Annotated in this window: 104 protein-coding genes and 3 tRNA genes (2 of these 107 cut by a window edge); 78 read left to right on the plus strand and 29 right to left on the minus strand. The window is 65.2% G+C overall.

The window, feature by feature from the left end; genetic code table 11:
* The 4 genes from ACNSTU_RS00235 to ACNSTU_RS00250 all read left to right on the plus strand — a co-directional run.
* A protein-coding gene (locus ACNSTU_RS00235; protein ID WP_418211971.1) for a hypothetical protein crosses the window boundary here: on the plus strand, window positions 1-1247 show its 3' portion. The gene continues 685 nt to the left of window position 1, outside the view; only the last 1247 of its 1932 coding nucleotides appear in the window; the start codon falls outside the window, past its left edge; its stop codon occupies window positions 1245-1247.
* Window positions 1248-1286: 39 nt separating this feature from the next.
* A complete protein-coding gene (locus tag ACNSTU_RS00240; protein WP_418211972.1) occupies window positions 1287-4274 on the plus strand; it encodes a hypothetical protein in 2988 nt (995 codons plus the stop codon).
* A 408-nt stretch (window positions 4275-4682) separates the two neighbouring features.
* Entirely contained in the window at window positions 4683-7277 is a 2595-nt protein-coding gene (locus tag ACNSTU_RS00245) for a hypothetical protein (protein ID WP_418211973.1), read from the plus strand.
* Between the two features lie 412 nt (window positions 7278-7689).
* A complete protein-coding gene (locus ACNSTU_RS00250) occupies window positions 7690-9861 on the plus strand; it encodes a hypothetical protein (protein ID WP_418211974.1) in 2172 nt (723 codons plus the stop codon).
* Window positions 9862-10015: 154 nt separating this feature from the next.
* Here ACNSTU_RS00250 and ACNSTU_RS00255 read toward each other — a convergent pair whose 3' ends face one another.
* From ACNSTU_RS00255 to ACNSTU_RS00265, 3 genes are read right to left on the minus strand one after another with little or no spacing between them, the layout of a single operon-like run.
* Window positions 10016-10930, minus strand: a complete 915-nt coding sequence (locus ACNSTU_RS00255; RefSeq protein WP_418211975.1) for a homocysteine S-methyltransferase family protein — start codon at window positions 10928-10930, stop codon at window positions 10016-10018.
* Window positions 10927-12153 carry an MFS transporter gene (locus ACNSTU_RS00260; RefSeq protein WP_418211976.1) on the minus strand — a complete coding sequence of 409 codons (1227 nt, stop codon included), beginning with the start codon at window positions 12151-12153 and terminating at the stop codon, window positions 10927-10929. Before ACNSTU_RS00260 ends, ACNSTU_RS00255 begins: the two co-directional genes overlap by 4 nt.
* Window positions 12150-12716 (minus strand): TetR/AcrR family transcriptional regulator, encoded by a 567-nt coding sequence (locus ACNSTU_RS00265; protein WP_418211977.1) that lies wholly within the window; start codon window positions 12714-12716, stop codon window positions 12150-12152. Before ACNSTU_RS00265 ends, ACNSTU_RS00260 begins: the two co-directional genes overlap by 4 nt.
* Before the next feature lie 191 nt (window positions 12717-12907).
* Here ACNSTU_RS00265 and ACNSTU_RS00270 point away from each other — a divergent pair, with 191 nt between their 5' ends.
* Entirely contained in the window at window positions 12908-14152 is a 1245-nt protein-coding gene (locus ACNSTU_RS00270; protein WP_418211978.1) for an EAL and HDOD domain-containing protein, read from the plus strand.
* Window positions 14153-14384: 232 nt separating this feature from the next.
* On the opposite strand, the gene ACNSTU_RS00275 is transcribed toward ACNSTU_RS00270, so the two are convergent.
* The gene (locus ACNSTU_RS00275) at window positions 14385-15419 is read right to left on the minus strand and encodes a GGDEF domain-containing protein (RefSeq protein WP_290633085.1); all 1035 of its coding nucleotides are present in this window, start codon (window positions 15417-15419) and stop codon (window positions 14385-14387) included.
* 264 nt (window positions 15420-15683) lie between these two features.
* Here ACNSTU_RS00275 and ACNSTU_RS00280 point away from each other — a divergent pair, with 264 nt between their 5' ends.
* Window positions 15684-16349 carry an energy-coupling factor ABC transporter permease gene (locus ACNSTU_RS00280; RefSeq protein ID WP_418211979.1) on the plus strand — a complete coding sequence of 222 codons (666 nt, stop codon included), beginning with the start codon at window positions 15684-15686 and terminating at the stop codon, window positions 16347-16349.
* A 49-nt stretch (window positions 16350-16398) separates the two neighbouring features.
* On the opposite strand, the gene ACNSTU_RS00285 is transcribed toward ACNSTU_RS00280, so the two are convergent.
* The gene (locus ACNSTU_RS00285; RefSeq protein WP_290637801.1) at window positions 16399-16980 is read right to left on the minus strand and encodes a MarR family winged helix-turn-helix transcriptional regulator; all 582 of its coding nucleotides are present in this window, start codon (window positions 16978-16980) and stop codon (window positions 16399-16401) included.
* 135 nt (window positions 16981-17115) lie between these two features.
* Here ACNSTU_RS00285 and ACNSTU_RS00290 point away from each other — a divergent pair, with 135 nt between their 5' ends.
* The 5 genes from ACNSTU_RS00290 to ACNSTU_RS00310 all read left to right on the plus strand — a co-directional run bounded on the left by ACNSTU_RS00290 (window position 17116) and on the right by ACNSTU_RS00310 (window position 21431).
* A complete protein-coding gene (locus ACNSTU_RS00290; RefSeq protein WP_290637803.1) occupies window positions 17116-18582 on the plus strand; it encodes a protein adenylyltransferase SelO in 1467 nt (488 codons plus the stop codon).
* A 103-nt stretch (window positions 18583-18685) separates the two neighbouring features.
* Entirely contained in the window at window positions 18686-19108 is a 423-nt protein-coding gene (locus ACNSTU_RS00295) for a hypothetical protein (protein ID WP_418211980.1), read from the plus strand.
* A 182-nt stretch (window positions 19109-19290) separates the two neighbouring features.
* Window positions 19291-19367: transfer RNA gene (locus tag ACNSTU_RS00300), tRNA-Val, on the plus strand.
* Between the two features lie 126 nt (window positions 19368-19493).
* Window positions 19494-19841, plus strand: a complete 348-nt coding sequence (locus tag ACNSTU_RS00305; protein WP_290633747.1) for a hypothetical protein — start codon at window positions 19494-19496, stop codon at window positions 19839-19841.
* A 39-nt stretch (window positions 19842-19880) separates the two neighbouring features.
* The gene (locus ACNSTU_RS00310) at window positions 19881-21431 is read left to right on the plus strand and encodes an FAD-binding domain-containing protein (protein WP_290633749.1); all 1551 of its coding nucleotides are present in this window, start codon (window positions 19881-19883) and stop codon (window positions 21429-21431) included.
* Here ACNSTU_RS00310 and ACNSTU_RS00315 read toward each other — a convergent pair.
* Window positions 21428-23260, minus strand: coding sequence for a methyl-accepting chemotaxis protein (locus ACNSTU_RS00315; protein ID WP_418211981.1), 1833 nt, complete (start codon window positions 23258-23260; stop codon window positions 21428-21430). The genes ACNSTU_RS00310 and ACNSTU_RS00315 overlap by 4 nt on opposite strands.
* A gap of 311 nt (window positions 23261-23571) precedes the next feature.
* Here ACNSTU_RS00315 and ACNSTU_RS00320 point away from each other — a divergent pair, with 311 nt between their 5' ends.
* The 21 genes from ACNSTU_RS00320 to ACNSTU_RS00420 all read left to right on the plus strand — a co-directional run bounded on the left by ACNSTU_RS00320 (window position 23572) and on the right by ACNSTU_RS00420 (window position 45453).
* A complete protein-coding gene (locus ACNSTU_RS00320; RefSeq protein WP_418211982.1) occupies window positions 23572-25521 on the plus strand; it encodes a diguanylate cyclase in 1950 nt (649 codons plus the stop codon).
* Window positions 25522-25644: 123 nt separating this feature from the next.
* On the plus strand, window positions 25645-27570 hold the full coding sequence (gene thrS / locus ACNSTU_RS00325; protein WP_290637809.1) for a threonine--tRNA ligase: 1926 nt from the start codon (window positions 25645-25647) through the stop codon (window positions 27568-27570).
* 9 nt (window positions 27571-27579) lie between these two features.
* Window positions 27580-28122: a translation initiation factor IF-3 gene (infC, locus tag ACNSTU_RS00330; protein WP_290636137.1), complete on the plus strand. Its 543-nt coding sequence runs from the start codon at window positions 27580-27582 to the stop codon at window positions 28120-28122.
* 73 nt (window positions 28123-28195) lie between these two features.
* On the plus strand, window positions 28196-28393 hold the full coding sequence (gene rpmI, locus ACNSTU_RS00335; RefSeq protein ID WP_091642098.1) for a 50S ribosomal protein L35: 198 nt from the start codon (window positions 28196-28198) through the stop codon (window positions 28391-28393).
* Between the two features lie 23 nt (window positions 28394-28416).
* Complete coding sequence (rplT, locus tag ACNSTU_RS00340; protein ID WP_290636134.1) at window positions 28417-28776, plus strand: 50S ribosomal protein L20; 360 nt, start codon at window positions 28417-28419, stop codon at window positions 28774-28776.
* A 136-nt stretch (window positions 28777-28912) separates the two neighbouring features.
* The gene (gene pheS, locus ACNSTU_RS00345) at window positions 28913-29944 is read left to right on the plus strand and encodes a phenylalanine--tRNA ligase subunit alpha (RefSeq protein ID WP_290637811.1); all 1032 of its coding nucleotides are present in this window, start codon (window positions 28913-28915) and stop codon (window positions 29942-29944) included.
* Window positions 29945-30008: 64 nt separating this feature from the next.
* The gene (pheT, locus tag ACNSTU_RS00350) at window positions 30009-32387 is read left to right on the plus strand and encodes a phenylalanine--tRNA ligase subunit beta (protein WP_290637813.1); all 2379 of its coding nucleotides are present in this window, start codon (window positions 30009-30011) and stop codon (window positions 32385-32387) included.
* A 4-nt stretch (window positions 32388-32391) separates the two neighbouring features.
* Entirely contained in the window at window positions 32392-32691 is a 300-nt protein-coding gene (gene ihfA, locus ACNSTU_RS00355; RefSeq protein WP_290630571.1) for an integration host factor subunit alpha, read from the plus strand.
* Window positions 32672-33028, plus strand: a complete 357-nt coding sequence (locus ACNSTU_RS00360; RefSeq protein WP_290630569.1) for a MerR family transcriptional regulator — start codon at window positions 32672-32674, stop codon at window positions 33026-33028. Before ihfA ends, ACNSTU_RS00360 begins: the two co-directional genes overlap by 20 nt.
* Before the next feature lie 55 nt (window positions 33029-33083).
* Window positions 33084-33160: transfer RNA gene (locus ACNSTU_RS00365), tRNA-Pro, on the plus strand.
* A gap of 145 nt (window positions 33161-33305) precedes the next feature.
* Window positions 33306-34763: an SLC13 family permease gene (locus ACNSTU_RS00370; protein WP_418211983.1), complete on the plus strand. Its 1458-nt coding sequence runs from the start codon at window positions 33306-33308 to the stop codon at window positions 34761-34763.
* Window positions 34764-34926: 163 nt separating this feature from the next.
* Window positions 34927-35937: a methionine ABC transporter ATP-binding protein gene (locus ACNSTU_RS00375; RefSeq protein ID WP_290637574.1), complete on the plus strand. Its 1011-nt coding sequence runs from the start codon at window positions 34927-34929 to the stop codon at window positions 35935-35937.
* Window positions 35934-36599 (plus strand): methionine ABC transporter permease, encoded by a 666-nt coding sequence (locus ACNSTU_RS00380; RefSeq protein WP_290637572.1) that lies wholly within the window; start codon window positions 35934-35936, stop codon window positions 36597-36599. Before ACNSTU_RS00375 ends, ACNSTU_RS00380 begins: the two co-directional genes overlap by 4 nt.
* Before the next feature lie 46 nt (window positions 36600-36645).
* Window positions 36646-37434 (plus strand): MetQ/NlpA family ABC transporter substrate-binding protein, encoded by a 789-nt coding sequence (locus ACNSTU_RS00385; protein WP_290637570.1) that lies wholly within the window; start codon window positions 36646-36648, stop codon window positions 37432-37434.
* A gap of 138 nt (window positions 37435-37572) precedes the next feature.
* Window positions 37573-40281: a cation-transporting P-type ATPase gene (locus ACNSTU_RS00390; RefSeq protein ID WP_418211984.1), complete on the plus strand. Its 2709-nt coding sequence runs from the start codon at window positions 37573-37575 to the stop codon at window positions 40279-40281.
* 4 nt (window positions 40282-40285) lie between these two features.
* The gene (locus ACNSTU_RS00395; RefSeq protein ID WP_290633387.1) at window positions 40286-40654 is read left to right on the plus strand and encodes a hypothetical protein; all 369 of its coding nucleotides are present in this window, start codon (window positions 40286-40288) and stop codon (window positions 40652-40654) included.
* A 36-nt stretch (window positions 40655-40690) separates the two neighbouring features.
* A complete protein-coding gene (locus tag ACNSTU_RS00400; RefSeq protein WP_418211985.1) occupies window positions 40691-42202 on the plus strand; it encodes a DUF1538 domain-containing protein in 1512 nt (503 codons plus the stop codon).
* Window positions 42199-42546, plus strand: coding sequence for a P-II family nitrogen regulator (locus ACNSTU_RS00405; protein WP_290633383.1), 348 nt, complete (start codon window positions 42199-42201; stop codon window positions 42544-42546). The genes ACNSTU_RS00400 and ACNSTU_RS00405 overlap by 4 nt, the downstream gene beginning before the upstream one ends.
* A 44-nt stretch (window positions 42547-42590) precedes the next feature.
* Window positions 42591-42980 carry a CBS domain-containing protein gene (locus ACNSTU_RS00410; RefSeq protein WP_290637566.1) on the plus strand — a complete coding sequence of 130 codons (390 nt, stop codon included), beginning with the start codon at window positions 42591-42593 and terminating at the stop codon, window positions 42978-42980.
* A gap of 125 nt (window positions 42981-43105) precedes the next feature.
* Window positions 43106-44500: a sodium:solute symporter family transporter gene (locus ACNSTU_RS00415; RefSeq protein WP_418211986.1), complete on the plus strand. Its 1395-nt coding sequence runs from the start codon at window positions 43106-43108 to the stop codon at window positions 44498-44500.
* Window positions 44500-45453 (plus strand): metallophosphoesterase family protein, encoded by a 954-nt coding sequence (locus ACNSTU_RS00420; protein WP_418211987.1) that lies wholly within the window; start codon window positions 44500-44502, stop codon window positions 45451-45453. Before ACNSTU_RS00415 ends, ACNSTU_RS00420 begins: the two co-directional genes overlap by 1 nt.
* On the opposite strand, the gene ACNSTU_RS00425 is transcribed toward ACNSTU_RS00420, so the two are convergent.
* Window positions 45423-45965, minus strand: a complete 543-nt coding sequence (locus ACNSTU_RS00425; protein ID WP_290636718.1) for a hypothetical protein — start codon at window positions 45963-45965, stop codon at window positions 45423-45425. The genes ACNSTU_RS00420 and ACNSTU_RS00425 overlap by 31 nt on opposite strands.
* Complete coding sequence (locus ACNSTU_RS00430; RefSeq protein WP_290636719.1) at window positions 45962-46987, minus strand: DUF3179 domain-containing protein; 1026 nt, start codon at window positions 46985-46987, stop codon at window positions 45962-45964. Before ACNSTU_RS00430 ends, ACNSTU_RS00425 begins: the two co-directional genes overlap by 4 nt.
* 233 nt (window positions 46988-47220) lie before the next feature.
* On the opposite strand from ACNSTU_RS00430, the gene ACNSTU_RS00435 reads away from it, so the two are divergent.
* The 7 genes from ACNSTU_RS00435 to ACNSTU_RS00465 all read left to right on the plus strand — a co-directional run bounded on the left by ACNSTU_RS00435 (window position 47221) and on the right by ACNSTU_RS00465 (window position 53418).
* On the plus strand, window positions 47221-47781 hold the full coding sequence (locus ACNSTU_RS00435) for a carboxymuconolactone decarboxylase family protein (RefSeq protein WP_290631408.1): 561 nt from the start codon (window positions 47221-47223) through the stop codon (window positions 47779-47781).
* Window positions 47782-47921: 140 nt separating this feature from the next.
* Window positions 47922-48572, plus strand: a complete 651-nt coding sequence (locus ACNSTU_RS00440) for a DUF3047 domain-containing protein (RefSeq protein ID WP_290631406.1) — start codon at window positions 47922-47924, stop codon at window positions 48570-48572.
* A 108-nt stretch (window positions 48573-48680) separates the two neighbouring features.
* Window positions 48681-49388, plus strand: coding sequence for a TVP38/TMEM64 family protein (locus ACNSTU_RS00445; RefSeq protein ID WP_290631404.1), 708 nt, complete (start codon window positions 48681-48683; stop codon window positions 49386-49388).
* Window positions 49372-50796 carry a dihydrolipoyl dehydrogenase family protein gene (locus tag ACNSTU_RS00450; protein WP_418211988.1) on the plus strand — a complete coding sequence of 475 codons (1425 nt, stop codon included), beginning with the start codon at window positions 49372-49374 and terminating at the stop codon, window positions 50794-50796. Before ACNSTU_RS00445 ends, ACNSTU_RS00450 begins: the two co-directional genes overlap by 17 nt.
* A gap of 44 nt (window positions 50797-50840) precedes the next feature.
* On the plus strand, window positions 50841-52466 hold the full coding sequence (locus ACNSTU_RS00455; RefSeq protein WP_418211989.1) for an ATP-binding protein: 1626 nt from the start codon (window positions 50841-50843) through the stop codon (window positions 52464-52466).
* On the plus strand, window positions 52463-53101 hold the full coding sequence (locus ACNSTU_RS00460) for a response regulator transcription factor (protein ID WP_290631398.1): 639 nt from the start codon (window positions 52463-52465) through the stop codon (window positions 53099-53101). The genes ACNSTU_RS00455 and ACNSTU_RS00460 overlap by 4 nt, the downstream gene beginning before the upstream one ends.
* Window positions 53098-53418, plus strand: coding sequence for a hypothetical protein (locus ACNSTU_RS00465; protein ID WP_290636722.1), 321 nt, complete (start codon window positions 53098-53100; stop codon window positions 53416-53418). The genes ACNSTU_RS00460 and ACNSTU_RS00465 overlap by 4 nt, the downstream gene beginning before the upstream one ends.
* Before the next feature lie 10 nt (window positions 53419-53428).
* On the opposite strand, the gene ACNSTU_RS00470 is transcribed toward ACNSTU_RS00465, so the two are convergent.
* On the minus strand, window positions 53429-53794 hold the full coding sequence (locus ACNSTU_RS00470) for a hypothetical protein (protein ID WP_290633897.1): 366 nt from the start codon (window positions 53792-53794) through the stop codon (window positions 53429-53431).
* Window positions 53795-53958: 164 nt separating this feature from the next.
* On the opposite strand from ACNSTU_RS00470, the gene ACNSTU_RS00475 reads away from it, so the two are divergent.
* Entirely contained in the window at window positions 53959-55305 is a 1347-nt protein-coding gene (locus ACNSTU_RS00475; RefSeq protein ID WP_290633899.1) for a nucleoside recognition domain-containing protein, read from the plus strand.
* Window positions 55306-55311: 6 nt separating this feature from the next.
* Here ACNSTU_RS00475 and ACNSTU_RS00480 read toward each other — a convergent pair whose 3' ends face one another.
* The gene (locus ACNSTU_RS00480) at window positions 55312-55920 is read right to left on the minus strand and encodes an SH3 domain-containing protein (protein ID WP_290633901.1); all 609 of its coding nucleotides are present in this window, start codon (window positions 55918-55920) and stop codon (window positions 55312-55314) included.
* Between the two features lie 101 nt (window positions 55921-56021).
* On the opposite strand from ACNSTU_RS00480, the gene ACNSTU_RS00485 reads away from it, so the two are divergent.
* From ACNSTU_RS00485 to sufU, 6 genes are all read left to right on the plus strand, one after another.
* Window positions 56022-56486: an SUF system Fe-S cluster assembly regulator gene (locus tag ACNSTU_RS00485; RefSeq protein ID WP_290636724.1), complete on the plus strand. Its 465-nt coding sequence runs from the start codon at window positions 56022-56024 to the stop codon at window positions 56484-56486.
* Between the two features lie 13 nt (window positions 56487-56499).
* Window positions 56500-57969: a Fe-S cluster assembly protein SufB gene (gene sufB, locus ACNSTU_RS00490; protein ID WP_290633906.1), complete on the plus strand. Its 1470-nt coding sequence runs from the start codon at window positions 56500-56502 to the stop codon at window positions 57967-57969.
* An 80-nt stretch (window positions 57970-58049) separates the two neighbouring features.
* Complete coding sequence (gene sufC / locus ACNSTU_RS00495; protein ID WP_290633908.1) at window positions 58050-58808, plus strand: Fe-S cluster assembly ATPase SufC; 759 nt, start codon at window positions 58050-58052, stop codon at window positions 58806-58808.
* Between the two features lie 27 nt (window positions 58809-58835).
* Window positions 58836-60164: a Fe-S cluster assembly protein SufD gene (gene sufD, locus ACNSTU_RS00500; protein ID WP_290633910.1), complete on the plus strand. Its 1329-nt coding sequence runs from the start codon at window positions 58836-58838 to the stop codon at window positions 60162-60164.
* A complete protein-coding gene (locus ACNSTU_RS00505; RefSeq protein WP_290633912.1) occupies window positions 60161-61414 on the plus strand; it encodes a cysteine desulfurase in 1254 nt (417 codons plus the stop codon). The genes sufD and ACNSTU_RS00505 overlap by 4 nt, the downstream gene beginning before the upstream one ends.
* A 17-nt stretch (window positions 61415-61431) precedes the next feature.
* The gene (gene sufU, locus ACNSTU_RS00510; RefSeq protein ID WP_290633914.1) at window positions 61432-61890 is read left to right on the plus strand and encodes a Fe-S cluster assembly sulfur transfer protein SufU; all 459 of its coding nucleotides are present in this window, start codon (window positions 61432-61434) and stop codon (window positions 61888-61890) included.
* On the opposite strand, the gene ACNSTU_RS00515 is transcribed toward sufU, so the two are convergent.
* The gene (locus tag ACNSTU_RS00515; protein ID WP_418211990.1) at window positions 61878-64181 is read right to left on the minus strand and encodes a methyl-accepting chemotaxis protein; all 2304 of its coding nucleotides are present in this window, start codon (window positions 64179-64181) and stop codon (window positions 61878-61880) included. The two genes, sufU and ACNSTU_RS00515, sit on opposite strands and share 13 nt — an antisense overlap.
* Before the next feature lie 237 nt (window positions 64182-64418).
* Between ACNSTU_RS00515 and ACNSTU_RS00520 the strand changes: the two genes are divergently transcribed.
* The 3 genes from ACNSTU_RS00520 (at window position 64419) to ACNSTU_RS00530 (ending at window position 68129) form a co-directional block, all read left to right on the plus strand.
* Complete coding sequence (locus tag ACNSTU_RS00520) at window positions 64419-64937, plus strand: disulfide bond formation protein B (protein ID WP_290633918.1); 519 nt, start codon at window positions 64419-64421, stop codon at window positions 64935-64937.
* A gap of 79 nt (window positions 64938-65016) precedes the next feature.
* Window positions 65017-66933 (plus strand): ATP-dependent DNA helicase, encoded by a 1917-nt coding sequence (locus ACNSTU_RS00525; RefSeq protein WP_290636725.1) that lies wholly within the window; start codon window positions 65017-65019, stop codon window positions 66931-66933.
* A gap of 185 nt (window positions 66934-67118) precedes the next feature.
* Complete coding sequence (locus ACNSTU_RS00530; protein WP_418211991.1) at window positions 67119-68129, plus strand: porin; 1011 nt, start codon at window positions 67119-67121, stop codon at window positions 68127-68129.
* 115 nt (window positions 68130-68244) lie between these two features.
* Here ACNSTU_RS00530 and ACNSTU_RS00535 read toward each other — a convergent pair whose 3' ends face one another.
* Both ACNSTU_RS00535 and ACNSTU_RS00540 read right to left on the minus strand, forming a co-directional pair.
* Window positions 68245-69891, minus strand: a complete 1647-nt coding sequence (locus ACNSTU_RS00535; protein WP_290633999.1) for an acyl-CoA synthetase — start codon at window positions 69889-69891, stop codon at window positions 68245-68247.
* The gene (locus tag ACNSTU_RS00540) at window positions 69888-71279 is read right to left on the minus strand and encodes a dipeptidase (RefSeq protein ID WP_290634001.1); all 1392 of its coding nucleotides are present in this window, start codon (window positions 71277-71279) and stop codon (window positions 69888-69890) included. Before ACNSTU_RS00540 ends, ACNSTU_RS00535 begins: the two co-directional genes overlap by 4 nt.
* Window positions 71280-71321: 42 nt before the next feature.
* Here ACNSTU_RS00540 and ACNSTU_RS00545 point away from each other — a divergent pair, with 42 nt between their 5' ends.
* The 4 genes from ACNSTU_RS00545 (at window position 71322) to fdhF (ending at window position 77100) form a co-directional block, all read left to right on the plus strand.
* Complete coding sequence (locus ACNSTU_RS00545) at window positions 71322-72545, plus strand: DUF418 domain-containing protein (RefSeq protein ID WP_290634002.1); 1224 nt, start codon at window positions 71322-71324, stop codon at window positions 72543-72545.
* A 115-nt stretch (window positions 72546-72660) separates the two neighbouring features.
* Window positions 72661-74280, plus strand: a complete 1620-nt coding sequence (locus ACNSTU_RS00550; RefSeq protein ID WP_418211992.1) for an NADH-ubiquinone oxidoreductase-F iron-sulfur binding region domain-containing protein — start codon at window positions 72661-72663, stop codon at window positions 74278-74280.
* Window positions 74273-74947 carry a 2Fe-2S iron-sulfur cluster-binding protein gene (locus ACNSTU_RS00555; protein ID WP_290634006.1) on the plus strand — a complete coding sequence of 225 codons (675 nt, stop codon included), beginning with the start codon at window positions 74273-74275 and terminating at the stop codon, window positions 74945-74947. The genes ACNSTU_RS00550 and ACNSTU_RS00555 overlap by 8 nt, the downstream gene beginning before the upstream one ends.
* A complete protein-coding gene (gene fdhF / locus ACNSTU_RS00560) occupies window positions 74944-77100 on the plus strand; it encodes a formate dehydrogenase subunit alpha (protein WP_418211993.1) in 2157 nt (718 codons plus the stop codon). The genes ACNSTU_RS00555 and fdhF overlap by 4 nt, the downstream gene beginning before the upstream one ends.
* 90 nt (window positions 77101-77190) lie before the next feature.
* Here fdhF and ACNSTU_RS00565 read toward each other — a convergent pair whose 3' ends face one another.
* The 4 genes from ACNSTU_RS00565 to ectA form a co-directional block, all read right to left on the minus strand.
* Window positions 77191-78747: a BCCT family transporter gene (locus tag ACNSTU_RS00565; RefSeq protein WP_418211994.1), complete on the minus strand. Its 1557-nt coding sequence runs from the start codon at window positions 78745-78747 to the stop codon at window positions 77191-77193.
* 260 nt (window positions 78748-79007) lie between these two features.
* Window positions 79008-79397 carry an ectoine synthase gene (locus ACNSTU_RS00570; RefSeq protein WP_290633572.1) on the minus strand — a complete coding sequence of 130 codons (390 nt, stop codon included), beginning with the start codon at window positions 79395-79397 and terminating at the stop codon, window positions 79008-79010.
* 285 nt (window positions 79398-79682) lie between these two features.
* On the minus strand, window positions 79683-80978 hold the full coding sequence (ectB, locus tag ACNSTU_RS00575) for a diaminobutyrate--2-oxoglutarate transaminase (protein ID WP_290633574.1): 1296 nt from the start codon (window positions 80976-80978) through the stop codon (window positions 79683-79685).
* 10 nt (window positions 80979-80988) lie between these two features.
* Window positions 80989-81519: a diaminobutyrate acetyltransferase gene (gene ectA / locus ACNSTU_RS00580; RefSeq protein WP_290633576.1), complete on the minus strand. Its 531-nt coding sequence runs from the start codon at window positions 81517-81519 to the stop codon at window positions 80989-80991.
* A gap of 520 nt (window positions 81520-82039) precedes the next feature.
* On the opposite strand from ectA, the gene ACNSTU_RS00585 reads away from it, so the two are divergent.
* From ACNSTU_RS00585 to ACNSTU_RS00625, 9 genes are all read left to right on the plus strand, one after another.
* On the plus strand, window positions 82040-83317 hold the full coding sequence (locus ACNSTU_RS00585) for an MFS transporter (RefSeq protein WP_290633578.1): 1278 nt from the start codon (window positions 82040-82042) through the stop codon (window positions 83315-83317).
* A 42-nt stretch (window positions 83318-83359) separates the two neighbouring features.
* Complete coding sequence (gene tsaB / locus ACNSTU_RS00590) at window positions 83360-84061, plus strand: tRNA (adenosine(37)-N6)-threonylcarbamoyltransferase complex dimerization subunit type 1 TsaB (RefSeq protein WP_290633580.1); 702 nt, start codon at window positions 83360-83362, stop codon at window positions 84059-84061.
* An 83-nt stretch (window positions 84062-84144) separates the two neighbouring features.
* Window positions 84145-84846, plus strand: a complete 702-nt coding sequence (locus ACNSTU_RS00595) for a histidine phosphatase family protein (RefSeq protein ID WP_290633582.1) — start codon at window positions 84145-84147, stop codon at window positions 84844-84846.
* A 5-nt stretch (window positions 84847-84851) separates the two neighbouring features.
* A complete protein-coding gene (locus ACNSTU_RS00600; protein WP_418211995.1) occupies window positions 84852-85592 on the plus strand; it encodes a TetR/AcrR family transcriptional regulator in 741 nt (246 codons plus the stop codon).
* Window positions 85589-86356 carry an SDR family oxidoreductase gene (locus ACNSTU_RS00605; protein ID WP_418211996.1) on the plus strand — a complete coding sequence of 256 codons (768 nt, stop codon included), beginning with the start codon at window positions 85589-85591 and terminating at the stop codon, window positions 86354-86356. The genes ACNSTU_RS00600 and ACNSTU_RS00605 overlap by 4 nt, the downstream gene beginning before the upstream one ends.
* A 9-nt stretch (window positions 86357-86365) precedes the next feature.
* Window positions 86366-87127 (plus strand): glucose 1-dehydrogenase, encoded by a 762-nt coding sequence (locus ACNSTU_RS00610; RefSeq protein WP_418211997.1) that lies wholly within the window; start codon window positions 86366-86368, stop codon window positions 87125-87127.
* A 22-nt stretch (window positions 87128-87149) separates the two neighbouring features.
* Window positions 87150-88949, plus strand: coding sequence for an acyl-CoA dehydrogenase (locus ACNSTU_RS00615; RefSeq protein ID WP_418211998.1), 1800 nt, complete (start codon window positions 87150-87152; stop codon window positions 88947-88949).
* 16 nt (window positions 88950-88965) lie between these two features.
* Complete coding sequence (locus tag ACNSTU_RS00620) at window positions 88966-89973, plus strand: NADP-dependent oxidoreductase (protein WP_290633189.1); 1008 nt, start codon at window positions 88966-88968, stop codon at window positions 89971-89973.
* Window positions 89974-90088: 115 nt separating this feature from the next.
* Window positions 90089-91072, plus strand: a complete 984-nt coding sequence (locus ACNSTU_RS00625; protein WP_290633187.1) for an NADPH:quinone oxidoreductase family protein — start codon at window positions 90089-90091, stop codon at window positions 91070-91072.
* A 52-nt stretch (window positions 91073-91124) separates the two neighbouring features.
* On the opposite strand, the gene ACNSTU_RS00630 is transcribed toward ACNSTU_RS00625, so the two are convergent.
* Complete coding sequence (locus tag ACNSTU_RS00630) at window positions 91125-91553, minus strand: SufE family protein (RefSeq protein ID WP_290633185.1); 429 nt, start codon at window positions 91551-91553, stop codon at window positions 91125-91127.
* A 139-nt stretch (window positions 91554-91692) separates the two neighbouring features.
* On the opposite strand from ACNSTU_RS00630, the gene ACNSTU_RS00635 reads away from it, so the two are divergent.
* The 5 genes from ACNSTU_RS00635 (at window position 91693) to ACNSTU_RS00655 (ending at window position 94404) form a co-directional block, all read left to right on the plus strand.
* Window positions 91693-91965, plus strand: a complete 273-nt coding sequence (locus tag ACNSTU_RS00635; protein ID WP_290637010.1) for a MoaD/ThiS family protein — start codon at window positions 91693-91695, stop codon at window positions 91963-91965.
* A complete protein-coding gene (locus ACNSTU_RS00640) occupies window positions 91965-92429 on the plus strand; it encodes a molybdenum cofactor biosynthesis protein MoaE (RefSeq protein ID WP_290633181.1) in 465 nt (154 codons plus the stop codon). The genes ACNSTU_RS00635 and ACNSTU_RS00640 overlap by 1 nt, the downstream gene beginning before the upstream one ends.
* Complete coding sequence (gene moaB, locus ACNSTU_RS00645; protein WP_290633179.1) at window positions 92422-92967, plus strand: molybdenum cofactor biosynthesis protein B; 546 nt, start codon at window positions 92422-92424, stop codon at window positions 92965-92967. Before ACNSTU_RS00640 ends, moaB begins: the two co-directional genes overlap by 8 nt.
* Window positions 92968-93069: 102 nt before the next feature.
* Window positions 93070-93612 carry a superoxide dismutase family protein gene (locus tag ACNSTU_RS00650; protein ID WP_290633177.1) on the plus strand — a complete coding sequence of 181 codons (543 nt, stop codon included), beginning with the start codon at window positions 93070-93072 and terminating at the stop codon, window positions 93610-93612.
* Between the two features lie 87 nt (window positions 93613-93699).
* Entirely contained in the window at window positions 93700-94404 is a 705-nt protein-coding gene (locus tag ACNSTU_RS00655; protein WP_290633175.1) for a twin-arginine translocation signal domain-containing protein, read from the plus strand.
* An 11-nt stretch (window positions 94405-94415) separates the two neighbouring features.
* On the opposite strand, the gene ACNSTU_RS00660 is transcribed toward ACNSTU_RS00655, so the two are convergent.
* Complete coding sequence (locus ACNSTU_RS00660; RefSeq protein ID WP_290633173.1) at window positions 94416-95096, minus strand: ankyrin repeat domain-containing protein; 681 nt, start codon at window positions 95094-95096, stop codon at window positions 94416-94418.
* A 101-nt stretch (window positions 95097-95197) separates the two neighbouring features.
* Here ACNSTU_RS00660 and apbC point away from each other — a divergent pair, with 101 nt between their 5' ends.
* Window positions 95198-96292, plus strand: coding sequence for an iron-sulfur cluster carrier protein ApbC (gene apbC, locus ACNSTU_RS00665; RefSeq protein WP_290633171.1), 1095 nt, complete (start codon window positions 95198-95200; stop codon window positions 96290-96292).
* A gap of 15 nt (window positions 96293-96307) precedes the next feature.
* On the opposite strand, the gene ACNSTU_RS00670 is transcribed toward apbC, so the two are convergent.
* Window positions 96308-97165 carry an NAD-dependent epimerase/dehydratase family protein gene (locus tag ACNSTU_RS00670; protein WP_290633169.1) on the minus strand — a complete coding sequence of 286 codons (858 nt, stop codon included), beginning with the start codon at window positions 97163-97165 and terminating at the stop codon, window positions 96308-96310.
* Window positions 97166-97266: 101 nt separating this feature from the next.
* On the opposite strand from ACNSTU_RS00670, the gene trmH reads away from it, so the two are divergent.
* Window positions 97267-97947 (plus strand): tRNA (guanosine(18)-2'-O)-methyltransferase TrmH, encoded by a 681-nt coding sequence (gene trmH / locus ACNSTU_RS00675; protein WP_290633167.1) that lies wholly within the window; start codon window positions 97267-97269, stop codon window positions 97945-97947.
* Here the strand turns inward: trmH and ACNSTU_RS00680 are convergent.
* From ACNSTU_RS00680 to ACNSTU_RS00690, 3 genes are all read right to left on the minus strand, one after another.
* Complete coding sequence (locus ACNSTU_RS00680; protein ID WP_290633165.1) at window positions 97944-98579, minus strand: lytic transglycosylase domain-containing protein; 636 nt, start codon at window positions 98577-98579, stop codon at window positions 97944-97946. The two genes, trmH and ACNSTU_RS00680, sit on opposite strands and share 4 nt — an antisense overlap.
* Window positions 98539-100248, minus strand: a complete 1710-nt coding sequence (locus ACNSTU_RS00685) for a proline--tRNA ligase (RefSeq protein ID WP_290637008.1) — start codon at window positions 100246-100248, stop codon at window positions 98539-98541. Before ACNSTU_RS00685 ends, ACNSTU_RS00680 begins: the two co-directional genes overlap by 41 nt.
* Before the next feature lie 120 nt (window positions 100249-100368).
* Window positions 100369-100800 carry a DUF4124 domain-containing protein gene (locus ACNSTU_RS00690; RefSeq protein WP_418211999.1) on the minus strand — a complete coding sequence of 144 codons (432 nt, stop codon included), beginning with the start codon at window positions 100798-100800 and terminating at the stop codon, window positions 100369-100371.
* Between the two features lie 241 nt (window positions 100801-101041).
* Here ACNSTU_RS00690 and ilvN point away from each other — a divergent pair, with 241 nt between their 5' ends.
* The 6 genes from ilvN (at window position 101042) to ACNSTU_RS00720 (ending at window position 105068) form a co-directional block, all read left to right on the plus strand.
* A complete protein-coding gene (gene ilvN / locus ACNSTU_RS00695; RefSeq protein WP_091640262.1) occupies window positions 101042-101536 on the plus strand; it encodes an acetolactate synthase small subunit in 495 nt (164 codons plus the stop codon).
* 66 nt (window positions 101537-101602) lie between these two features.
* The gene (gene ilvC, locus ACNSTU_RS00700) at window positions 101603-102619 is read left to right on the plus strand and encodes a ketol-acid reductoisomerase (RefSeq protein WP_290634163.1); all 1017 of its coding nucleotides are present in this window, start codon (window positions 101603-101605) and stop codon (window positions 102617-102619) included.
* Between the two features lie 128 nt (window positions 102620-102747).
* Window positions 102748-103515: a CDP-diacylglycerol--serine O-phosphatidyltransferase gene (pssA, locus tag ACNSTU_RS00705; protein ID WP_290634165.1), complete on the plus strand. Its 768-nt coding sequence runs from the start codon at window positions 102748-102750 to the stop codon at window positions 103513-103515.
* The gene (locus tag ACNSTU_RS00710) at window positions 103515-104321 is read left to right on the plus strand and encodes a uracil-DNA glycosylase (RefSeq protein WP_290634168.1); all 807 of its coding nucleotides are present in this window, start codon (window positions 103515-103517) and stop codon (window positions 104319-104321) included. Before pssA ends, ACNSTU_RS00710 begins: the two co-directional genes overlap by 1 nt.
* Window positions 104318-104836 (plus strand): ribosomal protein S18-alanine N-acetyltransferase, encoded by a 519-nt coding sequence (rimI, locus tag ACNSTU_RS00715; protein WP_290634170.1) that lies wholly within the window; start codon window positions 104318-104320, stop codon window positions 104834-104836. Before ACNSTU_RS00710 ends, rimI begins: the two co-directional genes overlap by 4 nt.
* 10 nt (window positions 104837-104846) lie before the next feature.
* Window positions 104847-105068: a DUF2970 domain-containing protein gene (locus ACNSTU_RS00720; protein ID WP_290634172.1), complete on the plus strand. Its 222-nt coding sequence runs from the start codon at window positions 104847-104849 to the stop codon at window positions 105066-105068.
* A gap of 66 nt (window positions 105069-105134) precedes the next feature.
* Here ACNSTU_RS00720 and ACNSTU_RS00725 read toward each other — a convergent pair whose 3' ends face one another.
* The 4 genes from ACNSTU_RS00725 to ACNSTU_RS00740 are packed head-to-tail and all read right to left on the minus strand — an operon-like array spanning window position 105135 to window position 110168.
* Window positions 105135-107906: a valine--tRNA ligase gene (locus ACNSTU_RS00725; RefSeq protein ID WP_290634174.1), complete on the minus strand. Its 2772-nt coding sequence runs from the start codon at window positions 107904-107906 to the stop codon at window positions 105135-105137.
* Window positions 107907-107949: 43 nt separating this feature from the next.
* A complete protein-coding gene (locus ACNSTU_RS00730) occupies window positions 107950-108237 on the minus strand; it encodes a hypothetical protein (protein WP_290634176.1) in 288 nt (95 codons plus the stop codon).
* Window positions 108234-108668, minus strand: a complete 435-nt coding sequence (locus tag ACNSTU_RS00735) for a DNA polymerase III subunit chi (RefSeq protein ID WP_418212000.1) — start codon at window positions 108666-108668, stop codon at window positions 108234-108236. The genes ACNSTU_RS00730 and ACNSTU_RS00735 overlap by 4 nt, the downstream gene beginning before the upstream one ends.
* Window positions 108669-108671: 3 nt before the next feature.
* On the minus strand, window positions 108672-110168 hold the full coding sequence (locus ACNSTU_RS00740; protein WP_290634180.1) for a leucyl aminopeptidase: 1497 nt from the start codon (window positions 110166-110168) through the stop codon (window positions 108672-108674).
* A 179-nt stretch (window positions 110169-110347) separates the two neighbouring features.
* Between ACNSTU_RS00740 and lptF the strand changes: the two genes are divergently transcribed.
* Window positions 110348-111460, plus strand: a complete 1113-nt coding sequence (lptF, locus tag ACNSTU_RS00745; RefSeq protein WP_290634182.1) for an LPS export ABC transporter permease LptF — start codon at window positions 110348-110350, stop codon at window positions 111458-111460.
* Entirely contained in the window at window positions 111457-112518 is a 1062-nt protein-coding gene (lptG, locus tag ACNSTU_RS00750; protein WP_290634184.1) for an LPS export ABC transporter permease LptG, read from the plus strand. Before lptF ends, lptG begins: the two co-directional genes overlap by 4 nt.
* 20 nt (window positions 112519-112538) lie before the next feature.
* Here lptG and ACNSTU_RS00755 read toward each other — a convergent pair whose 3' ends face one another.
* Both ACNSTU_RS00755 and ACNSTU_RS00760 read right to left on the minus strand, forming a co-directional pair.
* Window positions 112539-113039 carry an RDD family protein gene (locus ACNSTU_RS00755; RefSeq protein WP_290634186.1) on the minus strand — a complete coding sequence of 167 codons (501 nt, stop codon included), beginning with the start codon at window positions 113037-113039 and terminating at the stop codon, window positions 112539-112541.
* Window positions 113040-113078: 39 nt separating this feature from the next.
* A tRNA-Glu gene (locus tag ACNSTU_RS00760) sits at window positions 113079-113154 on the minus strand.
* A gap of 98 nt (window positions 113155-113252) precedes the next feature.
* Here ACNSTU_RS00760 and pcnB point away from each other — a divergent pair.
* On the plus strand, window positions 113253-113327 hold the beginning of the coding sequence (gene pcnB, locus ACNSTU_RS00765; RefSeq protein ID WP_418212001.1) for a polynucleotide adenylyltransferase PcnB. 1257 nt of this gene lie beyond the right edge of the window; 75 of the gene's 1332 nt are visible here — the first part of the coding sequence; the start codon lies at window positions 113253-113255; its stop codon lies off the right edge, out of view.

Here is a 113327-nt window from a genome sequence, read left to right on the forward strand (position 1 = left end):
CCTCCGTTTCCTCTGAGCAGGCGCTAGGCAGAAGTCTGGTGTCGATTCGTGACATCGCGAATCTTGAGCCGATTGGCTGGGTGGCCGTCCAGCCTGACCCTTTGGATGGCAACACGCTCCAGTTTCTGGATATGCAGGGTGACCTCGTTGACAACATAATTGTCGAGGATTCGGGTACTGCCGCTTTCGCCGTTGATGGTGTCTCCAAATTCGGAGAGATCCTGCCCGACGGATCCTATTACCTAGTGATCGAAGACGAGGGCAATTCAGTCGCCGAGTTGCAGCTCAGGCTCTATACACCGGATGCCGACGATGGCGCTGGCACGGTCGAGGTGGTGACCGATGACGCCGACAACGTCGTGGATATGGAAGAGTTCATCGGGAGCGGTTTTCTAGGGTCGGTCGGCGCGCAATCGAATCGCGTGGCCTATGGCGATGACGGGGCGCTCTTTTTCTCCGGCGAGCCGGGGTTCTTCTCTGGGGTGACGGGCAATTCGCTTTACCGGGTTGAAGGAACGACGCTGGAGACCGTTTTCACATCAGGTGATTCGGTCCTGACCAGCCCCGACTCTGACGTCCTGTTCCGCGCACCGGATTCCATCATCTGGATGACCGACGAAGGGGAAGAGATCTGGAAGGTTTCCCTCGATGGGGCCGATGCGGAGTTGATCGCGGACGGGGAGACCTTCCGCGACGACTTCGACACCGGACTTGTGAGCCTGCGCGAGTACCGAACGCCGGTGCGTGCGGTACACGAGGACGGCTGGCTCTTCTACACGGCGGAGAACCGGTTCGACGAGGTTGCCGCCGTCATCCACAACATCGAGACCGGTGAGCTCCGGGCCATTGCCGGCGCGGAGTGGGTGGGCTCCTCCAGCGATGGCTCGCTCGGCCCTGCCGGCTTCCTCGGAGAAGGTCGTCTCAGCGAAGTCTTCCTGATGAAGACCGATGACTCCGGCGATCCCATTCTTGGCGCCGTGGACGCGGCTGACCCCCTGGCAGGCATGGTGGAGCTGGGAGCGTTGCCCGCCGGTACGGAATTCGTGGAGCAGGGGCACATCGGGTCCCAGGGGGCCGATTTCCTGGGTCAGGAGGCGTTCGCTACCGGCCCGCACCGCCTCTTCCGTGCCGAACTGGAAGGGGATCAAAACGGGCAAATCATCTACGTCGACGTCAACGAAAAGGGTTCCCTTGAGCCCATCGTCAACTCGGCCTCGCCGCACAGCTATCCCGTGAGCGGCTATTGAAGCAGGGAACGCAGGATACCCGTGCGTAAGGAGCAAGGCATGTGCATCAACAACAAGAAGACAATCATCGTTTCGCTGCTGGCTGTGCTGGCGCTGAGTCTTGGGGGCTGTATCAGCTCCGGCGGCTCCGGCTCCAGTGACGGCGGAGGCGATCCCGGCGGCGATGATGGCCTGGAACTCTCCGATGTAAGCCTGGCCGCAACAGACGGACTGGCCCCCTTCCGGCTGGTCAGTGTCGACGGCCTGCCCGATGACGCACAGGCCTCCGATCTCCATGCTCGCTACCGCGCCGAGGGCGATTCCACGCCGCTGACCGGGGACAACCCGGATGCCTCCCTGGCCCCGCTGGCCAGCTTCCGAGGTGGGCCGATCCAGTTCCTGGTGCCGCTGGTCGAGGCAGATGGCGCCACCATCGAAATGCGCATCACCGACGGTGTCAACGACAGCCAGCGCTTCACCGTCGCTATCGATCCCTTACCGCCGCGCGACGACGGGGCCTGGGAGCGCTATCTGGATGCCCTGGAGACGCTGATCGAGCAAACCGCTGATGCGTACGAACTCGCCCCTTCGCAAATCAGTGCTGCCAACGCCGACATGGTCGAGTTTCCGTTCGTGCCGCTGGTGCTGGCCCAGTACGCACTGGATGGCGAGGGCAATACGTTTGCGCTGAGAAACGCGGATTTTGACCAGGACGATCTCGAACTCATTGAGCGCATCATCCCGCACATGGGACTGACCCACCTTCTGGAGAGCGATATCGACTTCGTTGGCTCCGACCAGAGCTTGATCGACGAATCCCTTGATCAACGGGACGCACCGGGAAGTTCCGACATCCCCACCGTCGGTGAGCTATCTGATGGTCTAGCCCAGGCCCAGATGGCCGCACAGATCCAACAGCAAGGATATGTCACCCAATCCTTTGACGATGTCGTGACGTTCGAGGACGGCACAGCCTTCATTGATGGCTTCTTCGAAGTCGATGGCCCCGAAGCTGTCGACTCCTGGATGAGCACTTATGACAGCGCCTGGCGGGCCCAGGGCAGAGTCGACACCGCTCTGGGCGTCGCCGACGACGCCCTGACGGCCGCCACCATCCTCGCCATCGCCAGCTCATCCGGAGCCGCAACGCCTCAGGCAGTTGCTGCCCGCGCAGCCACGAGGAAAAGTCTGGAGGCACTGCTTTACGGCTTGGAGGCCGGGGCAGGCGTCTCGCGGCTGGCGCTGGGTTTCCTCCCCTGCTGCCTGCACGAGATCGACACCAGCTTCGACCCGAGCACCCAGGTTGGCGAGACGGAGGATGGCGGAACCAGCGTGCTCCGCGTGGACGGTGTTACGGCACGCATGAAGAGCGATGGCACGGACTTCGGCAAGGAAATCCTTGAGCGATTCATCATCTCGGAGCTCGGTGACAATATGTCGGATGCCCTCGCCACGGGGCTGTCCCAGACCAATCTCCAGGAGCAGGTCCTGGATGCCGGCTTCGGTGCTGTCTTCGGTTTCGATGCCGACCTGTTCGATGTTCACTTCGTCTGGGAGGGCGTTGACATCGCCGGCCCCAACGTTGACGAACGTATCGACTGGGACGTTGAAGGCCTCAGCGGCGCGCCGGCCACCTTCAGGGAGGCGCCGTTGTCGGAGGACGGAGTGCTCCCCCTTTGGTATGACGAAGATCATTTCTTCGGGCGAGAGACGGAGGACAATGCGTTCTACGCCCACCCTGTAGAAGATGAAGACCCCTTCACATTCGGCCCCTGGCATCCGCCCATTCCAGAGGACCGCAACTTCATCCGCGGCACCATCATCCGGATCGTCTTTGATCCGAACACCATCGACGTCGATGCGCCCGGTGAGCAACATGAATTCACCGTGGAGGTGCGTAACGCCGAAGACGCCACCCTGGAATACGAGGATCTTGCGGAACACACCGTGCCAAGGATCGCCGACGACGAGGAACGTCTGGGCACGCTGGAGCAGGTCAATCGCGATCCCGACGCCGGAACATACACCTACCGGTACACGGCACCCGATGATCTGGAGGATTTCCAGACCGTCACCGTACGCGCCGAGGCTGCCTCGACCGAAGGCGTTCGCGGTCGCGAAAGTAATCCACCCGGGCGCATCGGAAGCATGCTCCTGCGGGGCGAGGACGTGGATCTCGCCGTTGACCCCCAACGCATCTGCCTTGATGAAGGCGGGACACAGACCTTCGAAGCCGTGGACCCGAGAGATCCCAACGGCGAAACGCTGGACGTAACCTGGGAGGCAGACGTCGGCTCCATGAGCGGTGCGACTTACACTGCACCCAACTTCGCCGCCGGCTCAGGAACGGACACCGTTACCGCAACCCTAGTCGCCGACGACCAGATCACCGCCGAGGCGAATATCGCCCTGAGCTGCGATTGCTGGTACGACGTCAATGTCGGAAACAACATCGATCAATCCTACGCGGCGGGGCCAATGGGAATCCGTTTCGATGAGGACGGGAACCTCGAGCGCATCGATCTACAGGAAGGATTGGACGACAGTGGCATCCAGGTGGGCATGACGCTGTCATTCGAGCCGCCGGTGCCTGCCGGAGATACTGGGACGTTCGACGCCCGCATCCCGCAAGTGGCGACATTCCTTGGCGATGACTTGGTGATTATCGACGATCTATTGGATCGAACTCCCGTTGGCTCATGGTGGAATCTCCCTCTCGAAGACGAGGAGTTCTGGGGCAGACTCTCGCTGATAGAAGCGGACATCTTGCCGCCGGAGCCAGCAGAAGTGCCACCGGTCCAGGTCACCATTGATCGACACGAGATGTGGAGCGAACTGCCGGACGGCTCAGAGGCTGCAGGCGGAGAGCGCTCGCTGTCATTGGCGGTGGAAGGACAGGTGCGGCGGCTTGGCGCAGAGGATGCACCGGATGACCAGATTCAGGTGGTTGTTCGGGAATCCGGGCCCTTCAACCTGGAGTTGGACGGCGAATTCTGGGGGAGGGACAGTGACAGGCGTCAATTCTGTCAGCCTCTTCTTGGCCTTTAGGGCCAGAAACGCGCTCGAGTCCACCTCACTTCAAGCGCCGGATCAAGCATGGGAGAACAAAAAATCTCCAACCCGATCGTTTGTAAGGTCGTTGTAAGGCGCCTTCCGGCACGCTCTCCGGAGGCAACCATGCCACTCTACCGGCAGCGCGCCGCTGCCCTCTGATCCGCCTCTACCGCGGCGGTGACGAAACCCTCGGCCAGGGATGTATGTATGGCCCATGTAAGGTGCGCGTCCGTAGGGTTTTGTGCAGAACAAACGAACAAGAAGGATGTTGTGATGTACCATCCGAAGGTATCCGCCTGCCTCTTCCCCCGGCGCGCATCGCTCCTGTCGGCAGCTTCAAGGGGTACCCGGACTGAGGAGTCTGTTACATCGCCCACCAGGAACAGGAAAGCAACGGCGATCATGCTCATGACCGCGTTGGGGCTTGGCCTCGGTGGTTGCCTCAGTTCCGGCAGCTCAGGCTCCGATAGTGGCGCGAATGGCGATACCAATGGCGGTAACGGTAACGATGACGGCAGTGACAACGGCAACTCTGGGGTCGCCGTCGACTGCGGGGCAGTTTCGCTCGCCAGGGCCAGCGCGCTGCCGCTGGATCGCATCGAGGTCTCCGGGCTCGACGATACCGGGTTAGAGCTCGCCGCTGTGCAGGTCGAGGACACCTCCAGCGCCGACAGCGCCGTGACCTGGATCGAGGCGGTGGACGACGAAAAAGTACTCTATGCCCCCATCCACCCCAATGGCACCGTCCTCGGCGGGCCGGTCACGCTGACCTTCGAGTTTGAGGACACCACCTGTGGCCCGATCGACTTTCACGTTGAGGAGTTGCCCCCCGCGCAGCAGGGTGTGGACGACCTGGCAGCGGTCGTCGGTGCCCTGGAAGACCTCGGTGAAGCCGGTGCCACTTACCTCGGCACCACGATGGCCGAGGTGCGCGACACCGATCCGGAGGATATGCCCGAGGACTGGTGGCCGCTGGCCGCCGGTGTGCATCTGACCGACCCCGACGCTGACGACTCGCTGCTGGCGCTGTATGACGGCGACGACCCGCGCTGGGAGGTGGACAATGCCGAACGCGACCTGCTCGACCGCCTTTTCGCCCACCTGGGCCTGGCCGAGTATCTCCACGAGCGGGTCGAAGATTTCCAGGGCTTGGACAGCAGTGGAGCGACAACACAGAGCGCCTCGTCGATGCTGATGAGCACGGCCGACTCCTGCGAGCAGGTCACTGCCGAGCAGCTGGGTAGCAAGCTCGACGACAGCCAGGTCGCCCGTCGCGATGTGGACGGTATTCCCGGCGGGATCCTCGACGACTTGCAGAACCTGTTCGCCCTCGGCGCCTTTCTCCCCGGCAACGGCAAGGTCGTGGGCACCGTCGGCGGCGGCAGCTTGTTCGCGTACCAAAAGCGGGCCGAAGCGACGTATCGCACGCTCCCCTCGAGTATCGAGGAAGGCGAGGCCGAATTCGGCGCGACGGCCGTGTTCGAGGACAACCCCGACACCTTCCAGTGGAGCGACTTCATCGTGCGCGCCTACAGCGAGGAATGGACGATCGATCAGGAGCTACTCGAGACGGTGGTTCAGGTCCACAGCGGGCGCGACACCTACAAGAAGTGGTTGAACAACAACCTCGACGCCAACTTCGCGCAGAATGTCCGAAGCTACGCCAAGGGCCAGCTGATCAACCAGGTGATCAGCCGCGTCGACTCCGAACAGCTGACGATCCCAGCCCGTTGCTGGGAGGCGGACGTGAGCGACCCGGCATATAGCGAAGCGACGGTTTCGTTCATGCTCGGCTCCAGCGAGCATCAGAACTACTTCCTCGACGACGACGAATTCGCCCAGGGGCAAATCACCCTGACCCCGCTCGGTACCGGCTTCCATCTAGTCCAGGAGATCGAGCTCGCGCCGGTCACCATTGATATCGAGCCAGGGAGCGTAATTGCCGAGACCGGCGACGAACTTGAGTTCACCGTCTACGTTGACGCGCACGACCCGGAGATCGAGCTCTACTCCGACGATCTGTCGCTCAATATGTCGAATGTCGATGTCCCGAGCGGGGGCTATACCTTCAGCTACACGGTGCCAGACGACCCCGACGAGGAGGTGATCACGATCACCGCCGAGAGCAACACCAACAGCGGCTTCGCCGCCAACCGCGAGCCGGCCATCGCCCGTGCCTTCATCAGCACTGGCGACCCGGAGCTGGCGGTCGAGCCAGGGCGGATCTGTCTCGACGAAGGCGAGAGCACCAACTTCGAGGCGGTCGATGCGCAGTCCGGCGAGGCATTAGACGTGAGTTGGGACGCTGAGTATGGAGAGATCAGCCCCGACGGGACGTTCACCTCCCCAGGGGCGATGAACGCGGGCTGGGAGATGACCTCGGTCGTCACGGCGACGCTCGATGACAATCCCGATGTCACCGCCGGAGCGGTGGTGACCATGGAATGCAGCTGCTGGTATGACGCCACGGTGTCCGGCGACTGGAGCCAAAGCTTTGCCGATCGCATCTCGGAAATTCAGTTTGACGAGGACACGCAGGCTCTCGAGGCGATTGTGTTCCGAAACTCGATAGAGGACACGGCATTCCCCGAGGCCACGCTGGAGTTTGTCACCCCGGTGCCTGCGGGAAAAACGGGCACCTTCGAGGCCCGGATCGAAGGGACCTTTGCGCCGAACGAGCCTTTCGATTGGCGCGAAAATTGGAAAAACGCTGGCCCCAACGATTGGACATACTCGGGAATTCCAGAGCTCGATCCTGTTCCCGAGATCGCGCCGGTTTCGGTAACTATCGAGGCCCACGAGATGATCCTCAGCGCCCCTGCCGGTGATCGCTTCCTTTCTTTGGAGGTGGACGGGCCGGTAGTGACGATGGATGCCGACGTCGATACGGGCGAAGTCTTCGTAAATCGGTCCGGGTCCGTCTCTATTGAACTCGATACCAACTATACCGGGCTCTCGAGCGACGGCGAGCGTCAGTACTGCGGCACCGCTCCATGACTGACATGGAACCGCGGTCCGATTGTTGGGGGTTGAGACTTTGGAGGATGCCGTAACCTCACTAAGGGCGGGCTTCCCGGTCTCGCGCTCACCGCATGATCTCGCTCCCCTCGCGTGCTGTGAGACCGGGGGGCGCGGTAGCGCGGCGTAGCCTACACCCTCGCGGTCGATCTGCGCCTGCGGTGGGTCATTCGCTCCTGGTCGTTGGTGGGGCGATACCGTTCGAGTGCGCAAAGGGACTAAACGCACCTCATGCGCTACGCCGTGGCCAGCACACACCGCTCTTGCAGGCCGTCGCCGGTGGAATGGTGACCACTATAACCACCCCTGTAAGGCCGGCCTAACAATCTGGCCGCTAACCTGCAGGCATAACAATCCGGAACCGAATCTTCACTTGATGGAGGGCACACCCATGTTCCACCGACGCTTATCGACATTACTCCTGGCTTTGACCACCCCGTTCGCGCTAATCGGATGCTTCGGCAGCTCTTCCGACAGTGACAACGGCAACGGCTCCGGCACCGGACTCACCGCAGTTGCCGGTGAGGACATCACAGCCGAGGTGGGCGAGACCATCGAGCTAGACGGCAGCGGCAGCATTTCGGCGAGCAACGATGAAATCGTCGAGTGGCGTTGGTTCTCTTTTCCATCAGGTTCATCGGCCACCATCGCGGACAGGGACGCGCCGGAAACCACCTTGACCATTGGATCCGCCGCGGAAGGCCGAACCATTGAAGTCTTCCTGAGTGTAACCAACGCTGAGGGCGTGAATGCTCAGGATGATTTTGCGATCGAGGTCGGTGGCGATGCCCCCGGAGATGCGGATCTCAGTGACGCGGAGAAGCCGCTGCTGTTCTTCTCTGAAGATGCAGGTCAGGAGGGAGACTACGTCCGCAAGTCGATCCATGCGGTCGACCCGGCAGATCCTCGCTCCGACAGAACAGCGCAGGTGGATGTCCTCGCCACCGACAATGCGCGGTCCCGGAGTGATGGCGGCTCCGTTGCCGAGCGGCGTGGCGGCAACGAATTTGCAGCGGACCGAAACACGTTGCCGCTCGGGGTGCTGGCGGTCGAGCTGACGAGCGATGACGACCTTGAGGTCGGGGAGCGTCACGCAGTGGTTTTCAACACCCCCGAAGGAGAGCTGCGCCGAGTGGACGGGTTCGATGGCCTGGACGAAAGCGTACGCCTGTCCTCCGAATCGGATGCGAACCTCGTTTGCGCCGCCAAGGTGATGACCGACTACATGGATGTCACCCAGTCGGTCCTGGCGTACCAGATTCCCACCTCGGGCGACCGCCGCTGCACTAACGCGACGCAGTGGTTCGCCGTTCGTTTCGACGCCGATGAGCACACCGCGCCGGTCAAACTCACCAAGCCGGGAACCGTTCAGGGTTATGCGAACGATTTTGAGCTCGGTTTGTCCCCCGAATGGGTGTTTCCACTGCGCGACGACCAGGGAGCCATCGACGACTTGGTCGTGTATCAGGGGAACAATAACTTCTCCTGTTCCCAAGGTGACAACGGCACGGGCAGACTCTGGCGGATTTCAGTCAGCAGCGGCGACCGCGAAATGCTGGAACCCACTGGCGGATCTCCCGGTCTCTCGATCAACGATGACTCCATTTGCGCCTTCCGAAAACTGATCTCCCTGGAGGACCAGCGCCACCTCGTACAGGCTACGTTTCACGATGCTGGGGCGCCCACGTCGCCGCGGTATGTGTTCCTCTACGATGCCACGAACAACCAGTTTTCCCTGATCGAACCCAAAGATGGCTTGCCCGGCGGCGCACTGAATGTCGCCGCGCGGCCCACGGGCCGGGATGAGACGCTGTTCGTGAATGACCGCGTGTACATTCTGGATATCGAGGACGAGGACGCTGATACTGGCCGCCTGATCGAGATCGACCTGGACCCCGCGGACGTCGACGTGCCCGAGTACCAGATAGTCGACGGGGACTGGGGTACCGGATTGGAGCCCGAGAGTTTCGTCACCGACGGCCAGAAACTGGGCTGGACGTATGCGGCAATCAACCAAGCCGGAGACGCTGAGGGGACGTGGGCGGTGCGCGGATTCGACACGGACACCGGCGACGCCACCATGTACCAGCAGAATCTCGACCTCGTTCGCCCGGGCGGCCTTGATAGAACGGTTTACTCGCCTTCCGCGCCGGCTGGCCGGATCTACTACAACCAGAACTCGCCGGGTGCGGCCAGAGCGCAATCGATCACTGACAGCACCGACAGCGAGCAGATGGCAGGCAGTATCTTCCTGAGTCAGAGCTGGAACCGGACCATCTCCGGGATCGGAGAGCAGGCGGAGCACATCTTCTATCTGACGAGCGGAGAGCTGCTCGCGGTGGTGGATGCCAAGGACTTTGCGGGCTCCGAAGAGCTGGCCTCAACGCAGGTCATCACTCGCAATGCGGGCTCTGCTTCCGCCGAAGGATACGGCACAGACCTGTTGATGGGGTTGCAGCAAGGGACGTCTACCCAAGTCTACTATGTCAACCCGGAAACCGCGGAATTCAGAGGACTTTCCACGATTGGTCGGATTACGGCACCGATCTCCTTTCACCATTGAGTAGGTCGGTGTGTAGCTAGCACTAGCACAGAGTTGCTTGCGACGTGTGTGCGGAGTGATCGGGATCCACGCAGCCCGCCCTGCTGACGAATTGGGAGCAGGGCGGGCTGGCGGCCCTATGTAGTGGATAGAGCTTGGGTTCACAGCCCGGAAGTCAAACGGACCCCGGCCGATACCCCTCTGCGTTCAGGCGCTCGGCGATGGCTGCGATATGAGCGGGGCCCACTTCGCAGCAGCCACCCACCATGGTTGCGCCCTGCCGGACCCAGCCCAGGACGTGCTCTGCGTATGCGGCGGGGTCAAGGTCCTTGCGCGCCTCCAGCACATCGACCGTGCCGCCCGGCTTCAGGGCATCCACGGACGTGAACGCGTTGGCGTAACCGCCGAACGGCACGCCGGTTTCCGCCAGCACGTCCATGGCGGACGTGACCGCTTCAGGCACGGAGCAGTTGATCAGCAGGTGCGTCGCACCGGCGGCCACGACCTGCGCGGCCGCTTCGGCGAGGGATTCGCCGGAACGCAGGCGCGTCCCGTCCCCATCATCCACCGTGAACGACACCCACACCGGCAGGCCGCTCTCGGCGGCGGCAATGGTCGCCGCGCGCGCCTCGCGGGCCAGGGACATGGTCTCGCAGAGGAAGAGGTCGACGCCCCCGGCCTGCGCCGCGACCATCTGCCGGTAGGCCTGCAGACAGGTGGCGTCGTCCGGTGCGATGTCAGGGCTGTAGCTCGCCATGAGCGGTGGCAGGCAGCCGGCGATGCGCACGTCCCGGCCGCTTTCCTCGCGGGCCTGGCGGGCGGCATCCAGTGCGGCGGCGTGCAGGGGCTCGAACAGGCCTGGCTCGCCGTCACGTTCCAGGCGCTGCGGGGTGGCGCTGTAGGAGTTGACGGTGATGACTCGGGAGCCGGCATCGATGAAGTCGCGATGGGCCTCGATCACCAGATGCGGCTCGTCGAGCATCACCTGGGCGGACCACAGCGGCGATACCGGGCGGCTGCTGCGCCGACGCAGCTCCTGGCCCATGCCTCCGTCCAGCAGGAGGACGTCGTTCTGGTCTGGATTCATCATTCGGGTCTCCTCTCTATTGTTGTGGCCGCCGCCGGGCTCCGCGGCACGGCCGCTTCCTCGGCGACGGCGTCGCTGCATGTGCGTGGGAAAAGGACGGATACGGCTGCGACCAGGGCCGCGAGCGCGGCGAACACCACGAATGCCTCCGCGTAGCCGGCGCGGGCGATGGTCCACCCGACCAGCGGGGAGCCGACCGCCTGGCCGATCGTGATCGCCAGGAACGGAATGACCGGCCCCATGGAGGGGCGATCCCGCAGCAGCCGGATGCCGGTCACCAGATAGAGTCCGGTCAGGGTCATGAAGGCCCAGCCGAACACGGCCGCCGACATCAGCGCGATCGGCAGGTTGCCGGGCGCAGCCGCGACCAGCGCTGTTGCACCACCCAGGGCGACCAGCGCCACTGCCTGGGTGGCGGGCGGACCAAAGCGGTCGCCGAGGTCACTCGCCCAGGCGCCGGCAAGGCCCGTGATACCCACCACCAGCCAGAGATAGCCCGTGAGTCTCTCCGGAAGGCCGCCCACCTCGACGACCAGGTCGGGCGCGAAGATCCAGTAGGCGGAACCGGCCACCCCCATGGCAAAGCAGAACGCGGTCAGGCGCATGACTTCAAGCCACCGCTCGCGGGAGACGGGTGCCGCGGGTTGCGCCTGCCCCCGGCTGCCCGGGGCGGATGACGGGATCAGCGTGAGGGCTGCCAGCACGCCCAGCGCCGCCAGCACCGCGAAGGAGCCGTAGGCGAGGCGCCAGGCCCCGCTCAGCAGCAGCACGGCCGGGACGCAGACGATCAGGCCAGCGCTTGTGCCGGCGTTCATGACGGCATTGACGCGCCCGCGAAGGTCCGCGCGAACCGCGACCTGCGCGCCGGAGGAGAGGGCGGGCATCATCAGGCCGGTGCAGATGCCACAGGCGAAGACTCCTGTGCCGAGAACCACGGCGTTACCCGCCTGGCTGATCAGCGTGAGGCCAGCAAGGGCGAACACGCCCGAGAGTGCTGCCGTGAGGCGCGGGCCGAGACGGTCGGCCACGAGGGGGGCAACCACGCTGGCAAAACAGAAACTGACAAACGCCAGCGAGCCGACGATACCGATCGCGTCGGCGGACAGTCCGAGCTCTGCGCGGATCGACGGCACGAACAACCCGAATGCATACCGGGCGAGCCCGTAGGCGATCGCGATCAGCCCGGCACCGAGTAGCGCATAGCCGGTGGCACTAACGGGCCTCATGCGTGGCCCCGGGTCGCAGAGGCAAGCACCGCGGGCAGCATTGCGCGCAGGTGACTGGTGACAGTGGTGGCGCCGAGAACGGGTGTCAGCGCGTCCGCGCCCTCCAGAATCACCAGCACGCGCTCCGCCACGACGGAATCGTCCACCACCCCGTCCCGGGACAGTGCGCCGGCGATGACGGCAATCAGCTCGCGCTTGAGCCGCCGCCCCTGATCAGCGATGGCTGGGTGGTGCTGCTCGAACTCGCCGATGGCCTTGATGACGATGCAGCCGCGGTTCGCGGTGGTCTCCAGCCATTGGCAGTGTACGTCAGCCAGCGCCATCACGGCCTCGCCCGCCGCGGCCTCGTCCACCGCATGGCGCAGCTGGTCGAGATAGCGCGCGTAGCGCCGGTCGAGCACCGTCTCGATCAATGCTTCCTTGGAGGGGAAGTGGTTGTACAGCGTCATCCGGGCCACGCCCGCCTCGGCGACCACGCGGTCGATCCCTGTGGCGTGGAAACCCTCCGCATAGAAAAGCCGCTCGGCGGTGTCGAGCAATATATCGCGCTTTCTGGCTGGCATCTTGAGACCTGAATTAAGATAGAACGATCTATACAATTCTGAAGGCTGCACCGGCTCCGCGTCAAACCGTCGCGGCGCCCTGTGCAGGGGGCGGGATCATACGGGCGTTTAGCCCCCTTTACTTAACCACTGCCGGAAAGGCACTCTTTCCAGATCATCCCGTTGACGTTTCCCCTGCATGGAGCCCGCCTATGACCAACTCAGCGAATGCTGATGACATCATGGTCGGGCGACAGCCAATCTACGACAGGCAGCTGAACACCTGGGCCTACGAACTACTGTTTCGGGATACCGACCAGAATCGGGCCAACGTCATCGACGGCGACTGGGCGACCAGCCAGGTTCTGTACAACGCCTTTGTTGAAATCGGCATCGAAACGATTACCGGTCAGAAAAGAGCGTTCGTGAACCTGACAACGCCGTTCATTCACGGCCACTACCCGTTGCCGTCCACACCCGATCTTCTGGTTCTTGAGGTGCTGGAAGATGTTGAGCCGTCTGAGCAGCTCCACGCGTCCATCGCCAGGCTCAAGAACCTCGGTTACACGATAGCCCTGGATGACTTCGTCTACGCTCCGAATCTGGCGGCTCTCGTGGACCTTGCCGATATCATCAAGATCGACATTACCCGCCTGACGCGAACCGAGCTGGAGGAGCATGTCCAGACGCTGGGCCGCCCCGGACTGATGCTGTTGGCCGAGAAAGTGGAGACCCAGGCTGAGTACCGGCTGTGCGATGCACTCGGGTTCGACCTGTTCCAGGGGTTCTTTTTCTGCAAGCCCAATACCGTCAAGGGAAAACGCATAGCCAATAACCGCCTTTCCCTGTTGCAGCTCCTCGCAATGCTGCAAAGCGATGATGTCACTGTGGATCAGCTCGAATCCTTGATCACGCAGGACGTTACACTCTCGTATCGGTTGCTCAGGCTGATCAATTCACCACGCTTCGCCGTGGCCCGGGACATCGACTCGGTTCGCAACGCACTCATGCTCCTGGGGCCGCGCAACCTGCGCAGCTGGATCAGCCTGCTCGCCCTGTCCAGTGTGAAAGACAAGCCCGGTGAGCTGGTCCGGACCGCGACGATCCGGGCCAGAATGGCCGAGACACTGGGCCGCCATCATGGTGGGGCTCTTGGTCCGGAAACATACTTCACGGCCGGCCTGTTCTCGACGCTCGATGCACTGACGGACAGGCCCATGGCCGAACTGGTGGCTGAGCTCCCTCTGAGCAGGCCACTGGTGGCCGCGCTGCTCAACCGGAGCGGGACGATCGGCGAAACGCTTCAGCTCGTCATCAACTATGAGCAGGGCGACTGGGAGAGTGCGCTGGTCAACGAAAGCGGCGTCGCACCCCGAACACTCCGGGACAGCTACCTTGAGGCAGTGTCGTGGGCTGAAGGGATGGCCGATGCGCTGATTGATGAGTCCGGGAGCTGAGCGTCGCCTGTTCCCTGCGGCCTGAGATGACTTGCGGGCACGACCCGTCGGCAAACCGGGCCGGCGCGCACTGCGCGGGCAGGAGTCGTCAGAACGCCGGGCGGTCGACACCCGATCAAGAACCACTTGCAGGGGCTGGTGGGGCTGGTGTCGCTTACGATTGTGGGGCGCTGGCCTTGGCAGGGCACTGAACAGGAGAGGTGATCAACACGACCTTTCGGCGCGTCAGGCGTCACCGATCTGCGGTGATCACCCGGTTTCGTCCGGCTGCCTTCGCCTGGTACAGGGCGCGGTCGGCCCGCTCGAGCAGCGCATGGCCAGGCTCCTGTGGCGCGTGTGCTGCAACACCCAGGCTGAGAGTGATGCTGCGCCCGTGCGGGAAAGGGTGCGCTGCAACCCGGTCGCACAGGTGCTGAGCCAGCACGGTGGCCTCGCTGAGCGACGTGTCGGGGCAAATGATGAGAAACTCCTCGCCGCCCCAGCGCCCGAGGACATCGGTCTCGCGGATGCGGGATTGCAGTAGCGGGGCCAGATCGGCGAGTACCTTGTCGCCGACGTGGTGTCCGAACGCGTCGTTGATGGGTTTGAAGTTGTCCACGTCCAGAAGGATCACGGTAAGGCCGGTGCCCACGCGGCCCTGGCGTTTCAGTTCATCGTGCAGGACCTGCTCCGTGTGGTAGCGGTTATGCAGGCCAGTCATCGTATCCGTGGTCGCGATGCGACGCATCTCCCGGTGGGCCGCTTCCAGTTCCTCTGTGCGCTGATCGACCATGCGCTTTAGAACGGCGGCCCGGTCTTCAAGCTCCTTCAACGGATAGCCCTCGCCGGGGCCGTGCGCGCTGCTCGGTTGCGACAGGTGCTTGTGGCAGAGCTTCCAGTGTGCCCCGTCATGCTGGAAGGTGAGCGAGAACCGTACCCGGTGCATGGTGACGGCCTGGTCGGCGGCGTGGAGATGCCAGTCCATCTCTCCCATGACGAGCCCGACGCCGGGACCCAGCCGCGTCGCTTCGCGCCTGTGGACGGTGTAATGAATGGGGGCGGGCACCTGCTCCACGTCGCGCCGGTAAAGCGTGAGTGCGTCATCGAGTTCGTAGACGGATTCATCAATACCCGTGCCAAAGCCCGAGATGTCGGGCGTTGCCAGGGCGGCGGACGCCTTGGCGTCTCTCCCGACGAAGAACGTCTGGAAGTAATGTTCACACGCGGAATAAAGATCCGAGAGGTCGGCGTCTGTCATTGTGTCGGTGCTCTCCACACTTGCTGTCATGCTGCAGGTCCTGCTTGACGTAATCCGCGCGTTGACTGGCAATCGGCTCCGTCCCGCAAGCGGAGGCTATCCCGGAATTCCTGTTCGCGCCAGTCGCTATGGTGATCTCCGCCGCAAAAAACTGACCCTCACTCAGGGAGAGAAATCCGGTTCGAGCGACCATCCTTACGAGTCACTTGCGCAGGCACAGTTGATGTAATATCACCTCGTCGCTGTGTTTGCCCCGCGCCGGCGGGGCTCTCTTGATAACAGAGCCGCGATCTGATGAATGTTCACGCGTCACTGCTGCCGCCATTGCTGTTGTGGGGGCTCTGGCCGGTATTCATGCTGGTGATCATTCCTGTTGTGCTTCGTGCACCGTGGTCACTGCTTTTCGAGAACAGGTTGCAACCCCAGTTCGTCGGTTGCTGCGGGCTGGTGGCCCTGGCGTGGTCCATGAGTGCCGGCGTCCAGCCGGGCCTGGAGTTTCACCTGCTGGGCACGACCGTGCTGACGCTGCTGTTCGGGCGCATGCTCGCCATTGCCGGTGCGACCGGGGCGCTCGTCGCGCTTTCGGTGCTGGGGTTCTACGAGTGGCAGGCGTTGCCAGTCAACGCCTTGCTGCTGGCCGTCTTGCCTGTGTTGACCGCGCATGTGATCGGGTATTACGCCTATCGTTGGCTGCCGCACCACTTGTTCATTTACATCTTCGTGGTGGCCTTTTTCGGCGCGATGTTCGCGGTAGCAGTGGTTCTGGTGACGTCCTCCGCGCTCCATGCTGCAATCGGTGCATACCCGCCTGATCTCATCTGGCGTGATTATCTGATGGTCATGCCGCTCGTGATGTTCCCGGAAGGCTTCATCACCGGCATGATCATGACCATGTGTGTGGTTTTCCGGCCGGAGTGGGTACGGACATTCGATGACCGAGACTACCTGATGGACAAGTAGGGTAGGGGAGCGGTTCGGAGTATCGGCGCCACGGTGCAGGCCTCCCGCGTTAGGACTGAGTTTCTGGCACGGTTCCGGTGGGCTTGAAGGCATAGCACAACTGCTTGGCACCGCGTTGACCCACCTGCTCTCCGGTCACCCGGCATGTGACGCCGTGGCTTCCGCCGTCATCGCGGTAGCCACAGTCGGCGCAGACACCGAACGTGGGCTCGCCGCACTGCGTGTCGACGTGCGCCGTAATATGTCGCATGACGTCTTCAAGCACCCGTCGCTTCGCGGGGGGAAGCATGTCGATGGCGCGAACCAACGCCTCGGCAGGGTCTTCCGCCAGCGCTCGCTCTCCCTCGGCGGTCAAGTTCAGTTCCTTCCTGCGCCCGTCCGCGGTGCTGCGCTCGCGTCGCAGATAGCCTTTCCGCACCAGAGATTTCACTGTCTGGGACGCAGTGCCACGGGTGGTCCCGTGGAAGCTCGCGAACGCAGACGGCGTACGCGAGAAGTCATTGGCGCGGGCGAAAAAGCGTAGGGCTGCCCACTGGGCAGCGGACAGCGCCGGGGCGCGGTGGCTGCCCGAGGCCTGATTGGCCGCGTGGATGATCAGGTCGGCCGAGAGCTCAGAGGTATTCTCGTTCATACCCATATGATAGCGAAACACTATCGGTTTGAAACCAGTCTGCGCCTTTGGTAGTGTCGAAACGAAACCAAATACCAAGGTCTATGCATCATGAACGCATACGGACCCTCAGTCGCTGCCTCTGAGCATGAGCCCGTGCTGCTGCGGTTTGACAACACCTATGTGCAGTTGCCGGAGCGCTTCTACGCCCGCTGTAAGCCGGCGACGCCGGCGGCGCCAGCGACGGTACAGTTCAATCGCGGGCTCGCGACGGAACTCGGCCTGCCTCACCTGGAGCGTGCCCGGATCGCGGGGGTCTTCAGCGGTTGGCAGGTTCCGCAGGATGCAGAGCCCATCGCGCTGGCCTACGCCGGCCATCAGTTCGGTCACCTCGTTCCTCAGTTGGGGGACGGGCGCGCTGTGTTGCTCGGCGAGGTGGTCGACCGCAACGGTGTTCGTCGGGACGTTCAACTCAAAGGGTCCGGCATGACGCCCTTCTCCCGCGGTGGTGACGGTCGCTGCCCGATCGGACCTGCAATGCGGGAGTACCTGGTCAGCGAGGCCATGCACGCAATGGGTGTGCCCACTAGCCGTGCCCTGGCGCTGGTCACCACGGGAGAGCGCGTGCGGCGCGAAACGCACCTCCCGGGTGCGGTCATCACCCGAGTGGCACAAAGCCACGTACGCGTTGGCACATTCGAGTACTTCGCCGTGCGTGGGGACGTCGAGGCCCTGCGCATTCTGGCGGATTACGTGATTGATCGGCATGGGCTGGCCGGAGATGACGGCGAGAACCGGTATCTGGCGCTTCTGCGTGAAGTGGTGCGCCGGCAGGCTGCGTTAATCGCCCTGTGGATGAACCTCGGGTTCATCCATGGCGTGATGAATACCGATAACACCACGCTGATCGGCGAGACGCTGGACTATGGCCCCTGCGCGTTCCTTGACGACTATGATGCCGGCGCCTGCTTCAGCTTCATCGACCAGGGCGGTCGCTACCGCTACGAGAATCAGCCGGCCGTCGCGCAATGGAATCTGATGCGTCTCGCTGAGACCTTGCTGCCGCTGCTGGATGACGATCAGGACGCAGCCATCGAACAGGCGCAGGAGGCCGTCAGCTCGTTCCCTGCGCTCTACGAACGTGATCGCCTGCAGGGTATGCGGCGCAAACTGGGCCTGTTCAGCGAGCACCCGGACGACAGTACGCTGATGCATGACTTGCTCGCGCTTCTGGAGCGCCAGCGGGTGGATTACACGCGTTTCTTCCGGCGCCTGGGTGCCATCGCTGTCGAGCCGAACCTCGATTCGTCGGTTCGCAAGCTGTTCAGTGCCCCGGATGACTGGGAGCAGTGGTATACACGCTGGCTTGAACGTCTTCGGCGGGATAGCGGGCGCAGCACCGAGCGCATGCGTGCCATGCATCGGGTCAATCCCGCTGTTGTTCCGCGAAACCATGCGGTGAATGCCGCTATCAAGGCGGCAGAGCAGCACGGCGACCTGGCCCCGTTTCAGGAACTCCTGTCGAGGGTGACACAGCCGTTCGCAGATCATCCGGAGGATGCTGACGGCGCTCGCCCACCGGAGGCGAGAGAGCGAGTGCTCAGAACCTTCTGCGGTACATGACAGGCCGTGAGGGCGTCATTCGACGTTGCGGGAAGGCTTCGTGGTGAAACCCTCAGGAGACGCAGGACGAATGTTGGCATTCTACGCAGGTGGGAGGTTGTGGATGGAAAGGGTGAACGCGAATCCGGGGCAGATGTATGCAGGGCTCGAGCAGAAGGTTCTCGACGCAAGTCTGCGCAAGGAGTTACGAGGCATCCGGGCTCGGGTCATTCATTTGCTGGACCAGCAACTCGCATATCGACCAGGGACAGGGGCCTGGCGAAAGGCGTTGGAGCACCTCGAGCGCGTCGTTGGCCGTGGGCTCAGACTGGAAGATGATCTTCTTCGTGGAAAGCATTTCGATGGGTATCGAGAGGGTGATGGGGACGCTTGGGACCTTTGCGCTGATGTTGGCAAGTTGCGCGGGCGCCTGCCTCAGTTATTCCATGAGGCGCGGGAAGCGAATCCGGATACGGCCTTCATGGCTTATCTAAGGCTCTCTGCCAGCCTGCGTCGCTGGGCCGGTTGCATAGAGGCCAAAGCGTAATGCTCGAGAATCGGGCGGGCCGCTGCTCGAATTATTGCGTCGGAGTGGCCACGCCTCCGGGGAAGTCCATCATGACGTGTTTTTTCTGTTGTTTGATGCATGTTTTTTCTTCGTGAAAACAGAGGGATATGATCGCGATTTGACAGTGTGGTGAGGCGCTGTAGAATACGCGGACAACCGACAGGCGCGTAGCTCAGCTGGTTAGAGCACCACCTTGACATGGTGGGGGTCGGTGGTTCGAGTCCACTCGCGCCTACCAGATTCGTGAAAGGCTTACGGGATCCGTAAGCCTTTTTTTGTTTCACGGCCAGCTTGTATTGCCCGCTCGGGTGTCCTGTGTCGTCTGACTTCCCCCGAGGGCAATCGTGGTCAGCCGGGGGATCCAATGAACTCCACTCTCAGCAAGCGTTTCAGCTACGTCCTCGTCGGTGGCGGCATTGTGCTGTCGGCGCTGGCCGTGCTTCTGCTCATTGCCACGTATCAGCATAATGCGGCGGTTGCCGCCGAGGTTGAGGCAGCGCAGGAGGCCATCACGCACTCCGCGGAAATGACCAACGGCAGTGATGAGAATGCGGCCGAGCGTGCCCAGGAGCTGGCCGAAATCGAGGCGCTTGCAGAAGAGTCTCGCGGTTCCTACATGCCTTCAGCCATACTGTTGCTCTTGGGTGTAGGCGGGCTTATGGCCGGTGTGCGTATCTACCGGAGCAACGGATCTGCCGGTGAAGGCGGTTAACTGACACGGCCTCACACCGGACGGACGTTCGGAGGTGCCGTGGCCGATGCGGTTCAACTGGTCTGGTTCAAGCGCGATCTCAGGGTGCATGATCATGCCGCCCTGGATGCGGCAGCGGCGCGGGGCCCCGTACTCCCTCTTTATGTGGTAGAGCCCGAGCTGTGGCGTCAGCCTGACGCCTCTGGTCGTCAATGGCAGTTTGTTCACGCGAGCCTGCAGGACCTCAACAGGGCGCTTGCCGCCCTTGGCCAGCCTCTGCTTGTGCGACAGGGTGACGCATGTGATGTGCTTGCGGCGTTGCGCGATACTTGCGTGATTGCGGCTGTGCATGCCCATCAGGAGACCGGTAACGGGTGGACTTACGCCCGCGATGAGCGTGTTCGCGCCTACCTTCGTGATGCGGGCGTTCCGTTGTTCGAGTACCGGCAGAACGGCGTTGTTCGCGGGCTTCGGTCCAGGGATGGGTGGGCTCGGCAGTGGGAAACGCTGGTGGGTGCCACCCGCTGTGGGGCGCCCAGGGCGATCAAGGGCGTGGCGGGGCTCGACGCCGGTATTATTCCCGATTGGCCCGCGCCCGAGCTCGCCAGAGAACCCGGTGATGTGCTGATCCAGCCGGGTGGCCGGAAGATGGCGCAGGCCGTGTTGGACGGTTTCCTGGGGCGCCGCGTGGAGGGTTACTCAGGTGGCATATCACGCCCGGAGTCGGCCTGGCTGGCCAGCTCGCGGCTGAGCCCGCATCTGGCGCACGGTACGCTGAGTCTCAGGGAAGTGGTGCAGGCCGCGCGCGAGCGCCGTGCAGTGGTCAAGGGTGACGCCCCCTCGGCACAGCGGGCACAGTGGCTGCGATCACTCAAGCGCTTCGAGGAGCGACTGCACTGGCACTGCCACTTCATGCAGAAGCTGGAGTCGGAGCCGCGCTTCGAGTACCAGAATATGCAGCGTGCCTGTGACGGCTTGCGCGAGGGTGAATTCAACGACGCGTTGTTCGCCGCCTGGAGTCGCGGCGAGACCGGATTTCCGCTGGTGGACGCGTGTATGCGGCAGCTGCACGCCCGCGGATGGCTGAATTTCCGGATGCGTGCGATGGTGGTCTCGTTCGCCAGCTACAATCTCTGGCTGGACTGGCGACGCACAGGCCCGTTCCTCGCGCGGCAGTTCACGGACTACGAAGCGGGCATCCATTACTGCCAGATGCAGATGCAGTCCGGCACGACGGGGATCAATACGCTGCGCATCTACAACCCCGTGAAACAGAGTGAAGAGCAGGATGGGGCAGGGGCGTTCATCCGGCGCTGGGTCCCGGAGCTCGACCACGTGCCGACGGGGTGGCTGCACCAGCCCTGGGCCATGCCGATGTCCGTGCAGCGCCAGGCCGACTGCGTGCTGGACCGCGATTACCCGCACCGCATTGTTGATCATCAAGAGGCGGCCAGACGGGCCCGGGAGCGTTTTCGCGCGGTACGGCACGACCCTGACGCGAATCGCGAGGCGGACGCCATACAGCATCGTCACGGCAGCCGCCGAGGAGCGAGAACGGCGAAGAAGCGGCCCTCGTCACCCCGGAATGACCCCCAGGGCGAGCTGTTCTAGTTCTGACCGGCCATGTTGGCGCGCGTGACGACGCCATCCGGATAGCGCCAGTGCGGGTCGTCGTATACACGGCCCATCCAGCGCGTGACGATCCGGCAGTAGTCTTCCGTGCCGCGAAATTCCCGTACGAAGGTGTTGATGGCGTCCAGCAGCGTCAGGTTCTCCGGCTGGTTGGCAACGGCGGCGCTGTAGTACCAGAGGCTGTCGTCGAGATTGTCCGGAAGGGTCTCGATGCGCCCCTGCAATGGACTGTCGTTGCCGTAGCAACTCCAGTGGAAGATCGGCAGGTCCACGGCAAAGGCGTCCACGATACCCTCCACGAGTGCATCGTGAATGACGCTCTGATCGTTGTAGGCCAGCAGGTTGGCCAGTTCAGTGCGGCCTCCCGGCGTGTTCCGGTTGGCCTGCCACCTCAGCCCACGTGCCTCCATCACTTCCAGTGCGGCCGGGTCGTTGATGACGCCCAGCACGCGGCCATGCAGGTCGTTCAGTGATTGAATGCGGTCGTCTCCCGTCCGGCGCGCGAGCACGTAGGGCAGGAATGTGTAGGGTTCCGAGAAGGCGGCCCGGTCGTAGCCCGCCACCGGCGGAAGCGCGCTCCAGGCTATGTCGGCTTCGGGCTCGCCGCGCGTGCGACCGGCTTCGAGCAATTGCGTGCACAGCGCCCACGGGTGCTCAACGAACTCACACTCCACGCCCAGCCAGCGGGCGAACGCCATGGCGATCTCGGCATCCAGCCCCTGCAGGGGTTGGTCCGCCGCCTTGCGGAACGAGACCCCCTGGAACGCGGGCTCGATGGCGATGCGCACGGCGCCGCGGGCGCGGATTGCGTCGAGGCGCTGCCAACCCGGGGTGGACACGAGTTGCTCTGTGGTCAGAATCGCGGTCAGGGACTTGTTCAGGTGATCCGTCGTGTCGCTGCTGTGAGCCGCGGCAAGATCGCACAGGGTGGCGCGGCCCCACTCGCTGCGTGTGCGTGCGTGGAGGCTGGTGTCGCCGGCCAGCTGCACTGTTTCGGCGATGATGCGGTTGTTGGACTGGATCTCGTCGACATGGCCGTTCATTGCCTCAAGCAGCCGGTGAGCAGTGCCGAGGGAATCGGTGACCCGTCCGGACAGCGACTGCAGTCGCGTTTCCGCGTCGGCGAGGACCTGTTCAAGTGCCTCGGAGACGGTGGTGAGATCGATCTGCTCGGCGGCTTGTTGCGCGCTCTCCTGGGTACGCAACGCCAGGTCGCGTATCTCGTTTGCGACCACCGCAAACCCGTTGCCGTGCTCTCCGGCATGTGCGGCCTCAATGGCCGCGTTCAGAGACAGCAGCTGGACGGTCCGACTGATGCCGTCGATGGTCTTTATGAACTTCTTTGATCCCCGGGACTGTTGCTCGATGCGGTTCGCCAGTGCCGCGAACTGCTCTGTAAAAAACTGGTGCGTTCGAGCCAGTTCCTGTTCCATGTCGGTGCGCAGGGCTTCGGCGTTTCGGTCGCTCTCCCCGAGCTGTTCGCGGGTCCGGCCGAGGAACTCGGTCTGCTCTCCAGAACGTGCGGAGATTTCCCCCAGGGTCGTGTCCACCACGTCCAGCCCCTGCTCCGCGTGGGCGACGAGGGCCTCTGCGCGCGCACTGATCTGGTGCGCATGCCGCGCGGTTGCGCGTTCATCGCTCTCTCCTGTCGCCGCGAGCAGTGCGGCCCGCACCTGCTCGGGGACAGCGTCGCCGCCCACCTCCAGAGCGCCTGCGATATCTCCCGCCTCCAGTGCTTTCAGCCAGTCCTGGCCGGTATCCATTGAGTCGCTGCGCTGGTGTGTGGCGAGGCGGGAGAGTGCAAACATCGGGTGCTCCTTGCGTTTGTGGCGTTGGGATTCGCCTGAAGCAAATATCCGGCCAGCTTGACGGCAGGCCACTCGGTTTCTTCGCTGCATGCGGTTGCGGCAATGTCGCAAACTTGCGTTCAGAGCCGATGCCTGTAATGTTTGCGGGGAATACCTCATGTGCTGGTGGTCCGGGGGTGGGCGGACACACTGGCCGTTTCTGGATCTTTCAGTCGAAGAGTGCTCACGTCTCTACGGCCTTTTCCTCGAGGTGCCGTGCACTTGGGCTGGCGTCGCTCTGCGGGGGGGCGTAACTGGACAGGGCATGGTCCATGCGTTTGCCGTTCTGGTTGCAAGTCGTGGGTGTGTGGGTGCTGGCGGCAGCACTCGTCGCTTTGCCGTTATGGTTGCTGCATGATCGGGAGACTGATGCCTACCTGGAGCGGGAGCGGGTGGAACTCCAGGCGGCGTTGCGCAGCACCGATGCGCTGCTGCGGACCATGACCAATCAGGCCTTTGCCGATCTTCTCGAGCGGGGCCAGCTGCGTGAGATTCTCTCCCGTCCCTATGATGGCCCGCTGGGAGGCGTTGCCGATTTCCACCGGGATCCGGTGCTGGCGGTTGGCCATCAGACCCACCGCAGCCTGCGCAACTGCTGTGGCGCCAGTCTGCATGTGGTCGGGGCCAACGGTGAGTCGATCGTCCACTTCGATGCCCGGCTTGAGCAGGATCGAGCGGACAGCGTCGCCGCCCGGCCCGGTATCGAACGCATACTCGGCAATCGCATGGGCGCGCAGGGGTTTGAGCTTGATGCGGTGGGGCTCGCCTATCGGCGGGTGTTGCCAATCTGGGATGGCGATCGCCCGGTGGGTGCGGTGGAGGCCGTGCTCCAGCCCGGTGATTTGACCACGCTCCTGCGCCGCATCGGCGGGGAAGCGCTGCTCTACCATCTCCTGTTGCGCGCTGATGCGCTGCCGGAGGTCGCGGGTGGGGGCGGCAGCGGCCAGTGGGTCCAGTCCACGGACTTGCACCCGGACCTGCTGGAGCCTGTTCAGGCCGGTCGTTTCGCCTCTCGCATGCCGCACTGGCTGGAGCAGTCTTCCGCGCTACGCAGCGCCCTGCGTGAGAGCCTGCCGCGGAATGAGCCCGTCACCGCCCTGGTCCGCGACGCGTACGGTCGCCATGTTGCCGTGGTCATGGCCCCGGTCAGCGATATCTCCGGCAATCCCATTGGCTACGCGGCGTCGGAGAGCAACGCTGCTCCAATCATTGCCTGGCGGCAGCAACTTGCCTTCTCGGGTGGGCTGGTGTTTCTGCTTGTCGGCGCGCTCGGGCACGTGGCGTTGCTGATGGTGCGCTCCCGGCGCGGGGCCAGTGCCCTGCGCGAGCAGATCAACGCGATTACGGAGAGCATGGGCGAGGGGGTCTACGTCCTCGACGCCCATGGCCGGGTTCGGTACGTGAATCAGGCGGCCAGCGATCTGCTGGGATATCACGAGAACGAGATCGTCGGGGCGCGCGCCAACGCGCTGTTCCATGATAGCCGAGGCGACCAGGGGCGGCCGGCCGACATACCCGGGTGGGATGTGACCTCCACCGGGGGCACCTACCGGAGCGATAATCACCAGCTGCAGTGCCGCGACGGCTCGAGTCTTCCGATTTCGCTCACCGTGGCTCCGCTGAAGGGCCGGGAGGCAGGCGTGGTGGGGGTCTTCCACGACATCGCCGATCGTGCAAGGGAGCTGTCATCCCTGAAAGAGCAGGTCGCCCGCGACCCGCTCACCGGCCTCGGTAACCGCCGCATGCTCGACACCAGTCTGCAGCGGGAGAGCATCCGTGCGCGTCGCTCCGGCGAAGCGTTGTCTTTGCTGATGCTGGATGTGGATCAGTTCAAGGTATTCAACGACACCTTCGGGCATCCGGCTGGTGACGAGACGCTGCGGCGGATCGCCACGGTGCTCGAGCAGAGCGTTATCCGCTCCGACGACCTCATCTGCCGCTACGGTGGCGAGGAGTTCGCCGTTATTCTGCCCCATGCCGGCGCGGAAGCGGCGGTGATCGTGGCCGAGCGGATCCGCATGTCGGTGGAGGCGGCCGGGATTCCACAGCCGCCTGAGGCCAACAGCCCCGTGGTCACGGTCAGCGTCGGTTGTGCCACTGCTGTGGGCGATGCCGTCGAGCCCGCGCTGTTGATCGCCCGGGCCGATGCGGGCGTCTACCGGGCCAAGCGCCTCGGGCGGAATCGCGTGGAGGGCGGGACGGAGCGCGGCGTGTCTCTATGATCCCGCGCCCGCGGTGGGTATACTGCGCCGCTTGATCGCTCCGTGCCGGCCGCCCCCGTGACGGCCGGCACCGCAAATACACGTGGCCTCTCGTATGGGTCACCACTGTCAGGAGAGCTCTCCATGCCAGTCATTACACTGCCGGACGGCAGTCGCCGCGAATACAACGACCCCGTCTCCATCTCCCACGTCGCCGCTGACATCGGCGCCGGGCTCGCCAAGGCGACCCTGGCCGGCCGTATCAACGGCGAACTCCACGATGCCTGCGATCTCATCACTGACGACGCGCAGCTGGAGATCATTACGCCGAAGAGCGACGAGGGGCTGGAGATCATCCGTCACTCCTGTGCCCACATGCTCGGGCAGGCGGTGAAGCAGCTCTATCCGGAAGCACAAATGGCCATCGGCCCGGTAGTGGAAGACGGCTTCTACTACGACATCCGTTTCGATGACGGTTTCACGCCGGACGACCTGGAGAAGATCGAGCAGCGCATGGCGGAGCTCATCGACCAGGAGTACGACGTCATCAAAGAGGTGACGCCGCGCGACGAGGTGCTGCGCATCTTTCGTGAGCGCGGTGAGAGCTACAAGGTCAAGCTGGTGGAGGACATGCCGGATGTCACCCACATGGCCCTGTACTACCATCAGGAGTACGTGGACATGTGCCTCGGCCCGCATGTGCCCAATACGCGCTTCTGCAAGGCGTTCAAGCTCACCAAGCTGGCCGGCGCCTACTGGCGGGCCGACGCCAGCAACGAGATGCTCCAGCGCATCTACGGCACGGCGTGGGGAGACCGCAAGGGCCTCAAGGCCTATCTCAAGCGGCTGGAAGAGGCGCAGAAGCGCGACCACCGGCGTATCGCCAAGGCCCAGGACCTCTTCCACCTGCAGGAAGAGTCGCCGGGCATGGTGTTCTGGCACGACAAGGGCTGGCGCGTCTATCGCGTGCTGGAGGACTACATCCGCAACCTGCTGCGCGAGCACGATTACCAGGAAGTGCGCACGCCGCAGCTGGTGGACCGTAGCCTGTGGGAGAAATCCGGGCACTGGGAGAAGTTCGGTGACGACATGTTCTACACCGAATCCGAGAACCGGATGTATGCGGTCAAACCCATGAACTGCCCCTGCCACGTGCAGATCTTCAACCAGGGCCTGAAGAGCTACCGCGACCTCCCCCTGCGTATGGCCGAGTTCGGTTCCTGCCACCGCAACGAGCCTTCGGGCACGCTGCACGGGCTCATGCGCGTGCGCAACTTCGTCCAGGACGATGCCCACATCTTCTGTACCGAGGAGCAGGTCCAGTCGGAAGTGGCGGCGTTCATCGACATGGTCTTCCGCGCCTACCGGGAGCTCGGCTTCGATGACATTCTCATCGCGCTGTCCACCCGGCCGGCAAAGCGCGTGGGCTCCGATGATGTCTGGGACAAGGCGGAAGCGGCGCTGGAGACCGCGCTCGACAACGCCGGTCTCGACTACACGCTGCAGCCGGGCGAGGGCGCCTTCTACGGGCCGAAGGTGGAGTTCTCCCTGAAGGATTGCCTCGGCCGTGTGTGGCAGTGCGGTACCATTCAGGTGGATTTCGCCCTGCCGGGGCGGCTCGGTGCCGACTACGTGGCCGAAGATGGCTCGCGTCGCGAGCCGGTCATGCTCCATCGGGCGATTCTCGGTTCCTTCGAGCGGTTCATCGGTATTCTGATCGAAGAACACGCCGGAGCGCTGCCCCTGTGGCTGGCTCCCGAGCAGGCGGTGGTGATGAATATTACCGACCGGCAGGCGGATTTTGCCCGTGAGGTTGAAAAAACCCTTCGCAGTCGGGGATTTCGCGCCTCCTCTGACTTGAGAAACGAGAAGATCGGCTTTAAAATCCGCGAGCACACATTGCAAAAGGTCCCCTACATGCTCGTCATCGGGGACCGCGAAATGGAATCAGGATCCGTTGCCGTGCGGACCCGGTCAGGTGAAGATCTGGGCTCGATGAAGGTCGAGGCGCTGATCGACAAGCTTGAAGCGGAAGTGGCGCGGCGCACTCGTGGTACAGCGGAGGATTGAAACATCGCTCTGAAGAATAAGCGGAAGCGGTCTGCGCCCGTTGATGAAAAACCCATCAACGACAAGATTCGTACTGAGCAGGTCCGTCTGATCGATCAGGACGGGGAACAGGCCGGGGTCATGTCGCTCCAGGAGGCACTGGAGCGGGCAGAGGAGGCCGGTCTCGACCTGGTCGAGATGGTGCCGCATCCTGAGACGGCCGTTTGCCGCATCATGGATTACGGCAAACACAAGTTCGAGGCGAGCAAGAAGCAGCAGGCCGCCAAGAAGAAGCAGAAGCAGGTGCAGCTCAAGGAAGTGAAGTTCCGGCCCGGCACCGACGCTGGCGATTACAACGTCAAGGTCCGGAACCTGCGGAAGTTTCTCGAAGATGGCGACCGCGGCAAGGTCACCCTGCGGTTCCGGGGGCGCGAGATGGCGCACCAAGACCTCGGGCTGAAGTTGCTGGAGCGGGTCGAGACCGACCTGGAAGACATCGCCACCGTGGAGCAGCGCCCCAAGATGGAAGGGCGCACCATGATCATGATGCTTGCTCCGCGCAAGAAGAACTGATTCGTCATTTCGTGGAATGCTGCATGGCCAGCCCTCGCGCTGGCCTGCTGTTTTTTTAGACTGGAGACTGGCAATGCCAAAGATCAAGACCAACCGCGGCGCGGCGAAGCGCTTTGCGAGGACGGGGTCGGGCCGGTTCAAGCGCAAGCAGGCGTTTGCCAACCACATCCTGACCAAGAAGGCGCAGAAGCGGAAACGCAACCTGCGCGGCTTCACCCTGGTCGCGAAGCAGGATCACGACGGCGTGCGGCGTCTGCTGCCGTACAGCTGATTGTCAATCGGGGAGTTTGAACCATGGCACGAGTTAAACGGGGCGTCACCGCCCGCGCCAAGCACAACAAGGTGCTGTCCCGCGCCAAAGGGTATTACGGTGCCCGCAGCCGGAGCTGGCGGATCGCCAACCAGGCCGTCATCAAGGCCGGCCAGTACCAGTACCGTGACCGCCGCCAGCGCAAGCGCCAGTTCCGCGCCCTCTGGGTGACGCGGATCAACGCGGCCGCGCGCAACAACGGTCTGTCGTACAGCCGCCTGATCAGTGGCCTGAAGAAGGCCGACATCGAGCTTGATCGCAAGGTCCTGGCCGACATGGCCGTGTTCGACAAAGCCGGGTTCACGGCCGTGGCCGAGCAGGCCAAGGCCTCGCTGAACGGCTGATCGGCTCGCCTTTGGTGTCCCGGGCCTCGGCCCGGGGCCCGGGAATGAAGGGAAAGGTGGGCCAGACCTTTCCCTTTTTTTGTGACAATGCCGCGGCCCGCCGTTCCGGGGGCTGCAGCCGTGACGGCGGAAGAGCATGAGCGCGCAACGATCCGAGGAACTGAACACGCTGGTACAGGAGGCCCTCGCCGCCATCAGGGATGCGGGCGATGCCCGGGATCTTGACGCCGTGCGCGTCGCCTACCTGGGCAAGAAGGGGCATCTGACCGCACAGCTCAAACAGCTCGGGCGGCTGCCCGCGGAGGAGCGGCCGGCGGCGGGGCAGGCGATCAACGCGGCCAAGGAAGAGGTCCAGCAGGCCCTGGAGGCGCGGCGGGAGTCACTGGAATCCGCCGGCCTCGAGACCCAGCTTGTCGCCGAAGCCGTGGACGTGACCCTGCCCGGGCGCGGCCAGGACACCGGGGGGCTGCACCCCGTGACGCGGACGCTTGAGCGCATCCAGGCGCTGTTCGCCAGCATGGGGTTCCGGGTTGCGGAAGGGCCGGAGATCGAAGACGACTATCACAACTTCGAGGCGCTCAACATTCCGGCGCACCACCCCGCGCGGGCCATGCACGACACCTTCTATTTCGACGCCTCGCGGCTGCTGCGCACCCACACCTCGCCGGTGCAGATCCGGGTGATGGAGAACGAAGGGGCGCCGGTGCGTATCATCGCGCCCGGGCGCGTCTACCGGTGCGACTCAGATCTGACCCATTCGCCCATGTTCCATCAGGTCGAGGGCCTGCTGGTGGACGAGGGTATTACCTTCGCCGACCTCAAGGGCGCGCTGCACGACTTCCTGGAAGCGTTCTTCGAGCAGCGGCTCGAGGTCCGGTTCCGGCCGTCCTATTTCCCCTTTACCGAACCGTCGGCCGAGGTGGACGTCCAGTGCGTGCACTGCGGTGGCGAGGGCTGCCGGGTATGCGGTGGCAGCGGCTGGCTGGAAGTGCTGGGCTCCGGCATGGTGCATCCGAAAGTGTTCGAGTACTGCGGCATCGATGCGGAACGCTACAGCGGCTGGGCCTTCGGCATGGGTGTCGAGCGCCTGGCCATGCTCCGCTACGGCGTCAACGATCTGCGGCTGTTCTTCGAGAACGACCTGCGTTTCCTGCGCCAGTTCCAGTAAGGCAAGACCGCATGGTGCCGGCCGACGGCCTGCGCGGTGACGGTGATTGAGCTGAGGAGTCCGGATGAAGATCAGTGAACACTGGTTACGCGAGTGGTTGCCCGTGGACCTGGATACCCAGGCGCTGGCCCACCGGCTCACCATGGCCGGGCTCGAAGTGGATGGCGTGGAGATGGCGGCGCCGGCCTTTGAGCAGATCGTGGTGGGCGAAGTGCTGGAGTGCAGCGCCCACCCGGACGCCGACAAGCTCTCCGTGTGCCGCGTGGATGACGGCAGCGGAGAACCGTTGCAGGTTGTCTGTGGTGCGCCCAATGTGCGGGCGGGCCTGAAGGCGCCTCTTGCGCGGGTTGGCGGCGTCCTGCCGGAGGGCATGAAGATCAAGCGCGCCAAGCTGCGCGGGGTCGAGTCCACCGGCATGCTCTGTTCGGCCCGTGAGCTGGGGCTCAGTGACGATGCCGCCGGGCTGATGGCGTTGCCGGCCGATGCGCCGGTGGGCCGGGATCTCCGCGAGTGGCTGCAGCTGGACGACGCCGTCATCGAAGTGGATCTCACCCCCAACAGGGGCGACTGCTTGGGCATGAACGGTGTCGCCCGGGAAGTCTCCGCTCTGACCGCGGTCGACGTGACGGCGGCGGAGCCCGAATCCGTGGCACCGGTTGCCGATGACCGCGTCAGTATCGATCTCGACGACGGGGTGGCCTGTCCGCGTTATGTGGGCCGCGTGGTACGCGGAGTGGACGTACGCGCCGAGTCGCCCATCTGGCTGCAGGAGCGTCTGCGCCGCGCCGGCGTGCGTAGCCTCGGCCCGGTGGTCGATGTCACCAACTACGTCATGCTGGAGTTGGGGCAGCCCATGCACGCCTTCGATCTCGCCCGGATTCAGGGCGGGATCATCGTGCGCCAGTCGCGTGACGGCGAGACCCTGCGGCTACTTGGCGATGACACGGTAGAACTGCGCGCCGGGACACTGGTGATCGCCGACCATCAGGCGCCGCTCGCCATGGCGGGCGTCATGGGTGGCGCGGACTCCGCCGTGGGCGACACCACGGCGGATATCCTGTTCGAGAGTGCGTTCTTCGCGCCGGACGCCATCGCCGGCCGGGCCCGGCAATACGGGTTGCACACCGACTCCTCCCATCGCTTCGAGCGGGGCGTTGACCCGGCTGGCCAGGTGCGCGCCGTGGAGCGGGCGACGGCACTGCTCACTGCCATCGCGGGCGGTGAGCCGGGGCCGGTGCTGGAGCAAGTGGACGAAGCGCATGTCCCGGCCCCGCGGGACGTGACGCTGCGTGCGGCGCGCATCCGCCAGCTCCTCGGTATGGACATCCCGGCCGACGAAGTGGTCGGTATCCTCGAGCGGCTGGGCATGACCGTGACCGCCGAGGGCGACCAATGGCAGGTGCGGGTGCCCGCCTACCGCTTCGATATCAGCATCGAGGCGGATCTGATCGAAGAGCTGGCGCGCATTCACGGCTACGACCGTATCCCCGAGACCCGTCCGGCGACGCCGGCGCGAATCCAGCCGCAGTCTGAAACGCAGTTGCCGCTGTCGCGGTTGCGGGACGTGCTGGTCGATCGCGGCTATCAGGAGGCGGTGACATACAGTTTCGTGGAGCCGGGCGTGCAGGCCCTGCTTGACCCCGATCATCCGCCGGTCCCGCTGGCGAATCCCATTTCCGCCGAGATGGCGGTGATGCGGACGTCCCTCTGGCCGGGGCTGGTGAAAGCGGCCGTGTACAACAGGCACCGGCAGCAGCAGCGCCTGCGGCTGTTCGAAACCGGGCTGCGCTTCCGTGGCGCCCTGGACGATCTTGCCCAGGAGCCGATGCTTGCGGGCGTGGTGCTGGGCCCGGTTGCGCCGGAGCAGTGGGCAGAGCGGCCCCGACCGGTGGACTTCTTCGACATCAAGGGCGATGTGGAGGCTCTGCTGTCGGTCTCCGGGCGTGGCGGGGCCTTCCGGTTCGTGGCGGATACGCACCCGGCGCTGCACCCGGGTCAGACCGCACGGGTGGAACTGGACGGGGAGCCCGTTGGCTGGCTCGGCGCGGTGCATCCGCAGCTGCAGGGCCGGCTTGAACTCGACGGCACGGCGTTCCTGTTCGAGGTGCGCCTCGACGTGCTGCAGGAGGCGCGCTTGCCGGCCTTCGAGCCGCTGTCGCGGTTCCCGTCCATTCGCCGTGATCTGGCGATTGTTGTGGAGGCATCCGTCTCTGCCGCGGCCCTGGACGCAACTGTGCGCCAGGCCGGCGGCGAGTTGCTGCAGGACGTGATCCTGTTCGACGTGTATCAGGGCAAGGGCGTCGGTGATGGCATGAAGAGTGTGGGTATAGGCTTGATTTTGCAGGATTTATCGCGCACGCTAGTAGACAGTGACGTGGACGCTGTAGTGGACCGTGTGGTCGCCCAGCTGCGCCACGAGCTTCACGCGGAGTTGAGAGGATAATCGCATGGCTTTGACCAAGGCAGACATGGCGGAGCGTCTGTTCGAAGAGGTGGGACTGAACAAGCGGGAAGCAAAGGATCTGGTAGAGTGTTTTTTTGAGGAGATCCGCTCTTGCCTGGAAGATGGAACCGCGGTCAAGCTGTCCGGCTTCGGCAATTTCGATCTGCGTGACAAGAGCGAGCGGCCAGGACGCAACCCCAAGACCGGTGAAGAGATCCCGATCTCCGCCCGGCGCGTGGTGACCTTCCGGCCCGGTCAGAAACTGAAGGCGAGAGTAGAAGCCTATGCTGGAACCGGGGAATAACGACGAACTGCCGGCGATCCCGGCCAAGCGCTACTTCACCATCGGTGAGGTCAGTGAACTGTGCGGCGTGAAGCCGCATGTGCTGCGTTACTGGGAGCAGGAGTTCCCGCAGGTCAAGCCGGTCAAGCGCCGTGGCAATCGACGGTATTACCAGCGCCAGGACGTGATCCTGATCCGCCAGATCCGGTCCCTGCTGTACGAGGAGGGGTTCACCATTGGCGGGGCGCGTCAGCGCCTTTCGGGTGACGATGCCAGGGAAGATCTCAATCAGAGCCAACAGGTGATCCATCAGGTCCGGCTGGAGCTGGAGGAAGTGGCGCAGGCGCTCAAGCGCTGATGCGGACGCGAGGCTTGGACGGCCCCGCGGTTTTGTGTAATATTGCCAGCCTTCTCGGGGTGTAGCGCAGCCTGGTAGCGCACCTGCATGGGGTGCAGGTGGTCGCAGGTTCAAATCCTGCCACCCCGACCATATTCTGAAACGGCGAGTCAGGAGGCATGGGAGCCACCGGCTCGCCGTTTTTTTGTTTGGGATAGCGAAACGCGATCGATCACGACAACCAGCCCATCCCGACGACTCTCGCCGGATAACCCGGTTTCGAGTCAAGGAGCGCGCAATGGCCCTTTCCAGGCAGAGTGTGGGACTGTATCTCGGCCCCAGTGTTCTGATTGCAGGCCTGCTCATCGGGCCACCCGCCGGGCTGGAGTCGAGCGAGTGGGCAGTGGCGCTAGTGGCGATTCTCATGGCCACCTGGTGGATTTCCGAAGCGCTGCCTCTGGCGGCCACCGCGCTTGTCCCCATCGTCCTGTTTCCCGCCCTGGACGTACTGGCCCCGGGGGATGTCACCCGCGCCTACGGCAATGACCTCATCTACCTCTTTCTCGGCGGCTTTCTCATCGCCGTGACCATGCAGCGCTGGAACTTGCATCGCCGTATCGCGCTGCACACCATCAACCTGGTGGGCACGGACCCGCGCCGGATGATCCTGGGTTTCATGCTGGCGACCGCCGTGCTGTCCATGTGGATCAGTAATACCGCCACCGCCATGATGATGTTGCCCATCGCCATGGCGGTGCTGCAGCAGAGCCGGGAAGATGCGGACCGCGCTGGCGAGACCCTGTCCGGCGGGTTCGGCGTGGCGCTGATGCTGGGCATTGCCTACAGCGCCTCCATCGGCGGTGTAGCGACGCTCATTGGCACGCCGCCAAATGCTGTGCTGGCGGGCATGGCCAACGAGCTCTACGGCATCGAGATCAGTTTCGCCGCGTGGATGGCGTTCGGCCTGCCGTTGTCGGTCATCATGCTGGTGATCGCCTGGGGGTATCTGGCGTTCGGGCGGCACGGTCGTGACCTAGCCAGTCTTCCCGGTGGGCGGGGTCTGGTGCGGCGCGAGCTGCAGGAGATCGGCTCCATCGGTGTGGCCGAGCGGCGGGTGCTGATCGTGTTCGTGACCGTGGCGCTGGCGTGGGTGTTCCGCGGTTTTCTTCCGGAAGGGGCGCTCAACCAGGTCAACGACTCCAGCATTGCCATCGCCGGCGCGCTGGTGCTGTTCCTGCTGTCCGCCGGTGATGGTTCGGGTGAGCGGCTGTTGAACTGGAAAACGGCGGTGACCATTCCCTGGGACATCGTCCTGCTCTTCGGCGGCGGCTTCGCACTGGCGGCCGGATTCACCGAATCCGGGCTGTCTCAGACCATGGCGACCGGCCTGGAGGGCCTGGCCGGCGTTCCGGTCCTGCTCATGATCGCGGCCTGCGTTGCGCTGGTGGTGTTTCTCACCGAAGTCACTTCCAATACGGCGACGGCAACGCTGTTCGTGCCCTTGATGGGGGCACTGGCGGTGGCCATCGGCTTTCACCCGCTGGCGCTGATGGCCGCCGTCGCTGTTGCGGCGTCCTGCGCGTTCATGCTGCCCGTGGCAACGCCGCCGAACGCGGTGGTGTTCGGCAGCCGCGCGGTCACGGTGCCGCAGATGGCCAGGGCAGGGTTGCTCCTGAATGTTGTCACCATCGTGCTGACGACGGCGTTCATCTACTGGGTTCTTCCCATCGTTATGGGGATCTCCCTGCAGGGCTGAACGCCTGGTTCGTGCGCTCGTTATAACCTGATAGCTGTTCGGATTATCCGATCGGCGTCGGTCACGTTATAATCCGGCGCTTTCGGGTGGCGGGAGTTCGTGTCCGGCAGCAAGACCGCACGGTGCTCCCCCGCGACGTTGCGCGGACCAGGAAAGCTGTGTCGTGATCGAATTCGAGGACGTTCAAAAGTCGTATCGCGTGGAAGGCCGCGACGTGCCGGCGCTCCGCGATATCAATCTGGAAGTCCGTGCCGGCGAGGTGTTCGGGGTGATCGGGCACTCCGGTGCCGGCAAGTCCACTCTGTTGCGGCTCATCAATCTGATCGAGCGGCCCAGCAGTGGCCGCATCCGTATCGATGGTGACGACATCACCGACAGCCGGGGCGGTGAACTGATGGCGCTGCGCCGCGGCATCGGCATGATCTTCCAGCACTTCAACCTGCTGTCGTCGAAGACGGTCGCCGAGAACGTGCGTTTCCCCATGAAGCTGGCCGGAACGTACTCGCGTGACCAGATGCAGCAGCGGGTGGATCATCTCCTTGATCGGGTGGGGCTGGCAGATCAGGCCAACAAGTTTCCGGCGCAACTCTCCGGGGGGCAGAAGCAGCGCGTGGGCATTGCCCGGGCGCTCGCCTGTGAGCCGCGCATTCTGCTCTGCGATGAGGCCACCAGCGCCCTCGACCCCCAGACTACCCAGTCGGTGTTGCGGCTGCTCGGCGACATCAACCGCGAGCTGGGGCTGACCATCGTTCTGATTACCCACGAGATGGACGCCATCCGCACCATCTGTGACCGGGTGGCGGTGCTGGATGCCGGCGAAGTGGTCGAGCAGGGCACGGCAGCGCAGGTCTTTCTGCACCCGCGGCACCGGACCACGCAGCGTTTCGTTTTCGAGACCGAGCACATCGACGAGGACGAACTGCACGATGACTTTGCACATGTCCCGGGCCGGGTGCTGCGTCTCACCTTTCAGGGTGAAGCCACCTACACGCCGATGCTCGGTGATATCGCCCGCCGCACCGGCGTGGACTACAGCATCCTCAACGGGCGGATCGACCACATCAAGGACACGCCCTACGGGCAGATCACGCTGTCGCTGATCGGTGGTGACACGGACGGCGCCGAGCAGGCCCTGCACGGTGCCGGAGTCAGCGTGGAGGTGCTGCGACCATGAGCGACTTTTTCGTCAACATCCGCTGGGACGAAATCGGCGTCGCCACCTGGGATACGGTGCTGATGGTGGGTGGCTCCATGTTCTTCATTGTGCTCCTCGGCTTGCCGCTCGGGGTGCTGCTGTTTCTCACCGGCAAGCGCCAGCTGCTGGAGCAGAATACGTTCTACGCGGTGCTGTCGTTCGTGGTGAACGTGCTGCGCTCCATCCCGTTCATCATTCTGCTGATCGTCATGATCCCCGTCACTGTGCTGCTGGTGGGCACGTCGTTGGGTGTGCGGGGCGTTATCCCGCCGCTGGTCGCCGCCGGCACGCCGTTTTTCGCACGGCTGGTGGAGACCTCCCTGCGGGAGGTGGACCGCGGCATCATCGAGGCCACGCAGGCCATGGGTGCCTCCACCTGGCAGATCGTCATGGGGGCGCTGCTGCCTGAAGCGCGCCCCGGGATCATCGCGGGCATCACCGTGACCGCCATCACCCTGGTATCCTACGCCGCCATGGCAGGTGTCGTCGGTGGGGGCGGGCTGGGGGATCTGGCGATCCGTTATGGCTACCAGCGCTTCCAGACCGACGTGATGCTGGTCACGGTGGTGCTGCTGGTGGTCTTCGTGCAGTTGCTGCAGATGCTTGGTGACCGGCTGGTGCTGTACTTCAGCCGCCGGTGACCGGATCAGGTTCGTTCCCGTTCAACCAACATCAGGGAGAGTCTCAATGCACTTGCGCCATGTCGTTACCGTTATCGCCGCGGCGGGCCTTCTGTCCACCGCCAATGCCCTCGCCAATGAGCGCCTCAGCGTCGCCGCGACGCCGGTCCCGCACGCGGAGATTCTGGAGTTCGTGGAGCCCATGATGGAAGAGCGCGGCGTGGATCTGGACGTCCAGGTCTTCACCGACTACGTCCAGCCCAACACCCAGGTGGATCAGCAGCGGCTGGACGCCAACTTCTTCCAGCACAAGCCGTATCTGGACGAGTTCAATACTGACCAGGGCACCGATCTGGTGGCCATCGCCGGCGTGCATATCGAGCCCTTCGGCGCCTATTCCGACCGCATCAACAGTCTCGACGATCTGCAGGATGGCGCCACCATTGCCATTCCGAACGACCCCACCAACGGTGGCCGCGCCCTGCTGCTGCTCCACGAACTGGGCGTGATCACTCTGGAGGATGGCGACAGCATTTCCGCCACTGAGAGCGACATCGCCGAGAACCCGAAGAATCTGGAGTTCGAAGCGCTGGAAGCGGCCATGCTCCCGCGTGTGCTGAACCAGGTCGATGTGGCCATGATCAACACCAACTACGCGCTGGAAGCGGACCTCAACCCCGTGGAAGACGCCCTGGCCATCGAGGACGCGGAGTCGCCCTACGTGAACTACCTGGTCGCGCGCCCCGACAACGCGGACAGCGAGGCGGTCCAGGCGCTGAAAGAGGTGTTGCTGAGTGACGAGGTTCGCACCTTCATTGAAGACGAGTACGACGGTGCCGTTGTACCGGCGTTCTGATCCCCGCCAACCCGTGCCCGGCGGTATATGTGCCGGGCACTGTCTCACCTCTGCTTGCCATCCCGGGTGATCTGTATCAATTGCCTCTCATCCCGGAGTGGGTAGAGTGAGGCCTCTTCAATGGCTTTGGTGAGATGCATGTCTGACGCGCGGCAGTCCTGGCACGCACAATCCGTCGAGTCCACCATGGAGGCCCATGAGGCGCACCGTGACGGTCTCGCCGCTGCTGAGGCGGACAGCCGTCTGGCGCGCTACGGGGCCAATCGCCTGCGCCCTCCGGAGACCGCCGGTCCCCTGGTGCGGTTCTTCCGCCACTTTCACAACGTTCTGATCTATATCCTCATTGCCGCGGCAGCCGGCACGGCGCTGCTCGGTCACTGGGTGGATACCGGCGTGATCCTTGCGGTGGTGCTGATCAACACCCTGATCGGCTTTGTCCAGGAGGGGCGGGCGGAGAAGGCGCTGGACGCCATTCGCCAGATGTTGTCGCCGACCGCGCTGGTGATACGTGAAGGGGAACGCCAGGAGATTCCGGCGGATACCGTCGTGCCGGGGGACATCGTGGTGCTCCAGGCCGGCGACAAGGTGCCCGCCGACCTGCGTCTGGTGCAGATCAAGAATTTGCGCATCGACGAGGCCGTGCTTACCGGCGAGTCCGTGCCGGTCGCCAAGTCGGTGGATGCAGTGGCCGACGATGCGCCACTGGGCGATCGGGTGTGCATGGCCTACTCCGGGACCCTGGTGACATTTGGCCGTGGGCTGGGTGTCGTGACTGCAACCGGGGATGAAACGGAGGTGGGGCGGATCTCGGGCATGCTCACCGAGGTGCACAGCCTGCAGACCCCCCTGATCCGGCAGACTGAGCAGTTCGGGCGCTGGCTGGCGGGCGTCATCCTTGTGATCTCGGCGGCCACGTTCGCGTTCGGGTACTGGGTGCGCGGCTACCCCCTGGACGAGATGTTCCTGGCCGCCGTGAGCCTGGCGGTATCGACCATTCCCGAGGGGCTGCCGGCGATACTGACCATCGCCCTGGCTATTGGTGTGCAGAAGATGGCGCGGCGCAACGCCATCATCCGCCGGCTGCCGGCGGTGGAAACCCTGGGCTCCGTTTCCACGATCTGCTCGGACAAGACCGGCACCCTGACCCGGAACGAGATGACCGTCTCCACCGTGGCCTGCGCGCACCGCCGGGTCCAGGTGGAAGGGGTGGGCTACGACCCCGGGGCCGGGCAGCTGTGCCATGACGGCGAGCCCATTGAAGCGCTGGATGACGAGGTGCTGCGCCAGGTATTGCGCGCCGGTCTGCTCTGCAACGACGCGCGGCTCATCCAGCGGCAGGGCGACTGGGCCATCGAGGGCGACCCCACCGAGGGGGCGTTGCTGGTGCTTGCCGGCAAGGGTGGCCTCGACCGCAGCGAGGAAGAGCAGCGGCACCCGAGGCTGGACGTCATCCCGTTCGAGTCCGACCACAAGTACATGGCAACGCTCCACGGCCCGTTGGATGGCGACCGGTACATTGTGCTCAAGGGCGCGCCCGAGCGGGTTCTGGACCTGTGCAGCACCCAACGCGGCGCGGATGGCGACCAGCCACTGGACCGCGCTTTCTGGGACGACTGCCTGGACCACATTGCCGGCCAGGGCGAGCGCCTACTGGCCGTGGCGATGCGGACGGCCACTGGAGAGACCGCCCTGGATCACCCCCATGTGGACGCCGGCGGGTTCACGCTGCTGGCCGTGCTGGGCATTATCGATCCGCCCCGGGAAGAGGCCATTCGCGCCGTCGCTCAGTGCCGTGAGGCTGGTGTTGGCGTCAAGATGATCACCGGAGACCACCTGGTGACCGCCAGCGCCGTGGGCCGGCTGCTGGGGCTCGGCGAAGCGGCTCGGAGCGCCGTCGCCGGCCATGAACTGGACACCATGGATGACGATGCCCTGCGCCGCACTGCCCACACGGCCGCCGTCTTCGCCCGCACCACGCCCGAGCATAAGTTGCGTCTGGTGAGCGCGCTACAGGCGGAGGGTGCCGTGGTGGCCATGACCGGTGACGGCGTCAACGACGCCCCCGCCCTGAAACGCTCGGACGTGGGCGTGGCCATGGGCAACAAGGGCACGGAGGCGGCCAAGGAGGCCTCGGAGATGGTGCTGGCCGATGACAACTTCGCCTCCATCGCCCACGCCGTGGAAGAGGGCCGCACCGTCTACGACAACATCCGCAAGGCCATCCTGCACATGCTGCCCACCAATGCCGGGCAGTCATTGACCATCATGATGGCCATTCTCATGGGCCTGGCCCTGCCGCTGACCCCGGTGCAGGTCCTGTGGGTGAACATGGTCACCTCGGTGACCCTGGCCATGGCGCTGGCGTTCGAGCCCAGCGAGCCGGGCGTCATGCGGCGCCCGCCCCGGGATCCGGCGGCACCGCTGCTGTCGGGATTTCTGCTCTGGCGCATTCCCTTCGTGGCCATCCTCCTGTGGCTGGGGACCTTCGGCCATTTCGTGTGGATGGAAGAAGTCGTGGGCGCCTCGGACGAGGTGGCCCGCACCGTGGCCATCAACACGCTGGTGGCCGGCCAGGCCTTCTACCTGCTCAACCTGCGGCTGATCCACCAACCGGTGCTGGTCGGCGGGGCGCTGCTGCGCAGCCAGGCCATGTGGATTGCCATCGGGGTGCTGGTGCTGCTGCAATTGGCGTTCACTTACGCACCGCTGATGCATACCCTGTTCGGAACCACCGCCATCGGGCCGGACGACTGGGCACGAATCCTGGCATTCGGGGCGGCGGTGTTCGTGATCGTGGAGTTCGAGAAGATGGTGCTGCGACGGTTGCCGTGGGTGGAAACGGGGTAGGATCATGATCGACGACAAACGCCAGGGTGCCTCGTTGCTGATCGCGGCGGTGGCCGATGAGCTGAAGGAGTCGGCGCTGGCCATTGCCCGGGAGGAAGGGGCCCGCGGTGTTACCATTCTGCCGTCCCGGGGCATCGGCTTTCCCGAGCACATCACCGTCCTCGGCGTCACCTATCGGGGGATCGGGGTGGTGCTGCTCTGGGTGCTGGACGGCGAGCGGGCGACGCGCATCGCCGCCCGTCTCAACCGTGAGCTGGAGCTGCTGCGGCCCTTTCAGGGGCTTGCGTTCGTGGCGCCGGTGGATGCCACCGGCGGTATCGACCCGGCGGCCATCCGCAAGTATCTGGGCGACGGACCCGGGGCTTCGGAGTAGACCCATGCGCACAGCAGCAGAGGAAGCCTGCAGCCAGTGAATCAGCTCCGGGAATTCTACGGCATCCTCAAGCATGCCTTCCGCAATCTGTTGCCCATCATCGCCGTGGTGAGCTTTTTCCAGTTCGCGGTGATGCAGGAAGTGCCCGACGGGCTGCTGTCCATGGCCGTTGGCCTGGGCATTGTGGTGCTTGGCGTGGCGCTGTTCCTGCAAGGGCTGGAACTGGGCATTTTCCCCATCGGCAAGAACCTCTCCAACCAGCTTGCCAGGCGCGGCTCGCTGGTGCTGCTGATGCTGTTCGGGTTCTCCCTGGGATTTGCCGCGGTGATCGCCGAGCCGGCGCTGATCGCCGTGGCGGATCAGGCCGAAGTGATCAGCGAGGGGCGGGTGAATGCGTTCACGTTGCGGTTGCTCGTGGCCACCTCCGTGGGTGCGGTGGTGGGGCTTGGCATCGTGCGCATTATCCTCGGCCACAGCCTGCACTGGTACATGATTGCCGGTTACCTGCTGGTGGTGCTGGTGACCTTCTTTGCGCCGGAGGAGATCGTCGGGCTGGCCTACGACTCCGGCGGCGTGACCACCAACATCGTCACTGTGCCGCTGATTGCGGCCCTCGGTATCGGCCTGGCGGTCTCCATCCGCGGGCGCACCGCGCTCATGCACGGCTTCGGCCTGGTGGCACTGGCGGTGTTGGTGCCCATGATCTCCGTGCAGCTCTACGGCATCGTGGTGTACACCTTCGGCGAGACCGGTGACGTGGCAGGTAACGGGCTGGAGATGCAGGCAGAAACCGACGGCGTGGCCGACCCGGTTGCCGGCAGTCTTGCGCTCGGCATGCTGAGCGATCTGCTGGTCATGGTCAGGGATGTGCTGCCCATCATCGCCGTGGTGCTGGTGTTCCAGTATCTGGTGCTGCGCAAGCACATTGCTCACCTGCACAAGGTCATGGTCGGTTTCGTGCTGGTGATTGTCGGCCTGTACGCCTTCGTGGTGGGGCTCAAGCTGGGGCTGTTCCCCATCGGCGAGAGCATGGCCGAGCAGCTCATCGCCCGCGAGCAGATCCTGTTCGTCTACCTGTTCGCCTTCTGTATCGGCTTTGCCACCACCATGGCCGAGCCGGCGCTCATCGCCATTGGCGAGAAGGCCGAAGAGGCGGCCAAGGGGCAGCTCAAGGGCAATGTCATCCGGCTGCTGGTGGCCGCCGGTGTGGCCGTTGGCATCACCGTGGGCGTGCACCGCATCATCACCGGCGACTCCATCCACTACTACATCATGGGCGGCTACGCGCTGGTTATTCTGCTCACCTGGTTGTCGCCGAAGTACATTGTGGCTCTGGCGTTCGATCTTGGCGGGGTCACGACCTCCGAGGTGACCGTACCCCTGGTCACGGCCCTGGGGATCGGCCTGGCAACCCATATCGAGGGGCGCAGCGTGCTCATTGATGGTTTCGGTCTGATCGCGTTCGCGTCCATTTTCCCCATTATTTCCGTCATGCTCTACGCTATCGGCGTGGAGCTCGTCGCCAAGGCGAGAGGAGGTGCGACATGAAATTCGCAGCGCTGGTGGCCATCCTGGCCGAAGATCTGGAAGAGCAGGCTATCGATTCCGCCAAGCAGGCCGGTGCCGGTGGCGTCACCATCATGGATGCCCGCGGCATTGGCACGAAAGAGAAAAAGACCTTCTTCGGGCTGACTTACGAGGGCAGTCAGTCGGTGCTGCTGTTCGTCCTGGAGAAGAAGCTTTCGGTGCGGGTGCTGAAGCAGATCACTCGGGATCTGGATCTGAACGCCACCAGCAAGGGGGTGGTGTTCACGCTGCCGCTGGAGCATATCGCCGGCATCGATATGGCGCAGTTGGAGCAGTTCGAGTCCCGCATCCGGGATGATATCTGAGTCGCCGTAACGGCGCCGTCGAGACACCGCCTGGGAGCCCATCCATGCTAGTGAAAGACATCATGCAGACCGACGTGGTCACCATTTCGCCACTGGCCACGATCCGCGAGGCCATGCAGGCCATGCGCAGCAACAACGTCCGGGCGCTGGTTGTCGAGCGCAAGGATCAGCACGACGCCTACGGGTTGATTACCTACGCTACCATCCTGCGGACCATCGTCGCGGAAGAGGGCGACATCGACCTCATCAACGTCTATGACGTGTGCACCAAACCGGTGATTACCGTGCATGCGGAGATGCACGTCAAACACGTGGCCCGCTTGATGGTGCGGCAGAACTTCCGTCGTGTCGTCGTGCTGCGCGACAGTGCGCTTGAGGGCATCGTCGCCCGCAACGACATCGTGACCCCGATTCTGGAGATGGCGGAGCACTGATGGTTCGCCACTTCGCGTACTCCGCTGAGGCCGGGCTGGCAACACCGGAGAATTGCGTATTTTCGCTCCCATGGCGGTGAGGTAGCGTTCAGGCGTCCAGAACGCCGGTCGTCATGGGAGAGCCCGTGGAAAGCCTGAACATTCCTGTGTTGACGCTGATCGTCGTCGGCCTCGCCGTCGCCAGTGTCGCCCTGTCACCGCGCGTGCGAACGGCGGATGGTTTCTTTCGTGGCTGGACGGAGACGGGGCAACCGCCCGGCGTCCTCACGTTGACACTCTCCCAGGTCACCACCTGGATCTTCGCCCGCTCCCTGCTCAACGCGGGGATACTCGGCTACTTCTTCGGCATCGCCGGGGTGCTCGCCTACACTGCTTACTACGGCTCGTTCCTCACGGGCTGGCTGATCACCGACCGGCTGCGTTTCCATCACGGCGCGAGCAGTGTCCAGGCGTTCCTGTTCCAGCGGTTCGGGCGCACCGGCACCTGGTGCTTCAATCTGCTGATCAGTCTGCGGCTGCTCAGCGAAGTCTTCGCCAACCTGCTGGTGATCGGCATCGTGTTCGCCGCCGCCGGTGATCAGGCCAGTAATCTGGCCATGGTGGCCGTGGCGGCGGTGACGCTGATCTATTCGGCCGTTGGCGGGCTGCGCGCCTCGCTGCGCACCGATGCCCTGCAGATGGTGCTGCTGGGGGGGGCTCTGGTGCTGCTGCTCGGGTTTGCGCTGGTGCATCCGCTGTTCAGTGCCGGGGCGATCGTGGTCAGCAGCCCGGAGCTGTCCAGCCCGGGCTGGATCCTGCTCGCGGTGGCGCTGTTACAGGTGTTGAGTTATCCGCTCCACGACCCGGTGATGATGGACCGTGGCTTCATCGCCGACCGCAGGACCACGCGGCACAGCTTTCTCCACGCGTTCTGGCTCTCGTCGTTCTGCATACTGGCGTTCGGCCTGCTGGGCGTGTTCGCGGGGCTGAACGATGGCGGTGAAGACGGTTTCCTCGCCTCCCTGGAACCGCTGCTCGGTGGCGGCGCCATGCTGGTGCTTGCGGTGGCGCTGGTGTTGTCCGCGGCGTCCACCATGGATTCCGTTTACTCCAGCACGGCCAAGCTGGTGGTGGTGGATATGGGGCTGGTGCGCCGATCGGCCACATGGGGGCGGCTCGCCATGGTGGCCACTGCCCTGGGTGGCCTGGTGCTGGTCCTGGTGGGCACGGACGATCTGTTCGCGGCGGTGGCCGTCAGCGGCACGGCCTCGCTGTTCCTGGCGCCTGTCATCGTCTTCTCCATTCTGCTCGGGCGCGATGTGGCGCGCTGGAGCCTGCTGGTTACGTTCGGGCTGGCCATGGCCGGGTCCGTTGTGTACTTCCTGGAAGACTCCGGGTATGTGGCCTGGATCGGTGCTCTCACCGGTGTGGAGCACAGCTACAGCAAACTGCTTGTGGTTACCGTGTTCATTCTGGCGGGGGGCATGGCGGCCTTTGCGCTGGGGGTGCGCCGCCGGGAACGCGCGGGAGGGAGCAGCTGATGGAGTCGCCGGGGCGCCACTGCCCGCTGCATTACCGCACCGATCCGGCGGAACTGGACCGTGCGCCGGACCTGACCGCGGAGACGCTCTACGTGATCGGCGGGCTGTACGGCAATACCGCCGCTCTTGAGGCTGTGTTGCACATGGCAGCCGAGGAGGCAACCGCCGGGCAGCCCGCACCGACCCTGCTCTTCAACGGCGATTTCAACTGGTTCAACGCGGATGCAACGACCTTCGACCGGGTCAACGCGGAGGTGCTGCGACACCACGCCCTGCAGGGCAACGTGGAGGCGGAGCTGGCGATGCCGGACGGGGAGGCGGGCTGCGGCTGCGCGTATCCGGCATGGGTCGATGACGCCACCGTGGAGCGGTCGAACAGGATCATGGAGCGACTTCAGGCGACGGCGCGGGAGCACCCGGCCCATGTGGAGGCGCTGGCACGACTGCCGCGGCAACGGCGTGTGCACGTCGGTGGTCTGGCCGTGGGTGTCATCCACGGCGACCCGGAATCACTTGCCGGCTGGGGGCTGGCCGTGGAGGCCATGCCGCCACGGGACGAGACACCGCCGCAGCTGGAGTCCTGGTTCCGGCGCGCGGCGGTGGATGTGTTCGCCTGTACGCACACCTGTCTGCCCTTCGCCCAGGCGTTCACGGCGAGCGGTCAGGCGCGGCTGGTGATCAACAATGGTGCCACCGGAATGCCCAACGTTCGCGGTGATCGCCGGGGCATTCTCACGCGGATCAGCACCCGCCCGGCCCCGCCCGCGCAGCGTCTGTACGGCACCACCGTGAACGGTGTCCACTGCGATGCCGTTGCGGTGTCCTGCGTCACTCCCGCGTGGGAGGACTGGTTCCGGCGCGTCTGGCCGGCTGACAGCCCGGCAGCCGCGTCCTACGGTACGCGGCTGCGGCAGGGGCCGGATCACGGATTGCCGGAAGCGGACAGGCTGTAGCCCTGAATGAAGCGTGGCGCGCCAAGACGCCGCTGCCAGATCCGGGACGCCACCAGCGCCAGCACCGACAGGGGGATCAGATAGCCGAAGAATGCGGCGAGCACTCCCAGGCCGGGCATGCCCAATAGCAGCAGAAGACTCGGTGCGCAGCAGGCCGACCCCGCGATCAGCGCGGGCACGGCACTGGATGCGCTCCCGGCGGATGACAGGCTGCAGGCGCGGGGGTTGCGCCACAGCGTGACGGCGCCGTGCAGATTCACTGCGAGGAGCCCGCCAAGCAACGCGGCGAGCAACAGGTTGAGAGGGCTGATCAGCACCACCCACCAGCCCGCCTCGACCAGGGCGATCCCCTCGAACAGGAACGGCGAGCGCATGGTCAGCATCCGCTCCAGGCCTGCGGCGCCACCCTGATAGAACCAGCCGGCCCCCGTATCGAAGGTCAGGTCACCGATGCCAACGAGATAGATGCCGGCATACAGCATCCCGGCAACACTGGCGAGCGCACGGATCATTGCCCGTTCACCACCATCGTGTCCGGGTAGAACGCCGCCCACGCGAACCACATGGCCTCGAAGCCGTTCACCGGCTCGAGGTGGTTCAGGGCGTCATGTTCGGGGCCGTCCTTGCCGAAGGTGACGTCATCCGGCACGTCCACGGGTTCATCGCCGCGGAAGACCCAGGCCGTCCCCAGCCCGTCATCGTGGAGCACCAGTATGTGGTCGTCGCCGTGTTCCATCCGGATCGCACCCTCACTCGCCAGATGCCCCATGTCCACGGCCAAGGCCCCCGCGCCCGTGCGGAAGCCGAAAATCTCGTGCTTGTTCGGATACCGCTCGTCCTCGTGCTGGACCGGGAAGATGCGTTCGCTCTCCGGCATGTAGTAGCCGGATAACGGGTTGTAGTCCCCGTACGGGTCGTGTCGGTAGTTGCGCACGTAGCCGGTATCGGTGGTGAGGACTTCGGTCTCGGGATGGCGTTCCCGCCATTGCGCCCAGGTGGTCCAGATGACCCGGAACTCGTCCAGACCGGCGCCCTTGTGCGGGCCGTTGATGGCCGCGCCCAGGATCTGCGGCCAGAAACTGCTGGTGTCGCGGTCGAACATGATCAGGTTGCTGTTCACCAGGCGGCCGGAGACGCCCAGCTCCACGTCGCCACGCTCGAACCCCAGGGCGGTGCCGGTCAGCGGGCAGTAGGTGATCGCCACATTGTCGCCGCCGACCGTGTCGTTGACGATCTCGTGCCACACCAGGATGCGCTGCGGGTAGGCGCGCGCCTCGCCGTTGCGGTGGACGCCGACCACCCGGTCGTCCGGTTCCAGATACTCCGCGCCGCGTGCTGTCGACCAGAATTCGGGGTCGTCAATGGACGGGATGCCGTCCTTGGATGGCCCACCCGAGAGCATGTCGGTCTCGTAGGTGGACAGTTCCATTGGCAGCAGCGCCGGGTCGGTGGTTGGCAGACCGTTGGCTCCATCCGCCAGCCCCGGTATGGCCAGCGTCAAGGCAGGAACGCACGCGAGGAATCGGTGATGCATGATCGTGCACCTTCAACAGAGGCCTGATTACGCATGACACTGCCAATGGCCAATACCGGCAATAGGGAGTTTCACGGATGGACGCCGCGATGCCGGTTCCTCGGCGCACAACCGCGGGGGCGGCCGCGGGTCACTGAAGCGACCCGCGTCGGCCGGTCCGTAGAAACGCGTAATTGTCGGGGAGGCGTGCCGGGTCTATTATGGACTTTTCGGTCTTAAACTAGGAGAGAGTCATGAGCGCTCCGTATCAGACCAGTCTGGATCTCAGGGCGCCGGAGACGGCCGAGGGCGATGCCGCCAAGGGCCTGAAAGACGCAAAGGAAGCACTCGGCTTCGTGCCGAACATGTATGGCGCCATGGCGAACTCGCCGGGCGTGCTGACGACCTATCAGCACGGCTACGCGAAACTGCGCCAGGAATCCGGGTTTTCGGCACAGGAACAGGAAGTTGTCTTTCTCACCATCAGTGTCGCCAACGACTGCGGGTACTGCCGGGCGGCCCATGGCACCATTGCCGACAACATGTCCAAGGTGCCCCGGGAAGTGACCGACGCCATCCTTGCCGGCAAACCGGCGCCGGACGACAAACTCGGTGCCCTGCAGCGTTTCGTGCAGGTGATGTTCGACACGCGCGGCAAGCCCGAGCCGTCGGACGTTGAGGCCTTCAAGGTCGCCGGGTTCAGTGAGCGGCATGTGCTCGAGGTCATTCTTGCTCTGGCGGTGAAGACCCTGAGCAACTATACCAACCACATCTTCCACACCACGGTGGATGATGCCTTCGCCGGCCGTAGCTGAACCGGCGTGACGCCACAGGCCGTCACCGGAAAGTGGCGGCCGTTCTCCCCCCGCCGCGCTTTGCGGTTTTCCCCAATGTGTCAGGCCGGCGTGGGCCGGTTAGGGTAGCGCCGTACCCCTGAATGTATGGAGGCAAGACGATGGTGTGGCTCATCGGTTCTGCGCGTGCGGTCGCTGTCGGCATGGCGGTGGCGGCGACGGCCGTCTCTGCGGACGAAAGGCGGTTTACCCCGTCGGATATCCTCGAGTGGGATCGCCATTCGTTCGAGGGTGACACCACCTATGAACTCGTCGAAGTGGACGGTCGCCAGGCCATTCACGCCCGGTGCACCGATGCGACGGCCTCCGGGCTGTTTCTGGACGAGTCCGTGGATCTGGACAAGACGCCCATCGTCGAATGGGAATGGCGGGTGGACGAGACGTTCAGTGGCATTGACGAAACCGTCCGTGCCGGCGATGACTACCCCGCGCGCCTTTACGCCGTGGACGAGCACAGCGTGCTGCGCTGGCGCACCCGTGCGCTCAACTACGTCTGGGCAAGCGAGATGGCGCAGGGCACCGACTGGGAGAATGCCTATGCGTCCCAGGCGCGCATGATCGCCCTGCAGTCCGGCCCCCCGGAGGAGAGCGGGCGGTGGGTAACCGAGCGCCGCAACCTGCGTGACGATTTCTGGACCTACCACGACCGCGAGCCCGACACCGTCGATGCTCTGGCAATCATGACCGACTGTGACGACGTGGGGGAGCCCATCGAGGCGTGGTACGGGGAAATCCGCCTGCTGCCGGAGTGATTCGGGTACGGTAATTACGAATGTTGTTCACCGCCGCGCGCGGGCACACTCACGGCGTATCCATACTCGACAGGGCTGCTCGACATGGCAGGAAACGGAAAACTCATCATGCGCATCGCGCTCGGCCTGGCTGTGGCCGGGCTGCTGATCGTCGGCTATCAGTTCCGGGGCGAGCTGAGCCCGGGCATGCTGCAGCGTCGCCTGGACGACCTCGGCATGATGGCGCCGTTCGCCTTCATGGCGGCCTATGCGGTTGCAACGGTGGCTTTCCTGCCCGGCCTGGTCTTTACCATTGCCGGTGGCGTGCTCTTCGGGCCGATTTTCGGCACCGTCTACAGCCTCCTGGGGGCAACGGTCGGTGCGATGCTGGCGTTCCTGGTGGCACGCTATGCCGCCTCGGATCTGGTGGCTGCCTACACCGGCGGGCGGCTGAAGAAACTGATCGTCGGCGTGGAGCGCGAGGGCTGGCGGTTCGTGGCGTTCACGCGGCTGGTGCCGATCTTTCCGTTCAACCTGCTCAACTATGCTCTCGGGCTGACCCGCATCGGGTTCGTGCCCTACGCCATTGCCACCTTCATCTGCATGGCCCCCGGCGCCTTCGCCTATACCTGGATCGGGCATGCGGGTGCCGAAACGGTGGCCGGCGGGCGCAGCGGCATCAACGCGGTGCTGATCGCCCTCGGCCTGCTGGCCGCGGTGATCTTCCTGCCGCGACTGATCAGGCGATTCAAGAATGATCCGACCCTGGATGTCGAAGCGGCGTCGGACTCGGCCACAGCGACAGCGGGTGAGCAGAACAATGACCGAAACGTTTGATCTGGTTGTCATTGGGGGCGGCGTCGGTGGTCTTGTGACCGCCAGCGTCGCAGGGCAGCTCGGGCTCAGTGTGGCGCTGGTGGAGCGGGGCGACAATCTCGGAGGTGATTGCCTTCACTACGGTTGTGTGCCGAGCAAGACCTTGATCCGCTCTGCGGAAGTTGCCCACCTCGCTGGTGATGCGACGCGTTTCGGCGTCAATGCGTCCATAGGGCCCACCGATCTCGGTGCGGTCATGGATCGTGTCGCGAGCGTGGTGGCGGGTATACAGGCGCATGACGACCCGGACCGGTTCCGTTCGTACGGAGTGGATGTGATCTTCGGTGAAGGGCGATTCGTGGATGCTCACACCGTTGCCGTCGGTGACCGGAGCCTGCGTGGGCGACGCATTCTGGTTGCCACCGGATCGCGCCCCGCCATGCCGCCGGTACCTGGGCTCGCCGAAGCCGACTACTGGACCAACGAGACCGTCTTCCGGCAGCGTGAGCTCCCGGCACGGCTCGCCGTGCTCGGCGGTGGCCCCATCGGACTGGAACTCGCCCAGTCGTTCTCCCGCCTGGGCAGTCAGGTCACCGTCCTGGAGATGGCGGATCGTATCCTTGCGCGGGAAGATCCAGAGATCACGGCGGAACTCGAGCGCGTGCTTGCCGACGAAGGCCTGGACATGCGCACGGGTACCGCCGTCACCTCCGTGGCCCGGCACGGGGGTGGCTATCGACTGACCTGTCGCAAGGGCGATGACGACCAGACCGTCGACGTGGACAGAATTCTGGTGGCGGCGGGCCGCCAGCCCAACACCGATACGCTGGCGCTTGAGAACGCCGGCGTTCAGGTGGAGAAGAGCGGCATCATCGTGGATGCGCGCATGCGCACCAACGTGAAGCACATCTTCGCGGTGGGCGACGTGTGCGGCCCGTACCCTTTTACCCACGTGGCCGAGTATCAGGCCGGCGTGGTGATTGCCAACGTGGTCTTCCGGCTGCCGAAAAGGGCCGATTACCGCGTGATCCCCTGGGTGACCTATACCGCGCCTGAACTGGCACATGTCGGCCTCACCGAAGCGGCAGCACGGGAGCAGGGGTATGATATACAGATTGCGCGGTTTCGCTTCGGCGATGTGGACCGTGCGCTGGCCGAAGGCAATACGACGGGGCTGCTCAAGATGGTGATCCACCGTGGCCGGATCCTGGGCGCATCCATCCTCGGGCCCCATGCGGGCGAGCTGGTCCACGAGCTGGTGCTGGCCATGCAGGCGCGGATCAAGGTCAAGCACCTCTCCGGTGCCGTGCACGCCTATCCGACGCTAGCCCAGATCCATCGCCGTGCGGTGAATACGCTCTATGCGGATCGGCTCTATTCCCCCATGACGCGCCGCGTGGTGGGCTGGATTCAGCGGCTGGTGCCGTGAGCGCCACGGCCCGCCGTGGTGCCAGGTGCCGGGAGGTGGTCGCCATGCAGGCGGCAGGGGTCGTGAGCGAGGTGCGCTCGCACGCGGGCAGGGGCCTCGCTCCCCACGTGTTGACGTTCGTCGGGTACCTGGCTCTGGCGTTCTGGGCGTCACAGTACACGTTCGACGCCTCCGGCGTGCCGCTGATCTGGCCGGCCGTTGGGCTGGCGATGGCGGTCATCTGGCGCTTCGGATACGCCCTCGCTGTAACCGTTGTGGCGGCTGCTCTGGTTGCCCACGTGTCTCTTGGCGCGGCCGTCGCGGACGGCCTGTCGCTGGCCCTGGGTGATGGCGCCAGCGCTGTCATCGGAGCGGCGTTGCTGCGGTTTCTCGGGTTGCGGGGCGATCTGGCCTCGTTGTCGGAGCTGTACAAGCTGGTGGGCGTGGGCGTCGGGGTGACGGCGCTGGCGAGCGGCACGTCCGGGGCGCTGGTTGCCGTGGGGTTGTCCGGCGATCTCCTTGGCACCGTGCTTCTGTGCTGGCTGGCCGACACCATGGGTGTGGTGCTGATTGCGCCGTTGGTGGTCAGTCTGCACATCCGCCCGCTGCCCGTGCATCAGACCCTGGGCGTTGTGGCAGCCTTGGTTCTGGTTCCTCTGGTGACGTTCTTCATCTATGCGAGCTGGATTCCACAACCCATCAGTCTGCCGTTGTCGTACGCAGTGTTCCCCCTGGTCATGCTGGTCGCCCTGACGCTGCCGCCCTGGGTGGTCATGGCAACGGTTGCGCTAACCAGCGCCGTGGCGATCCACTGCACGGGCATGAACAAGGGGCCGTTTGCCAACATGGGCATGGCGCCGGACCTGCTCTCCCTGCACGCGCAGCTTGCCATGCTGGTGGCCACCGGCATGGTGCTGGCCGCAATCCGCGCCGAGCGCATGGCGGCGGAGGCACAGGCTCATGAGCACCTGCAGGCGCTGGCGCGGGCCGGGCGCATCAACGCCATGAGTACGCTGGCGACAGGTATCGCCCATGAGATCAACCAGCCCTTGTGCGCCTTGAGCAGTTATGCCCAGGGGACGAACCGCATGCTGGCCCGTGGAGCGACACCCGAGCAGCTTCGCGAGCCACTGGAGCGCATCGTGGCGACGGCTGACCGTGCGTCCGACATCGTTCGCCGCACGCGGCGGTTCCTGGCGCGGGGCGAGTCGGAGACGGGACCGGCAGACATCAACGTGCTGGTGATGGAAGCGGTGGAGTTGTTGCGCCCGGAGTTCCGCCGGCGAATGGTTGAACTCCGCCTCAGGCTGTCCGAGCAGGAAGTGCCGGTATCGGTGGACTGGCTCGGGGTTCAGCAGGTCGTGGTCAATCTCGTGCAGAATGCGCTGGAGGCAGTGGACGAAGGGGGTAACACGGTGCAGCGCTGGGTAACCTTGCGCACCACGGCCAATGGTGAAGCCGGGACCGCAGTGCTGTCGGTGATCGACGGTGGCCCCGGGCTTGCGGATCCCGGGGACGGATCGCTGTTCGAGCCATTTGCAACCCGGCGGCGTGGTGGCACCGGTCTCGGGCTTGCCATCGCCCGGTCCATCATTGAGGCGGACCACGGCCGGATCAGCGTGTCCAATGAACCAGGGGCGGGTGCCCACTTCCGTGTGACACTGCCGCTGTACCGTGGGGGCGAAGAGTGAGTGCACCCGACGGCCAGGAACCCTTGATCTACGTGGTCGATGACGACGCGGATGTCCGTGACGCCATCGCGTTTCTGCTCGAGAGCGATGGGTTGAGCGCCGGCGTTTTCGCGGAGCCCGATGCGTTACTTGGCGAAGTCAGCGGGCGCAGCCGGGGCTGCCTCGTCCTCGATGTGCGCCTGCCGGAGATGGACGGCTTGCAGTTGCTGGAGGCGCTGCATGCGCGCGGCGTGACCATGCCGGTGGTCTTCATCTCCGGTCATGGCGACATCCCCCTGGCTGTCCGTGCGGTGCAGGCGGGAGCGCTGGACTTTCTGGAGAAACCCTTCCGCGACGAGGTCCTGCTGGAGAAAGTCAGAGCCGGACTCGCCATGGATGCGCGCCAGTCGGAGCAGGCCCGGGAGCGCGCTGCCATTGACGAGCGTCTGGAACAGCTCACGCCCCGGGAGAAAGAGGTGATGGAGGGCATGCTCGCGGGCAAACTGAACAAGCTCATCGCCGACGATCTGGGCGTGAGTGTGCGCACTGTGGAGGTACATCGTGCGCACGTGCTGGCGAAGATCGGGGCGCGTAACAGTTCCGATATGGTTCGTATGGTTCTGTCCAGCTCGCACTACAACGATTGGCTTGCATGATGTGGCATGACCATTCACGTCTTGTGAACCGCATGCTGGCGCCTGCCGGCATTCTGTTGATACTGGGGACGGTGCTCGGGGTGACCGGCTACCTGCTGATGCCGGACCCGGAGACGCTGTCCCTGCCCGCTGTCCTGTTTTCGGGTGCCGGTTTCGTGCTTGCCGTCGCGTCCGCAGTGGAGGCTGTGCGCGCGCTGTTGACCTACAGGCGATGGCTTGGGGGGCGCGAGCTCATCTGTGACCGCTGTGGCGGGCCTCTGATCGCACCCTACCTGGCGTTGATGCCGTACCGTTGCGTTCGCGACGCTCGCCACTGATCCGGTGCGGTCAGTCGTCCAATCCCACCATATTGCGGAAGGTCTCCTCGTCCAGCACGATGCTGCCGTGGCCGTCCACCTCGTAGCAGGTCAGGGTCTCGCCGCGGCCGGCGGCGCGCGACGCGGGATCGACGCGGGCCGTGACGATGCGGTAGCCGATGCCGTCGTGTTCGCCGTCCTCGACGCTGGAGCGGTCTTCATCCAGCACCAGATCGATGTCGTAGATCTGCCCCAGGGCGATGTCAGGGCGCTCCCGGTGCTGATCCACACAGCTGGCGTAAGGCTCGGGCATGCGGTTGAAACTGGCGATCACCACGAACACCAGTGCAATCAGCACGGCAGCCGCGAAGACGATGAAACCCGTCACCCGCATCATGCGTCGATTCCCCTCTGCTATCTGGATGGGTCGGACATTCGAAGAGCGCATAGGATGAACGCAACTGGCGGCCCGGTCCACCCCTGCGCCCCGGCGGGCTTGACCGCGCGGGCATGGCGGCTGAGAGTGCCGTGTCCGCCTTGCCGTGGCGATGGAGAGCGCCCATGAACGTTGTCTTTCTGGTGATCGTGCTGGTGGCCTTCGTGACCGCCGCATGGCATCAGCTGCAGTACACGCCTGTGGATCCGGACGACCCAGATGAGATCTCGCCCATGGCGGGCCTGTCCGAGGCGGTGGTGGAGTCCGCTGGCGGAGCGGTGGAGCTGGCGATCGGGCTGATCGGCGTGATGACCCTGTTCCTCGGGCTGATGAAGGTCGCCGAAGCGGGCGGCATGCTCACCGTGCTGGCGCGCCTCATCCGTCCGCTCATGACGCGCCTGTTTCCCGATGTGCCGCCGGATCACCCGGCCATGGGCGCGATGATCCTCAACATGTCCGCCAACGCGCTGGGACTGGGGAATGCCGCGACACCGTTCGGCATCCGCGCCATGCAGGAGCTGGAGAAGCTCAACCCGCACCCCGGCACCGCCACCAACAGCATGGCGCTGTTTCTTGCCATCAACACCTCCAGCATCACCCTGCTGCCCACCGGGGTGATTGCGTTGCGTGCCGCCTCTGGTTCGGCCGAGCCGGCGGCAATCCTGCCGTCCACGCTGTTCGCCACTGCCTGCGCGACCGTGGCGGCCGTGGTCGCGGCCAAGGCGTTCCAGCGTCTCAGCCGGCCGCCGGCCGCGCCCGAGCCCGTGACCATGACGGCCGGGGATGCCCGGGAAGCGGGTGCGTCCGACGGCGGCGACCGGGAGCAGGCCGACGATCCGGCCATGACCCGGGCGGCAGCGGAGTCCGCCACAGGCTATCCGGTGTGGGTGTCGTATCTGTTTCTAACGGGTCTGCTGAGCCTGATCCCGCTCAGCATCCTCTACGGCCGGGCGATTGCGCCGTGGATCATCCCGGGGCTGATCGTGTTCTTTCTGCTCTACGGGGTGATCTGCGGCGTGCGCATCTACGAAGTGTTCGTGGAGGGGGCGAAGGAGGGGTTTCAGGTGGCGGTGCGGATCATCCCCTACCTGGTGGCCATCCTCGTGGCCGTGGGCATGTTCCGCGCCAGTGGCGCAATGGAGGCGATGGTGGGCTGGGTCGGCGCCTTCACCGAGCGGCTGGGCCTGCCGGCGGAAGCGCTGCCCATGGCGCTGCTGCGTCCGTTGTCCGGCTCCGGCGCCTACGGCATCATGGCGTCCATCATCAACGACCCGGCCATCGGCCCCGACAGCTACACCGGGCTGCTGGTGACTACCCTTCAGGGCTCCACCGAGACCACCTTCTACGTTATCGCCGTCTATTTCGGCGCCGTTCAGATCCGGCGCATCCGGCATACCCTGGCGGCGGCGCTTACGGCGGATGTGGTGGCGGTAATGGCTGCCGTGGCGATCTGCCTGTGGCTGTTCCTGTGACGACCGTTATTCCGCCGGCGGCTCCGGCGCCTGGAGGTCGTGATTGCCACGGTAATCACTGTGGATGAGCCGGGCGGCCCCGCCGTCGGCTTCGCGGACCACCAGGGTTCCCGGAAGCCCGGAGTTGTCAGCGGTGACCCACAGGCGCAGCAGGCTCTCCAGATGGCTGTCGCGAATGGCGTCGTCCAGGCTGAAAAAGCCGTTCACGGCGTCCACGCGCACCACACCGAACTCCTTGTGCACCGGGTTGCTGAAGTAGGCGGGGGCGCCGAACTGGTTCTCCGGATCATCCGGATCGAACGTGCTGGCGAAACCGTCGAAGTTGGGGGAGTCCTCTGCTTCGCCGGCGGGTACGGTGAGCTGATCCACGAGGCTCTCATGGGCCCACGCGGTGCTGCCGGAGCGGTTGTAGGACACGTGCAGCCATTCGCCCTCACGCTGGAGCTCCATCACCACATCTCCGCGATCGCCCTGGGTGACCACGCCGTGCTCGGTGCCCGGACCGGAGCGGAAGTTGGACGAATAGCTCTGCACTTCCCATAGGTCGCCCGGCGCCGCGGCGGCAACCCCGGCGGCCAGCAGCAGCGTCCACGCGGCGTGGCGGTAAGTGCTCATCAATGATTCGTCCACGTACTTGATACCGCAGGCGGATCGGTCGTCCGGCTGCCGGTTTGAATGTGTACCAAAATGGTCCTGTTTCCTGTAAACTAACCCACATGATACGGATCAATCGGGAAACCGACTACGCCACCGCAATTCTCGGGCTGATGGCCGGTCGCCCCGGCGAACGGTTCAGCGCCGCTTGGCTCGCGGAACAGAGGGGTCTGCCACCGGCAATGGTGAGCAAGATCCTCAAGCAGCTCGTGCGGTGCCAGTTGCTGGAATCCCACCGCGGCGCCAAGGGTGGCTACAGCCTGGCACGGCCGGCGGAGTCGATTTCCATCGCCCAGGTCGTGCGTGCCATCGAAGGGCCCATCGCTCTAACCGATTGCATCGAGGGCGGCGGCCAGGCCTGTCAGTATAGTCCGTATTGTGCCATCAGCAGTAACTGGTCGCGCATCAACGATGCGTTCTACCAGGCCCTGGAAGGGGTGAGCATCAAGGATATGAGTGAACCGCTGTCACCGGAGCATCCCAGCCTCCGGGGCATCGACATCCGGATCAAATCGGCAGTCAGCTGAGCGGAGCGTGTCAATGTCTGCGAGTAATGAAACCATCGAGCAGGTGACCCGGAAAGGCTATGAGTACGGGTTTGTCACCGACATCGAACAGGAGTATGCCCCGCCGGGGCTGAACGAGGACATCGTCCGGTTCATTTCGGCCAAGAAGGAAGAACCGGAGTGGATGCTGGAGTGGCGTCTCGAGGCCTACCGCGGCTGGCTGGAGATGGAGCACCCCGACTGGCAGAAAGTGCGCTTTCCGCCGGTGGACTTCCAGGCCATCTCCTACTATGCGGCGCCCAAAGCCAAGCCCAAGAGCCTGGACGAGGTGGACCCGAAGCTGCTCGAGACCTACGAGAAGCTGGGCATCCCCATGCACGAGCGCGAGGCGCTGCTGGGGGTGGAGCGGCCCGAGGAGGAAAAGCCGGAAGTGGCCGTGGACGCGGTGTTCGACTCCGTCTCCGTGGGCACCACCTACCAGGCGAAGCTCAAGGAGCAGGGCATTATCTTCTGCTCCATGTCGGAGGCTGTCCGCGATCATCCGGAGCTGGTGAAGAAGTACCTGGGTACCGTGGTGCCGCGCAAGGACAACTTCTTCGCCGCGCTCAACTCGGCGGTGTTCTCCGACGGCTCGTTCGTCTACATCCCCAAGGGGGTGAAGTGTCCGATGGAGCTGTCCACGTATTTCCGCATCAACGCGAACCATACCGGGCAGTTCGAGCGCACGCTGATCATTGCCGAAGAGGGCGCGTCGGTCTCCTACCTGGAAGGCTGCACCGCACCCATGCGCGACGAGAACCAGCTGCACGCCGCGGTGGTGGAACTGATCGCACTGGACGATGCCGACATCAAGTACTCCACGGTGCAGAACTGGTACCCGGGGGACGAGAACGGCGTTGGCGGCATCTACAACTTCGTGACCAAGCGCGGTCTGTGTGCCGGCAAACGTTCCAAGATCGCCTGGACGCAGGTGGAGACCGGCTCGGCCATCACCTGGAAGTACCCGAGCTGCGTGCTCAAGGGCGACGATTCCGTGGGTGAGTTCTACTCCGTGGCGGTGACCCGGAACCGGCAGCAGGCCGATACCGGCACCAAGATGATCCACATGGGCAAGAACACCAAGAGCACCATCGTCGCCAAGGGCATCTCCGCCGGTGAGGCGGACCAGACCTACCGCGGCCTGGTGCGGGTGAACCCGACGGCGTCCGGTGCCCGTAATTACTCCCAGTGTGACTCCATGCTGATCGGCGACAAGTGCGGGGCGCATACCTTCCCGTACATCGACATCCAGCACCCGAGCGCACAGCTGGAGCACGAGGCGACCACCTCCAAGATCAGCGACGAGCAGATGTTCTACTGCCAGCAGCGCGGTATCGGCACGGAAGAGGCCGTCTCGCTGATCGTCAACGGCTTCTGCAAGGACGTCTTCAAGACCCTGCCCATGGAGTTTGCCGTGGAAGCGCAGAAGCTGCTGGAGGTCACGCTGGAGGACAGCGTCGGCTGATCTTCGCGGCGAGAAGTCAATGAACGCCCGACCCTGCGGGGTCGGGGTACACGGAATAGATGTGAATCTGGAGTTCGGAAATGGCATTGCTTGAAATCCGTAACCTGCACGCCACGGTGGAAGGCGAGGAAATCCTCAAGGGCATCAACCTGAGCCTGAACACCGGTGAAGTGCACGCCATCATGGGCCCCAACGGCTCGGGCAAGAGCACCCTGGCGAAGGTCATCGCCGGTGACCCGGGCTACGAAGTGACCGGCGGCGAAGTGCTGCTGGACGGCAAGGACATCCTGGAGATGGAGCCGGAGGAGCGCGCCCGGGAGGGCATGTTCCTGGGGTTCCAGTACCCGGTGGAAATCCCCGGCGTCTCCAACACCTACTTCCTCAAGGCCGCCGCCAATGCCATCCGTAAGCACCGCGGCGAGCCGGAAGTGGATGCCGCCCAGTTCCTCAAGCATGTGCGTGAGCGCATGGAGCTGGTGCAGATGGACGAATCCCTGCTCAAGCGACCGGTGAACGCCGGCTTCTCCGGTGGTGAGAAGAAGCGCAACGAGATTTTCCAGATGGCGGTCCTGGAGCCGCGCCTGGCGATCCTCGACGAGACCGACTCCGGCCTCGACATCGACGCCCTGCGCACGGTCTCCCACGGCGTCAACGCCCTGCGCTCCGACGATCGCGGCTTCTTGCTGATCACCCATTACCAGCGTCTGTTGAACTACATCGTGCCGGACACCGTGCACGTCATGGTTGATGGCAGGATCGTGAAGTCCGGTGGCAAGGAACTGGCCGAGGAGCTGGAAGCATCCGGCTACGCGATGTTCGAGGAAGGTACGGCCGCCTGAGCCAACGGCGACTAACGGGGTAAACCAATGGAAGCAGTTGCAGAACAGAAAAGCGTCTACCTGCAGGATTTCCAGCAGCGGGACCGCGCCAGTGAGCCGACCTGGTGGGGCACCCGCCGCGAGACCGCCATGCAGCGGTTCGAGGCGGCCGGATTTCCGTCGCGCAAGGTGGAAGCGTGGAAACAGACCAAACTGGCGCACGTGACCCAGGAGCACTTCCGTGCGGCCGCGTCTGCCGGCCAGCTGGATCAGGACGCCCAGAGCCGTCTGGCGGTGGTCGATGACGCCGTGCGCATCGTGTTCGTGGACGGCATTCTCGACGCCGACCGGTCGCAGCTCGACCGGCTGCCGGATGGTCTCACCGTGCGGACCCTGGCGGATGCGCTGCAGGAATCCGGTGGCGTCGCCGAGACCCATCTGGCCCGGCATGCCGACGCCGAAGCCCACCCGTTTCTGGCGTTGAACACCGCGTTCACCACCGAAGGCTTGGTGATCGAAGTGGGCAGCGGCGCCGCGCCGGCCCAGCCCCTGGAGCTGGTGCACGTGATGACGGCCGATGCGGGCAGTGTCGCTGCGTGGCCGCGGGTGCTGATCCACGGTGCGACCAGCTCGGAAGTCACCGTCGTGCAGCGGTATTTCGGTGCCGATGGCACGGCTTACATGACGTCGCCGGTGACCGAGATCGTTGCCGACGCCAACAGTCAGGTGAACTTCTACCAGCACGTGGAAGAGGGCGATCAGGGTGCCCACCTGGGCGTAATTCACGCCACCGTGGATCGTGATGCCCGGATCAACGGCCATGCGCTGCATGCCAGCGGCCGTACGGTGCGTACCGACTTCTACGTCAATCTGGACGGCCCCGGTGGCGATGCCACCCTGAACGGGCTGTACCTGGTGCGTAACGGGCAGTTTGCCGATATCCACACCTGGGTGCGGCACAACGCCGATCACTGCACCAGTCAGCAGCTCATGAAGGGCGTGCTGGAAGGTAAGTCGGAAGCGGTATTCGACGGCATGATCCACGTGGCCCGGGATGCCCAGCAGACCGATGCGGATCAGCAGAACCGCAACCTGCTGCTGAGCCCCAAGGCGCTGGCGCACTCCAACCCGCGGCTCGAGATCTACGCCGACGACGTCAAGTGCGGCCACGGCTCCACCGTGGGCGAGCTGGACGAGGACGCGGTGCTGTACATGCGCACCCGCGGTGTCTCCGACGAGGAGGCCCGGGGCGTGCTGACATTCGCCTTCGCCAATGAAATGCTGGAATCGGTGGCGCTGCAGTCGCTGCGCGAGTACGAGCGTGAAGCCCTGCTGTCCCTGCTTCCGGGCGAGGAGGCCGTGAGGAAGCTGTTATGAGCAACGTGGACCCCGTGGTCAACGGCGATTCCGGGCTGGACGTGGACGCGATCCGCGCCCAGTTCCCCATCCTGCACCAGGCGATCAACGGCAAGCCGCTGGTCTACCTGGACAACGGCGCCACCGCGCAGAAGCCGCAGGCGGTGATCGATGCCGTGAGCGACTGTTACAGCAGTTACTACGCCAACATCCATCGCGGGGTCCACGATCTCTCGCAGCGTTCCACCACCGCCTTCGAGGCGGTGCGGGGCACGGTGCAGCGATTCCTGAACGCGCCTTCGGAAGACGAGGTGGTGTTCACCCGCGGCACCACCGAAGGCATTAACCTGGTGGCGAACAGCTTCGTCCGCCCGAAGCTCCGCGCGGGTGACGAGATACTGGTCACGGCCATGGAGCACCACTCCAACATCGTGCCGTGGCAGCTCCTGTGCGACGCCACCGGAGCGAAACTGGTGGTCGTCCCGTTCTCCGACGCCGGCGAGCTCGATCTCGCCGACGTGGCCGAGCGGCTGACCGAGCGCACGAAGTTCGTGAGCATCATCCATGTCTCCAACGCCCTGGGCACCATCAATCCGGTCGAGGAGATCATTCGCCTGGCCCACGAGCGTGACGTGCCCGTGCTACTGGACGGCGCGCAGTCGGCGCCGCACATGCCGGTGGACGTCCAGGCGCTGGGCTGCGATTTCTTTGTGTTCTCCGGTCACAAGACCTATGGACCCAGCGGCGTGGGTGTGCTCTGGGGCCGGTATTCGCTGCTGGAGGCCATGCCGCCCTGGCACGGTGGCGGCGACATGATCAAGACGGTGAGTTTCGAGCGCTCGGAGTTCGCCGAGCCGCCCCAGCGGTTCGAGGCGGGCACGCCCAACATCGCCGGTGTCATCGGCATGGGCGCCGGTCTGGAGTGGCTCATGGCCCTGGGCCTGGACAAGGTCGCAGCCCACGAGGCGGATCTGCTCGCCTACGCCCACGACCGGGTAGGCGCCATGGAGGGTGTGCGCATCATCGGCACAGCGCAGCGCAAGGCCGGGGCGCTGTCGTTCGTCATGGACGAGGCCCATCCCCACGACATCGGTACCATTCTCGACAACGACGGTGTTGCCATTCGCTCCGGTCACCACTGCGCCCAACCGGTGATGCAGCGCTACGGCATTCCCGCCACGGCGCGGGCATCCTTCGGTGTGTACAACACCCGGGACGACGTGGACCGCCTGGTGGCCTCCATCGACAAGGTCCGGCGACTGTTCGCCTAGCCCGGTGCGCTCCACTGATGGCTGACGATCTGATGAAGCTCTACCAGGATGTGGTCCTGGCGCATAACCGGCAACCGCACAACTTCGTCGAGGTGGACCCGGCCACCCACCGTGGACACGGCTATAACCCGCTGTGCGGCGACCGCATCGAGCTGACCCTGGACGTGCGCAATGGCGTCATTGCCGCCATCGGCTTCCAGGGTGAAAGCTGCGCCATCGCCACGGCGTCCGCCTCTCTGCTGACCACGACCCTGGAAGGGCGGAGCGTGGATGATGCACTGGCCGTCATGGACGCCTTCAACCGCACCCTGGACGGCGACGAGACCGCTGTCGTACCGGAGACCCTGCAGCCCCTGCTGGCGGTAAGGGCGTTTCCGTCCCGCCTCAAGTGCGCCGGCCTGCCCTGGGCGTCGCTGTCGGCCGCGCTGGCCGATGATGACGCCGCTGCCTCGACGGAGCAGGGTCAGGGCACGTAGATCAACCGGAACCCGCCCCAGTGTCGGCCGTGGACGTAGATGGGCGCGGACGCGTCCTTGGTCAGCACGAACCGCTCACCCATGTTCCGCCGATACGCCTGCAGCAGGAAGGGCTCAGTGTTTTTCGCTGCACTCTGTCCGGTCCGGTCGGTGTAGATCTGCCGGTGACGGGCGTTCGCCAGGTTCCAGTCCCGGTCGCCGGGGCGCTGGGGATTGGAGGTGTGCAGATTGTGGGTGCCGATGTAGCCCTGATCGTCGGTGGCGCAGCAGGAGATGATCTTGTCGTGGCAGTTCAGGATCTCCTCCTGGAATGCCGGAAACAGTCTGTCGGTGACCTCTACGTAGCGTGTCATGTACTGCTGCGGATCGGTGTCGGGCACGGGGGCGTAGTCCCGGTCGAAGATGTCCGCTTCCGTGAGCTGCCCGTCGCGGAGAGCCTCCTCCAGTGCCGCTCCTGCCGCCCTGGCACCTTCCTGCACCTTGTTGATGAAAAAGCGGTCCACGGTGTCCACGTCCACGGAGTTGCAGAGGTTGAGCAGCTTCTGCCCTTCACCAAGTAGCGTGTCCAGCCGACCGTTGGCGCTGGTGAGATCGCTCGCGGACTGGTCCACTTCGCCGTGCAGCTCGTTGAGCTCCTGGCTTGCCCGGCTGCAGGTCTCGTTCATCTCGCCGGTGGCGGTCTGGATGTGCCGGGACTGCTCGCCCACCTGGCGGATGGCCTGCTCCAGGGTGGTCAGCACCTGGCTGATGTTCCGGGAGTCTGCCTGCACGCGCTCGGCGCGGCTGGCGCCGTCGCGGCCCTTCGCCGCCAGGGTTGCCGCGGTGCCGGACAACCCCTCCAGGGTCTGTTCGATGCTTTGGGTCGCCTGGCCGGTTTCCTCGGCCAGGGTGCTCACCTGTTCCGCGACCACGGAGAACCCGCGGCCACGCGATCCGGCGCGGGCTGCTTCGATGCTGGCGTTGACCGCCAGGAAGTTGGTCTGCTTGGCGATGGCCGAGATACTGGTGGAGGCCTTGTGAATCCGCTGGAGGGCGTCCTGCAGCTGTGACAGCTCGGTGGTCATCTGCCCCACCTGCCCGGTCATGTCCTGGAGGTCGGTAACGGTGGCGTGGATGTCCTCGGAGGCCGAGTTGAGGCTGCCCGCCGTGGAGTCCGCGCTCTGCCGGGCCTCGTCAGCGGCCTCCTGCACGGACTGACTCGCGGTCTCCAGTTGCCCGGTGGCGCGCGAGAAGGTCTCCAGCATGCTGGCTTCGTGGGCGACCCGTCCTTCCACCTGGTAGACGGCTCCGGCGACGTCCGAGACGTAGACGGTGAGTGTGCCGGTGGTGCTGGCGGTCTCCTGGATCAGGCGCTCGGCATCGCCGCCGGCGTTGCCGCTCCGCAGGCCCGCCGAGAGCGTCTGGGCGGACCCGGCGAGCTGCCGGGTATTGTCCCGGGCCTCGGTCAGTGCGTTGCGTGTGGTGTCCACTTCGCCGCTCATGCCCTCGAGACCTTCGACGGTCTCCCGGCAGGAGCTGTTGATCTCGCGCACGGATTCGTTGATGCGTGTATAGGCGCCGTCCACGGCGGCCATGGCGCCACCCACGTTGTCCAGGAGGTCCTGCACGGTGCTGGTCCCGGTCTGGATGGTGCCGGTCAGGGTGGTGCAATGGTTCGCACGCTCGATCAGTTTCTGCGCGTGTTCCCGCAGCTCGCCCAGGATGCCGCTGATCTCTTCCGTGGCCTGGCCGGTCTGTTTCGCCAGCTCCTTCACGTGTTCGGCGACCACGGCGAAACCACGCCCGATGCCCCCGGCCCGGGTGGCCTCGATGGTGGCGTTCAGGGCCAGCAGATTGGTCTGTTTGGCGATGGTGGCGATTGAGTCCGCCGCGGTGCCGACGCCTTCCAGGGCCGTGTCGAGGTTGCCGATTTCCTGCTCTGTGGCTGATACGGCGTCGGTGAGGGCGGTGATGTCGTCCAGCGAGCGGGTGAGTGTGGCGCGGGAGTCCTCCACGGCGTGATCGGCTTCGGTGGTGGCCTCGCGCGCCTCGCGGGCCGCGCTCTCGGTGGTTTCGTTTGTGCGCGCGAGTTGCCGACCCAGATCCAGCAGCGACTGGAATCGTTTCGCCTCCTGGTCGACGCGGTCGCTGACGGCCACGAGTTCCTGCTGAATCTGATCGATTTCCCCGTGCAGCCCGTCCGCATGGCCGCTCAGGCGCTCAATCAACCCGGCATGATCCGTTGTCGCGCGATGATCGTGCTCCGCGACGTGCTCCCGTCTTACCCGGGAGCTGATCCAGGGAAGGCGCATGGGTGTCTCCTCGCTCCTGACGTTCTTATGATGAAGGCCGCCCGCTACAGGGAAGCGTCTTTTCGTCCCGGAGTAACGGCCAATGTCGCCCATTCTTGAGCGTGTGCGTCCGAGTGTCGGGGATTAGCGTCATCTGGACAAGTGACCCCTGGTTGTCAAAAACTGTGACTATCTGCGTCTTTTTCATTTGAACGCTTCTGGTAGTCTGGCGCTCGAACCTGAATACGAGGCGTCTGAATGCGTTCAATGTTTGCCACCGCCGAAACGCAGATGCGCCAGCGGCAGCGCTGGGGTCACGGTACTGCGCTGATCCTGACCCTGCTGATACTCGCAGCCGCTTACGGGCTTGAGTACGTCGGTGGCATGGAGCCCTGTCCGCTGTGCATGGTTCAGCGCCTTGTCTTCGCGGCACTCGCGGTGGTCTTCCTGCTTGGCTTTCTCCACGGGGCGCCGTTCTGGGGACGCTACTTCTACGGCGTGCTCGGGGCACTGGTTGCCGCTACCGGCATCGGGGTCGCTAGCCGCCACCTGTGGCTGCAGAGCCTGCCCCCGGAAGAGGTGCCTGCCTGTGGTCCGGGGCTGGATTACATGGTCGATGCGTTTCCGATCACGGAAGTCATCACAATGGTGCTTGCCGGCTCCGGCGAGTGCGCCGAAGTCCACGAGGTCTTCGGCCTGACACTTCCCGGCTGGACGTTGGCCGGGTATGCGCTGCTCGGCCTCTGGGCGCTTTGGATCTGCCGACGCCCGCGCTGAGACCTGGCTTTACCTGTTGAAAGGTTAGTACCATCCCGTGCGCGACCGGTACCGGCCAGCGGACTGCGGGAGAGTCTCCGTGAGCGATATTGATCACCACCTGGGTCCCGACGGGGCGCTGGCAGGGGCTCTGCCCGGCTTCCAGTCCCGCGAGGAGCAGCAGGCCCTGGGGCGTGGTGTGGCGGAGGCGATTGACGCCGGCGACACGCTGATCGCCGAGGCGGGTACCGGCACGGGCAAGACCTTCGCGTACCTCCTGCCGGCGCTGCTTTCCGGAAAGCGCGTGATTGTCTCCACCGGCACCAAGACCCTGCAGGACCAGCTCTATCAGAAGGACCTCCCGTTGTTGCGGGATGCCCTGGACTTGCCCCGGCGCACGGCGCTGCTCAAGGGTCGAACCAACTACCTCTGTCTTTACCGCACCGACATGGCCGAGGTGGACGCCCGGTTCGACCGCCCCGGCACCGGGGCGCAGCTGCAGGCCATCCGTCAGTGGGCGGCGGTGACGGATAGCGGCGACATCTCGGAGCTGGCCGAAGTCCCCAACGACGCGCCGATCTGGGGGCGCGCGACGTCCACCGCGGACAACTGCCTCGGCCAGGAATGCCCGCTCTATGACGACTGCTTTCTCATGGCTGCGCGGCGTCGCGCACAGGAGGCTGACCTGCTGGTGGTCAATCACCACCTGCTGCTGGCCGACATGGCTTTGAAGGAGGGCGGTTTCGGTGAGGTGCTGCCGTCCGCCGACGCCTATATCCTCGACGAGGCGCATCAGCTGCCGGACGTGGCCGCTCAGTTCTTCGGCGTGTCGGTGAGCAGCCGTCAGCTGCAGGAGCTGATCCGCGATACCCATGCGGAGTATCTGCGCGATGCCGGTGACCAGCCGGCGCTGCCCGATTGCCTCGACGTGCTGCGAAAGGCTATTCAGGACTTCCGCCTGACGCTGGGGGAGGCGGGCCAGCGGGCAGCGTGGAGTGGCCTCGGTGACGCGGATGAGGCCACGGATGCGCTCATTCACCTGCGTGCGGCAACAAGCGCCCTGGCCGAGGTGCTGGAGACGCTGGCCGAGCGCGGTCGCGGGCTGGAGAACTGCCACCGTCGCGCCCGGGACATGGCGTCGCTGCTCGACCGGTTCGCCGATGGCGAGACGGACGCCTTCGTGCAGTGGTTCGAAACCTACCAGCAGGCGTTCATCCTGCGGTTGACCCCGCTGGATGTGGGCCAGCAGTTCCAGGCGCGCATGAAAAAGCACCCCGCAGCGTGGGTGTTCACCTCGGCCACCCTGTCCGTCAACGGCGGGTTCGGGCACTTTCTGGAGCGGATGGGGCTGGACGAGGAGACGTCCACCCTGCGTGTGGACAGCCCCTTCGATTACGCCAGCAATGCGCTGCTGTATGTGCCTGCCGGCATGCCTGAGCCCAACAGTGCCTTTTACACGGAGGCGTTCATCGAGCGCGCGGAGGCGGTGATCCGGGCCAGCGGCGGCCGGGCATTCGTGCTGTTCACCAGCCACCGCGCCCTGCAACAGGCAGCTGCACAGTTGCGAGACCGTCTGCCTTACCCCGTGCTGGTACAGGGCGATGCCTCCCAGAACCTGCTGCTGGAACGCTTCCGCGAGGCCGGCAACGCGGTGCTGCTGGGAACGGGAAGTTTCTGGGAGGGGGTTGACGTCAAGGGCGAGGCGCTGTCGGCCGTGATCATTGATCGCCTGCCCTTCGCCTCGCCAGCCGATCCGGTCACCCAGGCGCGGATCGATTTCCTCCGCCGTCACGGCGGCAATCCGTTCCGGGATTTCCAGATCCCGCAGGCGGTGATCGCCCTGCGCCAGGGGGTGGGCCGCCTGATCCGTGACGCGTCGGACTACGGCGTCCTCATGATCGGCGATCCGCGCCTCACCGGGAAATCGTACGGACGACTGTTCCTTAACAGTCTGCCCCCCATGGGCCGAACTCGGGACCCGGAGACGGTCCAGGCGTTTCTCGCGCGCGTGGATTAGGCTGCGAGGGTACGCCGTAGGGTTGCCATCCTCCGTCGGAGCGACCAGTATCGCCGCCGCGGCCGTCGCCGTGTGGCAACTGCGGCAGCGAAAATCGTGACGGGGGTCAACGCGACAGGGCTGGACCGCGCCCTAGACTGCCCGCCTGAACACTAATCATGCATAAGGAATGACAGGAGCACACCATGAAACGCCTTCCCCTGGTTGCCGCCCTCGCGCTGGGCGTCAGCGGCATTACCGCGGCCCAGGCCGATATCGAAGTCTACGGTCAGGCCCACCTGGCGTTCAGCCACCTGGACGACGGCGATGACTACAGCGCCTTCAACCTCTCCAGTAATGCCAGCCGCATCGGCTTCCGGGCCGGGCATGACGTGAGCCCGAACCTGCGTGCGCTGGTGCAACTGGAAGGGCAGGTGGACTTCGACACCGATAACAACGAGACCTTCACCTCCCGTGACAGCTTCGTGGGCCTGGAAAGCGGCTGGGGGCTGCTGCGGGCCGGCCGCTTCGACACGCCCAACAAGACCCTGCGCAGCCGCACGGATCTCTTCGGCAACCAGGTGGGTGACGCGCGCAACATCGTGCGCGGCGAGTATACGGGTCAAGGTGTTGACGAGCGCTTCCGCAACGGGATCGCCTACCGCACGCCGTCGTTCGGCGGGGTGTTCGTCGACCTCCACTACAGTGTGGATACGGGAGACGACGACAACGCCGCCGACAGCAACGACGACGACGCCTGGAGCGCCTCGCTCACCTATCAGCAGGGCCCGGTGTACGCTGCCGTCGCCCACGAGCGCTGGAACGAGGGCGGCGAGCGGGTGCGCGAGGCCACGCGGGTAGCCGGCTCCTACGACCTCGCCGACCTGCGTGTCACCGCCCTGGCGCAGACCACCGGCCGGCCATCCGACGATGCCTTTGGTGTGGGTCTGCGCTACGCACTGGTGGGGAACATTTTCCTGAAGGGGCAGTACTACGTGCTGAGCGCCGATGACAGCGATCAGGATGCCGACATGATCGCCGTGGGCGCCGACTACCACTACAGCGACGAGCTGCGCTTCTACCTGAACTACGCGCAGATCGACAACGAGGACGGTCAGGACCGGCAGCCGTGGGTGCAGGCCAGCACCTTGACTGGCACAGAGACAGTCGGCGAGACCGCCCACAGCGTGGCCGCGGGGCTGGTTTACAACTTCTGAGCCCGACTGAACGGATGGGGAGGTATCGCGGCTGACGCCGCTCCTACGGGGCGCTGGACTCCTGTAGGAGCGGCGATGCCGCGACCCTGCAACGCAACAGGGCGACCCTCCCTGACTACCGCACCATCTCCGCATCCGTCAGTGCGTTGACTTTCTCCCGCAGCACGAACTTCTGAATCTTCCCCGTGGACGTCTTCGGCAGATCCTCGAACAGCACATGCCGCGGGATCTTGAACCCGGCCAGCCGCTCGCGGCAGAAGGCGACGATGTCCGCCGGCGTGACCTCACCGGCGTCGGGCCGCAGGGTGATCACCGCGCAGGGGGTCTCGCCCCAGCGGTCGCTGGGTGCCGCCACCACCGCGCACTCCAGCACGGCCGGGTGCTTGTAGAGCGTGTCCTCCACCTCGATGGTGGAGATGTTCTCGCCCCCGGAGATGATCACGTCCTTGGCCCGGTCGCGGATCTCCAGGTAGCCGTCCGGGTGCCAGACCGCCAGATCCCCCGTGTGGTACCACCCGCCGTGGAACGCTTCCGCGGTGGCCTCCGGGTTCTTCAGGTAGCCGGTCATGATGGAGTTGCCGCGCACCATGATCTCGCCCATGGTTGTGCCGTCCATGGGCACGGGCGCCATGGTGTCCGGGTCGGCGACAATGGTCTCCTCCACGCTCAGGTACCGCACGCCCTGCCGCGACGCCATGCTGGCCTGTTCGTCCAGGGGCAGGGCGTCCCACTCCGGTTTCCAGGCACAGTAGTGCGACGGGCCGTAGGTCTCGGTGAGCCCGTAGAGGTGGATGACGTGGATGCCGATGCCCTCCAGTGCGCCGATGACCGCCGCCGGCGGGGCCGCACCGCCCACGTAGGCGGTGACGCTGTGATCGAAGCGTGCCGTGTTCGCCTCCGGTGCGCTGGTGAGCATGTTCAGCACCAGCGGCGCCCCGCAGAAATGGCTCACCTTGTGTTTGCCGATGGCTTCGAAAATGGCCGCCGGCTCCACCTTGCGCAGGCACACGCTGGTGCCGGCAACCGCAGGCAGCGTCCATGGAAAGCGCCAGCCGTTGCAGTGGAACATGGGCAGCGTCCAGAGATAGACCGGGTGGCGGCCCATCTCGCAGGCGATGATGTTGCTGTAGGCCCCCTGGTGGGCGCCGCGGTGATGGTAGAGCGCACCCTTGGGATTGCCGGTGGTGCCCGAGGTGTAGTTCAGGCTGATGCTGTCCCACTCACTGGCGGGCCACTGCCAGCGGAACTCCGGATCGCCTTCGGCCACCAGCGCCTCGTAGTCCAGGTCGCCCAGGCGCTCGCCGCCCGGGCCTTCCGGGTCGTCCACGTCGATTACCAGCGGTTTGCGATCACAATGGGCCAGCGCTTCGCGCACCACCGGGGCGAACTCGGTATCGGTAATCAGCGCATCCGCCTCGCCGTGGTCGAGGATGAAGCCGATGGTGCGGGCATCCAGGCGGATGTTGATGGTGTTGAGCACGGCGCCCGCCATGGGCACGCCGAAATGCGCCTCCAGCATGGGCGGGATGTTCGGCAGCACCGTGGCCACGGTCTGCCCCGGGCCGATGCCGCGGGCGCGCAGGGCCGAGGCGAGTTGCCGGCAGCGGGCGCCGTACTCGGCGTAGGTGGTGGTGCGTTCACCGTGGATGACGGCGGGATGGTCGGGGTAGACCAGCACGGCCCAGTCGAGCATCGACAGGGGCGTCAGGGGTACGTCGTTGGGCTGTTGGTCTGTGTGCACGGTGGCTCGGGGGGTGCTCATGCCTCGGTGTCCTCCTCCGGATCATTTTCTAATGATGGTGTTTCGGTGTCGGTGTCCGGAGTCCATTCCAGGGGCCGCGGTTGAGCGAGCGGCCCGCAGATCGCTTCCGCTGTGTCAGTGCCGCCGCCGGGCAGTACGGTGCCGAACAGGCGGCAGGTGTTGGCGCCCATGATGCGACGGACATGGTGCTCCGCGAAGGGCTCCTCACCCCGGCGTAACAGCGCCGTGAGCACGTTCAGATGGGTGACCTCGATCATCGGCGTCACGGAGCCGTCGTAGTCCGATCCGATGGCCACGTGGCGGCTGGGCTCGGAGACCCCCATCTCCGCCGCAATCCCGGTAATATGCCGCATGGCATCGGCTACGCGCCAGACGCTGGGGCCGATGGCCTGTGGCCAGAAGCCGATGCCGATGACGCCGTCGGTATCGATGATGCGGCGGATGTCGTCGTCACTGAGGTTGCGGTCGGGCCGGCAGGGCGCCTCGCAGCCTTCCGCGATGCCCGTGTGCGACACCGTGACCGGCTGGCGCAGATAAGCGGTGGCATCCGCAAGGCCGGCACTGGAGATGTGCGCCAGGTCTACCGCCATGCCCAGTTCCTGCGCCGTGCTCAGCGCCGTAAACCCGTGGTCGGTGAGCCCGTAGCGCTCGCAGCCCTCGTTGGAGCCGGAGAGGTTGTTGTCGAAGCGGTGCGTGGGGGCGAACAGCCGCACTCCGGCCTCGAACAGGTCTTCCATGTCGGCGCGCACGTCTGCGCCGGTGACGTCGTCGCCGCCGATCCAGTGACCCCCTTCGATGCCGATGATGCCGCCGATCACGTCCCTGCCGACGGCCCGGTCCGCGACCAGCTGTCGCAGATCGTCTGCCGTGGCGATCAGGCGCAGTTCCGGGCCGTCGGTGTCCCGTGAGCGTTCGGCGGCTTCGTGGAAGCGTTCGATCTGGTAGAAGGCGCGCTCCCGCAGGCCGAACACCGGTCGCCCCTGCATGAAGAACAGCGCGGTGTTGGTGTCGAGCGAGTCGCCGCTGACACAGGTCTGCCAGGGCAGGTTCAGCGGGCTGCGGGTCACGATCGTGAACACCTGCAGGGCGATGTTACCCTCATGCAGCCGCGGCACGTCGGCGTGGCCGAAGTAGGAGCGCTCCAGCAGATCGCGCTCCCACTTCAGGGTGTCGATGTGCAGGTCCGCGACGAACAGTGATTCATGCAGGGCCCGGTCGCGTGCGTCCGGCTCCGGCGCGTCTTCGTCCACGCCGTAGGGGTTCATCATGCGGTCGTACTGCCCGGCCAGGTAGTACAGGCCGGCGGCGTACTGGGTGTAGGCTATGTAGCCAACCCCGAGCAGCAGAGCACCCATGATGGCGAAAAACAGTTTCCTCTGCTGCGTCAAACCCGCTCCTCCAGCCGTTTCCGGAATGTGCCGACGCAACCCATGAGCCAGCCCCCGAGCCATCATGCCACACCTGAGGCGCCCGGTAAGGGACAGCGCATGGCGGTGCTGGACGTGCTGCGCGGCGTTGCGGTGCTCGGCATTCTGCTGATGAACATCCAGTCGTTCGGGCGGCTGTCGAGTGAATACCTCAATCCGAAGGCGCTGGGTGACCCGCCGACGCTGGACTGGATCGTGTGGTTGATCAACCACGTGGTGGCGGACGAGAAGTTCATCACCATGCTCACCATCCTCTTCGGCGCCGGTATCGTCATCATGGCGACCGCCTCGAAGGAGTCGGCCGTCGCCTTCGAGCAGCGCTACCGGCGGCGCATGGCGTGGTTGTTCGTCTTCGGGCTTGCGCATGGGCTACTGCTGTGGCCGGGCGATATACTTGCCGCATATGCCATCTGCGGTGCCATTGCGCTGCAGTTTCGGCAGCGCTCTCCCGCGGAACTGGTGTGGCTGTCGCTGCTGCTTTTTGCCACCGCCACCGTGCTGTGGATGCTGTTCAGCGTGGGCCTGGTGTTCGTACTGCCCATGGACTGGGTCGGCCAGCTGGCTGGGCGTTACTGGACCCCGACGGCCGACGTGGTCTACGCCGAGGTGGATCGGCTGACATTCAACTGGATATCGACCGTGGGCGAGCGCGCCGTGGACGCTCTGAGCGCTCAGGCGTGGATGCTGGTCTCCGATCGTATCTGGCGCATGCTGGCGATGATGCTGCTGGGCATGGCGCTGATGAAAGTGGGTTTTCTGCCCGGCAAGTGGTCGCTTGCCAGCTACCGGCGGGTGGTCGTGGGTGGCCTGCTGGTGGGCGTGCCGGCGGTGCTTGCCGGTGTCTGGTTCAACGAGGCGGTGAACTGGGATTTCCGGTATTCCATGTTCCTGGGGCGCATTGCCAATCACTGGGCCAGTATCGCCATCGCGCTGGCGTGGATTGCCACCGTGATTCTGGTGGTGCGCCACTCGCTGTTCAGCGTGGCAACACGAGCGCTGGAGGCGGTCGGGCGTCTGGCCATGACCAACTACCTGGGGCAGTCGATCCTGTGTGTGGGGATTTTCCACGGCATCGGCCTGGGGCTGTTCTCCCGCTTCGGCTACCTGGAGCTGCTGGGTGTGGTGGCGCTGGTGTGGGCGATCCAGATCGCCTTCTCCATCATCTGGCGGCAGTACCACGCCATGGGGCCGTTCGAGTCCCTGTGGCGGCGGCTCGCGGCCGGGTGACCCTGTCGCATATGGCATCGTGGGTGCCGTTGCACGTCATTTACCCCCGCTGTCTCCCGTGCTTCGCTTACACTAGTAATCAGTGACGGCTCGAAGGCGACGGGGAGAGCGTTGGATGGAGCTTCTGAATCGGCTCATGGCGGTGCAGCACCGCAAGGGTGCGCTGACCGACGACGTGCTCCGTGGGCTTTCCCGAGAGTGGCGCGTGCCACTCTACCGTCTGGAAGGGCTGCGCTCCTTCTACCCGGTATTCCGTGACCAGCCCGGGGCGCCGCGCCGTCTCTCCGTATGCCGTGACGTGGCCTGCCGCATGGCCGCAGGTCCTGACTTCGCCGAGCGCGTCGCCCAGGCCATGATGGGTTTTGACGGGATCGAGGTGGAGTCGGTGAGCTGTCTGGGGCTGTGCCATGCCGCACCCGCGGCGCTGGCCGGCGACGTGCCGGTCTCCGGTTCTCCTGAGCGTCTGAGGGACGGCATGAGCGGGCGGCAGCCGCAGCCGCTGGTGGGTGACCCGCCGGCCGGTGTGGCGGCCGTGGATCCGTACCGCGGTGCCGACGGGCATTACGGCACGCTGGTGGAGCTTCTGGATGGTGGCCGTCCCGAGTCCGTCATCGAGACGCTGGAGGCCTCCGGGCTTCGCGGCATGGGTGGCGCGGGGTTTCCCACCGGCCGCAAGTGGCGGTTCACGAGGGCGGCTTCGGGCGGGCCGCGCACCGTGGTCTGCAATGCGGACGAGAGCGAGCCGGGCACCTTCAAGGATCGGTTGCTGCTGGAACGGGCACCGCACCTGGTGATTGAAGCCATGATCATCGGCGGCTGGGTCATCGGGGCAAGTCACGGCATCATCTACCTGCGCCACGAGTACGAGCACGCGCGCGAGGCGTTGCACAAGGCACTGGAGCGCGCGCGGGCGGACGGCTACATCGGCAGCAACATTCGCGGGAGCGGGTTCGACTTCGAGCTGGACCTGTTCATCTCGCCCGGCGGCTACATCATGGGCGAGGAGACGGCATTGCTGGAGGGGCTTGAAGACCGGCGCGGCGAGCCCCGTAACAAACCGCCGTTCCCGACACAGGTCGGTTATAACGGCGGCCCGACTCTCATGAATAACGTCGAGACGTTCGCCCTGATCCCGCGCATCCTTCAGGATGGCGCGGAGGGCTGGAAGGCGCGTGGACGTGAGGGATACAGCGGCCTCAAGTTTCTGTCGGTCTCCGGTGATGTGGCCGCCCCCGGCGTCTATTGCGTACCGGCGGGGACGCCGATCCGTGAAGTGATCGAGCGCGCCGGCGGCATGGCCGGCGGCCGGTCGCTGTACGCGTTCTGTCCCGGTGGCGCCTCCACGCCGTTCCTGCCCGCAGCCCTGGCCGATACGCCCGTGGATTTCGATGCCCTGGCCCAGGCCGGTGCCGGGCTCGGGTCCGGTGCCCTGTTCGTGGTGGGCAGCGGGCGCGATCTGCTGGATCTCGCCATCCAGCAGGTGCGCTTCTTCCGCAACGAGTCCTGCGGCAAGTGCGTGCCCTGCCGCACCGGCTCCGCCCAGGCCGTAAGCAAGCTCGAGGCCGCCCAGGCCGGTGCTCCGGAAGAAGGGTTGACCGAACTGCTGGAGGCCCTCGACGAGACCCTGGTGCAGACCTCCATCTGCGGCCTGGGCCAGGTGGCCCTGACGCCGATCATGGGGCTGCTGCGCCATTTCCCCGATGAAGCCGCGCGACTGCGGAGGCCGCATGACTGACACCGTCTCCCTGACCATCGACGACCAGGCAGTGGAGGTGCCCGTCGGCACCACCATCTGGGATGCCGCGCGCTCGCTCGGCATCGACATCCCCGTGCTCTGTCACAGTACGCGCATGCGCCCGGTAGGCGTCTGCCGCATGTGTGTCGTGGATACCGGTGTGCGCAACCTGCAGGCGTCCTGCGTGCGGCCGTGCGAGGAGGGCATGGCCGTGTACACCGACTCGGAGAAGGTCCGTCGCAACCGCCGCATGCTGCTGGAACTGCTCCTGGCCGACTATCCGGCGCCGGGCAACCGCGAGGCGACCACCGGCGACGACGAGCTGCTCGCCCTTGCGCGCGATTACGGCGTCGAGCACAGCCGCTTCCAGGCGTCGGCTTCGGCCGCACCCGCTCCCGTGGACGACTCCTCCCCTGTGATCGTCGTGGATCATGCCGCGTGCATTCTCTGCGATCGCTGCATTCGCGGCTGCGATGAACTCCAGCACAATGATGTGATGACCCGCAGCGGCAAGGGGGCGGCGACGCACATCGCGTTCGATCTGGACGTGCCCATGGGCGAGAGCACCTGTGTGGCCTGCGGCGAGTGCCAAGCCGTATGCCCGACCGGTGCCCTGACCAACCGCAGCCTGCACGGGCTGCATGTACTCGCGGAGGACAGAGAATGACCGCCATCGACGTCAAGGCGCGGGTGGTGGATTCCGTGTGCCCATACTGCGGTGTGGGCTGCGCGCTGTCCTGGGTGGTGGACACCGAGCGCAACCGCATTCTGGAAGCCCGTGGCCGGGACGGCGCGGCGAACGAGGGTCGCCTGTGTGTCAAAGGCCGCTACGGGTTCGATTACACCACCCACGCCCACCGCCTCACCAAACCCCTGATCCGCCGTGAGGATGCCTATCCCAAGGGCGCACTGTCATGGGACGACAACGGGCCGCGGCGCCCGGGCGGACCGGTGGACCCCGAGACTGTGTTGCCGCACTTCCGTGAGGCCACCTGGGAGGAAGCGCTGGAGCGCGTGGGGCAGGGGCTTCGTGGCATTCGTGATGCCCATGGTGGCGATGCGCTGGCCGGCTTCGGCTCCGCCAAGGGCTCGAATGAGGAGGCGTACCTGTTCCAGAAACTGGTGCGCGCCGGATTCGGTACCAACAATGTTGATCACTGCACGCGCCTGTGCCACGCCTCGTCGGTGGCGGCGCTGCTGGAGGGGATCGGCTCCGGCGGTGTCACGAATATCGTGCGCGATATCGAGCGCGCCGATGTGGCGCTGATTACCGGCTGCAACCCCACGGAGAATCATCCCGTGGCGGCCACGTTCATGAAGGATGCTGCTGCCAACGGCACCGAGCTGCTGGTGGTGAATACGCGGCGGCCGCGGATCGCCGACTATGCCGCCATGTACCTGGAGATCCGGCCCGGCACCGACGTGGCGTTCTACAACGCCATGATGCACGTGATCATCAACGAGGGGCTCACGGACGACGCGTTCATCGCCGCGCGCACGGAGAACTTCGAGGCCATCCGCGAGAATGTGCAGGAGTACAGCCCCGAGTCCGTTGCCGAGCTGGTCGGTGTGGACGCCGAACGCATCACCGAGGCGGCGCGCCGGTTCGGGCGCGCGAATGCGGCCATGCTGTTCTGGGGTATGGGCATCTCCCAGCACACCCACGGCACCGACAACGCCCGCTGCCTGATTGCCCTGGCCATGATCACCGGGAACACCGGCCGGCCGGGAACAGGCCTGCACCCGTTGCGCGGCCAGAACAACGTCCAGGGTGCGTCTGACGCCGGGCTCATCCCCATGATGTACCCCGACTACCAGAAGGTCAGCGACTCCGGGGCGCGGGCGCGTTTTGAGGCATTGTGGGGGCGTTCCCTGTCGCCGGAGCCGGGGCGTACCGTCACCGAGATCACCGACGGGGCACTGGACGGCACGATCCGAGGCATGTACGTCCTCGGCGAGAACCCGTTCGTCTCCGACCCGGACGTGGAAAAGGTGCGCAAGGCGCTTGGGACGCTGGAGTTCCTGGTCGTGCAGGATATCTTCCTGACGGAAACGGCCGAATTCGCGGACGTGATTCTCCCCGGCAGCGCCTTCGCGGAGAAGACCGGCACCGTGACCAACACCGACCGGCGCGTGCAGGTGGGTCGCCAGGCCCTGCAGCCGCCGGGCGAATCACGGCAGGACTGGCAGATCATCTGCGATATTGCCGAGCGCATCGGGTATCCCATGCGCTATCCCGACGTGTCGGCGGTGTTCGACGAGTTTGCCGCCGCCACCGGCAGTTACGCCGGGCTCAGCCATGAGGTGCTGGGTGACCGCGGTCGCTGGTATCCCTGCCCGGACCCGGAGCACTCGGAAGGTGAACCCATCGTCTTCGAGGAGACCTTCCCCAGAGGTCGGGCGCTGCTCGTGCCGGCGCGCCAGTCACCGCCGGTGGAGGCCACCGACGCGGCGTATCCGCTGGTGCTCAACACCGGTCGGGTGCTTGAGCACTGGCACACCGGCACCATGACCCGCCGCTCCGCCGCGCTCCACGGCATCAGCCCGGAGGGTTTCGTGGAGATCCACCCGGACGACGCCGCCGCATACGGCGTCGCCGACGGCGGCTGGGTTGAGGTGACCTCGCGCCGCGGCCACATCCGTATCCGCGCGCGGCTGCGGGATCGCGTGGCCCGTGGCAGCGTGTTCATCCCCATGCACTTCCGCGAAGCCTGCGCCAACGTGCTGACCCATCCGGCGGTAGACCCCGTCGGCAAGATCCCGGCGTTCAAGTACTGCGCGGTGCGGTTGGAGCCGGTTGTGGCGGAGGACCGTGCCTGATAGTGGCATGCTCGCGGCTGACGTCGCACCTACAGCGGAGCGACCGCGGCCCTTAAGTAGGAGCGACGTCAGTTGCGACGGGCGCTGAGTTCAGCGCACGAGTCCCTGCTCCCGCGCCATGGCGTAGGCCATCTTGGGGCCGGTGTAGAGCGACGGCAGCAGCACCAGTGACACCGGCACCGCCGTGACCACGATGAACTGCTGCAGGGCCGAAATACTGCCTTCGCCCATGAACAGCAGTACAGCGGCGGTCAGCGCCATGGTGATGCCCCAGAACGCGCGCACGGCTGGGTGCGGTTCCTGATCCCCGGTGGCGACCATGGAGATGGTGTAGCTCATGGAATCGCCGGTGGTGGCAACGAAGATCGTGGTCAGGACCAGGATCAGCACCGCCATCAGACCACCAAGGGGGAGCGCCTGGGCGACGGTGAGGGTGGCCACGTCGAACTGGAAGTTCGCCAGCGGTTCCGCCAGGTCAATGGCGCCGGTGAGCTGATAGTAGATGCCTGAGCCGCCCAGCAGGGTGAACCAGACGGTCGAGGCGATGGGCGCGGCCAGCGCCAGCGCGATGATCATCTGGCGGATTGTCCGGCCCCGGGAGATGCGCGCGATGAACATGGCCATCAGCGGCCCGTAGCCCAGGAACCAGGCAAAGAAGAACACCGTCCACCACTGCATCCACCAGTCCGGTGCCGTCTCACTGGTCACTGTGGCCATGGGCAGGAAATCGTTGATGTAGGTGCCAAAACCCTGCAGGTAGCTGTTGACCAGGAACAGGGTTGGGCCGAACAGCAGGATGAAGGCACCGATGCCCAGGGCAAGAAAGACGTTGAACCGGCTGAGCATCTGGATGCCCTTGTGGATGCCGGTGACCGCCGAGGTCACGTAGATGGACGCCAGAACGAGCAGGATACCGAACTGCGTCACGAATCCTTCGGGCAGGCCGAATAGGGTGTTGGCGCCGAAACTGACCTGCGTGGCAAGAAACCCGATGGGGCCCACTGTGCCTGCGACCACCGAGATGACGCACACCGCGTCGACGATGCCGCCCCAGGGGTTGCGCATGACACGCTCTCCGAAGAGAGGGTAGAGGAGAGTGCGTGGCTGCAGCGGTTTGCCGTAGCGGTAGTGGGTCTGCACCAGCACGATACTGGTGAGGGCGCCCAGAATTGCCCAGGCAAGAAAGCCCCAGTGCATGAACGACTGCGCCAGCGCCGGCGCCACCGCAGCTTGACTGCCCGCATCCGCGCCGAACACCGGAGGCGTTTCGAGGAAGTGGTACAACGGCTCGCCGGCGGCGAAGAACACGCCACCTCCGGCGAGGAGGGTGCACATGATGATGGACACCCACTTGAAGGTGCTCATCTCGGGTTCGTCGAGATCGCCCATGACGGCACTGCCCGCCGGCGAGATGGCCACGCCGATGGCGGTGAAGAACGTCGCAAGCAGCAGCAGTTGCCAGAACGATCCCAGGTACTGGGCGGCCATGGCGTGGCCACTGTCCACCAGGCTCTGGACCTGCCCAAGATCGATGAGTGCGAAGATCAGAAAGGCGACGATAAAACCGCCGCTAAGCCCGAGAACCCACGGGTCGCCAAGGCCCGCGCTAACTCCCGTGCGCGCGTCGGCCGTTGTGCTCTGACTCATGATTACCGCTCCGTTTCTAATGCTTCTTGAATGAATGGCGCCCGCATCCCGCACCGGATGGCAGGGACCAGTGAAAAGACCGAATGAGTGGGCTGGCGTTTGCGAGGGAAACGCCGGATTAAACGAGCGCGAGAGCTTATCAGGGAATAAGGCGTACTGATAGGGAGAGCGCGGCGTGGCGGGGTATCGGGCCCGGGCCCGGGAGTAAGCGAACGTATGGTGCTCCCTCCCGGGTCCGTCAAGCAGACATGGGGAGGGCGTCAGTCCTCGACCAGAATGTAGGAGCCGTCCTCGTCGTGGGTCTCCCGTCCGGTTACCGGCGGGTTGAAGGAACAGATCAGGCGCATCTCCTTGTTGCCGCCGCGGAGGATGTGCCGGTCGTGTTTGTCCAGGGCATAGAGAACCCCGTCGTGAAGCTGGTGTACTTCACCGGTGGCGAGATCCTCGATGCTGCCGTCGCCTTCGACGCAGTACACCGCCTCCAGGTGGTTCTTGTACCACAGGTGAAGCTCGGCGCCGGGCGGGATGCGGGTCTCATGAAAGGAAAAGCCCATGCCGTCCTTTTTCAGGAGCATGCGGTAGCTGGTCCAGCCTTCGCCCTGCACCTCCCGATCCGTGCCTTTGATTTTCTCAATGTCGACGATCTTCATTGTGTGCTCTCCTTTGGTGACCGATCGGTAATGGCTCCATGGTGCCGCACCTGCGAGCGCATTGCACCAACCGGTCGGGTGGAAACGGACCCTGAGCTTCCGTCATGGTGGGCCTTCAGTGATGGTGGACCTGAAGGTCCACCCTACGGGAGCCGGGGAGGCATGAACCTGGCGTAGGGCGGACCTTCAGGTCCGCGACCATTGAATGAAAAAAGCCGAAGCCACCGGCGATGGGTGGCTTCGGCTTTCGCGAAGAGTGTTTCGCATCGGGCAGCCGGTGTCGGCTCAGGAGGCCTTCTGGGCAGAGATCCCCAGGTCCCCCATGGCAGCAACCAGGCTCTCCTCGATGATCGCGAGCCCCTTCTCCAGGTCTGCGTCCTCGATGACACAGGGCGGCAGGAGCTTGAGCACCTGGTCGTCGGTGCCGGCCGTCTCGATGATCAGGCCGCGCTGGAAGGCGTGCTCGGAGATCTTCTCCGCCAGCTCGACGTTGCCGAACTCGATGGCCTGCATCATGCCCCGGCCGCGTGGGCAGCCGCGGGCGTTGGGGTAGTTGTGCGCCAGCCCTTCCAGGAACTCCGCCATGCGCTTGCCCTTGCGGGCGATGTCCTTCTCGAAGCGGTCGTCGGACCAGAACAGCTCCAGCGTTCGCTTCGCCGTGACGAACGACGGGTTCTGGCCGCGGAACGTGCCGTTATGCTCGCCCGGGGCCCAGATGTCGTATTCAGGCTTTATCAGCGTGATGGCCAGGGGCAGACCGTAGCCGCTGAGGGATTTCGACAGTGTGACGATGTCCGGGTTGATCCCGGCTTCCTCGAAGCTGAAGAAGTGGCCGCAGCGGCCAAGGCCGGTCTGGATGTCGTCGACGATGAGCAGCATGTCGTACTTCTGGCACAGCTTCTCCAGCCCCTTGAGCCATTCCAGGTCGGCCACATTGACGCCACCCTCGGCCTGCACCGTCTCGGTGATGACCGCTGCCGGCACGTCCACGCCGGAGGCGCCGTCGGCGAGCATCCGATCGATGTACTCGAGGCTGTTGGTGTCCGGCCCGAGGTAACGGTCGAAGGGCATGTGCGTGGTGTTGTCCAGGGTGACGCCGGCACCCTGGCGTTTGAAGCCGTTACCGGTGACGGAGAGCGAGCCCAGGGTCATGCCGTGGAAGGCGTTGGTGAATGCCATGATGGTGTCCCGCTTCTTGACCTTGCGGGCAACCTTCAGCGCGGCCTCCACGGCGTTGGTGCCGGTGGGTCCGGGGAACTGCACGCGATAGCTCATGTTGCGCGGCTTGAAGATCAGTCGCTCGAGCGTCTCCAGGAACTCGGCGCGGGCGACACTCGCCATGTCCAGGCTGTGCGTGATGTTGTCGTCGCTCAGGTACTCGACCAGCGCCTTCTTGAGTTCCGGGTGGTTGTGCCCGTAGTTCATCACGCTGGCGCCGGCGAAGAAGTCCAGATAGGCGTCGCCCCCGGTGTTGTACATGTACGAGCCGCTCGCCTTGGCGAACGTGGTCGGGAAGCCGCGCACGTAGCTGCGAACTTCCGACTCGTGCTGGTTGATGATCTGCATGTGATCCATGGTCATGAGACTGTCCTCACGGCTTGAGTTGATTGGGCCGGTTCGCGTCGTAGGGGCCGATGAAGTACCACTCTTCGGCCTCGTGATCGCCTTCCGGCGGAAACTGGTCTTCCCGGAAGCCCTCGGTGGGCCTGATGGCCGTGTCGAGCTCCCGGGCGATGGCGGTAAACAGGGCCTTGGAGGCGTCGTTGGACGGCGAGATTGTCGTCTCGAGCATCGTCGCTCCAGCTGCTCCCGGGCTTTGCAGGAAAGCGCGGAGCAGCCGTTTGCCAAGCCCCTGGCCGCGCATGCTGGCGTCCACGCCCACCTGCCACAGGAAAATGCTGTCCGGCCGCTGCGGCGGGCGGAAGCCGGTGACGAAACCGACGATGCGGCCTTCGTTCTCGGCCACGATGCACGTGCCGCTGAATTCCCGGGCAAGCAACATGTACATGTAGGCCGAGTTCAGATCCAGTACGCCGGATTCTTTCACCACGCGCCAGATTCCCGCACCATCTTCGACGGTGGGATTACGAAACTGCACTGGTTTGAGTTCGTTGCCGCTCACGCTAACAATCCCCGTTGGGTTACCAATGTTCAGAGCCGGCAGGCAGCACGTCCGTGCTGGCGGCAGAATGGCGCAACTGACCGATCGGCAGACACAGATCGACACTGGCCGCATGCGGCAAGCGTCAGGGCGCGGGAAAGAACCTTGAAGCAAGGTCTTGGGAGGAGCATCCGGCTACCAGCCGACTTGGTCGGAACAGGTGCTCTGCAGTAAGCCAACGATTGGCCTCTCTGTTTTAGTTCGCTTTCCATTCAAGCATTGTTTCCCCATCTCGTCAAGCTTTGTTTTCGTTTTCGGGGTCGTTTGGAAAATAATTCCATTGTTGTTTTGTTCTTGGTTTTTCTTTCAAATTTAATTGAATTAATTATTGCATTAATTGCGAATTTTATTCTTTCATGAGGCGTGTCACAACGTGGTAAGCCGGTAGTTGACTATGGTACGCCGGGAGCGGACGATTGCCGCGGGAATGGCGCTGCCGCGCGCCCCCTGCCCATACGAATTGTACGAGTGATCGCCACAGATGATGGTTCCGACCCTGGCCTCCCTTGGGGCACTGTTTGTCTCGGTTGGGATCCTGCTCCTCGGGGGCGGGCTGCTTGGCACGTTGTTATCCGTTCGGCTCGGGGTGGAAGGGGAGTCGGCCACGGTAATCGGTCTCGTCATGGCGTGCTATTCCGTGGGGTTCGTGCTTGGCACGCTGGTTTGCGACCGTATCATCCAGAAAGTCGGCCACATCCGTGTGTTCGCCGCCATGGCCGCGGTCGCGGCCTGTGCCGCGCTGGTACACGGACTCCATCTCGATCCTCTTCTCTGGGCGGCCATGCGCGTGGTGGTGGGCTTTGCCATCGCCGGGCTGTACATGGTGGCCGAGAGCTGGCTCAACGACCGCACGCCCCGGGAAGTCCGCGGGCAGGTGCTGGGTGTGTATGTGGTGGTGACGTCGCTCGCGCTCGGGTCGGGCCAGTTTCTTCTGGGTATGGGCGACGTCTCCGGTCATCAGTTGTTCAGCCTGGCGGCCATGCTGCTGGCGGCGGCGCTGATCCCCGTGGCCCTCGCCCGGGTGCCGTCGCCGGAGCTCAGGCCAACGGGACGGGTCGGGCTCAGGCAGCTTTACTGGATCTCGCCACTGGCGACCATCACCGCAATGGGTGCCGGTGTGACCAATGGCGCTTTCTTCGCGCTCGGGCCTGCGTTTGCGGTGGATGTCGGCTTCAGTTCCGGTGAGGTGGGCACGTTCATGGGGGCGGCCGTGCTTGGCGGGCTGTTCCTCCAGTATCTGATCGGGCGCTTGTCGGACCGGTATGACCGCCGCCGCATGATCATGGTGGTGGCACTGCTGGTGGCCGGTGCCAGCCTGACCATGGTGGCGATGCAGGGCCAGCCCACCTGGACTGTGATCCCCGTGGCCGTGGTATGGGGCGGTACCAACTTCACCATGTACGCCCTGGCACTGGCCCTGGCTCACGACTTCATGGATCCCGACGAGCGTGTTCCCGCCAGCGCCACCTTGCTGCTGGTGCACGGTATCGGCATGATCATCGGCCCGGTGGTGCTGTCGCAGTTCATGGGGCTGACCGGCGCTCACGGCCTGTTCTTCGGGCTGGCCGTGGTGACCGTGTTGATCGCCCTGTTTGGCTGGTATCGAGACCTGGTGGGGGAGTCCATCCAGGTGGCGACCCAGGAGCGCTACACGGCGACACCGCAGGCAACGCATTCGACTCCGTACTGGGCCGGCCTGGATCCACAGGGCGAGGACGACCAGCTGGAGTTCGAGTTCGAGTTTTCAGAGGATGACTGAACCAGTCCGCAACCCGTCGGTCGGACTCAGGAGCGTATGTCGATGAACACCACCGCACCGGGGCCGGACGCCCCCATTCTCGCCGTGGATGCGGCAACGGACGCCTGTACCGTGGCGCTGTCCGCGGGCGGGCGGACTGCGTGCCGTGGCGGTGTCATGCCCCGGGAGCACGCGGCAAGGCTGCTTGGTCTCGTCGACGAGGTGATGGAAGAACTGCAGGTGCGCGTCGCCGACCTGGCTGCGCTCGCCTGGTGCCATGGGCCGGGTGCATTTACCGGACTGCGTATCGCGGCCGGGGCAGTGCAGGGGATTGCGTGGGGCGGCAGTGTCCCGGTGGTGGGAGTGTCCACGCTCGCGGTGTTGGCCCAGGGCGCAGCCCGCCGGCAGGCGGCGACCCACGTTTGCAGTGCGCTGGATGCGCGCATGGGCGAAGTGTACTGGGGGTGCTATGCCCTCGACACCGGGAGCGGATTGATGCTACCTGCCAGCGAGGATCGTGTGTGCGCCCCGGAGGAGGTGACCGTGCCGGGTGCCTGGGCCGGATTCACGGCCGTGGGCAGCGGCTGGTCCGCCTATCCGGAGGCGTTGTCCGCCCGCACCGGTGCCCCCGACGCGCGCGACGATGTGGAACTCCCGGACGCCCGTGACCTCCTGCCGTTCGCCCGCCACCGTGCCGCTCTTGGTGACACCGTTGCCGCCCGTGACGCCGTTCCGGTCTATCTCCGCGACCGGGTGACCGGTTGAGCCGGACGCCGGTTGCGGCCGACCCTCAAATGCTCTAAAAATAGAGCGAGCGCTCGCTCTATTTTTTGGGGGCATGATCATCCATGAGTGAGATCCACCTGATTCGCCACGGTCAGGCGTCCTTCGGTAGCGACGACTATGATCGTCTCTCCGAGACCGGCCGTCAGCAGTCGCTGCGCCTGCGGGATCACTGGCGTGCCCTGGGGATGCGTTTTGATGTGATCTACTGCGGGATGCTCCACCGCCAGCGCACCACGGCGGATATCCTCATGAGCGGCCAGCTCGCACCCGAGTGGCGTGAATCCGCCTGTCTTGACGAATTTGCCCACCAGCCGGTGCTCCGTGCGTGGGCACGTCGGCTTCGGGAGCAGGACCCGGGCAGCATGCCGGATCGCGACCTGCTGAACTCCGATCGCCGTGTCTTCCAGCGCTTCTATGCCGAGGCCATGACCGCCTGGGTGGATAACCGCCTGCCGGCGATGGAGGGGCTGGAGCCATGGCCGGCCTTCCGCGAGCGCTGCAGTGGTGCACTCGACGAGCTGGTGCGGGATCACCCCCGCGGCGCCCGGCTGGGCGTGGTGACATCCGCCGGGGTGATCGGCGTGCTCATGGGCCGGGTGCTGGGGCTGGACGACCATGCCGCCGTGCGACTGGGATGGACCATCTACAACAGTTCCCTCACGCGCCTGCGGTTCGGCAGCGGCAACGAGGCGAGTCTGACCGATTTCAACGCCGTGCCCCACCTGGAACACCCCGATTCCGCCGAGATGATCACGTTCCGATGACAGCGATGGCGACAGACAGCGAGGGTTTTCCCGCTTTTCACCGGGCGCTGTGCAGCCGGCAGGAGGAATTCCTGCGGGAAGTCTACGAGCGCCACCAGGACGTCATTCGCATCAAGTCGGAGGCCGTGGCCCTGCGCAAGCTGGGGCTGATCTTCGAGAAGACCCTGGAGATCAGCAACCACAACGGTTTTCAGGCCACCAGCGTGCGCGACCTCAGCGAGGCCACCGGCATCAGCATGGGATCGCTGTACTCCTACATTGAAAGCAAGGACCGTCTGCTCGGCATGATCCTCAGCTACGGCCGGGTCGTGGTGGATCGCACCCTGCGCATTCCGGACGCGGTTACCGATCCGGTTGCCCGGCTGCGTCACGTGTTGCGTACGCACGTGTACGTTACCGAGGTGCTGCAGCCGTGGTTCTATTTCTCCTACATGGAGTCCCGCCACTTCGACCGCGACGCGCGCGAGCGTGCCATCGCCGGTGAGCTGCGGACCGAGCGGCTGATCATCGGCCTGCTGGAGGAGGGGATCGCCCAGGGCGCATACCGGATCGAGGATCCGGAGTTCACGGCGGCTTTGATCAAGCCGCTGTTGCAGGAGTGGTACCTCAAGCGCTGGAAGTACCGGCGGCGCAACATCAGCGTGGACGGCTACGCTGATGGCATGATCGCATTCGTTGAGTCCTCAGTCGTCTGCCGCGAACCGGTGGCGACGGCGACAACCGTTACGGGAGAGAAGCACCAATGACGCAGAAGAACCTGTTCGACCTGACCGGCCGCGTGGCACTGGTTACCGGCGCCAGCCGCGGGATCGGTGAGGCCAGTGCACGGCTGCTGGCGCACCACGGCGCCCATGTGATCGTCTCCAGCCGCAAGCAGGAGGTGTGCGAAGAAGTGGCCGAGAGTATCCGCGCCGACGGCGGCAAGGCATCGGCTTTCGCCTGTCACGTGGGCACCATGGAGCAGATCACGGCGATCTTCGAGCACATCCGCGAGGCCCACGGCCGGCTCGACATCCTGGTGAACAACGCCGCCGCCAACCCCTATTTCGGGCACATTCTCGACACCGACCTGGGCGCCTACCAGAAGACCGTGGACGTCAACGTCCGTGGCTACTTCTTCATGTCCACCGAGGCCGGCAAGATCATGCGCGAGCAGGGCGGTGGCAGCATCGTCAACGTCGCCTCCATCAACGGCGTCAGCCCCGGCAACATGCAGGGCATCTACTCCATCAGCAAGGCGGCGGTGATCAACATGACCAAGGCCTTCGCCAAGGAGTGCGCGCAGTTCAACATCCGCTGCAACGCGCTGCTGCCGGGTCTGACCAAGACCAAGTTCGCTTCGGCGCTGTTCGAGAACGAGGACGTGCGCAAGGGCGTGATGACATCCATCCCGATGCAGCGCCACGCCGAGCCCGAGGAGATGGCCGGCACCATCCTGTATCTCGCCTCCGACGCATCCAGTTACGCGACCGGAACCTGCGTCAACGTGGACGGTGGCCTGCTGGCCTGAGGAGGCGCCATGGTCGGGGACTTCAAGGGCAAGGTGGTGCTGGTCACCGGCGGCGCGTCCGGGATCGGGCGGGCCATCGTCGAGCGCCTGGCGGCGCGGGGCGCCACCCTGGTGATTGCGGACATCCTCCGCAGGGAAGGCGAGAAGGCCGCCGCGGCCGCCCGGGAACAGGGGGTGGACGCCCGGTTTCTGCCGCTGGACGTTCGCGAGCCTGATGAAGTCCGCGATCTCGTGCAGGCCATCGTCGATGCCCACGGCCAGCTCGACTGCGCCGTGAACAATGCCGGTGTCGAGCACGGCCTGCAGGCCCTGGCGGACGTGGGTGACGAAGACTGGGACCGCATCCAGGACATCAACCTCAAGGGCGTGTGGCTGTGTCTGAAGCACGAGCTGCCGCAGATGGTCCGGCAGGGGCGGGGCAGCATCGTCAACCTGGCCTCGGTGGCCGGGCTGGTGGGCGCGCCGCTGCTTGGCCCCTATGCTGCAAGCAAGCACGGTGTCGTCGGCCTGACGCGCACCGCGGCGCTGGAGTACGGCCGCATGGGCGTGCGGGTGAACGCCGTGTGTCCCAGCACCATCCGCACCGAGATGTTCCAGCGCTCCCTGACCGGCCGCCCGGATCTTGCCGAGAAGCTGGTCCGCAACTCGCCGATGCGCCGGCTCGGTGAGCCCGGCGAAGTGGCGGAGGCGGTGATCTGGCTGTGCTCGGACGCGGCGAGTTTCGTCAATGGCCATCAGCTTGCCGTCGATGGCGGCATGACCGCGCAGTAGCGCGATAACCGGGATTACGTACATGAACGAAATGCTGATCAACAGCCGCGACCTGCGGTTCCAGCTCTATGAACTGCTGGGCATCGAGGCGCTGACGCAGCGCGAGCGCTTCGCCGAACACAGCCGTGAGACCTTCGACGCCGCGCTGGAGACGGCCCGGCAGATCGCCGAAGAGCAGTTTGCCCCGCACAACCGCAAGGGCGACGAGAACGAGCCGGTGTTCCGGGATGGCCGGGCCGAGACCATCCCCGAGACCAAGACCGCGTGGAGCGCCTTCGCCGACGCCGGCTTCCTGGCCGCTCACCACGATGCCGAGGACGGGGGCATGCAGATGCCCACCACCATCCAGCAGGCGTGCCATGGGTACTTCTTCGCCGCCAACGTCTCCACCGCCGCCTATCCGTTCCTGACCGTGGCGGCCGGCAACCTTCTGGGCGCCCACGGCAGTGCGGAGCAGAAGGAGCGCTGGCTGCCGCCGATGCTCGACGGCCGCTTCTCCGGCACCATGGCGCTCACCGAGCCCCACGCCGGGTCCTCGCTGGGCGATCTGCGCACCCGGGCCATCCCGCAGGACGACGGCAGTTACCGCATTGTCGGCAACAAGATCTACATCTCCGGTGGCGAGCAGGACATCACCGACAACATCGTCCACATGGTGATCGCGCGCATCGAGGGTGCACCGGCGGGGGTGAAGGGGATCTCCCTGTTCATCGTGCCCAAGTACCGCCTGGACGCCGACGGCAACCCGGCCGAGCCCAACGACGTCACCCTGGCGGGGTTGCTGCACAAGATGGGCTATCGCGGCACCACGTCCACCGTGCTCAACTTCGGCGACAACGGCGACTGCCACGGCTATCTGGTGGGTGAGGCCAACAAGGGCCTGGCCTACATGTTCCACATGATGAACGAGGCGCGGATCGGCGTGGGCGTGGGCGCGGCCCTGCTGGGCTACACCGGTTACCTGCACAGCCTCGACTACGCCCGCAACCGCCCCCAGGGGCGGCCGGTGACGGCCAAGGGCGAGGGCGGTCAGATCCCCATCATCCGGCACGCCGATGTGCGCCGCATGCTGCTGGAGCAGAAAGCGTACGCCGAGGGTGGCATGGCGCTGTGTCTCTACGCCGCCTCGCTGTTCGATGACACCAGCACCGGCCCCGACAAGGCGAGCCGCGCCGAGGCGCAGGAGCTGCTGGATCTGCTGACCCCGGTGGTGAAGTCGTGGACTGCCGAGTACGGCTGCAAGGCCAACGACCTGGCCATCCAGGTGCTGGGTGGTGCCGGTTACACCCGGGACTACCCGGTGGAGCAGTTCTACCGCGACAACCGGCTCAACCCCATCCATGAGGGCACCAACGGCATCCAGGGCATGGACCTGCTGGGGCGGAAGATGCACCAGAACGGCGGTGCCGGCTTCAAGGCGTTGCTCACCCGCGTGAGCGCCGCGATTGAGGAAGCCCGCGGTCATGACGAGACGGCGCCACTGGCGGCCGACCTGGAGCAGGCCATGGGCACGGTCACCGCCACTGCGAGGGCGCTTGGCGAGGCGTTCGGCAGCGAGGGCCCCGAGCGGGTCATGGCCAATGCCTCCGTGTACCTGGACCTCATGGGCCGGTTCGTCGTCAGCTGGCTGTGGCTGCGTCAGGCCACGGTGGCGGCACGCGCCCTGCCGAATGCCCACGCGGACGACACCGCCTTCTATCAGGGCAAGCTCCAGGCGGCGCGCTACTACCTGCGCTGGGAACTGCCCCGGATCGAGCATCAGAGCCGCCTGCTTCAGGGGCTCGACGACACCTGCCTCGCCATGCGCGAGGACTGGTTCTGAAACCGAGGAGAGACCATTGAGTGACAACAACCGTCAGGTCAAATTGATCCAGCGCCCCGAGGGCGAGCCCGCCCCGGAGATTTTCGAGGTCAGTGAGACGCCGGTGCCCGAGGCGGGCGAGGGCGAGTTCCTGGTCAAGGTACTTTACCTTTCCGTGGATCCCGCCATGCGCGGCTGGATGAACGCAGGCCGCTCGTACATTGAACCGGTGGAGCTGGGCGACGTCATGCGTGCCGGCGCTGTCGGCCGGGTCGTCAGTTCGCGCAACAGCCACTTTGCTGAGGGCGATTACGTCAGCGGCATGTTCGGCGTGCAGCACTACGCCGTGTCCGACGGCAAGGGCGTGCACAAGGTGGATCCGTCCATTGCACCGCTGGAGCGGTACCTGGGTGTGCTGGGCATGCCGGGCATGACCGCCTACTTCGGCCTGCTGGAAGTCGGCCAGCCGAAAGCGGGCGACACCGTACTGGTCTCCGGTGCAGCCGGCGCCGTGGGGGCCACCGTCGGCCAGATCGCGAAGATCAAGGGCTGCACCGCCGTGGGCATCGCCGGCGGCGAGGACAAGTGCAACTTCGCCCGCGAGGTGGGCTTCGACGATGTCGTGGACTACAAGGCCGAAGCTGCGGCCAAGGGCATCAAGCGTGCCTGCCCGAAGGGCGTGGATGTCTACTTCGACAACGTCGGCGGCGAGATCCTGGAAGGGGCGCTGTCCCGGCTGCGGCTGAACGCCCGCGTGGTGCTCTGCGGCGCCATCTCCCAGTACAACAATGCCGACGCCCTGGTCGGGCCGCGAAACTACATGTCGCTGCTGGTGAACCGGGCGCGGATGGAGGGCTTCGTGGTGTTCGACTACGCCAGTCGCTACGACGAGGCGGCCCGTGAGATGGCCCAGTGGATCCAGGAGGGCAAGCTCCAGGCGAAAGAGCACGTGGTGCACGGTATCGACGACTTCCAGAAGCACCTGATGATGCTGTTCCGGGGCGAGAACTTCGGCAAGCTGGTCATCAAGGTGCAGGACGACTGACGACCGCAGGCACCGTCATGCAACGGCACCATCACAGAACCGTAGGGTGGACCTTCAGGTCCACCATTCCATGTCCATACAAGACACGACCATAGACGAGCGAGGAGACAGCACCATGCGCGCAGTACTCTGCAAGGAGCACGGACCACCGGAATCCCTGGTGACCGAGGACGTGGCAAGCCCCGCCGTGGGCGAGAACGAAGTCCGTATCGGCATTCACGCCTGCGGTGTGAACTTCCCCGACACGCTGATCATCCAGGGCAAATACCAGATCCAGCCGGATCTGCCGTTCTCGCCCGGTTCGGAAGTGGCCGGTGAAGTGCTGGAAGTGGGCGCCGGTGTCACCAACGTCAAGGTCGGCGACCCGGTGATGTCGCTCACCGGCTGGGGTGGCTTCGCCGAGGAAGTCGTGATCGGCGCCGACCGCGTGCTGCCCATGCCGTCGACCATGGATTACGTCACCGGCAGCGGCTTTCCGATGGTCTACGGCACCTCGTATCATGCCCTTAAACAGCGCGCCAACCTGGCTGCCGGCGAGACGCTGCTGGTTTTGGGTGCATCCGGTGGTGTGGGCCTGGCGGCCGTGGAGCTGGGCAAGGCCATGGGCGCCCGAGTGATCGCCGCCGCCAGTTCCGATGCCAAACTGGAAGTGGCCCGCGAGCACGGCGCCGACGAACTGGTGAACTACAGCGAAGGCAGCCTCAAGGACAAGGTGAAAGAGCTCACCGGGGGCAAGGGCGCCGACGTCATCTATGATCCCGTGGGTGGTGAGGCGTGCGAGCAGGCCCTGCGCTGCATCAACTGGAACGGCCGCCTGCTGATCATCGGCTTCGCCAGCGGCACCATCCCGAAGATTCCCGCCAACCTGCCGCTTCTGAAGGGCTCCAGCGTGGTGGGCGTATTCTGGGGGGACTTCGTGCGCCGGCAGCCCCAGGATAATGCGAAGAACTTTCAGGAACTCTTCGCCATGCACGCCGACGGCAAGCTCAAGCCGCACGTGTGGAAGACGTTCCCGCTGGAACAGGCTGCCGATGCCCTGAACGGCCTGCTGAGCCGCGAAGCCACGGGCAAGATCGTACTGACCACGGGTCGGGGCTGATCGATCACGGTGCCGTCGGCGGAGCCGGCGGCACCGGGGCCCGGAGGAGGTATCAGGCGTTGGCCGCAGCGTCCGAGTTGCGAGCTGCCAGTCCGTGTATGCGCTTGACCATGGCGAAGAAGCCGTCCCGCCGGTTGGGCGTGAGCTGCTTGCCCAGCCCCAGCTGATTGAACAGCCCCTCGATATCCGTATCCATGATCTCCTGCGGCGTGCGGCCCGAGTACGCCTTCAGCAGGATGGCCACCAGCCCCTTGACGATGAAGGCGTCGCTGTCAGCGCGGAAGTGCAGCCGCGGTGGGCTGCCGTCCTCCACGTCGGTGATCAGCCAGACGTTACTGGTGCAGCCGTCCACCCGGTTGGCCTCGGTGCGCGCCTCGTCCGGGAAATCCGGCAGGTCCCTGCCCATGTCGATGAGCAGCCGGTAGCGGTCTTCCCAGTCATCGAGGAATTCAAAGGTGTCGACGAGATCCTGGAGTTCCATGGAGCAGCACTCGGTTCAGAACTGAGGCCCCACCATAACACAAGGTCGCTGGGCGTCGCCGGGACGTGTGGCATACTCATGCCAGGAGGGCGTCGCTGGCCGGCGGGCCGCGACGGCGTAAACCCGACGTGGAGGTGCAATGCTGGACGTCCAGTTTTACGGTGTATTGCAGCAGGTGGCGGGGACGCGGTCACTGCAGGTGGACCTCAAGGATGACGACATCACCGTGGACCAGGTGCTCACGCAGCTCCGGCAGGACGTGCCGGCGCTCTCCGCTCATCTGCCGCGGGTGGCCTGCGCTCAGGGCGAGAGTCTGGTGCGCCGGTCCGACGCGGTGGACCCGCGCCAGCCCCTGGTGCTGCTGCCACCGGTCAGTGGCGGTCGCGGTCCCGGCCAATGGAGGAACACCTGATGCAGCGCATTACCGAAGCGCCGCTGGACGTGAACACGCTCCTGGCAGAGACCGAGAACGACACCTGCGGTGCATTCGTGGTCTTCGGCGGGGTGGTGCGCAACCACCACCAGGGGCGTGGCGTCGCCGGCATGAGCTACACCGCATACGGCCCCATGGCCGAGAAGGTGCTGGAAGAGCTGGAGCAGGAGACGATCCAGCGGTTCGGGGTCGCCGAGTGCCGCATCATGCACCGCATAGGCAAACTGGAAATCGGCGAGGCCAGTGTGCTGGTGGCGGTGCGCTCCGCGCACCGGGCGGACTCCTTCGAGGCCGGTCAGTACGCCATCGACACGCTCAAGGAGCGTCTTCCGGTGTGGAAGGAGGACTTCTACACCGATGGCAGCAGTGGCTATCAGGACGGTGTGCCGCTGGAGACCTCCGAGGCGACAGAGACAGAGCGCGGAGGTCGTGGCCATGAGTGACGCCGTGACGCCGGATGCCAGTGGTTTCGTGCCCCTCCCCATTGCGGTGCTCACCGTGTCGGACAGCCGCACCGCCGATGACGACAAGTCCGGCGATCTGCTGGCCGGCCGCATCACCGCCGCCGGCCACACCGTTGCCGATCGGGCGCTGGTGCGTGACGACGTCTACCAGGTGCGCGCGGTGGTCTCCCGCTGGATCGCCGATGAGGGCGTCAAGGTGGTGATCAGCACCGGAGGTACCGGCATTACCGGCCGAGACACCACCCCCGAGGCCATCACGCCGCTGCTGGACATGGAGGTGAGCGGTTTCGGGGAGTTGTTCCGGCACCTGTCCTGGCAGGAGATCGGCAGCTCGACGATCCAGTCCCGTGCCGTCGGTGGCGTTGCCAACGGAACCCTGGTGTTCGTGCTGCCGGGGTCGTCCGGTGCCTGCGCCACGGCCTGGGACGGCATTCTGCTGGCGCAGCTGGATCGCCGGCACAAGCCGTGCAATTTCGTGTCGCTCATCCCGCGGTTGCGCGAGCACCTGCAAAAGTGAGTCCGCCGCGGCGTGCGCGGGCCGCGGTTGTGCGGTGGGCGGTCGGGACTATGCTGTAGATTGGACGAAAGCCAATAACACAGACCACCCTGGAGGACCCCCATGAAGCCACGCCATATACTGTTTGCCTGTGTCGCAGCGACGCTGCCATTCGCCATGCAGGCGCACGCGGTCGAAGATGCTCCCCAGGCGAGTGCGGAGTTCCTGGACAATGACGGCGAGGTCGTCGGCCATGCACGCATCGAGCAGGGGCCCGTCGGTGTCGTCATCAACCTGGAGCTGAGCGACCTTCCCGAAGGCTGGAAGGCCATTCACGTTCATGCCAAAGGTGAGTGTCACGACCACGAGGACGGGTTCCAGGCGTCCGGTGGGCACCTGAACCCGGACGACGCCAAGCACGGCTTCCTGAATCCGGAAGGCCCCGACGCCGGTGACCTGCCCAACTTCTACGTGCACGGCGACGGCACCGCCATGGCCGAGATGTTCAACGAGCGGGTCAGCCTGGATGGCAGTTTCGGTGCCAACATGATGCACGAGGACGGCACGGCCCTCGTCATCCACGAGGCGCCCGATGATCACATGACCCAGCCCATTGGTGGCGCCGGGGCGCGGATCGCCTGTGGCGTGGTGGAATCCGACGACTGATCGTCATGAGCGGGCATCCGTGCCGGATGCTCGCGTTTCCTGCAGGACAAACCGGCCCGGGATGGCCCCGATCGAGAGAGGGTGCCTATGCGTCGCAGAAGCTTCGTCACGGCGTGCGCCGTGGGAGTCGGGTGTCTGGGGGCCGGACCCAACTGGCTGTTTGCAAACGGCGAGGCAACGCCACGCCGCTACGAATCCGTCCGGCTTGTCGACGGACGCGGGGAGCCCTTGCGGGCCAGCGATGTCGAGGAAGGCCGCAATTACGTCTTTCATTATCCGTACAAGGCGACGCCCTGCTTCCTACTGGATCTTGGTCGGTCCGTGGAGGCGCGCAACGGCCTGCGTACGCGGGATGGAGCGACGTATGACTGGCCCGGCGGCGTCGGGCCCGGAGGGTCGCTGGTGGCGTTCTCCGCGATCTGTGCCCACAAGATGGCCCACCCCACCTCCCAGGTCAGCTACATCGGGTTCCGGCAACCGGGTGAAGGGGCGAACGGCGGCAAGATCACCTGTTGCGCCGAGAACAGTGTCTACGACCCTTATGCGGGTGGCGATGTGGTCTCCGGCCCGGCCGAGCAGCCCCTGGCCGCAGTATTGCTGGAGTACGACGCGGCTGGCGATGGGCTCTATGCCACCGGGACACTCGGCGGCGAGCTGTTTCAGCGCTTTTTCGACGAGTTCCAGGCGCGGCTCGCCATGGAGTATCCCAATGGTGAGCCCGATGCCAGGGTCAGGGATTACTCGGAAGTGCTGCCCATGTCGCAGTTCAGCGGCAACGTCATGCGCTGCTGAGAAAGTGGGTGTCAGCCGCGCTGTGCCCGGCGCAGGAGACTGACCACGTCGTCCGAGCCGTTGCGGCGCGCAATGGTCTCCACGGAGTTGCCGGCGCTGTCTTCCGCCTCCGCGTCTGCGCCCAGGTCGAGCAGGGTACGGACCATGTCCCGGTCACCCCGTTCTGCCGCCCGCATCAGCGGTGTCCAGCCGTAGACGTCCCGGGCCTCGTGGTCGGCGCCGTGCTCCACCAGTAGCGTGACGGTCTCTTCGTGACTCTTGGCCGCGGCCAGGAGCACCGGGTTCCAGCCGTGGCGGACTGTGTGATTGGGGTCGGCTCCCGCTTCGATCAGGCGTTCCGCCGTCAGCGCGTGGCCATGGACCGCGGCATACATGAGCGCGGTTCCGCCTTTGGCGTTGCGGGCATCCACGCTGGCGCCGGCGTCGAGCAGTGCGTTCACCAGCTCCAGTTCGCCGGCCTCCGCGGCCCACATGAGCGCGCTCTTGTCCTCGTGTTCCCCGGAATACAGCGCCGCATCCGCGGTCACGCCGTCATCGAGCAGCTCCGCGACGCGCTCTGAATCGGCAGCACGCACTGCGTTGATGAGTGCCTCCTCCGAAGCATGATCACCGCTGTGGTGGGCGAGTGCCGGAGCCGATGCGACGAAAAGCAGTAATGGAAACGCCAAGAGCAACACGCGATGCGTTATCATGGATTCTGGATTCCCGTTTGTAAGAACACAGTTATCCCAAAGCAAATAACACCCGTGGCGGGAATGCAAGCATAACCCGCACGGGCTCGGCGGAGGTTGGTATGAGCGAGGTAACCCGGACGGACGTGGAAGCCCGGCTGCAGGCGTACGCGGAACCCCATCTGGGCAAGGATCTTGTCACGGCGGGCTGCGTTGAAGACATCCGCATCGCCGGCAGCAGGGTGGCCATTGATCTGGTGCTGGGCTTTCCCGCCAAACGCTGGGAGTCGGGGTTGCGGCAGGCCGTGCAGGAGACGGTGCTCGAGCTGGGCGGTGTGGACGAAGTCCAGGTGGGCATCCGCTCCGAGGTCGCGTCCTACGGCGCACAGAGCGGCACCTCCCTGGTGCAGGGCGTGAAGAACATCATTGCCGTTGCCTCGGGCAAGGGGGGCGTGGGCAAGTCCACCACGGCGGTCAATCTGGCCCTGGGGCTGGCCACCGAGGGAGCGCGTGTCGGTATCCTGGACGCCGACATCTACGGCCCCAGCATACCGCGGATGATGGGCATCAGTGGCAAGCCGGATTCCCACGACGGCAAGAAGCTGGAGCCGTTGCAGAACTACGGCGTGCAGGTCATGTCGTCGGGCTTTCTCATCGACGAGGAAACCCCGATGGTCTGGCGCGGGCCGATGGTCACCCAGGCGCTGGAGCAGCTGCTTCGGGATACCAACTGGCAGGAACTGGACTACCTGGTGGTGGATATGCCGCCCGGCACCGGTGACATCCAGTTGACGCTGTCGCAGAAGGTGCCGGTGAGCGGCGCCGTGATCGTGACCACGCCCCAGGACATTGCTCTGCTGGATGCGCGCAAGGGTCTGCGGATGTTCGAGAAGGTGAATGTGCCGGTGCTCGGCGTGATCGAGAACATGAGCACCCACATCTGCAGCCAGTGCGGCCACGAAGAGCACATCTTCGGCGACGGCGGCGGTGCCCGCATCGCGGAGCAGTACGAAGTGGATCTGCTCGGATCGTTGCCGCTGTCACTGCACATCCGCGAACAGGCGGACGGCGGCAAGCCCACGGTGATCTCCGAGCCGGACAGCGCGGCCGCCGAGACCTATCGCGAGATGGCCCGTCGGGTCGGTGGCAAGCTGTCCCAGCAGGCCACGGACAAGGGTAGCCGGTTCCCGAAGATCGTCGTCAACAAGGAGAGCTGATGCCCGGCAGCCGCGCTATGCGGTTCCTTCCCGCTCGGCCGCCAGCATCGCCTCGTACCCGGAGCGGTAGTCCGGGTAGAGGAACCGGTAGCCGCTGTCGAGCAGGCGCTGGTTACGGCAGCGCTTGTTGCTGCTGCGCACGCCGCCGGCGCTGCCCTGGGTGCGCGGGCAGGGCGGTAGGCCCAGGCGCTCCGCCAGCCAGTCCACCAGCTCCACCTGCGTGCATGGCGTGGAGTCCACACCCAGGTAGATCGGTGCCGGATCCGCCAGAGTGAATGCGTGGAGTAGAGCGCCCACGCAGTCGTCCCGGTGAATGCGGTTGGTGTACTGGGGTGGCTCGGCCACCACCGGGTCGCCGTTGCGCACCTTCTTCAGCATCCGGGTCCGCCCCGGTCCGTAGATGCCCCCGAAACGCAGGATCACCCCCGGGTGCCGGCTCGCCCGCAGCAGCGCTTCGGCCTCCAGCAGGCGTTTGCCGGAGAACCCTTCCGGCTCGGTGGGCGTGTCCTCATCCACCCAGCTGCCATCGGTTATGCCGTAGACCGCCGTGCTGGTGACCATGATGATACGCCGAGGTGACTGCGTCTGGGCGTCCAGTTGTGCCAGCAGGTTGCGCATGCCTTCAACGAACGCGAGCCGGTAGGCCTCGTCCTCGAAGCGCCCCGGTGTTGCGATGAAGTAGACCGTGTCCAGATCGGGAGGCAGCTCCGGCAGCCCGCCGGTCCGGGAGAAGTCGCCTGCCAGGGGTGTGATGGGTGCCGGGACCAGCTTCGGGCGGCGCCGCAGCCCCCATACCGAGTGGCCTTGCGCTGCCAGCCGCGTGCCGACGCCGCCGCCCAGGTCACCGCAGCCGGCGATGAGTACGTTCGCCATGACGCATCCTCTGGTTGTCCCGCTGGTTGTCGTAGAATACGGCGTTCCCCGCGCTGCCGCGCGGGCTGCCAATGCGCATTGATGCTACTGGAACAACGCCCATGAGTGCGAGTCGTCTGCAACGAATCCAGCAGGTGCTGAACCAGCGCCAGCCCGACCTTACCGCCGTCATGGCGGGCGTCCACAAGGAGCACAACGTCTCCGCCGTCATGCGTACGTGCGACGCAGTTGGCGCCTGGGAGATACACAGTGTCGGCCAGGACGGGCGCCTCGTTATCAAGCGTACCGCGGCGGCCGGCGTGCAGCGCTGGGTGCGTCTGCACCAGCACCCCGACGTGGCCGAGGGGTGCCGCGCGCTTCGGGGTCGTGGCTTTCAGCTGGTCGCCGCGCACCTGTGTGACGAGGCGGTGGATTTCCGCGAGGTGGACTACACACGCCCAACGGCCCTGGTGCTGGGCCGCGAGAAACTGGGCGTGCCGGCGGAGGCCATGGCGCAGGTGGATACGGTCATCCGCATTCCCATGGCTGGCTTTACCGATTCCCTGAACGTGTCCGTCGCTGCAGCGGTGGTGCTCTACGAGGCCCAGCGCCAGCGACTGGCGGCGGGGCTCTACGACCAGCGCCGGCTGGACGACGAGACCTACCGGCGCACGCTGTTCGAGTGGGTCCAGCCGAAGATCGCCCGCTACTGCCGTCAGCGCGGGCTGCGCTACCCGGACCTGGACGATGAGGGTCACGTTGTTGGTGGCATGGGGGTGCTCCAGAGGGCGGATGCGTCCTAGTGGGAGTACCAGCGCCGCTCCATGGCACGGTACACCCGCTCCGGGTACCACGTCTGGCCGAGGCTGCCGTTGTAGCGTGCCAGTGCCCGGGTCAGGTCGCCGTTCTCCTTGTCCAGGTAGTGGCGCAGGATGGTCGTGCCGAAGCGCAGATTGGTCTGGATATCGAAGAGGTTGTCGTCGTCCTGGCCGATCTCGTCGAGCCAGAAGGGCATGATCTGCATCATGCCGCGGGCGCCCACCGATGAGATGGCATAGCGGTTGAAGTTGCTCTCCACTTCGATCACGGCCAGCACCAGCTCCGGGTCGAGATCGGCGCGCGTTGCCTCGAAGTGGATCATGCGCAGCAGTTCCAGGCGGCGGTCGTGATCCGGCACCTGGCTCGACAGCCGCTGGCTCATGTCCATGAGCCAGACCTGGGCGACGTAGCGGTTCTCGAAGCTCTCCGACGCCTCCACCGCCTGCTTCAGCCGCTCGCGCAGCTCCGGTTCCACGGGCTGTCGGGCGGCATCCTCCCGGCCCACGGCGGGCTGCAGGAACAGCAGCAGGGTCAGCGCCAGCACGCCCAGCCGCAGGCCGGTGTGCCGGCCGGGCTTACTGCGGGAGCCTGGCGAGCAGGTGATCCACCACGTCATCGACGGCGACGTCCTGGTTGTCCGTGTCACGGCGTCCGCGGTACTCCACGGTGCCCTGATCGAGCCCGCGTTCACCAATGGCGATGCGGTGCGGGATGCCGATGAGCTCCATGTCGGCGAACTTGACCCCCGGCCGGGCATCCCGGTCATCGAGCAGGGCATCCACACCGGCGTCCAGCAGCGCCTGATAGATGCGCTCGGCGGCCGTCGCAACCTTCTCCGACTTGTTCATGTTGATGCCCACCACCGCGACGGTGAACGGGGCGATGGCCTCGGGCCAGATCATGCCGTTGGCATCGTGGTTCTGTTCAATGGCGGCGGCGACGATGCGGGAGACCCCGATCCCGTAGCAGCCCATGGCCACGGGTTTGCTGGCGCCGTTTTCGTCCAGCACGGTGGCGTCCATGGCTTCGCTGTACGTGGTGCCGAGCTGGAAGATGTGGCCCACCTCGATGCCTCTTGCGAGGGCAAGCGTGCCCTTGCCGTCGGGGCTCGGGTCGCCGGCATCGGCATCGCGCAGGTCGGCGGCTTGGGGCTCGCCGACATCGCGCCCCCAGTTGACGCCGGTCAGGTGCTCGCCGTCGCGGTTGGCGCCGCAGACGAAGTCGGCCATGACCGTGGCGGCGTGATCGGCGACCAGGGGCACGTCCAGACCCACCGGGCCCACGGAGCCGGGGCCGCAGCCAGCGGCCTGACGGATTGCCGCCTCGTCGGCCATGGTCAGCGGCGCTGCCACCTCCGGGTGTTTCTCCGCCTTGAGCTCGTTCAGGTCGTGGTCGCCGCGCAGTAGCAGGGCCACCACCGGCGTCTCGGCGCCGCGCACCAGGAGCGTCTTCAGGCAGCACTCCAGGGGCACGTCCAGACATGCCGTCAGCTCGTCCATGGTGTGAACGCCCGGGGTTGGCACCGCGGTCATGTCGGCGCCGGCAGCGGGGCGGGGCTGTGCCGGCGGCAGGGTCGGCGCCAGCTCCACGTTGGCGGCGTAATCACTGCCATCGGAGAAGACGATGGCGTCTTCGCCCGAGTCGGCGAGAACGTGGAACTCGTGGGACACGCTGCCGCCGATGGCGCCCGAGTCGGCCTGTACCGGACGGAAGTGCAGGCCGGTGCGCTCGAAGATGCGGCTGTAGGTGTCGTACATCGCCTGATAGGTCTCGGCCAGGGAATCGTGGTCCAGATGAAAGGAGTACGCGTCCTTCATCAGGAACTCGCGGGCCCGCATGACGCCGAAACGCGGACGTGTCTCGTCGCGGAACTTGGTCTGGATCTGGTAGAGGTTGAGCGGCAGCTGCTTGTAGCTACGAATCTCCCGGCGGACCAGGTCGGTGATGACCTCCTCGTGGGTGGGACCGTAGCAGAAGTTGCGCTCGTGGCGGTCCTTGAAGCGCAGCAGGAGGGGGCCGAACTTGTCCCAGCGGCCGGTCTCCTCCCACAGTTCACCCGGCTGCACCGCCGGCATGAGCAGTTCCACGGCACCGCTGCGGTTCATCTCTTCCCGCACGATGGCCTCCACGCGTCGCAGCACGCGCAGGCCCAGTGGCATCCAGGTGTACAGGCCGGCCGCCAGCTTGCGGATCATGCCCGCGCGCAGCATCAACTGGTGGCTGACGATCTCCGCGTCGGCGGGGGTTTCCTTGGTGGTCGACAGTGGGAATCGCGACAGTCGCATCGGTGATTCTGATTCCTTGTTGGCGAATTGAACGGGCGCCGTGTCCGGCCGGGCCGCACAGAATACCCCACCGGCGTACCCGGAGCGAAGATCGTCGGACAAGGCCGGGGGCGTGGCCGGTTAGCAGTGCTCGTCCAGGAACGCCCGTGCTTCCTCGAGCCTCGCTTCCCGCTGCTCCGGTTCCAGGACCTGAACGTCACCATCTTCCGTCTGCACCCGGCGTACGGACTCGTCCGCGTAGACTTCCGCGTTGTGCCGGGCGTCCTCGCACGCTTCGGCCAGCACCCCGTCGGCCTGATCGTCATCGGCCGCGGGCTCCTCATCGGGCGCCGGCTCCTCGGGAGGCCCGGAGCCTGTCTGGTCATCCTCCGCTGCCGTGTCATCGGGCCGACTCGCCGGCCCCGGGGCATGGTCGAGGCGCTCGGCTTCTGCATTGGCGGGAGGGGTTTCGCCGAAGTGGACGTTGCCGTCGTCGTCGGTCCACTGATAGATGTCGGCATTGGTGGTGGCGGCCAGCAGCATGGCCAGCCCTGCGAAGATCAGCCTGTTCATCGGTCTATCAACTCCTTGTCGCCTTGACGTCCCTGGTGATCCACAGTAATTTTGCCCCCTTTCACCGGTTCCCGGACACGGGCCGCGGTGGGTGTCGCCGGTCGAACAGGCGGCGCTCCGGGCTGTCGGTCCGTGGACTGTTTCTCATGCGTTCATCACTGCCGTCGGGCGCCTTGGCCATGTGGATCCGCTGCGGTCTGTCAGGCCCTGCGGCGGGAACGCTGGACGGATTCCTGGACTTATGCGGCACATCATTTCCATCCTGGTCGAGAACGAATTCGGTGCCCTGTCCCGGGTGGCCGGCCTGTTCTCGGCACGGGGCTACAATATCGAATGTCTGACGGTGGCGCCCACCGACGATCCCACACTTTCGCGCATGACGCTGGTGACGATCGGCGACGACAGCATCATCGAACAGATCATCAAGCAGCTCAACAAGCTGCTGGATGTGGTGAAGGTCATGGACATGACCGAGGGCAGCCACATCGAGCGCGAGATGATGCTGGTCAAGGTGGCTGCCTCTTCCGGTGAGTCCCGGGAGGAGATCAAGCGTCTCAGCGACATCTTCCGCGGCCGCATCCTCGACGTGACGGAACGCATCTACACTGTGGAATTGACCGGGAACAGCGCCAAGCTTGACGCCTTCATCGACACGCTCGGGCATAACACCATTCTGGAAGTGGTGCGCTCCGGCGTGATCGGGATCTCCCGGGGCGAGAAACACTTGCGGGTCTGACCGGCACTGCGGACGGCCGCGACCCGACTTTGGCTACGAGTTCAACCTGACTGTAACGGGGGCAGAATGAAAGTTTATTACGATAAGGACGCCGACCTTTCCATCATCCAGAACCGGAAGGTGGCTATTATCGGCTACGGCTCACAGGGTCACGCCCACGCGAACAACCTGAAGGAGTCCGGTGCCTCCGTGGTGGTCGGCCTTCGCGAAGGCTCCGCGTCCGCCGAGAAGGCGCGCAACGCCGGGCTTGAGGTGGCCAGTGTCGAAGAGGCCACCAAGCAGGCGGACTTCGTCATGATCCTGACCCCGGACGAGCATCAGGGCCGGATCTACAGCGACAGCATTGAGCCCAACCTCAAGAAGGGCGCCGCCATTGCGTTTGCGCACGGCTTCAACATTCACTACGGGCAGATCGAGCCGCGCGCCGACCTGGACGTGGTGATGATTGCGCCGAAGGGGCCGGGCCACCTGGTGCGTTCCACCTACGTCGAGGGCGCCGGGGTGCCCTGTCTGGTGGCGATCCAGCAGAACAGCTCCGGACAGGCGAAGGAAGTGGCCATCTCCTACGCCTCCGCCGTTGGTGGCGGCCGCGCCGGCATTATCGAGACGTCATTCCGTGAAGAGACGGAAACCGACCTGTTCGGTGAGCAGGTGGTGCTGTGCGGTGGTCTGACCGCGCTGATCCAGGGCGGCTTCGAGACGTTGACGGACGCCGGTTACAGCCCGGAGATGGCGTACTTCGAATGCCTGCACGAGGTGAAGCTGATCGTGGACCTGCTCTACGAGGGCGGCATCGCGAACATGCGCTACTCCATTTCCAATACCGCCGAGTACGGCGATTTCGTCAGCGGCCCGCGGGTGATCAACGATGAATCCCGCAAGGCGATGAAAGAGATTCTGCAGGACATCCAGGACGGGACGTTCGCCCGTGACTTCATCCTGGAGAACCAGGCGAATGCGCCGACCCTCAAGGCGCGCCGCCGTATCGCCCGCGAGCACTCCATCGAGGTGGTGGGCGAGAAGCTGCGGGACATGATGCCCTGGATCCGCCAGAAGCAGCTGGTGGACCGCAGCAAGAACTGAGTGCCATGGCCGGGCCCGGCCCCTGCAACGGGGGTCGGGACCGCGTCGGGTCCGTGGGCCCGACCGCATCTATGTTATTGTCGGAGCCTGCCGACATTGCTTTCTCCAGCTGAGCGGATCAACCCGGCATGGCCGCAGAGCAGCAACCCAAAAGACGGCGGGGCATCTATCTCCTGCCCAACCTGTTCACTACCGCAGGCCTCTTCTTCGGTTTCTTCGCCATCGTCTCCGGCATCAACGGCGAGTTCCACCTGGCGGCCATCGGGATTTTCGTGGCCATGGTCATGGACGGGCTGGATGGCCGCGTTGCGCGTCTGACCAATACCCAGAGTGATTTCGGCGTGCAGTTCGACAGCCTCTCGGACATGGTCTGTTTCGGGCTGGCGCCGGCGCTGATCGTGTACCAGTGGGCACTCGGCGATCTCGCCGGCCTGGGAGAGCTGTGGAGCAAGCTGGGCTGGATCGGTGCGTTTACCTATGCTGCCTGTGCGGCGTTGCGGCTGGCGCGCTTCAACACCCAGGCGGGTGTGGCCGAGAAGCGCTACTTCCAGGGGTTGCCGAGCCCTGCCGCGGCGGCGGGCCTGGCGAGCATGGTCTGGTTCGGTACCGCGCTCGGTTTCGATGGCAGCGCTGCCAAGGTCTTCGCCCTGGTGGTGACCGTCGGCACGGGGCTGTTGATGGTCAGCAACTTCCGCTACTACAGCTTCAAGGAATTCGACTTCCGCTACCGCGTGCCTTTCATCTTTCTGGTGGCGCTGGTGGTGATTATCGCCTTTGCGTCCGTTCACCCGCCGCTGGTGCTCTTCATCGGGTTTCTCGCCTACGCGCTCTCCGGCCCTGGTATGACGTTTGTCCAGCGGCGGCGCCAGCGGGTTGGCTCGCGCCGGGGATCGTAATGGACAGCCGCCGGTTGCAGTTGCTGCAACGCATGGGGGTGGACGTCTGGGTGCGCCGCTCCGGGGGGGCGCACGCCGATAGCGGCGAGGAGCCGGCGGAGAATCCGGTGGCCGGTCCGGTGGAACCGTCGGCGCCCGCGGCCGAGGCTCCGGTCGCGGTGACGGCAACGGCGGATGCCGTGGCAGCGCCGATGCCGTCCGACGCGACCACCTCCACCGGCATCGGTGCCATGGACTGGGATGTGCTTGCGGAATCCGTGGCGGGCTGCACCCGTTGTCCACTGTGTGAAAGCCGGACCCGTACCGTCTTCGGTGTCGGCCGCCGCGACGCGGACATCCTCGTGGTGGGGGAGGCCCCCGGGGCGGAGGAAGACCGTCAGGGCGAGCCCTTCGTGGGACGTGCCGGGCAGTTGCTGGACAACATGCTGCGGGCGCTCGGCTACGGCCGTGATCGCGTTTTCATTGCCAACATGCTCAAGTGTCGCCCGCCGAGGAACCGTGATCCGGATCCGCAGGAGGTGGAAGCGTGCCGGCCCTATCTGGCGCGCCAGATCGAGCTGGTCCAGCCGGCGGTCATTCTGGCCGTCGGTCGCATTGCCGCCCAGAACCTGCTTGGTGACGAACGTCCCCTGCGTATGCTCCGTCGCCAGGTGCATACGCTGCAGACCCACGCCATCCCGGTGGTGGTGAGTTATCATCCGGCGTATCTGCTGCGTTCACCGGCCGACAAGGCCAAGGCGTGGGAAGACCTTAAGCGGCTGCGTGAGCTGGTTCACGCGCGATCAGGTGGAGGGGGGACGGAATGAATGCGGTGGTCACCGCGGAATCCCCGGAGATGCGCCGGATGCGCGAGCACGACCTTCCGGAGGTGCTGGCCATCGAACGCAATGCCTACGATTTTCCCTGGACGGCGGCTGTTTTCCGCGACTGCATGCGGGTGGGTTACGGTTGCTGGGTGCTGTTGGATGACGGGCGCGTGTCGGGGTACCTGGTGATGTCGGTCGTGGCCGGCGAGGGGCACGTGTTGAATCTCTGCGTCGATCCGGCCCGTCACGGTCAGGGGTTCGGCCGTACCCTGCTTGAGTCCGGCATCGAACATGCCCGGCGGCTGGGGGCGGAAACGGTGTTCCTGGAAGTGCGCCCGTCCAATCGCCGGGCGGTGAACCTGTATCATCGCAACGGCTTCTGCGAGGTCGGCGTGCGGCCGCAGTACTACCCGGTTGCCGGTGGGCGCCGGGAGGATGCACTCATTCTGGCGCGGGACCTCGGCAGCGTTCTGCCGACGCGCCGGGGCGGTGCTCACGGGAGCCATGACGCATGAGGGAGTTGGAATGAGTGATCACGGTGGTGATCAGCGCAAGCCGACGTTCTGGCAGGTGATCCAGAGCGTGCTGGCGGGTGCGCTGGGCGTGCAGACCAATGAAGCGCGCAAGCGGGATTTCAACAGCGGCAGTGCGATGCCCTATATCGTCGGTGGCGTCATCTTCACCGTGCTGCTGATCGTGGTGCTCGTGGTTGTGGTCAACGTGGTGCTGAGCAACGCCGGTGTCTGACGAGGCGACGTAGGTGAGCCCGGGCAGTGACGCGCTGATGCGCCACCACCCGGGTTGGTGCGGTCACTACAGGCGCTCGATGCGCGCGTACTGGTCATCAAGCTGCTGCAGAGTGGCGCGCCGTTCGTCCTGACGCCGCCGCTCCTGTTCCACCACGCTGGCCGGTGCCTTTTCCACGAAGCTGCTGTTGGCCAGTTTCTGCTCGGTTTTCTCCAGCTCCTTGCGCACCTTGGCCCGCTCCTTGTCCAGCCGGGCCAGCTCCGCGTCCTTGTCGATCAGCCCTTTCATGGGCACAAGAATCTGCATGTCCCCCACCAGGGCAATGGCGGCTTCCGGAGGCTCGTCGTCGTTGTCCAGCCACTGGACCTGCTCCAGCCGGGCCAGGCGGCTGACGAACACGCCGTACTCATCCAGCCGGCGCCGATCCTCCGCGCCGCCCTTGTTCAGCAGCACCGGCAGGGCTTTGTTGGGGGAGATATCCATCTCGCCGCGGATGCGGCGAACGCCGAGGATGAAGGCCTGGACCCAGTCCACGTCCGCCTCGGCGGATGCGTCCTGCAGTGTCTCGTCCGCCACCGGGAACGGCTCTCGCATGATCGTGGGACCGGTCTTGCCCGACAGCGGGGCCACGCGTTGCCAGATCTCCTCGGTGACGAACGGGATCATGGGATGGGCGAGGCGTAGTACGGTCTCCAGCACGCGTACCAGAGTCTGCCGGGTGCCGCGCCGCAGCGCGGCGTCTTCCGATGTCTGCAGGACCGGCTTGGACAGCTCCAGGTACCAGTCGCAGTACTCGTTCCAGATAAACTCGTACAGCGCCTGGGATGCCAGGTCGAGCCGGTAGGCATCGATGTTGCGGTTCACCTCGTCGATGGTGCGCTCCAGCCTTGAGCGGATCCAACGGTCGGCCACGGTGTAGTGCACCTCGGCAGCGGGGTCGGCGCCGCAGTCTTCGCCCTCGGTGCTCATGAGCACGTAGCGGGCGGCGTTCCAGAGCTTGTTGCAGAAGTTCCGGTAGCCGTCGGCGCGGCCCATGTCGAACACCACGTCCCGGCCGGTGGTGGCCTGGGCGCAGAACGTGAAGCGCAGGGCGTCGGTGCCGTGGGAGGCGATGCCTTCGGGGAAGGCCCTGCGGGTGGCCTTCTCGATCTTCCTGGCGAGCTGCGGCTGCATCATGCCGGAGGTCCGCTTTTCCACCAGGGATTCCAGGTCGATGCCGTCGATGATGTCGATGGGGTCCAGCACATTGCCCTTGGACTTGGACATCTTCTGGCCCTCGGAATCACGCACCAGGCCGTGGATGTACACCTCGTGGAAGGGCACGTCGTCCATGAACTTCATGCCCATCATGATCATGCGGGCAACCCAGAAGAAGATGATGTCGAAGCCGGTGACCAGCACGCTGGTGGGGTAGAACGTGCGCAGTGCGTCGCTGTCCTCCGGCCAGCCCAGGGTGGAGAAGGGCCACAGCGCCGATGAGAACCAGGTGTCGAGCACGTCCTCGTCCTGTTTCAGGCTGACATCACGGCCGTGATGGGCGCGCGCCTTCTCCTGAGCGGCTGCCTCGTCGCGGGCGACGAAGATGTTCCCCTGCTCGTCGTACCAGGCCGGAATGCGGTGGCCCCACCAGATCTGGCGGGAGATACACCAGTCCTCAATGCGCCGCATCCACTCGAAATAGGTGTTCTTCCAGTTGTCGGGCACGAAGCGGATGCGGCCGTCTTCCACCGCTTCGATGGCCGGCTTTGCCAGGGGCTCTGCGCGGACGAACCACTGATCGGTGAGAAAGGGCTCGATCACCGCCCCGGTGCGGTCCCCGCGGGGCACCATGAGCTTGTGCTTCTCGGTGGCGGCCATCAGGCCCGCCGCGTCCAGGTCGGCGACGATGCGCTCGCGTGCAGCGTAGCGGTCCAGCCCCTGATACGCCGCCGGCGCGTTGTCGTTGATGTGCGCATCTTCCGTGAGGATGTTGATCTGTTCCAGATCGTGGCGCTGACCCACGGCGTAGTCGTTGAAGTCGTGGGCCGGCGTGATCTTGACGCACCCGGAGCCGAATTCCGGGTCCACGTAGTCGTCGGCGATCACCGGAATCCGGCGTTCCGTCAGGGGTAGATCGACGGTCTGTCCGATCAGATGCTGGAAGCGCGAGTCGTCCGGGTGAACCGCCACGGCGGTGTCACCCAGCATGGTCTCCGGCCGGGTGGTGGCCACGGTTACATGGCCACTGCCGTCGCTGAGCGGATAGCGCATGTGCCAGATGTGGCCGTCTTCTTCCTCGGACTCCACCTCCAGGTCGGACACGGCGGTGAGCAGGACGGGGTCCCAGTTCACCAGGCGCTTGCCCCGATAGATAAGGTCGTCCTCGAACAGGCGGACGAACACTTCGCGCACGGCGTTGGAGAGGCCGTCATCCATGGTGAAGCGCTCGCGCGACCAGTCCACGGACGCCCCCATCCGCCGCAGCTGCTGGGTGATGGTGCCACCGGATTCCTGCTTCCACTGCCAGATGCGGTCGACGAACGCCTCACGCCCAAGGTCGTGGCGGCTCTGGCCCTCCGCGTTGAGTTGCCGTTCCACCACCATCTGCGTGGCGATGCCGGCGTGGTCGGTGCCGGGCTGCCACAGCGTGTTGCGGCCGTGCATGCGGTGGTAGCGCGTCAGGACGTCCATGATGGTGTCCTGAAACGCGTGACCCATGTGCAGCGTGCCGGTGACGTTGGGTGGCGGAATCATGATCGAGTAAGGCGTGCCTGTGCCGCCGGGGGCGAAGTGATTCTCGCTCTCCCACTTGGCGTACCAGTGCTGCTCGATCCGGTGCGGGTCGTACGTCTTGTCCATGCCTTGCCTTGTCAGTCTGTTGGTCGTATCAGGGGTGTCTGGGTTATCGCTGCTCGTCGGTGCTGTGGGTGGCTGACTCGACATCGTCGCGCCGGTCGAAGCCCAGGCTGTTGCGCAGGGTGGCGGTGCCTGCACGCAGCGCCCGTTTGCGGATCACGGGCAGGATGCGCTCGGCGCGGTGCTGGAGATCCATGGAGATGGACTCCGGCCATACGGCCGCAAGGCTGTCCCGGGGCACGGGCCGGGTCGGCAGCCACAGCCCCAGGCGGCGAAGCCGCTCGCCGGGGATGACGGCGTTGTGCAGCACGGGAATGCGCTGGCGTCTGCTCATGAGTGCCCCACCTTGCGGTGTTCCGGTTCAATGCCCTGCTCGCGGTACCAGCGAAAGCGCTGCCGCGCGCTTTGGCGCACGTCCGGGTCGTTATCGCCGATCTCCACGATCCGCTGGAATACACCCGGTGTCGCCACCGGGCTGTTCGCCAGATTGACCAGCAGGTCGCCCTCGCCGCGGGAGGGGGCGTCGTCCGTGCCGATGAGCACGGGTTCGTCCGGAGCGCCAGGGCCGTCGATGGCGTGGGGGATGAAGCTGCGATCCCGGAACGTCCACAGCAGTTCGTCCAGTGTCTTTGCGGTGCTGTCGTCCGCGACCCGCAGGAAAACGCGGTGCCCCCGCTCGCGGGCCTTGTCGGTCAAACGGCAGGCGTAGACCAAGCGTGCGCGCGCGTCGTCGGAATCCAGAATATGGAAGTCCACCTGCACCACGGCCTAGCGCTTCACACGATCGATGAGCCACTGGCTGAGCAGCGGCACGGGACGCCCTGTGGCGCCCTTGTGTTCACCGGATTTCCATGCCGTGCCGGCGATATCCAGGTGCGCCCAACGGTATTTTCGCGCATAACGGCTCAAAAAACACCCGGCGGTAATGGTGCCGGCGGGCTGGCCGCCGATGTTGGCCATGTCGGCGAAGTTGCTCTTGAGCTGCTCCTGGTACTCGTCGCCCAGCGGCAGCTCCCAGGCGCGGTCGCCGGCGCTCTTGCCCGCCCCGAGGAGTTCGTTGACCAGCCCGCCGTTGTTGCCCATCAGGCCGTGGGTATGGTGGCCCAGGGCGACAATGGCGGCGCCGGTCAGTGTGGCGATGTCCACCACCGCTGCGGGGTGGAAGCGCTCGGCGTAGGTGAGGGCGTCGCACAGCGCCAGCCGGCCTTCGGCGTCGGTGTTGAGGATCTCTATGGTCTGTCCCGACATGCTGGTGACGATGTCACCGGGCTTGATGGCGCGGCCGTCGGGCATGTTCTCCGCCGCCGCGACGATCCCCACGACGTTGATGGGCAGCCCCAGTTCCGCGACCGTCTGCATGGTGCCGAACACGCTTGCGGCCCCGCACATGTCGAACTTCATCTCGTCCATGGCGGCGGACGGCTTCAGCGAGATGCCGCCGGTGTCGAACGTGATGCCCTTGCCGACCAGTGTGTACGGGGCGCTGTCCTCGTCCGCACCGCGATAGCGGAAGACGATCAGGCGCGCTTCTTCCTGGCTGCCGCGGGAGACGGCGAGCAGGGCACCCATGCCCAGATCGTCCATGGCGTTTTCGTCCAGCAGCTCCACTTCCAGCCGTGTATGCCGTGCGGCGAGGTCCATGGCCTGTTCGCCGAGGTGCCGGGGGGTGCAGTAGTTGCCGGGCAGGTTGCCAAGGTCACGGGCGAAGTTCATCCCCCGGCCGATCGCGGCCCCCTCAAGGGCGGCCTGTTCGCCGTCCGCGAGCTCCCGGCGGCTGGGAACGCTGAACGTCATGCGCCGCAGGTTCAGCCGGGCGGGTGGGTGTTTGTCCGTCTTCAGGCGGTCGAAGCGGTACCGCAGCGTCTCGATGGTGCGTGTGGCGGTGCGGATGCGCCAGAAGATGTTCCGGCCCTTGACGTTGATCTCCGGGAGGTAGCAGGTGGCCTCCACAGCGCCGGAGTTGCGCAGTGCCTCCACCGTGGTTTCGATGGCCTTGATGTAGGCGCGGTCGTCGCAATCCCGCTCCCGGCCCAGGCCGACCAGCAGCACCCGGTCGCAGACCAGTTCGGAGATGCGGTGGAGCATGAGTGCCTGGCCGGCGCGCCCGTCCATGTCGCCGCGCCGGACCAGCTGCGAGAGATAGCCGTCGCAGGCCTGATCGAGCTGCGCCGCGGCGCTGGAGAGGCGCCGGTTCTCGAAAACACCCACGACCACACAGGCTGAACGCTGCTTTTCCGGATTACCGCTCTTGACGGTGTAGTCCATGTGCAACTCCTCGGCCGACGCCTTGTCCGTGAACAAACCGCGATGTACTCGGGAAACGCGCGCCCCCGGGCCCCGGACTGGTATGCTCGGGAGCCATTCGTTAACGTGCGCGCCGGGCAGTCTAACGCAGATTTTCCCGAGAATCCCGGGTGCCGCCATTGCAGAGGAGAGGGTCCGGCTTGGGGCTTTCCATCGTCAGTCGCTACCTGATCAGGGAGATCGCACAGGCCTGGCTGGCGGTCACGCTGGTGCTGACGGCCGTGCTGTTCACGAACCGGCTGGTGCGGTATCTGGGTGATGCCGCCAGTGGCAGCCTTCCCGGCGACATGGTGCTCCAGCTCATGGGCTACAAGGCCCTGAGCTACCTGGCCCTGGCCATACCCGGCGCCTTCTTCCTCGGTATCATCCTGGCGCTGGGCCGGTTGTACCGCGACAGCGAAATGGCGGCTCTCGGCGCTTGCGGGATTGGTCCCCGGGAGCTCTACAAGGCGCTGATCATGCTGGCCGCCCCCCTGGCCCTGTTGATTGCCTGGCTGGCGCTGGAGGTGGGCCCCTGGGCGGCGCGTGAGGGGCGCGAAGCCGAGCAGCTTGCCAGTGAGGCCGTGGAGATCCAGGCCATTCGCCCCGGCCGCTTCATCCAGTCCGGGCAGGCCGACGGCATGTTCTACATCGAGCGCTTCTCGGAGGACGGCGAGCGCATGCGCAACGTCTTCCTGCAGACCCGCCAGGGCGGGGAGCAGATCCTGCTGGCCGCCAACGAGGGCTACGTGGAGGCGGACCCGGATACCGGCGACCAGTATCTGGTGCTGCTGGACGGGCGCCGCTACGACGGCGACCCCGGGGGCGGACGCTGGCGCGAGTACGAGTACAAGGTCCACGGCGTGCGGATCGCCGAGGGCGAGCCGTCGGATGTGCGCGTGCGCCGTGACGGCATGCCCACCGGCGACCTGTTGGCCTCCGACGACCTGCGCGATATCTCCGAGTTCCAGTGGCGTGTCTCCATGCCGATCATGGTGGTCACGCTCGGGCTCCTGGCCATCCCGCTCAGCCGGAGCTCACCGCGGGACGGGCGGTACGGCCGCCTGTTGCTGGCGGTACTCGTATACGCCGTGTACTCCAACGGCCTTACGATCAGCCAGGGCTGGCTGGAGGATGGCACGGTGCCACCCTGGATCGGATTGTGGCCCGTGCACATTCTGGTGGCGGTGATCGCCGTCATCTGGCTGTCGCGACAATACGGCCTGCTGCGACCTCGGCGCCGGCAGGACACCAGCGGACAGGTGGCAACGTGAGAATCCTCGACCGCTACATCGCGAAGGCGGTGATCGGTGGCAGCCTGACGGTGCTGATGATCATCGTGTCCATGGAGCTGATCTTCTCCTTCGTGGAGGAGAGCGGTGACATCGATGACGAGTACACGGCGTTCCAGGCGCTGCTGCACGTGGGGCTGACCGGCCCGCAGCGGGCCTACGAGGCGTTCCCCATTGCCACGTTGATCGGCAGCCTCATGGCGCTGGGCGGCATGGCGGCCCGCTCCGAGCTGGTGGTCATGCGTGCCGCCGGCATGTCGGTGCTCAATATCGGGCGGTCGGTGATGGTTGCGGGGTTGTTGCTGGCGGCCTTGGCGGCGGCCATCGGCGAGTGGGTGGCGCCACCGGCCGAGCGCGCTTCACAGGACGTGGAGGCGCAGGCGCGCGGTGGTGACGTGTCCATGCTCAGCCGTGACGGCTTCTGGGCGCGCGACGGGCGGCGTTTCATTCGCGTGGGCGCGGCGCCGAACGCCCACTTGCTGGAGGACGTGCAGATCTACGCCTTCGACGAGAGCAGGGCGCTGGACCACGTGATCACCGCCAGCCGCGCTGAGTTCCAGGGCGACGGCTGGCTGCTGCACGGCGTAGCGCAGAGCCGGTTCGGTGGTAACGGTGTTGCCGTAGAGCGTGACGACACCTACCTGTGGGAGGCAGGTCTGCACCCGGAGGTCCTCGATGTGGTGGTGGTCGACCCCCAGACGCTCTCCATGGCCGAGTTGTGGACCTACATCGGCTATCTGCAGCGCAACGATCTGGAGAGCGAGCAGTACGAGCTGGCCCTGTGGCTGAAGATCGGCACCCCGTTGGCCACCCTGACCATGCTGCTGCTGACTATTCCGCTGGCATTCGGGGCGCTGCGCTCCACCGGTGCCGGGCAGCGGATCTTCGTGGGCGTGATGATTGGTATCGCGTTTTATCTGTCGAACCGGCTGCTCAACCATCTGGGGCTTGTGTACGGCATACCGCCCATGATCAGCGCACTCCTGCCGACGCTGGTCTGCCTCGCGGTCGCCATCTACTTCACGTCACGCATCCGCTAGGGGATGCGTGACGCGGCTCTTCAGCGCGAGTCTGCCAACTCGTGGATCAGCTGCGTACCGGCGAGCAGGTCGTGCCAGGCCGGTCTGCGCCGGCCCCCCAGGCTCCACAGGAAGACGCCCAGCAACGGGAGCCACACGATTGCGGCGAGCCCGGCCGTGAAGCTCCAGAGATAGATCAGGAACAGGGGCAGCCATGCCATCACTGCGGCGCCATAGCGAAGCGCCGCGTCGCGCAGGGTCACAGGGCGCCCGTCTGCTCGTAGCACCCGGAGCCGCCACGAGCGCATGCCCAGGGTCTGGCCGCCGCGGGTCCAGCAGATGGCGAAAAAGCCGAATACAACCAGCAGCAGATAGGCTTGATACAGCACCGTCTGCGGGCCCAGCCCGTCCAGCGCCTCGCCGCCCGTAATGGGTAACAGCAGCGCGGTTGCGGCCATGATGATGGCCAGCACCAGCATCGAGTCGTAGGTGAGCGACGCGAGTCGCCGCAGCAGGCTCGGCGCGGTTGCGGAGGCTGTCATAAGGTTTCGCGTCAGGCTGCTTCGGGCAGGGGTGAAAAATGGCGCTCCCACGGGGACTTGAACCCCGGTTTCCGCCGTGAGAGGGCGGCGTCCTGGACCGCTAGACGATGGGAGCGCGGCTGTTGTCGCAGGCGGCGTGGCAGTGCGTGTCTGCATCGCGCCAGCGAGGGTGGTATTATACGCGCTCACTTCAACGGCTCAAGCTTGGACTCCGTGACAGAACAGGAACTCGAACAATTGCGGGCGCAGGTGCGTGTGATACCGCGCTCGGAGCATCAGATCTCACGC

This window comes from Aquisalimonas sp. APHAB1-3 (assembly GCF_048323695.1).
Classification (GTDB): Bacteria; Pseudomonadota; Gammaproteobacteria; order Nitrococcales; family Aquisalimonadaceae; genus Aquisalimonas.

Coding starts and splice junctions, on each gene's coding strand:
- ACNSTU_RS00545 (WP_290634002.1), top strand. CDS start 71,322: ATGAGCCAGCCCCCGAGCCATCATGCCACACCTGAGGCGCCCGGTAAG.
- ACNSTU_RS00295 (WP_418211980.1), top strand. CDS start 18,686: ATGGAAAGGGTGAACGCGAATCCGGGGCAGATGTATGCAGGGCTCGAG.
- ACNSTU_RS00570 (WP_290633572.1), bottom strand. CDS start 79,397: ATGAAGATCGTCGACATTGAGAAAATCAAAGGCACGGATCGGGAGGTG.
- ACNSTU_RS00515 (WP_418211990.1), bottom strand. CDS start 64,181: ATGCGCCTTCCCTGGATCAGCTCCCGGGTAAGACGGGAGCACGTCGCG.
- ectB (WP_290633574.1), bottom strand. CDS start 80,978: ATGACCATGGATCACATGCAGATCATCAACCAGCACGAGTCGGAAGTT.
- thrS (WP_290637809.1), top strand. CDS start 25,645: ATGCCAGTCATTACACTGCCGGACGGCAGTCGCCGCGAATACAACGAC.
- ACNSTU_RS00425 (WP_290636718.1), bottom strand. CDS start 45,965: ATGATCCGTGCGCTCGCCAGTGTTGCCGGGATGCTGTATGCCGGCATC.
- ilvC (WP_290634163.1), top strand. CDS start 101,603: ATGAAAGTTTATTACGATAAGGACGCCGACCTTTCCATCATCCAGAAC.
- ACNSTU_RS00305 (WP_290633747.1), top strand. CDS start 19,494: ATGAACTCCACTCTCAGCAAGCGTTTCAGCTACGTCCTCGTCGGTGGC.
- ACNSTU_RS00725 (WP_290634174.1), bottom strand. CDS start 107,906: ATGGACAAGACGTACGACCCGCACCGGATCGAGCAGCACTGGTACGCC.
- ACNSTU_RS00315 (WP_418211981.1), bottom strand. CDS start 23,260: ATGTTTGCACTCTCCCGCCTCGCCACACACCAGCGCAGCGACTCAATG.
- ACNSTU_RS00550 (WP_418211992.1), top strand. CDS start 72,661: ATGGAGCTTCTGAATCGGCTCATGGCGGTGCAGCACCGCAAGGGTGCG.
- ACNSTU_RS00585 (WP_290633578.1), top strand. CDS start 82,040: ATGATGGTTCCGACCCTGGCCTCCCTTGGGGCACTGTTTGTCTCGGTT.
- pssA (WP_290634165.1), top strand. CDS start 102,748: ATGGCCGCAGAGCAGCAACCCAAAAGACGGCGGGGCATCTATCTCCTG.
- ACNSTU_RS00615 (WP_418211998.1), top strand. CDS start 87,150: ATGAACGAAATGCTGATCAACAGCCGCGACCTGCGGTTCCAGCTCTAT.
- sufU (WP_290633914.1), top strand. CDS start 61,432: ATGGCTGACGATCTGATGAAGCTCTACCAGGATGTGGTCCTGGCGCAT.
- ACNSTU_RS00470 (WP_290633897.1), bottom strand. CDS start 53,794: ATGATGCGGGTGACGGGTTTCATCGTCTTCGCGGCTGCCGTGCTGATT.
- ACNSTU_RS00440 (WP_290631406.1), top strand. CDS start 47,922: ATGGTGTGGCTCATCGGTTCTGCGCGTGCGGTCGCTGTCGGCATGGCG.
- ACNSTU_RS00625 (WP_290633187.1), top strand. CDS start 90,089: ATGCGCGCAGTACTCTGCAAGGAGCACGGACCACCGGAATCCCTGGTG.
- ACNSTU_RS00635 (WP_290637010.1), top strand. CDS start 91,693: ATGCTGGACGTCCAGTTTTACGGTGTATTGCAGCAGGTGGCGGGGACG.
- ACNSTU_RS00395 (WP_290633387.1), top strand. CDS start 40,286: ATGATCGACGACAAACGCCAGGGTGCCTCGTTGCTGATCGCGGCGGTG.
- ACNSTU_RS00720 (WP_290634172.1), top strand. CDS start 104,847: ATGAGTGATCACGGTGGTGATCAGCGCAAGCCGACGTTCTGGCAGGTG.
- ACNSTU_RS00410 (WP_290637566.1), top strand. CDS start 42,591: ATGCTAGTGAAAGACATCATGCAGACCGACGTGGTCACCATTTCGCCA.
- ACNSTU_RS00505 (WP_290633912.1), top strand. CDS start 60,161: ATGAGCAACGTGGACCCCGTGGTCAACGGCGATTCCGGGCTGGACGTG.
- ACNSTU_RS00450 (WP_418211988.1), top strand. CDS start 49,372: ATGACCGAAACGTTTGATCTGGTTGTCATTGGGGGCGGCGTCGGTGGT.
- ACNSTU_RS00535 (WP_290633999.1), bottom strand. CDS start 69,891: ATGAGCACCCCCCGAGCCACCGTGCACACAGACCAACAGCCCAACGAC.
- tsaB (WP_290633580.1), top strand. CDS start 83,360: ATGAACACCACCGCACCGGGGCCGGACGCCCCCATTCTCGCCGTGGAT.
- ACNSTU_RS00380 (WP_290637572.1), top strand. CDS start 35,934: ATGAGCGACTTTTTCGTCAACATCCGCTGGGACGAAATCGGCGTCGCC.
- rpmI (WP_091642098.1), top strand. CDS start 28,196: ATGCCAAAGATCAAGACCAACCGCGGCGCGGCGAAGCGCTTTGCGAGG.
- ACNSTU_RS00670 (WP_290633169.1), bottom strand. CDS start 97,165: ATGGCGAACGTACTCATCGCCGGCTGCGGTGACCTGGGCGGCGGCGTC.
- ACNSTU_RS00610 (WP_418211997.1), top strand. CDS start 86,366: ATGGTCGGGGACTTCAAGGGCAAGGTGGTGCTGGTCACCGGCGGCGCG.
- ACNSTU_RS00755 (WP_290634186.1), bottom strand. CDS start 113,039: ATGACAGCCTCCGCAACCGCGCCGAGCCTGCTGCGGCGACTCGCGTCG.
- ACNSTU_RS00270 (WP_418211978.1), top strand. CDS start 12,908: ATGACCAACTCAGCGAATGCTGATGACATCATGGTCGGGCGACAGCCA.
- rplT (WP_290636134.1), top strand. CDS start 28,417: ATGGCACGAGTTAAACGGGGCGTCACCGCCCGCGCCAAGCACAACAAG.
- ACNSTU_RS00455 (WP_418211989.1), top strand. CDS start 50,841: ATGCAGGCGGCAGGGGTCGTGAGCGAGGTGCGCTCGCACGCGGGCAGG.
- fdhF (WP_418211993.1), top strand. CDS start 74,944: ATGACCGCCATCGACGTCAAGGCGCGGGTGGTGGATTCCGTGTGCCCA.
- ACNSTU_RS00520 (WP_290633918.1), top strand. CDS start 64,419: ATGCGTTCAATGTTTGCCACCGCCGAAACGCAGATGCGCCAGCGGCAG.
- ACNSTU_RS00485 (WP_290636724.1), top strand. CDS start 56,022: ATGATACGGATCAATCGGGAAACCGACTACGCCACCGCAATTCTCGGG.
- moaB (WP_290633179.1), top strand. CDS start 92,422: ATGAGTGACGCCGTGACGCCGGATGCCAGTGGTTTCGTGCCCCTCCCC.
- ACNSTU_RS00600 (WP_418211995.1), top strand. CDS start 84,852: ATGGCGACAGACAGCGAGGGTTTTCCCGCTTTTCACCGGGCGCTGTGC.
- ACNSTU_RS00430 (WP_290636719.1), bottom strand. CDS start 46,987: ATGCATCACCGATTCCTCGCGTGCGTTCCTGCCTTGACGCTGGCCATA.
- ACNSTU_RS00730 (WP_290634176.1), bottom strand. CDS start 108,237: ATGAGCAGACGCCAGCGCATTCCCGTGCTGCACAACGCCGTCATCCCC.
- ACNSTU_RS00685 (WP_290637008.1), bottom strand. CDS start 100,248: ATGCGACTGTCGCGATTCCCACTGTCGACCACCAAGGAAACCCCCGCC.
- ACNSTU_RS00555 (WP_290634006.1), top strand. CDS start 74,273: ATGACTGACACCGTCTCCCTGACCATCGACGACCAGGCAGTGGAGGTG.
- ACNSTU_RS00445 (WP_290631404.1), top strand. CDS start 48,681: ATGCGCATCGCGCTCGGCCTGGCTGTGGCCGGGCTGCTGATCGTCGGC.
- apbC (WP_290633171.1), top strand. CDS start 95,198: ATGAGCGAGGTAACCCGGACGGACGTGGAAGCCCGGCTGCAGGCGTAC.
- ACNSTU_RS00360 (WP_290630569.1), top strand. CDS start 32,672: ATGCTGGAACCGGGGAATAACGACGAACTGCCGGCGATCCCGGCCAAG.
- sufD (WP_290633910.1), top strand. CDS start 58,836: ATGGAAGCAGTTGCAGAACAGAAAAGCGTCTACCTGCAGGATTTCCAG.
- ACNSTU_RS00435 (WP_290631408.1), top strand. CDS start 47,221: ATGAGCGCTCCGTATCAGACCAGTCTGGATCTCAGGGCGCCGGAGACG.
- pheT (WP_290637813.1), top strand. CDS start 30,009: ATGAAGATCAGTGAACACTGGTTACGCGAGTGGTTGCCCGTGGACCTG.
- ACNSTU_RS00390 (WP_418211984.1), top strand. CDS start 37,573: ATGTCTGACGCGCGGCAGTCCTGGCACGCACAATCCGTCGAGTCCACC.
- rimI (WP_290634170.1), top strand. CDS start 104,318: ATGAATGCGGTGGTCACCGCGGAATCCCCGGAGATGCGCCGGATGCGC.
- ACNSTU_RS00605 (WP_418211996.1), top strand. CDS start 85,589: ATGACGCAGAAGAACCTGTTCGACCTGACCGGCCGCGTGGCACTGGTT.
- ACNSTU_RS00640 (WP_290633181.1), top strand. CDS start 91,965: ATGCAGCGCATTACCGAAGCGCCGCTGGACGTGAACACGCTCCTGGCA.
- ACNSTU_RS00530 (WP_418211991.1), top strand. CDS start 67,119: ATGAAACGCCTTCCCCTGGTTGCCGCCCTCGCGCTGGGCGTCAGCGGC.
- ACNSTU_RS00690 (WP_418211999.1), bottom strand. CDS start 100,800: ATGAACAGGCTGATCTTCGCAGGGCTGGCCATGCTGCTGGCCGCCACC.
- ACNSTU_RS00320 (WP_418211982.1), top strand. CDS start 23,572: ATGCGTTTGCCGTTCTGGTTGCAAGTCGTGGGTGTGTGGGTGCTGGCG.
- ACNSTU_RS00265 (WP_418211977.1), bottom strand. CDS start 12,716: ATGCCAGCCAGAAAGCGCGATATATTGCTCGACACCGCCGAGCGGCTT.
- ACNSTU_RS00630 (WP_290633185.1), bottom strand. CDS start 91,553: ATGGAACTCCAGGATCTCGTCGACACCTTTGAATTCCTCGATGACTGG.
- ACNSTU_RS00250 (WP_418211974.1), top strand. CDS start 7,690: ATGTTCCACCGACGCTTATCGACATTACTCCTGGCTTTGACCACCCCG.
- ACNSTU_RS00710 (WP_290634168.1), top strand. CDS start 103,515: ATGGACAGCCGCCGGTTGCAGTTGCTGCAACGCATGGGGGTGGACGTC.
- ACNSTU_RS00280 (WP_418211979.1), top strand. CDS start 15,684: ATGAATGTTCACGCGTCACTGCTGCCGCCATTGCTGTTGTGGGGGCTC.
- ACNSTU_RS00385 (WP_290637570.1), top strand. CDS start 36,646: ATGCACTTGCGCCATGTCGTTACCGTTATCGCCGCGGCGGGCCTTCTG.
- ACNSTU_RS00740 (WP_290634180.1), bottom strand. CDS start 110,168: ATGGACTACACCGTCAAGAGCGGTAATCCGGAAAAGCAGCGTTCAGCC.
- trmH (WP_290633167.1), top strand. CDS start 97,267: ATGAGTGCGAGTCGTCTGCAACGAATCCAGCAGGTGCTGAACCAGCGC.
- ACNSTU_RS00595 (WP_290633582.1), top strand. CDS start 84,145: ATGAGTGAGATCCACCTGATTCGCCACGGTCAGGCGTCCTTCGGTAGC.
- ACNSTU_RS00370 (WP_418211983.1), top strand. CDS start 33,306: ATGGCCCTTTCCAGGCAGAGTGTGGGACTGTATCTCGGCCCCAGTGTT.
- ACNSTU_RS00565 (WP_418211994.1), bottom strand. CDS start 78,747: ATGAGTCAGAGCACAACGGCCGACGCGCGCACGGGAGTTAGCGCGGGC.
- ACNSTU_RS00405 (WP_290633383.1), top strand. CDS start 42,199: ATGAAATTCGCAGCGCTGGTGGCCATCCTGGCCGAAGATCTGGAAGAG.
- ACNSTU_RS00650 (WP_290633177.1), top strand. CDS start 93,070: ATGAAGCCACGCCATATACTGTTTGCCTGTGTCGCAGCGACGCTGCCA.
- ACNSTU_RS00475 (WP_290633899.1), top strand. CDS start 53,959: ATGAACGTTGTCTTTCTGGTGATCGTGCTGGTGGCCTTCGTGACCGCC.
- ACNSTU_RS00285 (WP_290637801.1), bottom strand. CDS start 16,980: ATGAACGAGAATACCTCTGAGCTCTCGGCCGACCTGATCATCCACGCG.
- ACNSTU_RS00245 (WP_418211973.1), top strand. CDS start 4,683: ATGCTCATGACCGCGTTGGGGCTTGGCCTCGGTGGTTGCCTCAGTTCC.
- pheS (WP_290637811.1), top strand. CDS start 28,913: ATGAGCGCGCAACGATCCGAGGAACTGAACACGCTGGTACAGGAGGCC.
- ACNSTU_RS00680 (WP_290633165.1), bottom strand. CDS start 98,579: ATGACGTGGTGGATCACCTGCTCGCCAGGCTCCCGCAGTAAGCCCGGC.
- sufC (WP_290633908.1), top strand. CDS start 58,050: ATGGCATTGCTTGAAATCCGTAACCTGCACGCCACGGTGGAAGGCGAG.
- ACNSTU_RS00275 (WP_290633085.1), bottom strand. CDS start 15,419: ATGACAGCAAGTGTGGAGAGCACCGACACAATGACAGACGCCGACCTC.
- ACNSTU_RS00480 (WP_290633901.1), bottom strand. CDS start 55,920: ATGAGCACTTACCGCCACGCCGCGTGGACGCTGCTGCTGGCCGCCGGG.
- ACNSTU_RS00240 (WP_418211972.1), top strand. CDS start 1,287: ATGTGCATCAACAACAAGAAGACAATCATCGTTTCGCTGCTGGCTGTG.
- ACNSTU_RS00655 (WP_290633175.1), top strand. CDS start 93,700: ATGCGTCGCAGAAGCTTCGTCACGGCGTGCGCCGTGGGAGTCGGGTGT.
- ACNSTU_RS00660 (WP_290633173.1), bottom strand. CDS start 95,096: ATGATAACGCATCGCGTGTTGCTCTTGGCGTTTCCATTACTGCTTTTC.
- ACNSTU_RS00255 (WP_418211975.1), bottom strand. CDS start 10,930: ATGATGAATCCAGACCAGAACGACGTCCTCCTGCTGGACGGAGGCATG.
- ACNSTU_RS00260 (WP_418211976.1), bottom strand. CDS start 12,153: ATGAGGCCCGTTAGTGCCACCGGCTATGCGCTACTCGGTGCCGGGCTG.
- ihfA (WP_290630571.1), top strand. CDS start 32,392: ATGGCTTTGACCAAGGCAGACATGGCGGAGCGTCTGTTCGAAGAGGTG.
- sufB (WP_290633906.1), top strand. CDS start 56,500: ATGTCTGCGAGTAATGAAACCATCGAGCAGGTGACCCGGAAAGGCTAT.
- ACNSTU_RS00465 (WP_290636722.1), top strand. CDS start 53,098: ATGATGTGGCATGACCATTCACGTCTTGTGAACCGCATGCTGGCGCCT.
- ACNSTU_RS00420 (WP_418211987.1), top strand. CDS start 44,500: ATGGAGTCGCCGGGGCGCCACTGCCCGCTGCATTACCGCACCGATCCG.
- ilvN (WP_091640262.1), top strand. CDS start 101,042: ATGCGGCACATCATTTCCATCCTGGTCGAGAACGAATTCGGTGCCCTG.